This window comes from Amycolatopsis sp. (genome assembly GCF_035546795.1).
In the GTDB taxonomy this organism is placed as follows: Bacteria; Actinomycetota; Actinomycetes; order Mycobacteriales; family Pseudonocardiaceae; genus Amycolatopsis_E.
Window position 1 is genome coordinate 55,402 of record NZ_DASZWC010000012.1, and the last position, 109,688, is coordinate 165,089.

Sequence of the window (109,688 nt, forward strand, 5' to 3'; positions counted from 1 at the left end):
CCTTCGATTCTGCCGCGCGACCCGGCAGGGTCAGCACGAGATAGACCACGAATCCACCGACCAGCCCGGCGACCCAGCTGTAGTCGTAAAGCGGTTTGAGGAACGGGATCAGCCCGTCCGAGGGGAACGGCCCGTCCGAACCGGGCGCGGTGTAGGCGCCACCGACGGCGAGTACGGCGCCGACGACGGTGGCGACCAGGGCTTGCCAGCTCCAGCCGCCGGCGAACCAGTACCGGCCCTTTTCCTGGTACAGCCCGACAAGATCGAGCGTGCGCCGCCGCTGCACCCAGTAGCCCGCCACCAGCACCCCGGCGACCGCGCCGAGGACGCCGCCGTAGAAACCGAGCCAGGTGAAGATGTAGATGTTCGGGTCGGAGTAGAGCTTCCACGGCATGATCACCACCCCGATCACGCCGGTGATCAGCCCGCCGAGCGCGAAGGTGATGCGCTTGGGGAAGGCGTTGGAGAAGTCGTAGGACGGGCTTACCACGTTGGCCGCGAGGTTCGCCGAGATCGTCGCCAGCACCAGCGCGATCAGCGCGACCACCACCAGCGCTGGGTTGGAGAAGTGGTCCGCCAGCTGGGCCGGGTCCCAGATCGCGTCGCCGTAGAGCAGCTGGCCGCCGGAGGTGGTCAGGATCGCCACCACCGCGATGAACGTCATCGTGGTCGGCAGGCCGAGCAACTGCCCGCGCACCTGGGTGCGCTGGCTGCCGCCGAACCGGGTGAAGTCCGGCATGTTCAGCGAAAGCGTGGACCAGAACGCGATCATCGCCATCAGCGAAGGCGCGAACACCTTCCAGAAACCGGTGCCCCAGCCCAGTTTCGCCGGCTCGGACAGGATCGGGCCCACGCCGCCCGCCTTCACCAGCACGTAGCCCAGCAGGATCAGAAAGCCGACCGACACCAGCGGCGCGGTCCAGTTCTCGAACCGCCGCACGGCTTCCATCCCACGCCAGATGATCAGCATCTGCACGATCCAGAACACGGCGAACGAGAGCCACAGCGTCCACGGCTGCCCGCCGATTTCGGCCGCGTGCCGCCAGCCGCCACCGGCGAGCTTGCCGACGAGGATGTAGATCGCCTCGCCGCCGACCCAGGTCTGGATGCCGAACCAGCCGCACGCGATGAACGCCCGCAGCAGCGCCGCGAAATTCGCGCCGCGGATTCCGTAGAAAGCGCGCGCGAAAACGGGGAACGGGATGCCGTACTTGGTGCCGGCGTGGCTGTTGGCGAGCATCGGGATCAGCACGATCAGATTGCCCAGCGTGATCGTGATGAGCGCCTGCAACCAGTTCATGCCCAGCGCGATGAGCGAGGCCGCGAGCGCGTACGAGGGGATGTTGTGCGCCATCCCCATCCACAGCGCGAAATAGTTGTAGGTGTTCCAGGTCCGCTTCTCCACCGGGACCGGCGCCAGTTCGCTGTTCCAGAACCGGCTGCCGGACACCGATGCCGTGTCGCCGAGATCCACCCGTCCGTCCGGGTGCGTGATCTGCGAGGGTGCCATTGCGGAATCGTGCTCGCCGAGCTGGTCGGCTGGCAGTGGCAGAGTGTTCACTTTTGCCCCCGGCGAAACGCATTCTGTTTGTTGCGTGCGGAGGCCGGGAGTGTATGCGTGCCGCGGGGCCGAAGCCGGTAACGCGGCCGAAACACGGTGGGCGCTCAGAAACCGAAGACCCCGCCGGAGTCGGCGTTGGCGGCGCACCGGTTCGGATACTCGCGCTGCACCAGCACCGGCCGCCCGTGCCAGTGGCCGCTGGCGGTGGCGGCGACCGGGTCCCAGATCAGCGGGCAGAGCACGTTCTGCTTGGGCAGGTGGCCGAAATCCCCATCGGCTTCGGTGAGCGCGGCGCACGCGCGCTCGGCGTGCGGATGGCTGCCACCCGCCGGTTCGCAGTCGAGGGTGACGACGGCGGTGCCCTCGTCGCCGCGCAGGGAGAGCATCATCGAGTCGGCGGGAGGGGCGGGTACCAGCGCCAGCACGGAGGCCAGGGCGGGCAACAGAGTCGAAACAGGCATATCGGCGCTATCGGCGGTTCGATCTTGTCCCCGTACACCTCGATCAGGTGAAAGATTCTCGGTTCACGGCTTCAGGTCGTGGGCCAGGAGCGCGACGTACAGCGAGAGCATCGATTCGGGATCTTCCAGCGGCACGCCCAGTACCTGCTCGATCCGGGCGAGCTGCTGGTAGTAGGCGGTGCGCGACGTGTGCGCGGCCGCGGCGGCGGCGGATTTGTTGCCGCCCTGCTCGCAGTAGTGCCGCAGCGCCTGCACGAGGCGGGTGCCCGACGCCGCGTCGCGCGAGAGGAGCGGGCCCAGCTCTCGTGCGGCGAAGGCCTGTACGCGCTCGTCCTCGGCGAGCAGGTGCAGCAGCCCGCGCAGGCGCACGTCTTCCAGGCGGTGCACCGCCTGCCCCGTCGACGATCGCAGGGCAGCCGCGGCCACGTGATCCGCCTCCACGAGGCTGCGTCGCGCCTGCGTGGGACTGTCCACTGTGGTCCCGGCGGCGAGCACGCACGCGGGGTGCACCCCGGCGGCGAGCCGGTCCAGTACCGCGTCGACATTCGCCTTGGGGGACAAGGAAAGCAACAGTCGCACGTGCTGGTCGTCGGTGGCCACGAGCGCGGACACCCTGGCCCGCCGTGCCGTCAGCGACACCGTCTCGGCCAGCTCCCGCAGCATCGCGTGGGCCGAGGCCGCGGCCTGCGGGGCGGCGGTGAGCCGGGGCCGGATCGCGACGCCGACCAGGCGCTGCCCGCGCAACGGCACACCGAGCGCCGACGCGCGCGCGAGCACCTCCGCCGACGGGGTCGGCGTGGCCAGCAGCTCGGCCAGGACCGCCCGATGCGCCTGCCGCTCCAAACCGTCGGAATCCCGCGCCACCAGCCGATGCACGGCCAGCGCCGATGCCGCGCGCTCGATCACCACGACGTGCCGGTGCGGTGGCGCTTCGTCGGACACCACGATCAGCCGCCCCCAGTCGAGCCCGCGCGCGCCTACGACAGTGAGCAGCCAGCCCGCGTCGGCGTGGTACGCCGTGCGCTCCCCGACGTGCACCGAACGCGAGCGGGCGAGCCAGCCCGACAACAGCTCACCGGGGTCGGCGCCCGCCGCGTCGTAGGCGAGCACCTCGTGCGACAGGGTTTCCAGCACCACGGGGTGTTCGGTCAGCCGCGCCACTTCGCCCAGCACCACCGCGGGCTCGGCGCCCGAGACGGTCAGTTCGGTGAAGATCTGGTGCACCTGCTCGGCCGCCCGCAGCTCGGCGACCTGCGCGTCGACGATCAGCCCGTTCACGGTTTCGGTGATCGTGACGTAGCGCGTTTCCCGGGACAGCGTGATCAGCGGGATCCCGTTGTGCTCGGCCGCCTCCACCAGCGCCTTCGGCAGGGCGTGGCTCCAGTGCCGCACCAGCTCCACCACCAGCCCGGCCACCCCGGCGCCCGCGAGCCCGTCCACGTACTTGGTCAGCGCGGCCGGATCGTCGGGCAGGGCTATCCCGGTGGTGAGCACCAGTTCGCCGCCCTTGAGCAGGTCGCCGATGTCGGCGACCTCGGCGACGTGCACCCAGCGCACCCGCGCGTCGAGCCCGGCCGCGCCCGCCACCACCCGAGGGCGGCCGTGCCGCACCACCGGGAGCACGAGCACGTCGGCCACGGTCGGATACATCAGACACAAACTGTACGGGCGGGAACCCGAGTCCGTACATGTTGCGTGTGTCGGCTCCGGCGCGTGCTCGTCAGACTCGTCAGCTATGAGCGAATCGTTGGTGGCCCGGCATCGCGCCGTTTTGCCCGACTGGCTGGCGCTGTACTACCGAGAACCGATCGAGATCGTGCGCGCCCAAGGCAGGCGGGTGACCGACGGCGACGGCAACACCTACCTCGACTTCTTCGCCGGCATCCTCACCAACGCCATCGGATACGACATCGCCGAGATCTCCGGTGCGATCCGGGCGCAACTCGACACCGGCGTCCTGCACACCTCCACGCTCTACCTCATCCGCAACCAGGTCGAGCTGGCCGAGCAGATCGCCGGACTGTCCGGCATCCCCGGCGCGAAGGTGTTCTTCACCAACTCCGGCACCGAGGCCAACGAGACCGCGCTGATGCTCGCCACCCAGTACCGGCGCAGCAACCAGGTGCTGGCCATGCGCAACTCCTACCACGGCCGCGCCTTCGCCACCGTCGGCATCACCGGCAACCGCGGCTGGTCGGCCAGCTCGCTTTCGCCGGTGAAGGTCAGTTACGTGCAGGGCGGCTACCGCTACCGCGACGCTTTCGGCGGTCTGTCCGATGCGGACTACATCAAGGCCTGCGCCGACGATCTGCGTGATGTCCTGCAGACCACCACCTCCGGTGACGTGGCCGCGCTGATCGCCGAGCCGATCCAGGGCGTCGGCGGGTTCAACGTGCCGCCGGACGGGCTGTTCGCCGCCTTCAAGGAAGTCCTCGACGAGTACGGCATCCTGCTGATCTCCGACGAGGTGCAGACCGGCTGGGGCCGCACCGGCGAGCATTTCTGGGGAATGCAGGCGCACGGGGTCACCCCGGACGTGATGACCTTCGCCAAGGGGCTGGGCAACGGGCTGGCCATCGGCGGCGTCGTCGCGCGCGGCGAGGTGATGGATTCGCTGCGGGCCAACTCCATCTCCACCTTCGGCGGCAACCCGATCGCCACCGCGGGCGCGAAGGCCACTTTGGACTATCTGCTCGACAACGACCTGCAGGGCAACGCCGCCAAGCTCGGCAACAAGCTCATCGCGGGGCTGCGTGACCTCGGCGAGAAGTACGACATCGTCGGCGACGTGCGCGGGAAGGGCCTGATGATCGGGGTCGAGTTCGTCGAGCCGGGCGGCAAGGAACCCAGTCCGGCCAAGGCGGGCGCGGTACTGGAGGAGACCCGCGAGCGCGGGCTGCTGGTCGGCAAGGGCGGGCTGCACAACAACGTCATCCGGCTCGCACCGCCGATGACACTCACCGACGAGGAGGCGACCGAAGCGCTGGAAATCCTGGGCGCGTCCGTCGCCGCGGCGCGGGAGGACGCGCGATGACGGGCCGGATCAGCCACTGGATCGACGGGAAACGCTGGGCTGGGGTCGCGGAGCGGACCGGGGAGGTGTTCGATCCCGCCACCGGCGAAGTCCGCGCGCACGTGGACTTCGCCGGTGACGGGCAGGTGGCCGAAGCCGTCGCCGCGGCCGCACGCGCTTTCCCGCGCTGGCGCGACACTTCGCTGGCCGGGCGCGGCCGGGTGCTGTTCGCGTTCCGCGAACTGCTCACCGCCCGCAAGGACGAGCTGGCGAAGATCATCACCTCGGAGCACGGCAAGGTCGAATCCGACGCGGCCGGGGAGATCGCCCGCGCCATCGAGAACGTCGAGTACGCCTGCGGCGCCCCGCAACTGCTCAAGGGCGGGTTCAGCGAGAACGCCTCCACGGGCGTCGACGTGTTCTCCCTCGCGCAGCCGCTCGGTGTGGTCGGGGTGATCTCGCCGTTCAACTTCCCGGCGATGGTGCCGCTGTGGTTCGTGCCCAACGCGCTCGCCTGCGGCAACACCGTGGTGCTCAAGCCGAGCGAAAAGGACCCGTCGGCGTCGGTCTTCATCGCGGAACTGTTCGCCGAGGCCGGGCTGCCCGACGGGGTGCTCAACGTGCTGCACGGGGACAAGGTCGCCGTCGACGGCCTGCTCTCGCATCCCGGCGTCAAGGCGATCTCGTTCGTCGGCTCCACCCCGATCGCGCGCTACGTCTACGAAACCGGCACCTCACACGGCAAACGCGTGCAGGCGCTGGGCGGCGCGAAGAACCACATGGTCGTGCTGCCGGACGCGGATCTCGACCTGGCGGCCGACGCCGCGGTGTCCGCGGGGTTCGGCTCGGCGGGGGAGCGGTGCATGGCCGTGTCCGTGGTCGTCGCCGTCGATCCGGTCGGCGACGAACTGGTCGCGAAGATCAGCGAGCGGATGGCGCGGCTGCGGGTCGGCGACGGCCGCGATCCCGGCTCGGAGATGGGGCCGCTGGTCACCTCGGCACACCGCGCCAAGGTGCAGTCCTATGTGGACGCGGGAGTGGCGTCGGGCGCGGAGCTGGCGGTCGATGGACGCGGGATCTCGGTGCCGGGCAACGGGTTCTGGCTGGGTCCCACGCTGTTCGACAAGGTCCGGCCGGACATGTCGATCTACACCGACGAGATCTTCGGCCCGGTGCTGTGCGTCGCCCGCGCCGAGAGCTACGACGCCGCGCTGGAGCTGGTCAACGCCAACCCGTACGGCAACGGCACGGCGATCTTCACCAACGACGGCCGCGCCGCCCGCCGCTACCAGAACGAGGTGGAGGTCGGCATGGTCGGGCTCAACGTGCCCATCCCGGTGCCGGTCGGCTACTACTCGTTCGGCGGCTGGAAGGACTCGCTGTTCGGCGACAGCCACGCCTACGGCCCGGAGGGTTTCCACTTCTTCACCCGCACCAAGGTCGTTACCTCCCGCTGGCCGGACCCGAGCCAGGGCGGGGTGAACCTTGGTTTCCCGCGGAACTGCTGACCTCGTCCGGCGGTTCTACGCCGACGCCTGGAACCGCTGGGACGACGCGGCGGTCGCCGAGCTGCTGGCCCCGGACTTCGTCTTCCGGGGTTCGCTCGGCGACGAAACCCGTGGTCACGACAGCTGGCGAGGCTACCGCGACCGCGTCCGCGCCGCCGTGCCCGACTTCCACAACGAGATCGTCGAACTGGTCGCCGAGCACGACCGGGCGGCGGCCCGGCTCTGGTACTCCGGGCACGCACAGGGCGAACTGCTGGGAGTTTCCGGCGGCGGCGCGCCGATCGGCTATTCCGGTGCGGCCTTCTTCACCGCGGCGGGCGGTCTGCTGACCTCCGCGTGGGTTCTCGGCGACCTGGATACGCTTCGCTCCCGTCTTCCGTAAACTCGGTGTCAGGTACGTCGGGAACACGGAGGTGTGCGTGGCCAGTTCGGACGAGCGTCGTTTCGAAGTGCTGCGGGCCATCGTCGCCGATTACGTCTCCAACCAGGAGCCGGTCGGCTCGAAGGCGATCGTCGACCGGCACAACCTCGGGGTGTCCAGCGCCACCGTGCGCAACGACATGGCGGCGCTGGAGGAGGACGGCTACATCACCCAGCCGCACACCAGCGCCGGGCGGATCCCCACCGACAAGGGCTACCGGCTGTTCGTGGACCGGCTCGCCGACGTCAAACCGCTGACCAGCGCCGAACGCCGCGCGATCATCAGCTTCCTCGACGGCGCGCTCGACCTCGACGACGTGCTGCGCCGGTCGGTCCGGCTGCTCGCACAGCTGACCAGGCAGGTCGCCATCGTGCAGTACCCGACGATGTCGGGCGCGGCGCTGCGCCACCTGGAGGTGGTGCCGCTCACCCCGGCCCGGCTGATGCTCGTGATCATCACCGACTCCGGCCGGGTGGACCAGCGCACCGTCGACCTCGGTGACGTGGTCACCGAGGAGCAGGTCACGCGCATCCGCGACGTGCTGAACTCGACGCTGGCCGGCCGCCAGCTCACCGACGCGGCCGCCCGCGTCGCCGAGCTGCCCGAGCAAGCCCCGGGTGAGCTGCGAGACGCGCTGACCCGGATCTGTACCGTGCTCGTCGAACACCTCGTCGATCATCCGGAGGAACGCCTGGTCCTCGGCGGCACCGCCAACCTGACCCGCAACGTGGCCGATTTCCCCGGTTCGCTGCGCCAGGTGCTGGAGGCGCTGGAGGAGCAGGTCGTCGTGCTGAAGCTGCTGGCCGCCGCCCGCAACCCCGGTGCGATCACGGTGCGTATCGGCGAGGAAAATGAAAACGAGCAGATGCGCAGCACCTCGGTGGTGTCGATCGGGTACGGGAAGGACGACATGCTCCTTGGCGGGATGGGCATCGTCGGGCCGACCAGGATGGACTACCCGGGAACGATCGCCGCGGTCCGCGCGGTGGCGAACTACGTGGGGCAGATCCTGGCCGGCGGCTAGCCGGGACGGGGTGTGTTCAGGAGGATTTGAGAACGGTGGCGAGGGACTACTACGGCATTCTCGGCGTGGCCAAGAACGCGACCGATCAGGAGATCAAGCGCGCGTACCGGAAGCTGGCCAGGGAGCTGCACCCGGACGTGAACCCGTCCGAGGACGCCCAGCACAAGTTCAGTGAGGTCACCACCGCTTACGAGGTTCTCTCCGACCCGCAGAAGCGCAAGATCGTCGACCTCGGCGGCGACCCGCTGGACAACGGTGCCGGCGCCCGTGGCGGCGGAGGCGACCCGTTCGCCGGCTTCGGCGGGCTCGGCGACATCATGGACGCCTTCTTCGGTGCGTCCGGCGGTGGCGGTGGCCGCGGGCGTGGTCCGCGCAGCCGCGTGCAGCCCGGCTCCGACGCGCTGATCCGGATCGGGCTGACCCTGGAGGAATGCGCCACCGGGGTGAACAAGGAGATCACCGTCGACACCGCGATCCTGTGCGACGTGTGCCGCGGCAACGGCACCGCGCCCGGCGGTTCCGTGCACACCTGTGACACCTGCGGTGGCCAGGGTGAGATCCAGTCGGTGCAGCGGTCCTTCCTCGGCCAGGTCGTCACCGCGCGGCCCTGCCCGGTGTGCCGCGGTTACGGCGAGGTCATCGACGACCCGTGCCGCCAGTGCGGCGGCGACGGCCGCGTCCGCTCGCGCCGCACCGTCAACGCGAAGATCCCGGCCGGTGTCGGCGACGGGATGCGGATCAGGCTGTCCGGCCAGGGCGAGGTCGGCCCCGGCGGCGGCCCGGCAGGCGACCTGTACGTCGAGGTCGACGAAGAGCCGCACGAGATCTTCATCCGCGAGGGCCACGACCTGCACTGCAGCCTGCCGATCCCGATGACCACCGCCGCCCTCGGCGCCACCGTCCCGCTGGAGACGCTGATCGACGGCGAGTACGAACTCGAGGTCGAACCGGGCACCCAGCCTGCCGCCGAACTCGTGCTGACCGGCAAGGGGATGCCGCGGCTACGTTCCTCCGGCCGCGTCGACGGCCGCGGTGACCTGCACGTCCACATCGACGTGCAGGTACCGACCAGGCTCGACGACGCCCAGCGTGAGCTGCTGCTCGAACTGGCGCAGCAGCGCGGCGAGGACACCCCGACGCTGGCCCACAACGGCCGGTCCGGTGGGCTGTTCTCGAAGCTGCGCGCCAAGAGCCACCGGTAATGCCGGGCACGACCGCGCCGGTGTTCCTCGTCGGGGAACTGCCGGCGGGGTCCTCGGCCGTGCTCACCGGGGACGAAGCGCGACATGCCGTGACAGTCCGGCGCCTGCGCGCAGGAGAGCGGCTCGTCCTCGGCGACGGCGCGGGTTCGGCCGCGGAATGCGTGGTGGCTTCGGTTCAGCCGGGTCGTGAGCCGTCGTTGCACCTGACGATCGAAGAGCGCTGGACCGAGCCCGCACCGCGCCTGCGGGTGACCATCGCGCAGGCCCTCGCGAAAGGCGATCGCGGCGAACTGGCGGTCGAACTCGCGACGGAGGCGGGCGCCGACGCGATCCTGCCCTGGCGCGCCGAACGCAGCGTCGCCCGCTGGGACGAGGGACCCCGTGGCACGAAAGCGCTTTCCCGCTGGCGCGACACCGCCCGCTCAGCCGCGAAACAAGCCCGCCGCACGTGGGTCCCCGAAGTCGCGGAGGCGATCGGCACCCCGGAATTGGCCGCAGCGGCGGGGAAAGCCGACCTCACGCTCGTCCTGGAAGGCACCGCGCCCCGGCGGCTCACCGAGCTTTCACTGCCAGGAGAAGGAGAACTGCTCCTCGTCGTGGGCCCCGAAGGCGGAATCACCGACAACGAACTGGAAACACTGACAGCGGCCGGCGCCGAACCAGTCCGCCTCGGCACCACAGTTCTCCGCACCTCCACCGCCGCGGCCGTCGCACTCGGCGCACTCGGTGCGCTGACAGCACGCTGGTCCTGAACCATAAAAAGTTCACCAAGCCTGTGGCGCTCCCCCGGCCACAACCGTTACGCTTGTTAACGACACCTGGGGCTTGGTCCCGGGTACCCGAAAGACCCCGCCGGACACCTCCCCCCTCGGTCCGGCGGAGCCGCGGAGGCGGTGGAGCGACCCCCAGGCTTCACCGCCCCGCGGCGTCGAGTCGTGTTTGCCAGCTTCGCTGGCTGCCCTTGTTGCGCGGGGCGGATATCTTTTGGGGGTCGAACCCCCAAACCCCCGCCAGGCGGGCTCCGCCCCCTGGACCCCCGCCAGGGAGGCTTCGCCCCTGGACCCCCCACCAAGGGCTTCGCCCCTGGACCCTGTTGGGGCTTCGCCCCTTGCCCCCTTTGCGGTGGGTGTGTGGGTGGGTGTGTCACCGGTGGTGGGTGCGTGAGTGGTGTGTCGCCGGGCGCGAAGCGAGCGCACCCATCGGCCGCACCCCGGCCACGCGCGTTCGTTGCTGTCGCAACCTGCACCCAACGGGGCGCAAGGAAGCCGCAAGATCACACGAAGAACCCCGTCCCCACAACAAAAATCAGCGGCGCTTGCCTTCGGCGTCGTAAATCCGGCGGGCTTCTTCGACCTCGGCGAGTTTGGGGGACCAGTCGGCAAGGGCGGCGAACAACGGCGCGAGGCTTCGGCCGAGTGGGCTGATCTCGTACTCCACGCGCGGCGGCACCTCCGGGTAGTAGGTCCGTGTCACCAGGCCGTCGCGTTCGAGGCGGCGCAGGCGCTGGGTCAGGACCTTGGGGGTGATGGTGGTGATCCGCCGTTCCAGTTCCACGAAGCGCTGCCGGCCGAATTCGTTGAGTGTCCACAGGATCGGCGTCGTCCACCGGCTGAACACGACATCCACCACCGGCGCGATCGGACACGCCTGCTCCGGCGCGATCTCCGCTGTGGTCTCGGTCACCGGAGCCCCCACTTTCCTCTAGGTACCTACTAGCCCCACGATAGTAGCGTCAGCGGCGCCCGAACGGGAAACGTCGAAGGGAAACGAAATGATCGTGGTGACAGGCGCGACCGGGAACGTGGGACGGCCGCTCGTCCAGGCGCTCGCCGAAAGTGGCGCGTCAGTGATGGCGGTGTCCCGCAAAGTCACCGAACTGCCCGACGGGGTGCGGCACCATCAGGCCGACCTCGCCGAGCCGCACATGCTCGAACCCGCACTCGACGGGGCTGAGGCGCTGTTCCTGTTGACGTCCCCGGAGTTTCTCGCCGGAGGTGACCTCACCGGAGTGCTGAGAGCCGCCCGGGCCGCGAACGTCCAGCGGGTTGTTTTGCTGTCCTCCCAAGGAGTCGCGACCGGCCGGCATCCTTCGGCGCACGAGGACGCCGTCCGTGAATCGGGTCTGGAGTGGACGGTGCTGCGGCCGTCGGGCTTCTTCTCCAACGCGTTCCAATGGGCCGGATCCGTCCGCGCCCGGCGCGAAATCGCGGCGCCCTTCGGCGACGTGGCGCTCCCGAACATCGATCCGGCGGACATCGCCGCGGTCGCCGCCGTGGTGTTGCGCGAAGCCGGGCACGGCGGGAAGAGCTACACGCTCACCGGCCCGGAGCCGATTTCGCCGCGGCAGCAGGCCGAAGCCATCGCGGCCGCACTGGGTGTGCCCATCCGGTTCGCCGAGCAGACCAGGGAAGAGGCCCGCGCCGGAATGCTGCTTTTCATGCCCGAGCCGGTCGCGGACGTCACCCTCGACATCCTCGGGACCCCGACCCCGGCCGAACAACAGGTCGGCCCCGGCGTCGAAAACCTGCTGGGCCGTCGTCCCGGGAAATTCGCCGACTGGGCAAGGCGAGCCTTCCGCTGACCTGGCCCGGCGATAAGGTGCCGGGTATGAGTGACGCGGAGACGCTGTTCGAGCGCATCATCGCCGGCGAGATCCCGGCCGACGTGGTGTACCAGGACGAGACCACGTTCGCTTTCCGGGACATCAACCCGCAGGCCAGGGTGCATGTGCTGGTGGTGCCGAAGCAGCGGTACCGGAACGTGGCCGAGCTCGCCGCCGCCGATCCCCAGCTGCTCGCCGACGTGGTCGCCACCGCGCGCAAGGTCGCCGAGCTGGAGGGAATTTCCACCTCCGGCTACCGCGTTGTCTTCAATACCGACAGTGACGCCGGGCAGACCGTTTTCCACGTGCACGCGCACGTACTGGGCGGTGAACAGCTCGGCCTGTTCGGGCGGCACGCTTAACCACCTGCGACGAGCGGGCGGGTGCCGCTAGCATCATGGGTGTCAGTACTTCTCGACTAGCGCACGCGCAGAAAGCAGGCCCGAGGGCACGTGGCCGGTACCGCACAGGGTGGAGCCGCTCGATCCGACGTCCCGGCGGACGTCCCGCAGAACGACTCCACGGACGTCACCGAGATGGCCACGCAGAGTGCCCAGTCCCGGTTCCCCATCCCGGATACGGCAGTGCTGACGCTGCTCGGCTCCCGCGACGAGAACCTCCGCGTCGCCGAGGAGTTACTCGAGGCCGACGTGCACGTCCGCGGCAACGAGGTCACCCTCACCGGTGCCCCCGCCGACGTCGCGTTCGGTGAGCGCGTCTTCGCCGAGCTGGTCACCCTCGCCGGGCGCGGCCAGCAGCTCGGCCCGGACAGCGTGCGCCGCACGATAGGCATGCTCTCCGCGGGCTCCAAGGAGTCCCCGGCGGACGTGCTGAGCATGGACATCCTGTCCCGCCGCGGCCGCACCATCCGCCCGAAGACACTGAACCAGAAGCGTTACGTCGACGCGATCGACAAGCACACGGTCGTTTTCGGGGTCGGCCCGGCCGGCACCGGCAAGACGTACCTCGCGATGGCCAAGGCCGTGCAGGCGCTGCAGGCCAAGCAGGTCACCCGCATCATCCTGACCCGGCCGGCGGTCGAGGCGGGGGAGCGGCTGGGCTTCCTGCCGGGCACGCTGTCGGAGAAGATCGACCCGTACCTGCGCCCGCTGTACGACGCGCTGCACGACATGGTCGACCCGGAGTCCATCCCGCGGCTCATCCAGGCCGGCACGATCGAGATCGCGCCGCTGGCGTACATGCGCGGCCGCACGCTGAACGACGCGTTCATCATCCTCGACGAGGCGCAGAACACCACGCCCGAGCAGATGAAGATGTTCCTCACCCGGCTCGGCTTCGGCTCGAAGATCGTGGTCACCGGTGACGTCACCCAGGTCGACCTGCCCAACGGGCAGCGCAGCGGCCTGCGCGTCGTCCGCGAGATCCTCGAGGGTGTCGAGGATCTGCACTTCGCCAACCTCACCAGCCACGACGTGGTCCGCCACCGGCTCGTCGGCGACATCGTCGACGCGTACGAGAAGTGGCAGGCCACCCAGGATGCCGGCAATGGCAACGGACAGGGAAAGGGTCGTCGCTGACCCATCATGAGTATCGAGATCGCCAACGAATCCGGAATCGCGGTCGACGAGACGTCGATCGTTTCCGCTGCCCGGTTCGCACTGGACCGGATGGAGGTCAGCCCGCTGGCCGAGCTGTCGATGGTGCTTGTCACCCTCGAAGTCATGTCCGACCTGCACGAACGCTGGATGGACCTGCCCGGCCCCACCGACGTGATGGCCTTCCCGATGGACGAGCTGGACTCCTCCCGCCGTCCGGACGCCGGGGACGCCTCGCCGGCGCTGCTCGGTGACATCGTGCTGTGCCCGGCCTTCGCCAGGGACCAGGCCCGCACCGCCGGGCATTCCCTGGTCGACGAACTGCACCTGCTCACCGTGCACGGGGTGCTGCACCTGCTCGGCTACGACCACGCCGAGCCTGCCGAGGAGCGCGAGATGTTCGGCCTGCAGAAACGCATCCTGGCCGACTTCAAGGCCGCCGTCGCGGCCGCGCGCCGCCGCGCGGACCAGCGCAGCACCGACGACCGGCTGCTCGGCGCGGCCGGTCTCGATGCCGCGGAAGACGTCTAGGAAATATCGTGCAGATGGCTTGCGAGGCGGTGCCCTCAATGGACACGCTGCGCGCGACTTCACTCACTCAAAACCCGCAGCGGTGCAAGCTGACGGCCCACGACAAGCGGCACCGCCGTCCGAGAAATCCGGTCTAGCGATGGCGAGTTCCGCCTCCCTGCTGGTGCTGGCCGTGGTGCTGGTCCTGCTCGCCGGGGTGTTCGCGGCCGCCGACGCGGCGGTCAGCACGGTCTCACCCGCGCGGGTCGACGGGCTGATCCGGCTCGGCAGGCCCGGCGCCCGTCAGCTCGCGGTCGTCGTGGCCGAGCGGCGACGGCACCTCAACCTGATCCTGCTGCTGCGGATGATCTGCGAGCTGACCGCGACGGTGCTGGTCACCGTCGTGTTCCTGCGCTGGTTCGAGCCCGAGTGGCTGGCCGTGCTGGTCACCGCCGTGGTGATGGTGGTGATCGCGTACGTGCTGGTCGGCGTGGGCCCGCGCACCATCGGCCGCCAGCACCCGTACCGGGTCGGCGCGCTGGTGGCCGGGCCCGTCCGCGTGCTTGGCACCGTGCTCGGCCCGCTGTCCCGGCTGCTGATCATCATCGGCAACGCGATCACCCCGGGGCAGGGTTTCCGCGAGGGCCCGTTCAGCAGCGAGGTCGAGCTGCGGGAGCTGGTCGACCTCGCCCAGGAACGCGGGGTGGTGGAGCCCGGCGAGCGCGAGATGATCCACTCGGTGTTCGAGCTGGGCGACACGGTGGCCCGCGAGGTGATGGTGCCGCGCACCGAGATCGTGTGGATCGAACAGGACAAGACCGTCCGGCAGGCGCTGGCGCTGTGCCTGCGCACCGGTTTCACCCGGATCCCGGTGATCGGCGAGTCGGTGGACGACATCGTCGGCGTGCTCAACCTCAAGGACCTGGTGCGCGCCTCGCTCGACGAAGGTTCGGCCACCCCGGTCGCGCAGCTGATGTACCCGGCGTCGTTCGTGCCGGACTCCAAACGGCTCGGCGACCTGCTGCGGGAGATGCAGGTTTCGCACAACCACATGGCGATCGCGGTCGACGAGTACGGCGGCACCGCCGGCCTGCTGACCATCGAAGACATCCTGGAGGAGATCGTCGGCGAGATCACCGACGAGTCCGATCAGGAGGAACGGCCGCCGGTGGAACACCTGGACGAGAAGTCGGTGCGGGTCTCGGCGCGTCTCGGCGTGGACGATCTCGGTGCGCTGTTCGGCATGGAGCTGGCGGACCACGACGTGGAGACCGTCGGCGGCCTGCTCGCGCAGCGGCTCGGCCGGGTGCCGCTGCCCGGCGCGGAGGCCGAGGTGGACGGGCTGCGGCTGCACGCCGAGGGCGGCAAGGACCGCCGCGGCCGGATGCGGATCACCACTGTGGTGGTCCAAGCGGAGGGCGCGGCGATAGCCGGACGTAGGGTGCGTACCGGCAGCGCGAACTCCACCGCTGACTCGGAACGAGATGGGAGCGTGGACGATGTCTGAGCTGGACCCCGAGGACGAGAAGATCGTCATCCTCGCCCGGGCGGCCAGGGCCCGGACGCAGGCCGCCGAGGGCGCCGCGGTGCGCGACACCGACGGCCGGACTTACGCGGCGGTGACGATCGACCTGCCGTCCTTCCAGATCACGGCGCTGCAGGCGGCCATCGCGGCCGCCGTGTCCAGCGGCGCCGAGGGCCTGGAAGCGGCCGCGCTCGTGACCGGCGAACCGCTGATCGTCGGCGCGTCGATGCAGGCGGTGCGCGATCTTTCCGCGACGGCGCCGGTCATCCGCGCCGACCTCAAGGGCGACGTGCAGGAAGTGGTGCGGTGACCCACCGTTCGGGGTTCGCCTGTTTCGTCGGCAGGCCCAACGCGGGCAAGTCGACCCTGACCAACGCCCTGGTCGGCACCAAGGTCGCGATCACCTCCAGCAAACCGCAGACCACCCGGCACGCCATCCGCGGCATCGTGCACCGCGAAGACGCGCAGCTGGTCGTGGTGGACACGCCGGGCCTGCACCGCCCGCGCACCCTGCTCGGCCAGCGCCTCAACGACCTCGTCTACTCGACCTGGTCCGAAGTGGACGTTGTCGGGTTCTGCGTGCCCGCCAACGAAAAGATCGGCCCCGGCGACAAGTTCATCGCCACCGAGCTGCGCAAGATCGCCAAGCGCACCCCGGTGATCGGCATCGTCACCAAGACCGACCTCGCGAGCCAGCAGCAGATCGCCGAGCAACTCCTTGCCCTGCAAGAGGTTCTGGACTTCGCCGAGCTCGTCCCGGTGTCCGCTGTGGACGGTTTCCAGGTCAGGACCCTGGAGGACCTGCTCGTCGCGCGGCTGCCGGAGGGGCCGCAGCTCTACCCGGACGGCGACCTGACCGACGAGCCCGAGCAGACACTGGTCGCCGAGCTGATCCGCGAAGCCGCGCTGGAGGGCGTGCGCGACGAGCTGCCGCACTCGATCGCCGTCACCGTGGAGGAGATGCTGCCGCACGAGGGCCGCGACGACCTGCTCGACGTGCACGCCCTGCTGTACGTGGAACGGCCCAGCCAGAAGGGGATCATCCTGGGCCACAAGGGCGAGCGGCTGCGCAAGGTCGGTTCGGAAGCGCGGCGGCACATCGAGGCGCTGCTGGGCACGAAGGTATACCTCGACCTGCACATCAAGGTGGCCAAGGACTGGCAGCGCGATCCCAAGCAGCTGCGCAGGCTGGGCTTCTGAGGAGTTCCATGGGATATCCCTACGGACAGCCACAACGAGGGTATTACGGCTACCCGCCGGTGCCGGAGATCCCGAACCACAAGGGCTGGGCGGTGTTCACGCTCTTCTGCGGATTCGTGTTCGGCGTCGCCGCGCTCGCCAAGGCGAACGAGGTCGACATGGCCAGGCAGCGCGGCGACCTCCCACGCGCATGGCAGGCGTCGAACACCGCGAAGGCGCTGTGCGTCATCGGCAACATCGTGGGTGTTGTGGTGTACGCCGCATTGATCGTGTGGATCGTTGTGCTCGCGTCGTAAGGGCTTTTGTCGGTGCCGGATGAGACGATAGGGCGGTGAGCCTCTATCGCGATACCGGTGTTGTGCTGCGTGTGCACAAGCTGGGCGAGGCCGACCGGATCATCACCCTGCTCACCAGGCGGCACGGCAAGGTGCGCGCGGTGGCCAAGGGCGTGCGCCGCACCAGCTCGCGTTTCGGCGCCCGGCTGGAGCCCTTCGGGCATGTGGACGTGCAGTTCTACACCGGCCGCACGCTGGACGTGATCACCCAGGTGCAGACGGTGGATGCCTTCGCGCTGCCCCTGGTCGGGGACTACCAGCGCTACACCGCGGCCAGCGCGATAGCCGAGACGGCCGACAGGCTCAGCGCCGAAGAGGGCGAGCCGGCGCTGCGGCTGTACCTCCTGGTCACCGGCGCGCTGCGGGCGCTGGCCGACGGTCAGCGGGACGCTTCACTGGTGCTCGACGCGTTCTTGTTGCGGGCGATGGCTTTCGCGGGCTGGGCCCCGGCGATCACCGAATGCGCCCGGTGCGGGCTGCCCGGCCCGCACCGCGCGTTCAGCGTGCAGGCGGGCGGGTCGATGTGCGGGAACTGCCGCGCGCCCGGTTCGGTGCACCCGGCGCCGGAGGTGCTGGTGCTGCTGGAGGCGCTGCTGCACGGCGACTGGGAGGTCGCGGAAGGCACCGTCGGCAACACCCGCCGGGACGCGAGCGGCCTGGTCGCGGCGCATCTGCAGTGGCACCTCGAACGCCAGCTGCGCTCGCTGCCGCTCGTGGAGCGACGGGCCCGAGAGGTCGTCGCCGGGGGCAAGTAGGGTCGGTGCGGACCCTTACCCACGGGAGGCGAATCAGGTGCTGCGCAGGGGACGCCAGGCGACGACCACGGAGTTGCGGGCGCCGGATCCGCATCCGTCCGGGGCGCGGCCGCCGGAGATTCCCGCCGAACTGGTGCCCAAGCACGTCGCGCTGGTGATGGACGGCAACGGGCGCTGGGCCAACCAGCGCGGCCTGCCCAGGATCGAAGGGCACAAGCGCGGCGAGGCCGTGATGATCGACGTCGCCAGCGGCGCGGTCGAACTCGGCGTGAAATGGCTTTCGGTGTACGCGTTCTCGACGGAGAACTGGAAGCGCAGCCCCGAAGAAGTGCGCTTCCTGATGGGCTTCAACCGCGACACGATCCGCCGCCAGGTGGACTACCTCGGGTCGATCGGCGTGCGGATCCGGTGGGCCGGCCGGGCGCCGAAGCTCTGGCGCAGCGTCATCAAGGAGCTGCAGGCCGCCGAGGAGAAGACCAAGCACAACACGCTGCTGAACATGACGATGTGCGTGAACTACGGCGGCCGCGCGGAAATCGGCGATGCGGCGCGCAAGATCGCGAAGCTCGCGGCCGAGGGCAAGATCAACCCGGACAAGGTCGACGAGAAACTGCTCGCCAAGTACCTGTACCAGCCGGAGATGCCGGACGTGGACCTGTTCCTGCGGCCCTCCGGCGAGCTGCGGTCGTCGAACTTCATGCTCTGGCAGTCGGCGTACGCGGAGTTCGTCTTCCAGGACACCCTTTTCCCGGACTTCGACCGGCGGCAGCTGTGGTCGGCCTGCCTGGAGTTCGCCCAACGCGACCGCCGGTTCGGTGGCGCGATCGACGCGGCCAAGGCCAAGGCCGACGCAGAAGGAGCTTCATGAGCACCGAGGCAGCCGACACCGCGGAACTGCTGGCGCGGGCACGCGAGGGGCTGGAGCGGTACCTCGAAGTCCATGTCGACGACGACGGTGCGCTGACTTTCTCGCACAACGGGGTGCCGTGCGTGATCCAGTCGACGCAGCTCGCCGAGGGGCTCACGGTGCTGAGCCTGACCTGCGTGATCGCGTGGGACCTGCCGGACAGCCCGAACCTCGCCGCGTCGGCGGCCGAGCGTGCCGGGCAAGGCTTGTTCGGCACGCTCGGCGTCACCCACGGCGAGCGCGGGATGGACCTGACGTTGCGCTACGCGTTTCCCGCCCAGGGCCTGGATTCCGCGGCACTGGGCACGCTTTTGATGCTGGTCATCTCCACCGCCTCACAGCTTCGCGGCGAACTCATCCCCACGGAAGGCTGACTCCGCGCGCCGGCCGCACGGCGTCCCTGATACGCCGTGGATCCCCGATCGGGTGTGCGTCACCTTTCGGATGAACTGCGAACTCGCTGGTCAGCGGTGCCCCCACCGGGGCGGAAACTGTCGGAGGCTGCTGGCATCATCTGGCGCGTGGAAGTCACGACCGAATCCGAGCGCGAGGAGCAGGCGCCGCCGCGCCGCCGCCGCATCTCGTCCGTCGAGGTGCTGTGCGCGCTGCTCGTCGTCGCCATCCTGGCGCAGTCGTGGCTGCAGGACGCGCTCGACGTACCGGCCCTGCGCACCGGGGCCACCGTGTTCGTCGCGGTGTGCGTGCAGGCGCTCCCGTTCCTCGTCCTCGGGGTGCTGATCTCCGGTGCCATCGCGGCCTTCGTGCCGGCGCGTGTCCTCCGGAAAGTGTTGCCGCGCCGCACAAGCGCGGCCGTCGGCGTGGCCGGGCTCGCCGGCGTGGCGCTGCCGGGATGCGAATGCGCGTCGGTCCCGGTGGCGCGGCGGCTGATGGGGCAGGGCGTCGCGCCCGCGGCCGCGCTCACCTTCCTGCTCGCCGCCCCGGCGGTGAATCCGGTCGTCCTGGTGGCCACCGCGGTCGCCTTCCCTGGCAAGCCGGAGATGGTGCTGGCCCGGTTCCTCGGCTCACTGGCCACGGCGGTGGTGATGGGCCTGCTGTGGGCGCGCTGGGGCAAGCTCGACTGGATCGTGAGCCGCGCCTTGGACAGGTTGCCCGAAACGGACGGCGGCCGTTGGCGCGTCTTCGCCGAGACGGCGCGCACGGATCTGGTGGAGGCGGGCGGTTTCCTGGTGCTCGGCGCGCTGATCTCGGCCGCGCTCGGGGTGCTGGTGCCGCGGTCGTGGTTCGACGTGCTCGGCGGGCAGCTCGTGCTCGGTGTGCTGGTGATGGCGGTCCTGGCGGTCGTGCTCGCGTTGTGCAGTGAGGCCGACGCGTTCGTGGCCGCCTCGCTGACGGCGTTGCCGTTGTTGCCGAAGCTGGTGTTCCTGGTCGTCGGGCCTGCCGTGGATGTCAAGTTGTTCGCCCTGCACGCGGGCACTTTCGGGCGCCGGTTCGCGGTGCGGTTCGCGCCGGTGACGTTCGTGGTGGCGGTGTGTTGCGCGGTGGTCGTCGGCGTGCTGCTGATCGGGGGCGCGCGGTGAGAACGGGATTGGCGCTGGCGTCGCTGGCGCTCGGGCTCGTCGGGGTGGTGTTCTCGGTGTCCACCTGGGTGGCGTGGGCGATCGTCCAGCCGGGGTCGGCCGGCACGCTGCCGCAGTCGGGCACGGTGATCATCGCCGTGTTGCTCGGCGCCCTGTGGGTGCTGGTGATGGCGGCCGCCGGGCTGGCGATCGTCTTCGGCGCGTTCGCGTGGCGGGCCGGGCCGGCCGCGTTGTGGGGTGTCGGGCTCGGCGTGCTCAGCGGGGTGCTGTCCTTGGCGGGGGCGATCGTGTTCGCGGTGACCGTGGTGAACTGGCCGGTCACGGCCTGGGCGGGATGAGGGCAGCGGATGCGTCGTGAAACCCAGAACGTGCTGCTCGTCCTGCTGGGCGGGGCGCTGCTGAAGATCGGCATCACCGGCGACTACCTGCGCTACGTCAAGCCGGGTCAGCAGCCGTGGCTGCTGGCCGGGGGAGCGGTGGTGCTGCTGCTGGGCGCGGTGGCGATCGTGCGGGACGTGCTCGCCGCTCGTGCCACGGCAGCCGCCGCGACGGACGGGCCCGCCGATCACCACGGCCATCACCATCCGGCGCGGGCGGCCTGGCTTTTGGTGCTGCCGGTGCTCGCGGTGTTCCTGATCGCCCCGCCCGCGCTCGGTTCGGATTCCGTCACCCGCGCCGAGGCACGTGCCCCGGCGCAGGACACGGCGGCCTTCCCGCCGCTGCCCGCCGGCGAAGTGATTCCGTTGTCCATGACGCAGTTCGTGGCGCGCGCGGGCTGGGACGCGTACGGCTCGCTCAACGGGCGCAAGGTGTCGCTCACCGGCTTCGTCACGCACGCCCGCGGCTCCACCCTGCTGGCGCGCATGGTCATCACGTGCTGCGCGGCCGACGCGTACCCGCTGACAGTGCGGCTCACGGGCACGCAGGCCGCGAGCTATGCCAACGACACCTGGCTACAAGTGACCGGCGAGGTCGTACCGGGCACCGCCAAGGAGGCCAATCGCTACACCCCCGACGTCACGGTGGCGGCGCTGCATGTGATCCCGCAGCCACCGGACCCCTACGAGGACTGACGGCGCAGCGCGGCGCAGTCGGCGCAGGTGCCGACGATCTCCACGGTGTGCGTGATCTCCGAAAACCCGTTCCCGGACGCGATTTTCTCGGCCCACCGCTCCACCGCGGGCCCCTCGACCTCGACGGTCCGGCCGCAGTACCGGCACACGAGATGGTGATGGTGGTGCGCCGAGCAGCGCCGGTAGATCGCCTCGCCGCTGGAGGTCCGCAGGACGTCGATCTCCCCGGCCTCGGACAGCGACTGCAGCGTGCGATAGACCGTGGTCAGCCCGATCCCGTCGCCGCGCTTGCGCAGCTCGTCGTGCAGCTCCTGGGCCGAGCGGAACTCGTCCACCTCGGCCAGCAGCTCCACCACGGCCGCGCGCTGCTTGGTGGCCCGGCGGCCGGGAACCGGTGCGAGACTCACTTACCCTCCTGTGCGTGTGCGACGGCGTCGACGACGATGTGTGCCAGGTGATCGTCCACCAGCCGGTACACGACCTCGCGCCCGCGTCGCTCGCCGTACACCACACCGGCCCCCTTCAGCACCCGCAGATGCTGGCTGATCAGCGGCTGCGCGACGGCCAGCGCGTCCACCAGCTCGTGTACGCACCTGTCCCCGTCGCGCAGCTGCAGCACGATCGCGATCCGGACCGGGGCGGCCAGCGCCCGCAACAACTCCCCGGCCTCGGCCAGCGCGGCGGCAGGCGGCGCCGGGACGGATGGCCGCCCGGAACCCGCCGAGTGCACCTCGTCGGCCACCGCGTCCGGGTTCGCCGTCGGCATGTCGATCTCCAGCCTGTCGTCGGGGTCTGTCTCCATCCTAGTGGGCGTTAAGCGGTAGCCGGCCGATCTGTCAAGCCCCCCGCCGTCCTGGGCGGACCCGCCGGATACGCTGGAGGAAATCAACACCTCAGCCCTGGAGAGCGTGGAGTGCCCGCGAACACCATCGAGACCGTCGTCAGCTTGTGCAAGCGCCGTGGCTTCGTCTTCCCGAGCGGGGAGATCTACGGCGGTACCCGCTCGGCGTGGGACTACGGGCCGCTCGGGGTCGAGCTCAAGGACAACATCAAGCGCCAGTGGTGGAAGACCATGGTGCAGAGCCGTGAGGACGTCGTCGGCCTCGACTCCGCGGTGATCCTGCCCCGCAAGGTGTGGGAGGCCTCCGGCCACGTCAACGCGTTCAACGACCCGCTGGTCGAGTGCACCTCGTGCCACCGCCGCTTCCGGTCCGACCAGCTGGCCGAGGAGTTCAGCGAGCGGACCGGCAAGGAGACCACCGAGGACGACCTGTCCGAGGTGCCCTGCCCGAACTGCGGCACCCGTGGCCAGTACACCGCGCCGCGCGAGTTCAACATGATGCTCAAGACCTACCTCGGCCCCGTGGAGTCCGAGGAAGGCCTGCACTACCTGCGCCCGGAGACGGCGCAGGGCATCTTCGTGAACTTCCTCAACGTGCAGACGGCCGCCCGCAAGAAGCCGCCGTTCGGCATCGGCCAGATCGGCAAGTCCTTCCGCAACGAGATCACCCCGGGCAACTTCATCTTCCGCACGCGCGAGTTCGAGCAGATGGAGATGGAGTACTTCGTCGAGCCGGGCGAGGACGAGCGCTGGCACCAGTACTGGATCGACCTGCGCACCCAGTGGTACACCGACCTCGGCATCGCCGGGGACAACCTGCGCCACTACGAGCACCCGAAGGAAAAACTGTCCCACTACTCGAAGCGCACGGTGGACATCGAGTACCGCTTCAAGTTCTCCTCCGGTCAGGAGTGGGGTGAGCTCGAGGGAATCGCGAACCGCACCGACTTCGACCTCACCACGCATTCCAACCACTCGGGTGTGGACCTGTCCTTCTTCGACCAGACCACCGGGCAGCGCTACCGGCCGTTCGTCATCGAGCCGGCCGCCGGTGTGGGCCGCCCGATGATGGCGTTCCTGCTCGACGCCTACGCCGAGGATGAAGCGCCCAACGCCAAGGGCGGCGTCGACAAGCGAGTGGTACTGCGGCTGGACCGCCGCCTCGCGCCGTTCAAGGCCGCGGTACTTCCGTTGTCGCGCAACGCGGATCTGACCCCGAAGGCCAGGGACACCGCCGCCATGCTGCGCAAGCACTGGAACGTGGATTTCGACGACGCGGGGGCGATCGGCCGTCGTTACCGTCGGCAGGACGAGATCGGCACCCCGTTCTGCGTGACCGTCGACTTCGACTCCCTGGAGGACCAAGCGGTCACCGTCCGCGAGCGCGATTCCATGGCGCAGGAGCGGGTCGCGATCGACAAGCTCGAGTCGTACCTGGCGGCCCGTCTCATCGGCTGCTGACATCAGGCGCGAACGGCGCCGCCGTGCCCTCGGGGCGGCGGCGCCGTTGTCATTCGGTGGCCTCGGAAACCTGCACCAGCGCCTTGCCGAGCTTCCCGCCGGTGAACAGTTTCGTATACGCCGCCAGGGTGTTCTCGAGCCCTTGGGTCACGTCGAAGGCCATCTTGAGCGCGCCGCCGGCGTACCAGGGCAGCAGCCGCCGGTTGATGTCCGGGCCGCGGTGGTAGAAGTCCGGGGAGAAGAACCCGGTCATGGTGAGCCGCTTCATCAGGATCTGGTCGAACTTGTACGGCCCGGTCCGGTCGTAGTTGGCCAGCAGCCCGCAGACGGCGACCCGGCCGAACAGCGCCATGTTCTCCAGCGCCGCGTCCAGCACGGTGCCGCCGACGTTGTCGAAGTAGACGTCGATCCCGTCGGGGCAGGCGGCCCGCAGCGCGCCGGGGAGGTCGCCGTCGCCGCGGACGACGGCCGCGTCGAAGCCCAGTTCTCCGGTCAGCCAAGCGCTTTTCTCCGCCGAACCGGTGATCCCGACGACCCGGCAGCCGTGTTGTTTCGCGATCTGTCCCGCCAGCGCGCCGGTGACCCCGGAAGCCGCGGACACGACGAACGTCTCGCCCGGTTTCGCGGCGCGCCGTACTCGAGCACGCCGAGGTACGCGGTCCAGCCGTTCGCGCCGAACACGCCCAGGTGCCGGCGCAGGTCGTCGAGCGCCCAGCTGACCCGTTCCACGTACACCTCGTCGGGGCGCGAAACCGAGAAGTCGGCCTACTGGCCGTAGGCGCGAACGAGGTCACCGGCGCGGAAATCAGGGTGGCGGGAGCCGCGCACCCGGCCCAGCACGGTGCTGATCACCGGCGAGCCCAGCGGGGTGGGCGGGGAGTAGGAGTCCTCGCGCGGGCCCATCCACATCCGGGTGCCCGCGTCGAGGGAAAAGTAGATGTTGCGGATCAGCACGTCGCCGTCGGACAGGTCGGGGGTCGCGGTGTCCCGCAGTTCGACCGCGTCGGCGTACTCGTTGCCCACAGGCCGTTTCGCCAGTACCCATTGCCGGTTCTTCTCGCCCATGCCGCAAAAAGAACCACCGGCCGGCAACACCCCTGACACTTGTCACGGCCGGGTCGTGACGCTCGGCCTGCGTACCGGCGCCCGCCGCGCGGGAATCTTGGTCCATGAACGGAACTGGGAGCCAAATCCGCGGGGACGCCGCGGTGATCGCCGGGGCCGCGGTGCGGCTGGGCGGTCTGCGCAAGCACTACGGCGAGGTGCGTGCCGTCGACGGCATCGACCTCACGATCGCGCCGGGCGAAGTGGTGGCGCTGCTCGGCCCGAACGGCGCGGGCAAATCGACCACAGTGGACATGATCCTCGGCCTCACCAAGCCGGATTCCGGTGCGGTGACCGTGTTCGGCTCGACGCCGGCGGAGGCGATCGCGAACGGCACGATCGGCGCGATGCTGCAGGGCGGGGCGTTACTCGACGACGCGACGGTCGGCGAGATGGTCGGCATGGTCGCGTCCCTGCACCGCAAGCCGATGCCGGTGGCCGAGGCCTTGCGGCGCGCGGGAATCGAGGAGCTGGCCGGACGCCGCGGCAACAAGCTGTCCGGTGGCCAGAAGCAGCGCGTGCGGTTCGCGGTGGCACTCGTGAGCGACCCCGATCTGCTGTTGCTGGACGAGCCGACCGCCGCGATGGATGTCGGCAGCCGCCGCGAGTTCTGGCGGTCGATGCAGACCTTCACCAACGCCGGCCGCACGGTGCTGTTCGCGACGCACTACCTCGAAGAGGCCGAGGAGTTCGCCGACCGGGTGGTGCTGATGCGGCGTGGCCGCGTCGTGGCCGACGGTTCGGTCGCCCAGGTCCGTGCGCTCGCCGGAGGGCGCACGGTCCGGGCGGTCGCGCCGGGTGCGACGGACGAGGTGGTCGCGAGCCTGCCCGGGGTCACCGAGTACCAGGTCCGCGGCGAGCAGATCGCCGTGTCCAGCTCCGACTCCGACAAGACCCTGCGGGCGCTGCTGGCGGAATTCCCTGGCGCGCACGACATCGAGATCACCGCCGTCGGCCTCGAAGGCGCCTTCCTTTCCCTGACTTCCGATGAGGAGGAGACGCGATGAGCGTCAAGTATCTGGCACTGGAGATCCGCCGCGTGCTGCGCTCGCCGCGGTTCCTGATCTTCACCGTGGGCTTCCCGGTGGTGCTCTACCTGCTCTATGTGGGCATCTTCGGCGGCGATCCGGAAGCGAAGGCCGTGCTGATGGTGAGCATGACGTCGTTCGGGGCGATGGCCGCCGCGTTGTTCACCGGCACCAGGGTCGCGCTGGAACGAGCCGCGGGCTGGCAACGTCAATTGAGACTGACGCCCCTGTCCGGCAGCGGTTACCTGACCGCCAAGGGGGCGGTGGGGATGACCCTCGCGCTGGCGCCGGCCGTCCTCGTCCCGGTGGTCGCCGTCGTCGTCGAAGGGGTCTCGCTGGACGCGGGCGGGTGGCTGCGGGCCACTCTCGGGGTGTGGCTCGCCGCCATCCCGTTCGCGCTGATCGGCCTGCTGATCGGGCAGATCGGCACGTCCGACTCGACCCAGCCGATCACCCAGCTGGTGATGCTGCCGATGGCACTGGTCGGCGGGATCTTCATCCCGATCGACGCGATGCCGCACTGGCTGCTGAACATCGCGCACGTGCTGCCGACGTACTGGATGAGCCAGATCGGCCGCGGCGCGGTCACCTCGGACCTGACGACCAGTCTGGGCAAGGACGTACTGGTGCTGGGGATCTGGACGGTGGTGCTCGGGGTGGCGGTGATCCGGCGTTACCGTAAGGATTCGGCGCGGGTGTGACGAGGAGAGACGTGTCGGATCGACGTGAGGGCTGGCGGCGCTGGTGGGGCTCTGGTCAACCCAGTGCCGCACCAGGCCCCGGCCTGTTCGTGCGGTGGCCGGTCGTGGGCTGCCTGTTCCTGCTACCGATCGTCGTGCCGGTGGTGCGCGATGTGGCCGACGGGGTCACCACGTTTCCGCGCAGCGGGTTCGAGCTCGTGCTGCTCGCCGCGTACAGCGTCTGCTACCTGATCTTCCCGCACATGCTGTTCCGGGACCGCGCCCAGCGAGCCAAGATCCTGTTCGGCTTCGGCATGCTGGCGCTGGGCTGGCTGGTCGTCCTGTTCGTGCACGACGGCAATCTGTATGTGCTGATCTACGCGATGGCGGTCATCGCGTTCGGGCTGCCGCCGGCCTGGGCCGTCGCCATGGACGGTGGCTCGCTGCTGGTGGGTGCGGCGCTGGCGCTCTGGGGCGCGGGCAAATATGGCTCGACGAGCGATATCGGCGCTGTGGTGGGCGTGACCACGGCCCTGTTCTTCATGGGGCGCCTGCTGTACACGGTCCGGACGCTGCGGGAGGCGCAGGACGAGATCGCGACGCTGGCGGTGAACGCGGAACGGGCGCGGCTGGCCCGGGATCTGCACGACATCCTCGGCCACAGCCTCACCACGATCACGGTCAAGGCCGGCCTGGCCAGGCGTGTGCTGGAAACGGGCAACGACAACGAGCGCGCCATCACCGAGATCCACGAGGTGGAAGGCTTGGCCCGCAGTGCACTGAGTGACGTGCGCGCGACGGTCTCGGAGTACCGCGAGGTGTCGCTGTCCGCGGAACTGGTGGGGGCGCGGGCGGCGTTGCGGGCCGCGGAGATCGACGCGGATCTGCCGCACGCGGTGGACAATGTGCGGCCGGACCTGCAGCAGACCTTCGGGTACGTGCTGCGGGAGGCGGTGACCAACGTGCTGCGGCATTCCGGGGCCAAGCAGGTGAAGGTGCGGCTGGGCGGGACGTGGATGGAGATCGAGGATGACGGGGTCGGCGCACCGGCGGCTGCGTGCGGGAACGGGTTGCGTGGCCTGTCGGAGCGGCTCGCCGAGGTCGGCGGGACGTTGCGGGTCGAGTCCCATGAGCGGGGCGGCCTGATGCTGCGCGCGGAGGTCCGGCCGGCGCTGGAGGCCGCTTCGTGATCAAGGTGCTGCTGGCCGACGACCAGGCGATGGTGCGGGGCGCGCTGGCGACGGTGCTGGGGCTGGAGGCCGACATCGAGGTGGTGGCGCAGGTCGGTTCCGGCGACGAGGTGCTGCCGGCGGCCAAGGAGTTCGCGCCGGATGTCGCGTTGCTGGACGTGCAGATGCCCGGCAAGGACGGGCTGACGGCGGCCGCGGAACTGCACGCGGCGCTGCCGGGCTGCCGGATCATCGTGTGTACCACGTTCGGCAGGCCGGGCTATCTCGCGCGGGCGATGGCCGCGGGCGCCGCCGGTTTCGTGGTCAAGGACTCGCCGCCGGAACAACTCGTGGACGCCGTGCGCCGCGTCAGCAACGGGTTGCGCGTGGTGGATCCGGCGCTCGCGGCAGAGTCGCTGGTGACCGGGCCGAGCCCGTTGACCGGCCGCGAGCACGAGGTGCTGCGCGCGGCCAGCGACGGCGGCACGGTCGCGGACGTGGCGCGGCGGTTGCACCTGTCGGAAGGCACGGTGCGCAACCATTTGTCCGCGGCGATCGGCAAGACCGGCGCGCGGACCAGGGCCGAAGCGATCCATCTCGCCGAGGAGAACGGCTGGCTGTAGGCGTGCGAAAATGGCCGGGATGGGGAAACTGATCTGGATCCGCCGCTTCCTGTTCGGGGCCGTGCTCGTTCTCGGCCTCGTCATCGGGGGTACCGCGTTCCGCGTCTGGCAGGTGGCCCGCGACGACGACCGGGACAAGGCCGACGTGATCGTGGTGCTCGGCGCCGCCCAGTACAACGGGAAGCCGTCGCCGATTTTCCAGGCGCGGCTCAAGCACGCGCAGCAGTTGTACGAGGCGGGCGTCGCGAAGGTCATCGTCACCGCGGGCGGCAACCGGGCCGGTGACAACTACACCGAGGCTTCCGCCGGCGCGAATTGGCTTGTGGAGCAAGGAGTTCCGCAGGCGAGCACGCTGGCCGTCGGCGAGGGCAGGGACACGCTGGGCAGTCTGCGCGCGGTCGCCGCCGAGGTCGCCAAGCGCGGCTGGCACACCGCGGTACTGGTCAGCGATCCGTGGCATTCGCTGCGCGCCCGCACGATGGCCGACGACGCGGGCATGGACGCCTGGACTTCGCCGACGCACAGCGGACCGATCGTGCAGACCCGGCAGACGCAGGCGAATTACATCCTGCGCGAGACCGGCGCGCTGTTGTTCTACCGGCTCACCCGCACCCCGGCCGACGACATCGGCGGCACCGGCCTCGGCTGAGCCCGCCGGTTTTGTCGGTGCTCCTGGCTAGAGTGGCGAGGTGAGCGGGTACGACGAGCACGACAGGCAGCGCAGGCTGACCGAGCAGCCGAAAAGCGCCGCGCTGCCGGGTTCGCTGGCGGACGGGCGCGGCGATTTCGCCCGGGACAGGGCGCGTGTGCTGCATTCCGCCGCGCTGCGCCGGCTCGCGGGCAAGACGCAGGTGGTCGGGCCCGGTGAGGGTGCCGAGGTCACTGGCGTGCCCCGCACCAGGCTCACGCATTCGCTGGAGGTCGCGCAGATCGGCCGCGGCATCGCCGAGGAGCTGGGCGCGGACCCGGATCTCGTGGACACCGCGGGCCTCGCGCACGACATCGGGCATCCGCCGTTCGGGCACAACGGGGAGCGCGCGCTCAACGACGTGTCCCAGGCCTGCGGCGGGTTCGAGGGCAACGCGCAGACGTTGCGGATCCTGACCAGGCTCGAGCCCAAGATCGATCCGGTCGGGCTGAACCTGACCCGCGCCTGCCTGGACGCGTCGACGAAATACCCGTGGCCGCGGCGCCCCGGCGAGGTGAAGTTCGGGGTGTACCAGGACGATCTGGAGATCTTCGAGTGGATGCGCGAGGGTGCGCCACCGCGCCGGCGGTGTCTCGAAGCGCAGATCATGGACTGGGCCGACGACGTGGCCTATTCGGTGCACGACGTGGAGGACGGGGTGCTCGCCGGGCGCATCTCGCTGCGGGTGCTGGCCGACCCGGGGGAGCGGGCAGCGGTCGCCGGGCTGGCGGCGAAGCATTTCTCCGCGCAGTCGGTGTCGGCGCTGGAGGGTGCCGCGGAGGAGTTGCTCAAGCTGCCGGTCATGGCCGCGGTGGCCAAGCCGGGCTACGACGCGTCGTTCGCCGCGCATGTCGGGCTGAAACGGCTGACCAGCGAGCTGGTCGGGCGGTTCGCGTCCGCCGCGGTCACCGGCACCAGGCAGGTGCACGGGGACGGTCCGCTGACCAGGTATGCGGCCGAGCTGCAGGTGCCGGAGCGGGTCGCCGCCGAGGTCGCGCTGCTGAAGGCGCTGGCGTTGCGCTACGTGATGAGTGATCCGCGCCGTCGCGCTATGCAGGAGGGGCAGCGGCAGCTGCTCGCGGAACTGGTCGAGCTGCTGGTCGAACGGTCCCCCGAGGCGCTGGACGCGGTGTTCCACCCGGCGTGGGACGAGGCGGCGGATGACGCCGCGCGGCTACGGGTGGTGATCGATCAGGTCGCTTCGCTCACCGACGCGCAGGCCCACGCGTGGCACGCCTGGCACACCGGGCGGCACTGAATTTCGGGTAGCGTCACGGGGGTGACCAAGCCCAGGCTGCGTGGTCCCGAGCGCGACCACCTCCGGTTCTGTTTCGCCCTGCATCGTGCCGTCAGCGGCAGCGGTGACTCCTGTTTTTCGCCGTATTCAGTGGCGAGCGCGCTGGGCCTGACCAGCCAGGCCACCCAGGGTGAGACCGCCGCGGAGCTGGTGCGGCTGCTCGCGGGTGCGGACGCGGACGTGACGAAGCAGGCCGAGCTGTTGCGCGCCGCGGCCACGCTGGAGGAGCGCGGCCGTCGTGAGCCGCCGGTGCTGGAGGTCGCGAACACCTTGTGGGCGGCCGAGGACCTGCCGCTGAACGAGGATTTCCTCGGCAGCCTGGCGGCCTGGCCGAACGGCGGGGTCAAGTCCGCTCCGTTCGCCGGTGACCCCGAGGCGGCCCGGCGCGCGATCAACGCCGACGTGTCGGACACCACCCACAACCTGATTCCCGAGCTGCTGCAGCCGGGCTCGGTGGGCACCGACACTATCGCGAGCCTGGTCAACGCCTTGTACCTCAAGGTCGCGTGGGTGCACCCGTTCCAGGAGAACCGGACCGAGGACGCCGATTTCCACAGCCCGTCGGGCACGCGCCGGGTGCCGGCGATGCACCAGTCGGAGCTGCTGCACTATGCCGCGCGCGACGGCTGGCAGCTGGTGGAGCTGCCCGGCGCCGGTGACGTGAACGCGCTGATCCTCTTGCCGGACAACGATCTCGCCACGGCGGAGTCTACTTTGGACGAAGACCGGCTGGCCGGTTTGCTGGCGGCGAAGAAGCAGAAGCAGGTCCGGCTGTCGGTGCCGAAGCTGGATCTGGAGATGCGCGCGAGCCTCAAACCGGCGCTGGCCGGGCTGGGCGTGCGGACCATGTTCGTCCGTGACGCGGATTTCACGCCGCTGACGCCGGATCCGCGGTTGTTCGTCGACGACGTGGTGCACCAGTCGGTGCTGCGGGTGGGGGAGCAGGGCTTCGAAGGCGCCGCGGCGACCGCGGTGATGATCCGCACACTCGCGATGATCAGCGCCGACCCCGTCGAACTGGTGGTGGACCGTCCTTTCCTGCTCCTCGTGCGGCACGCTCCCACGGGTGTGGTCTACTTTTTCGCCCGGGTTGTCGAACCGTGAGGTAGAGAGTTGACCGCGTTGCTCCAGGCCCCCGAGACCGTGCCGGTGGTCGAGCCGCCGCGGCGCAGGTGGAACCGCGTCGATACGCTCGTCGTGCTGTGCTACCTGCTGGCCGCGTTCGTCATCTATGCCGGGTTGTGGGTCAACCTCGGCAGCGGCTACCTGTACAACAGCGCCCAGGACCAGAACATGTGGGAGTGGTTCTTCCAGGTCACCGCGCACGCGGTCTGGCACTGGGAGAACCCGCTGGGCTCGACGCTGCAGAACTATCCCGACGGCGTCAACCTGATGGCCAACACGGCGATGCTCGGCCTCGGCATCCCGCTCTCGCCGATCACGCTGCTGTTCGGCCCCACGGCGACGTGGGCGATCGCGCTGACCGGCGGGCTCGCCGCCACTTCGGCCGGCTGGTACTGGGTGTTCTCCCGGCATCTGGTGCGCTCGCGGCTCGGCGCGGCGATCGGCGGGGCGTTCTGCGGGTTCGCGCCGGCGATGATCTCGCACGGCAACGCGCACCCGAACTTCGCGGTACTGGTGCTGCTGCCGTTCATCGTGCTGCGGCTGATCAAGCTGGCGCAGGGCGAGCGGCCGGTGCGGGACGGGATCTTCCTCGGCCTGCTGCTGGCCTACCAGGTCTTCCTCGGCGAGGAACCGCTGCTGATCACGATGCTCGGCTTCGTGGTGTTCGCCATCGCCTACGTCGCGTCCCGCCCGCGCGAAGCGGTGAAAATGGTGCGGCCGATGGTGATCGGGCTGGCCGTGGGCGGGGTGCTCGCGCTCGTGCTGACGATCTACCCGCTGTGGTGGCAGTTCTTCGGCCCGCAGAGCTACAAGACGCTGGAACACGGTTCGGTCGGCAACGACACCGCCGCGTTCACCCGCTTCGCCACCGAGTCCATCGCCGGGCAGGCGGACGCGGCCGCGGACGTGTCGATGAACCGCACCGAGGAGAACGCGTTCTTCGGCTGGCCGCTGGTCGTGTTCATGGTGGTGCTCACGATCTGGCTGTGGCGCAACGTGGTCGCCCGCTCGATCGCCATCTCGATGTTTGTGCTGGCCTGGCTTTCCCTCGGGCTGACCATGGTCGTGGCGCACGACGACACCGGAATCCCCGGGCCATGGGCGCTGCTGGCGAAACTGCCGCTGTTCGATTCGCTGCTGGAGTCGCGGCTGGCGATGGCCTGTATCCCGGCGGTGGGCGCGCTGCTGGCGATCGCCACCGACCGGATTTTCCAGGTGGCGCCGTCGTTCAGGGACAAGCAGCTGCCGTTGCGGTGGCTGTGGCTGGGCGTGCTGGTGGCCGTGCTGCTGCCGGTCGCGCCCACCCCGCTGGAGACGATCTCGCGCCCGGCCACGCCCGCCTTCTTCACCGACGGCACCTGGGCGCAGTACGTCGCCACGGGTTCGGTGGTCGCCGTGCCGCTGCCCAGCCCCGGCGACGCGCGGGCGCTGAACTGGCAGAACCGCGCCAACTCCGGTTTCCCGCTCGCGGACGGGTACTTCGTGGGCCCGAACGGCCCGAACGACAAGCGCGGCCGCTATGGCGCGGTCGAGCGGCCGACGGCCTCGCTGCTGAACGACGTGCGTGACAGCGGGAATGTCCCGGAGATCACCGACAAACAGCGCGCGCAGCTGGTCGCGGACCTGCGGTACTGGCACGCGGACGTGATGGTGCTGGCGCCGGTGACGAACCAGCAGGCGCTGCAGTCCACTGTGGAGCTTCTGCTGCGCACCCCGGCGCGCTATGTCGACGGGGTCTGGCTGTGGGATGTGCGCTCGCTGACGGCTCAGTAGGCGACCGGGCCGGCGCCGCGCACGATCCGAGCTGGCACAGGAATAACGCGCTCGACATCACCGGCCAGGGGTTCATGTCCGGGGAGGCGTGCCGGGTTCCGCGGCCGGGACTCGGGTGAGCTTGTCCGGGTTGGCCAGGTCGTAGATCGCCACGATGCGGCCGTCGCGCACAGTCATGGTCTGCAGGTGCGCGTCGATCCCGCGCTTGCCACCGGAGCCCTCGCCCTTCGGGACGAACAGCCCGAGGTCGCCGTTGACCAGCAGCGGACGGCCGGCACCGAGCGCTTCCGGCGAGTACATCCGCGTCAGCCCGAACAGGAAACGCGCGATCTTTTCCGCGCCGACGATGACCTGCGCGGCGGTGCGCGCCTTGCCGTTCGAGTCGCCGATCATCACCGCGTCCGGGTGCAGCGCTTCGGTGACCCCCCGCACGTCACCGGAGAGCAGCGCCTTGAGGAACCTGTCGAGGATCTCCTGCTGCTCGGTGAGGCTCGCGCGCGGCGGCGGCTCGGCGTCCCTGAGCGCGCGCCGTCCGCGGGAGGCGTGTTGCCGCGCCGTCTCCACCGACTCGCCGAGGATGCCGGAGATCTCCGCGAAGGGCACGGAGAACGCGTCGTGCAGGACGAAGGCCACTCGCTGCTCCGGGCTGAGCTTGTCCAGCACGACCATCGCCGCCATCCGCAGGCCCTCGTCCCGCACGGCGACCTCCAGCGGGTCCTCGCCCGGCTGCCCGGCCAGCGGGGTGACGATCGGCTCGGGCAGCCATTGCCCGACGTAGCGCTCCCGCTGGACCGCGGCCGAGCGCAGCTTGTCCAGCCCGATCCGGCCGACGACCGTGGTCAGCCAGCCCTTGAGGTCGCGGATCTCGGCGCGTTTGGCCTCGCTGAGCCCGGACAGCCGCAGCCAGGACTCCTGGACGGCGTCCTCGGCGTCGGACACCGAACCGGTCAGCCGGTAGGCGACGGAGACGAGATGCGGGCGCAGCGCGGTGAACTCCTCAGCCAGAGCCATGGCCCCGACCCTAATGACATATCCTCGGTTCGTGGCAGGTCGTATCCGGGAAAGTGACATCGCGGAGGTACGGGAGCGCAACCGGATCGACGAGGTAGTGGGCGAGTACGTCGCCCTGCGCAACGCCGGTGGGGGAGCGCTCAAGGGCCTCTGCCCGTTCCATGACGAGAAAACCCCATCGTTCAACGTCCGGCCGACGCACGGCACCTTCCACTGCTTCGGCTGTGGCGAGGGTGGCGACGTCATCAAGTTCCTGATGAAGATCGACCACCTCGGTTTCGTCGAATCGGTGGAGCGCCTCGCCGACCGCGTCGGCTTCCGGCTCACCTACGAGGGCGGGGGCGGCAGCGTCCAGCGCGACCGCGGCACCCGCACCCGGATGGTCGAGGCACACAAGGCGGCCGCCGAGTTCTACACCGAGCAGCTGCGCACTCCCGACGCGCAGCTGGCGCGCGACTACCTCAAGGAGCGCGGCTTCGACGAGGCCGCGGCGCAGCGGTTCGGCTGCGGGTTCGCGCCCGCGGGCTGGGACAAGCTGACCAAGCACCTGCTCAACCGGGGTTTCGAGCTGACCGAGCTGCTCAAGGCGCAGATCGTCAAGGAGGGCCGCCAGGGCCCGATCGACCGGTTCCACCGGCGGCTGGTGTGGCCGATCAAGGACCTCGGCGGCGACATCGTGGGCTTCGGCGCGCGCCGGCTGTTCGACGACGACCCGATCCAGGCCAAGTACCTCAACACCAGCGAGAGCCCGATCTACAAGAAGTCCCAGGTGCTGTTCGGGCTGGACCTGGCCAAACGCGAGATCGCCAAGCGGCACCAGGTGGTCGTGGTCGAGGGCTACACCGACGTGATGGCCATGCACGCCGCCGGCGTCCCCACGGCGGTGGCCTCGTCGGGCACGGCGTTCGGCGAGGACCACATGAAGGTGCTGCGGCGCCTGCTGATGGACGATGACGCGTTCCGCGGCGAGGTGATCTTCACCTTCGACGGTGACGAGGCGGGCCAGAAGGCGGCGCTCAAGGCGTTCGAGGGCGATCAGACTTTCGCCGGGCAGACCTACATCGCGATCGCGCCGGACGGGATGGACCCGTGCGAGCTGCGGCTGGAAAAGGGCGACGCGGCGGTGCGGGACCTGGTGGCCCGCCGGATCCCGCTGTTCGAGTTCGCCATCCGCAGCATGTTGCGCGAGTACGACCTGGACTCGGTCGACGGGCAGGTCGCCGCACTGCAGCGCACGGTGCCGCTGGTCGCGCAGATCAGGGACAGGGCGAAGCGGGACGGTTACGCGACGAAGCTCGCGTGGTGGGTCGGCTGGCAGGACGCCGACATGGTGGTCCGCCGGGTGCGCGGCGCTTCGAACAGCGCGGCGCCGGTCAAGGGCGGGCGGCGTGCGCCGCAGCAGCAGGCCAACGCCCCAACGCCGGGGCAGGTGTCGGACGTCGAGCGGCCCAAGCCCGGTGACCCGCGGCTGACGGCGCAGCGCGAGGTGCTCAAGGCGGCGTTGCAGGAGCCGGCGCTGGCCGGGCCGGAGTACGACGCGCTGCCCGAGGACGCGTTCACGCATCCCGCGTACGTCGCGGTGCATCGCGCGGTGCTGAAGGCCGGTGGCGCCAGCTGCGGGCTGACCGGGCCCGCGCTGATCGACGCGGCGAGCGAGCACACTCCACAAGGGACAGTGCGCACGGTGCTGTCGGAGCTGTCGGTGGAACCCTTGCGCGCCAGGGGAAAGGTCGATGTCCGCTACATCGGCAGCATGATCGCGGCGGTGCAGGAGAACCTGGTCGGCAGGCAGATCGGAGAGATCAAGTCCCGGCTGCAGCGGCTGTCCCCGGTGGAGGCGCCGGAGGACTACCGGGCGCTGTTCGGGGACCTCGTGGCGCTGGAGGAGTACCGGAAAGCGTTGCGGGAACAGGCGATCGGCGGATTGGACTGAGTTCGATGGGGTGGCTCGCCCGGCTGACCGGCGACCGGCTCCCGGCGGATTTCCCGGGGTCGCTGGAGCCGACGGAGAACGCGCTCGCGGTGGCCGAAGTGGCGTATGGCGGCCATCTCGTGGTGACGGAGCTGGGGCTCTGGCTGCCCGAGGGGCGGCGGGTCGGCTGGCATCTGGTCAGCAAAGCCGTGTGGGCACAGGGGATCCTGACGCTGATCGAAGCGGAGGAGACCGGCACGGCGGGAGACGCGGTGCTGCTCGCCGACCGTGAGGCGGTGCGTTTCGCGCTGCCGAAGCCGGGCAAGCTGCCGGTGATGGTGCGGCAGCGAGTGGACAGTTCGATCCGCGGCCGGCACCGGCACGAGGCCGCCGGCGGCGGGATCTGGTTCGTGCAGCGGAAACTCCCCGGGCGCGACGGCAGTGTGCTGCAGGCACGGCCCGATCCGGGCGTGGACCCGGAGCTGGTTTCGGCCATCGCACGGGAAGCCGCGGAGAAGCTGGCGGAGCTTTAAGACTGCTGGTGGACTGCTTCGAGCCGGGTCAGTTCGTCCGGCGTGAGCCGCAGCGCGCCGGCGGCGATGTTGTCCTCGATGTGGCCGAGGTCGCCCGTGCCGGGGATGACCAGCACGTTCGGGCCACGCTGCAGGGCCCAGGCGAGGCGGATCGCGGCCGGAGTCGCCTGGTGCTCACGGGCGATCGCGAGCACCTCGTCGTGCTCGGCCCCGCCGGCGCCCGTTTCGCGCCCGGCTCCGGCGATGGCGAAGAACGGGACGCGCAGTGGGCCGGGCGTCGCTTCGGGCAGCCAGCCGCCGGACGCGTCACGACGCGGCCCGACTTTGGTGGCGATGATCAGGTTCTCCGGGAGGGCGACAGCGCGGTGTTGATCAGCCCGTTGGCCGAGCGCAGCGAGGAGCAGTAGAACGCGGCGGTGTCGATGTGGTTGACCCCCAGTTCGACCGCGCGGCGCAACACCTTGATCGCCCTGGCGCGGTCGCCCGGGACGGCTTCGGCGGCGAACGCCGGGCCGCGCTGGGGAAGCCGCATCGAACCGAACCCGATCCGGTTGACCGGCCGGTCGCCGAGGAGTCAGGTGCCGGAAGCGGCGGCGTCGATCGGTTCGGAAGCCATCCCTACAGCCTGCCAGGCAGCTCTGGCGCACCCCGATTCCTAGCAGTACGCTCGTACTGTGTGGGACCCGGCGAAATATCTCGACTACGCGGACCTGCGGGCACGCCCGTTCTACGACCTCATCGGCCGGATCGGCGCGCAGGCGCCGCGACGGGTGTCCGATCTGGGCTGCGGCCCCGGAAACCTCACCGTCGAGCTGGGCAAACGCTGGCCCGGCGCGATCCTGGACGCCAGTGACAGCTCGCCGGACATGGTGGCCGCGGCCCGTGCGGCGGGCGTCGACGCGCGGCTGCTCGACCTGCACGACTGGACGCCGGAGCCGGATACCGACGTCGTGGTCACCAATGCCGTGCTGCAGTGGGTGCCCGACCACCGCGAGCTGCTGAAACGATGGGTCGCGCAACTGCCTTCGGGTGCTTGGCTGGCGATGCAGGTGCCCGGCAACTTCGACGCGCCGTCCCACGTCCTGGCGCGCCGGCTGGCCGCCGAGGTGGCGCCCGACGTGGATCTTCGTGGCGAGGACGCAGTCGGCGAACCACTGGAATACGCCGAGCTGTTCGCCGACGCGGGCTGTGCCGTGGACGCCTGGGAAACGACCTACGCCCAACGCCTGGCGGGCGAGAACGCCGTGCTGGAATGGATTTCCGGGACGGCCCTGCGTCCGGTCAAGGCCGCACTGTCCGAACCGGACTGGCAGAGCTTCCGCGCGGAGCTGGCGAAGCGGCTGGACGAGGCATACCCGCCCCGACCCGACGGGACCACGTGGTTCCCGTTCCGCCGCATCTTCGCCGTCGCCCGCGTGCCCTGATCTTCAGGCGGCGGGCTCGCCGGCGCGCCGTCCGAACGGGAGCTTGTCGCCCACCTTCTCGCCGACCTTCGCGCGCACCACCCCCGCGGCGCCTTGCACCATCGGATGATCGGCCACCGTCCGGTACGTGCGCACGATCTGGTCGTAGCGCGCCCGGCCTGCCTTCGCCCCGAGCACATACCCGACGGCCGCACCGAGCAGGAAAACCTTCATTACCTTCTCGCCTCCGCACTCCTTGTGACGCCCGTTCCGCCATTGTCCACGAGGTTGCGCCGCCGCGTCGGGGCGTCACCCGGCGCCGGGCTCGCCGGCCTCCCACTGCCGGGTGTAATCGGTGAGCAGCGTCTCGAGTGCGCGGACCAGTTCTCGGGCGAGGGTGAGCAGCTGGGTGGTCGCGTCGAGCTGGTGGCGCAGGCAGCCGATCCACGCGTCGTCGTGCCAGCGGAACAGCGGGGGAGCGGTTGATCTCGCTGTCGCACCGGATCCACGCCGGGCCGGTGCACGTCGGGATCTGCGCGGAGTACGAGGCCAGTACCGCGGCGAGCGTGATCCCGGACAGCAGCCGCGGCAGGTGGATCGTGCGCCCGGGCACGGCGGAAAACCTTGCCACGCTTAAGGAACGGGTGCGGCGGTGCTTCGAGGCCGGGGCATGGGCGACCGGTTGTGAGCTGACGACCAGCCCGCACCGGATTACCTGGACCTGCGCCCGGACGCGGAGATCCTGGCGTCTACCGCGCCAATGCCGTTGCGGCAGGCCGGATTTTTCCGCCGACGGCAGCCGATGCGCCGGCGGGCGCCGCGACCGACCTGGGCAACGTCTCACACCACGTGCCGACGATCCACCCGATGCTCGGCCTGGACTGCCTGCCTGCGGTGAACCACCAGCCGGAGTTCACTGTCGCCGGCCGCGCGGTGCTCGGAGGGGCCGCGGCGATGGCGTGGACGGTGGTGGATCTGGCACGCCGGCGCCGTTAGGCCTCCGGCATCGTGTCCGCGTGGCGGTGGACGACCTTCCACTCCCCGTCCTCACGGCGGTAGACCTGGGTCGCGCGAAGGGCGTACTTGCGCGGCCGGCCGTTGACGGAGGTCTCGGTCCGCTCATAGCCGACCGTGTAGGCCATATCACCGACCACGTCCGCCGCGACGATCTCGAACTCGGCGGAGGCGCAGTCCGAGAAACTGGCTTCGAGTAAACCGAACAAGCTCTGCACCGCGGTCTGCCCCACCGCGTCCCGCCAGGCGCCGAACACCGTGACCGGTTCACCACCGGACCAGATCGCCCGCCGGGGCCGCGCGTCGCCGTTGTGCAGCGCCGTCTCCGCATCCTTGAGCCGCGTATCGACCCAGGCGAGAAACTCCTCACGATCGCCCATGACGTCCACCTCCAGGCCATTCCATTGAAGACTCCCGGGAGCCGGAAGGCCAGGCTCGGCCGCTTCGGGCAAGCGGCAGGTCACGCCTCGGACCAGTTGGGTAACTCGCCGAATGTGGCGGAGAAGCACTACCGCAGGCGCAGGGTCGCCAACGAGGCGTCGGCTGAGGCCCTGGAGCGGATGTTCGTGGCGTCCTGAAAATGGACGGTTTCTGGACACTCTGGGCTACCGAGTTCCGGACATAAAAGAACCCCAGGTCGCTGACCTGGGGTGATGCTCCCCCGGTTGGACTCGAACCAACAACCCTTCGGTTAACAGCCGAATGCTCTGCCAATTGAGCTACAGGGGAATGCTCTATCGCTCGCCCGGAGTGCTCCGGGCCAACGGGTTGAAACCTTAGCGCACCGGCGATCGCGCTCTGCGACCGCCCCCTGTCAGAACCGGCGGGTGAACGGGAGCGGCTTGCGCATGCGGATCAGCAGCAGCAAGGGCACCAGCACGTACGGCAGGTTGAACGCGAGGAACTTCGCCGGGTTCTGGGTCCGCGTCGCCTGCTCGCCCCAGAACTCGACGCCGAAGACGACGACGCCGGTCAGGGTGACGATCATCGTCGCGTAGATGACGGCGGGCAGTTGGATCCAGTTCCGGGCCGTGGCCAGGGCGTACACGAGCACGACATAGAACGGCATGTACACGAAGGCGGACAGGCCGGTCACGATGCGCATCCACGAGGGAGGGTGCATGAACAGCGGATCGGCGTCGTGGGCGTACCAGTAGTTCGAGTTCACGAAGAAGTTCGCCGACGGGTGGGTGAAGTCCACGCCAACGGTGGGCAGCAGATCGCTGATGATCGAGGTCACCGTGAACGCGGAGAACACCACGACGAAGAAGATGTCGACGCCCCGTCGGCGGAGCGGGAGGTTCACCGCTTCCTGCGTCTGACCGGGCGGCCGACCCGCCGGCTCGCGGCCAGCGTCGGCCAGGCGGCGACGGCTCCGAAGGCGACCGGCAGGCCCTGTTGCCAGCCGGGCGCGCCCAGCGCCTCGGCACCGGTGGTCTGCGGGTTCGTGTCACTCACCCCGCCCCACCGGCTCGGCGGCAGCACGATGATCCTGGCCTTGCCGATGATGTCGTTCACCGGCACGGCACCGTTGACGCCACCGCCACCTTGGTACCGCGAGTCCATCGAGTTGTTGCGGTTGTCACCCATCACCCAGACCTCGCCGTCCGGGACTTTCACCGGATCGAATGAAGCCTGGTGCTGGTCGTTGGGGTCTTCCCAGTGGATGTACGGCTCGTTCAGCGGCTTGCCGTCCACCAGGACCCGGTTCTGCGCGTCGCAGCATTGCACGGTCTGGCCGCCGGTGGCGATGATCCGCTTCACGAAGTCGCGCTCGTCGGGCGGGGCGAGGCCGAACACCGAGCCCACGTTCTGGAAGAACCGGATGAACGAGTTGCTCGAGCGCTGCGTCGGCGCCTCGTTCTGCAGCCACGGCTCCGGGCCCTTGAACACCACGACGTCGCCGGGGGTGAAATCCGTGAAGTTCTTGGTGAACTTGTCGACCAGTACCTTGTCCCCGTAGCAACCATCGCAGCCGTGCAGCGTGGTTTCCATCGAGCCGGACGGAATCGTGTACACGCGGGCGAAGAACTGCTGGAACACGAACGCCAGCACCAGCGCGATGACGATCAGGATCGGCAGCTCGATCCAGAACGGGCGCTGTTTCTTCGGCCTTTTCTTCCGTCGACGCGTTTCGGAGCTTTCCGGGTTTACGTCCGAATTCGGGCGTTCCGGCTCGTCCGCGGCGGCACTCGGGTGTACAGGTTCGACCACCGCGCCAGGCTACCGACAACCCCGAAGCCATGCCGGGCGGTGCTCACGAACGGAGCACCGCCCGCAGCGACTCCAGCACCGCGGGGTCTTCGATGGTGGATGGGACCGGTTCGTCCCGGCCCTCGGCGAAGCCGCGCATACTCTTGCGCAGGATTTTGCCCGACCGCGTTTCCGGCAGCGCCGCCACGGCCGAAACCTGCCGGAACGCCGCCACCGCACCGAGGTCACGCCGGACGGCCGGGACCAGACGGTGGGGGAGCCCGGTTTGACCGGCATCGGCTCCAGGACGCGGGGGTCGGTGGCGATCGCCCAGCCGGTCGGTCCGTCACCAGTGGTCGATTACCGGCACTCCGAGCTTTTCGTGGGCCCAGTGATCCGACGCGTCCGGCGTGCCGACCGGTTTTCCTTCGTACACCACGGTTGTCGCACCGGCGAGCAGTGGGGCGCAGACGACGTAGGAGTGCCCGACCATCCAGCCGGCCTCGGACGCGGTCCACTGCATATCGCCAGGGCCGACGTCGTAGATGTTGGTCATGCCCCGCGCGAGCGCCACCACGTGGCGATACAACACGTATAACGGGTCTGTCGCAGGCACTTCGACGACGGGCCGGTAGGCGATCAGGCTTTTCGGAGCAGCCGCCCATCGTGCTCCCTCAGTCCAAAGTGGCCAGTTCTGCATCGGTCAGCAGCCGGGAGCGGATCAGGAACCGCACGCCCTCGGGGGCTTCGAGCGAGAACCCGCTGCCCCGGCCGGGGACGACGTCGATCGTGAGATGCGTGTGCTTCCAGTACTCGAACTGCGCGGCCGACATCCACACCGGGACCGGCGCGGGCACCCCGGCGACGGTCAGGTCGCCGAGGTGCACGTCCGAAGCCCCGGTGCGGAACTCACCCGCCGGGTAACACATGGGCGCGCTGCCGTCGCAGCAGCCACCGGACTGATGGAACATCAGCGGCCCGTTGTCCCCGGCCAGCCGGCGCAGCAGCTCCGCCGCGGCCTCGGTGAGGTCCACCCGACTTGCCGGCATGATCAGAAGAATCCCTGTGCGTCAGGCGAGTAGGACACCAGCAGGTTCTTCGTCTGCTGGTAGTGGTCGAGCATCATCTTGTGGTTCTCGCGCCCGATGCCGGACTGCTTGTACCCGCCGAACGCCGCGTGCGCGGGGTAGACGTGGTAGCAGTTCGTCCACACGCGACCGGCCTGGATGTCCCGTCCCGCACGGAAAGCGGTGTTGCCCTCGCGAGACCAGACGCCGGCGCCGAGGCCGTAGAGGGTGTCGTTGGCGGTCTTGATCGCGTCGTCGTAGTCGTCGAAGCGGGCCACCGAGACCACCGGGCCGAAGATCTCCTCCTGGAAGATCCGCATCTTGTTGTCGCCCTCGAACACCGTCGGCCTGATGTAGTAACCGCCCGCGAGTTCCCCGCCGAGGTCGGCTTTTTCGCCACCGGTGAGGACTTTTGCGCCCTCCTGCTTGCCGATGTCGATGTAGGACAGGATCTTCTCGAACTGGTCGTTGGACGCCTGCGCGCCGACCATGGTGCCGGTGTCGAGCGGGTGCCCCTGCTTGATCTTCTCGACCCTGGCGACGCCGTCGCTGATGAACCGGTCGTAGATCGAGGACTGGATGAGCGCCCGCGACGGGCAGGTGCACACCTCGCCCTGGTTGAGGGCGAACATGGTGAAGCCCTCCTGTGCCTTGTCGTAGAAGGCATCCTGGGCCGCGGCCACGTCGGCGAAGAAGATGTTCGGGCTCTTGCCGCCCAGCTCCAGGGTGACCGGGATGATGTTCTCGCTGGCGTACTGCATGATCAGCCGCCCGGTGGTGGTCTCACCGGTGAACGCGACCTTGCGGATGTCCTTGTGCTGGGCCAGCGGTTTGCCCGCCTCGACACCGAACCCGTTGACCACGTTGAGCACGCCGGGCGGCAGCAGGTCGGCGATCAGCGAGATCAGCACGTGGATCGACGCCGGGGTCTGCTCGGCGGGCTTGAGCACCACGGCGTTGCCCGCGGCCAGCGCCGGTGCGAGTTTCCAGGTGGCCATCAGGATCGGGAAGTTCCACGGGATGATCTGCCCGACCACGCCGAGCGGCTCGTGGAAGTGGTAGGCGACGGTGTCCGCGTCGAGCTGCGAGATCCCGCCTTCCTGCGTGCGGATCGCGCCGGCGAAGTAGCGGAAGTGGTCGATCGCGAGCGGGATGTCGGCCGCGAGCGTTTCGCGGACCGCCTTGCCGTTGTCCCAGGACTCCGCGACCGCGAGCTGCTCCAGGTTCGCCTCCATCCGGTCGGCGATCTTGTTCAGCACCGCCGCCCGTTCGGCCGGTGACGTGCGGCCCCATGCCGCGGCCGCGCCGGTCGCGGCGGCCACCGCGCGGTCGATGTCGGCGGCCGTGCCGCGGGCGATCTCGGTGAACGTCTTGCCGGTCACCGGCGTCGGATTGTCGAAGTAGCCGCCTTTGGCGGGCGGCACGTACTCTCCGCCGATGAAGTGGTCGTAGCGCTGGTCGAACGCCACGACGCTGCCGGTTTCTCCCGGCGCCGCATACTTCGTCATGGAGCAGGTCCCTCCTGGTCGTCATTGGCCGGTGCAGGGCGCAACCGTAAGGACCGCGACGTTGCAGCGGCGTTGCACGAGGCGGAACGCCGGTTGCCGCGCACTTGCCGAATCCGGGTGGCGCGCGGCATGCTGCCTGGTGGGCCGGGGTGCGCGTACCGGTCCGGCCGCCGTCAACGTCGCCGCGGGGAGCCTGATGAACGTCGAGTCCACCCGGTCGCTGTCCTCGGATCCGGCAGCGCAGTTCCGCCTGCTGCAACGCGTCCGCGAGGCCACCCTCAGCGGTGACCGCCCGCCCACGTCACCGCGTTCGGTCATCTCGGCGTCCTGGCAGCGTTCGCTGGACGCCCACATCGATCCCGAGTACTTCCGCCCGCCGGTGGTGTACGGGCCGGACGAGGTCGCCGACGTGCGCTCGGCGCATCCGTTGCAGGCGGTGCTTTCGCCGATGCGCGAACTGCTGGTCAGCATCGCCGACGAGTCGCAGCACGTCATGATCATCACCGACGCCGAGGGCACGATCCTGTGGCGGGAGGGCCCGGCGGCGCTCTGCCGGATGGCCGACCCGGTCGGGCTGTGCGAAGGCACCGGCTGGTCGGAGTCGGCGATCGGCACCAACGCGATGGGCACCGCGCTCGCGGTCGACGCGCCGGTGCAGATCTACTCGGCCGAGCACCTCGTCCGGACGTACCACACCTGGACCTGCGCGGCGGCCCCGATCCACGACCCCGACACCGGCGTGGTGCTCGGCGCGGTCGACATCAGCGGGCTGCTCGACGCGCTGCACCCGGCGACGGTTTCGCTGGTCAACGCCACGGCGCAGCTGGCGGAAAGCCAGCTGCGCCGGCATATGGCCTGGCACGACGAGCGGCTGCTCGCCAGGAACATGTCCCATCTGGCGAGCCTGCACGGCGAGCCGGGAGCGCTGCTCACCCCGAGCGGCCGGGTGATCGCGGCGGAACCCTGGGACGACTTCCCGCCACGGGTGCGGATCGGCACGGGCGCCGACAGGGTGCTGCTCGACAACGGACGCGAAGCCAGGCTCGAGCCGTTGAGCGAGGGATATTTACTACGGCTGCCCCGCAAGTCGTCCGCCGCGTGCAGGCCGAAGCTGTCGTTGTCGTTTCTCGGCCGCCGGCCCGCCATCGCGCTCAACGGCCGGGAATTGCCGTTGACGTTGCGGCGCGCGGAAATCCTCGCGTTGCTCGCGTTGCATCCGGCGGGTTTGAACGGGGAGCAACTGGCGCTCGAACTGTACGGAGACGAAGGAAACCCGACGACGGTCCGCGCGGAGATCCACCGGTTGCGCACGCAGCTGGGCGGCGAGGTGATGAAGGCGAAGCCGTACCGCCTCGACGCCGAGCTGGAGGCCGATTTCCTCGCCGTGCGCGCGGCGCTCGACGCGGGCGATGTCGCCGCGGCTGTCTCGGCGTGCCGCGCGCCGCTGCTGTCGCAGTCGGACTCCCCGGCCATTCGCGCCGAACGGGACCAGCTGGTCGCCGCCGTCCGTTCGACAGTGCTGGAGCGGGGCGACGTCGACACGCTGTGGTCGTTCGGCCGGACCGAGACCGGGCAGGACGATCTGGAGGTTTTCGAGCAGCTGAGCCGGCTGCTTCCGGCGGCGGACCCGCGCCAGGCCGTGGCACGGGCCCACCTGACCTGGCTGCTCAGCGAACCTCTGTGAGCGTTTCCCTGGCGCGCAGCACGTCGCCGATGAAGAAGTCGTAGGCCAGCGCGCCCACCAGTGGCCCGACGATGGGTATCCACAGGTACGGGCCGGCCCCGGGAGCCGTGCCCGGGATGGCGTTGTGGCCCCAGCCCGCGAAGAACGCGAACAACCGGGCCCGAAGTCGCGGGCCGGGTTGATGTGGGCGCCGCTGACCCCGCCCGCGACATACACGGCGAAGGCCCAGCCCACACGATCAGCAGCCAGTCGCCCGCGCCCTGGAAGATCACCGTGGGCCCGGCCACGGCCATCGCCACGCACCCGTCACCGAGTGCGATGAGCACGATGCCGCGCGGACGGCGCAGCGCTGGAATGTCCGTCGCGGGGTCCTCCTTGACCTCGAAGTGCCGCGCGTTGCTGCAACGTCGATGCAACGTCGCCCGACCTACGTTCCTTGCGTTCGTTCGATGGCGAAGGCAGGTGGACCGTTGACGTTGTCCAGTACCCCGGAGCTCGATCCGGCCCGCGACTATCCACTCGCGTCCCGGCGCCCGGAACTCCTGCGCACGCCGACCGGGAAAAGGCTCGACGAGCTGACCATGGAAGCCGTGCTGGCGGGCGACGTGGCCCCGGAGGATCTGCGCATCGCGCCGGCAACCCTGCGGTTGCAGGCCCAGATCGCCGATCAGGTGGGGCGGCGGCAGCTCGCACAGAACTTCCGCCGCGCGGCCGAGCTCACCGCGCTGCCGGACGAGCTGGTCCTGTCGATCTACCACGCGTTGCGGCCGCGGGCCTCCACGAAGCGGCAGCTGGAGGAAATCGCCGGACGCCTCGAGCGCGAGTTCTCCGCGACGTTGTGCGCGGGCCTGGTGCGCGAGGCGGCCGACGTGTACGAGCGACGCGACATCCTGGCGAGCTGAGGAGCACGAGATGACGACGCGGCACTCGAAGCGCACGGAGATCCTCGAACAGCGCCCGGTCAATCTCGACGGGTTCGTCGAGGAATGGCCCGAAGTCGGCATGGTCGCGATGGACAGTCCCTATGACCCGGAGCCGAGCGTGCGGGTCGAGAACGGGGTCATCGTCGAGATGGACGGCAAACCCCGCGCCGAGTTCGACTTCCTCGACCAGTTCATCGCCGACCACGCCATCGACGCCGATGCCGCGGAAGCGGCGATGGCCTTGTCTCCCACGGAAATCGCGCACCTGTTGATCGACCCCCGGGCCGGCCGGGGTGACGTGCTCGCGGTCTCGCGCGGGCTGACCCCGGCGAAGCTGCTGGAAGTCGTCAAAACCATGAACGTGGTCGAGATGATGATGGCGCTGCAGAAGATGCGTGCCCGGCGGACCCCGGCGAACCAGGCGCACGCGACCAGCGCGCGGGACAACCCCGTGCAGGTGGCCGCGGACGCGGCGGAGGCTTCGCTGCGCGGGTTCCGTGAACTGGAGACCACGCTCGGCGTCGTGCGGTACGCGCCGCTGGTCGCGATCGCGCTGCAGGTCGGCTCGCAGGCGGGCACGCCGGGCGTGCTCACCCAGTGCGCGCTGGAAGAAGCGACCGAGCTGGAACTGGGCATGCGCGGGATCACCGCCTACGCCGAGACGATTTCGGTCTACGGCACCGAACCCGTGTTCTGCGACGGCGACGACACCCCGTGGTCCAAGGCTTTCCTCGCGTCGGCGTACGCGTCGCGCGGCATCAAGATGCGGTTCACCTCGGGCACCGGCTCGGAGGTGCAGATGGGCAACGCCGACGGAAAGTCCATGCTGTACCTGGAGATCCGCTGCATCCTGGTGACCAAGGGCGCCGGGGTGCAGGGGCTGCAGAACGGTTCGATCAGCTGTATCGGCGTGCCAGGCGCGGTGCCGGCCGGGATCCGCGCGGTGCTGGCGGAGAACCTGATCGCCAGCACGGTCGACCTGGAATGCGCGTCCGGCAACGACCAGTCGTTCTCGCACTCGGACATGCGGCGGGTGGCGCGCCTGCTGCCGCAGCTGCTGCCGGGCACCGACTTCGTCTGCTCGGGCTACTCCTCGACACCCAACTACGACAACATGTTCGCGGGGTCCAATGTGGACGCCGAGGACTACGACGACTGGAACGTCCTCCAGCGCGACCTCCAGGTCGACGGCGGTCTGCGGCACGTGCCGGAGCCGGAGATCCTGGCCGTGCGCAACCGGGCCGCGCGAGCGCTACAGGGGGTGTTCGCGCGGCTCGGCCTGTCGCAGATCACCGACGCGGAGGTCGAGGCGGTCACCTATTCCCACGGCAGCGAGGAACTTCCGCCGCGCGACGTGCTGGAGGACCTCAAGGCCGCGCAGTCGGTGATGGACCGCGGGATCACCGGGCTGGACATCGTCAAGGCGCTGGAGGCGTCCGGGTTCTCCGACATGGCCCACACGCTGCTGGCCGTGCTGCGGCACCGGGTCTCCGGCGACCTGCTGCACACGTCGGCGATCCTCACGCCCGAGCTGGAAACCCTGTCCGCGGTCAACGACACCAACGACTACGCCGGGCCGGGCAGCGGCTACCGCCCGTCCGGGGCGAGGTGGGAAGAGATGAAGCGGCTGCGGCACGTGGTCAGCGCGCGGAACCCCGAGCAGGAAGTCGGCTGAGGAGAGCGACATGGCAGATACCGGTACGGGCACCCGCATCCTGGAGATCACCGAGCGCGGACCGGCCGAGCGCGGCACCCGGTCCGACGAGGTCGTGATCGGCCTTTCCCCGGCCTTCGGCGACTTCTTCTCCAAGACCATTGTGGACATTCCGCACGCCGAGGTGCTGCGCGAACTGCTGGCCGGGATCGAGGAGCAGGGCGCCCGCTCGCGGGTGATCCGGTTCCGCGGCGGCTCGGACCTCGCGGTGATCGCGCACGCGGCGGCGAAGCTGTCCGGCTCGGGGATCGCGGTCGGCGTGCTTTCCCGTGGTACCACGATGATCCACCAGAAGGACCTGGTCCGGCTGTCCAATCTGGAGCTGTTCCCGCAGGCGCCGCTGATGGACCTGGAGACCTTCCGGAAGGTGGGCCGCAACGCCGCGCGGTACGCGAAGGGTGAGTCGCCGGAGCCCGTGCCGGCACGCAACGACTTCATGGCCCGGCCGCGCTGGCAGGCGAAGGCGGCGTTGTTGCACATCAAGGAAACCGAGTTCGTCGTGCCGGGCGCGGCGCCGGTGGAGCTGGATGTGCGGATCCGGCCGGCCGACGCGGGCTGAGGAGGGCGATCGTGACCCTCGTCGTCGGCGTCGACATCGGCAACTCGACCACCGAGGCGTGCGCCGCCGAGGTCGGGCCGGACGGTTCGGTGACCTACCTCGGTGGCGCGCTCGCGGCCACCTCGGGCATCAAGGGCACCACCGACAATGTCCCCGGGGTCGCCCGTGTGGTGCGCGAAGCGCTGACGTCGGCCGGGCGCGCCGAGCCGGCGGTGGTGCTGGTCAACGAGGCCACCCCGGTGATCAGCGGACTCGCGATGGAGACGATCACCGAGACGATCATCACTGAGTCCACGATGATCGGGCACAACCCGGACACCCCTGGCGGCGCCGGGCTCGGCGTGGGCATGACGGTGGATTTCGCCGCACTCAAGGAAAACTCGCCCGGTGACGCGGTGATCTGCGTGGTGGGCAAATCGGTCGATTTCGAGGATGCGGCAGCCGGGATCAACGAAGCTGTGGCGCGCGGGGTCGAGGTGACGGGCGCGGTGGTGCAGGCCGACGACGCGACACTGATCGCGAACCGGCTGCACACCCCGGTGCCGGTGGTCGACGAGGTCACGCTCATCGACCGGGTGCCGCTGGGTATGCCGGCCGCGGTCGAGGTCGCCGAACCCGGCCGCACCATCCGCACGCTGTCCAACTCCTACGGGATCGCCACGGTCTTCGGGCTCGACGCCGAGCAGACCAGGATGATCGCGCCGGTCGCGCGGGCGCTGGTCGGCAACCGCTCGGCCGTCGTCGTGCGCACCCCTGCGGGAGACGTGACCGACCGGCGGATTCCGGCCGGGAGTCTCACGCTGATCGGCGAGCGGTCGCGCCGTTCGGTCGGAATGGACGCCGGGGCCGGCGAGATCATGGCGGCGCTGCGCCGGGTCACGCCGTTGACCGACGCGGAAGGCGAGGCGGGCACCCACGTCGGCGGGATGCTGGCGCGGGTCCGGGACACGATGTCCGGGTTGACCGGCACCACCGCCGTGCGCATCCAGGACGTGCTCGCGGTCGACACCTTCGTGCCGCAGACGGTCACCGGTGCCCTCGCGGGCGAGTTCGCGCTGGAGACCGCCGTCGCGCTCGCGGCAATGGTCCGGACCAGTCGAGGGCCGATGCGGGCGCTCGCGGCGAAGCTGCGCGAAAGGCTGGGCGTCGAGGTGATCATCGGCGGGGTCGAGGCGGACATGGCCGTGCTCGGCGCGCTCACCACCCCCGGCACGGACCGGCCGGTCGCGGTCCTCGACCTGGGCGGCGGCTCGACCGACGCCGCGGTGGCGGACGAACACGGCGTGCGTTCGGTGCACCTGGCCGGCGCGGGCGATCTGGTCACGAAGCTGATCGACGCCGAGCTGGGCCTGGAGAACCGGGAACTGGCCGAGGACATCAAGAAGAATCCGCTCGCCAAGGCCGAGAGCTTCTTCCACGTGCGGATGGAGGACGGCACGGCGAAGTTCTTCGACCAGCCGCTGCCCGCCGACACCTTCGCCCGCGTCGTCGTGCTCGGCGAGGAAGGAATGCGGCCGATCCCGACCCGGCATGGCCTGGCGAAGATCCGTCAGGTTCGCCGTAGTGCCAAGGAAAAGGTGTTCGTGGTCAACGCGCTGCGGGCGCTGGAACAGGTCGCGCCCGGCGGGAACCTGCGGCAGATCGGGTTCGTGGTGGTGCTCGGCGGTTCGGCGCTCGACTTCGAAATCCCGGACCTGATCGCCGAAGCGGTCGCGGGGCTGGGCATCGTGTGCGGAACGGGGAACGTGCGCGGCAGCGAAGGCCCCCGCAACGCGGTGGCGACCGGGCTGGTCGCGCGGTATGCGCTCACGCAGGCGCTCGGCGAAGCGGTGGGGAGCTGACGATGCCCGAACGTCCCGCTGTCGTCGTGTACTGCGCGCAGCCCTGCCTGCGGGAAATCCTTGCCGGGCTGGAAGAAGAAGGCGTGCCTGCCCGCGTCGAACTACGCGACGACATGGATGCCACCACGCTGGCCTTCCTGGCGGCACAAGAGTCCGCGCTCGATGTGGGCATCGGCGCCGACACCTCGGGCGCGGTCTGCGTGCACCACGCGAAACTCCCGCCTTCCTGCCCGGCGCTGCTCGCCCCGGCCGCGCAAGCGCGTCGGCTCGGGCACAACGCCGCGCGGCTCGTCACCAGGATTCCGTTCAAGACACCGTGAAGGAGAACGAAACGTGGCCCCACGACTCGCACTCGCCGACGCCCAGCGGGTTCTCGACGCCGCACTCGCCAAGGCCGTCGAGATCGGGCAGCCGATGAACGTCGCGGTCGTCGACGACGGTGCGCACCTGCTGGCGTTCGCCCGCCAGGACGGCGCGATCCTGGCCAGCGTGGACATCGCGATCAGCAAGGCCCGCACGGCGATACTGCTGAAGATGACCACCGCGGCGCTCGGCGAGGCGGCGGCCCCGGGCGGCCCGCTGTACGGGATCGAGGCGACCAACGGCGGCCTGGTCATCTTCGGCGGCGGGATCCCCCTGGTGCGCCGGGGCGACTTCGTCGGCGCGATCGGTGTGAGCGCGGGCAGCGTCGAGCAGGACACGCTCGTCGCGGAGGCAGGCGTGGTGGCTCTGCGTAAACGCTGAGCGAAGAACTCGCCCCGGCGGTGCGGTAACGAATCGGGGCGGCCCGGCGACTGAGGTGTGTCCTAAGACGACAGTCGGCCGGAATGGAAGGTTATGAACTCGAAACGAAGAACCTTGTGCGCGGCACTGGCCGCGGTCGCTTGCACGATTCTGCCGGCGGCGCCCGCACTCGCCGCCGACGAGCCGACCAGTTCGGCCACCGTCTCACCGGCCACGGTCGCCCAGGGCGCGACGTTCACCGTGACCGAGCAGATCCACAACTCGCAGACCTTCACCGTCACCGGTGCCAAGGCCGCGCTCTATGGCGCCGAGCGGTCACTGGTCGACCTCGCGGATCTCGTCTCCTGCACCGGCACGATCGCGCCCTGCGGCGCATTGGGCAGCAGTTACCGGGGTGGCGTCGGCGATCTCGCGGCGGGGGAGAGCCGTACCGTCGTGTTCACCTTCCGCGTCAAGGACACCGCCGATCCCGGCGCCCTGACACTGCGGACGCAGTTCGTCGGCGACAACTTCGCCTTCGAGACCGTCGACGGCCCGGTGCTGACCGTGACCGGCGCCCCGCAGGCGGCCGACATCAAGGTTTCGCTCAATGCCACCGCCACCAGCGGCCTGCTGGGCACCAAGATCACTTACACCGCCACGCTGGCCAACACCGGCCCGGCCGACGCGTCCGCCATCCGGCTTTCCGGGACCTTCGCCAACGGCCTGCTCTACTCCGGTTCGACCGACTGCACGCATCCCGCCGGCAGCCGCACCGTCACCTGCGATGTGGCCGATTTGGCGTCGGGCGCAAGCAAGACCGTGAAGTTCGCGGTCGTGCCCGGTCTGCTCGCCGTCGGGCCGTTCACCACCACGGTCCAGCTGACCCAGAGCACTCCCGCCGATCCGAACGCCGCCGACGACACCGCCTCGCGTACCTGCTCGGCCCTGACCGGGCTCCTGGTGCGCTGCTGAAAGACCCGGGCCCCGCGGTGTCACGCCGTGGGGCCCGGCTTCCTAGTTCACGCACCCCGCGTCGTCGGACGGCGGCGGGGCGGCGATGAAGTCCCGCACGAACTGCTGCACCTGCTCCGGCACGACACCGATGGCGCTGCCGCTGTCGGGAGTCCGGACGTCCCGATCTCCGAGCGGGATCGTGGCGGTGCTGAGCCCGCCGCGCAACATTCCCGCGGCTGTCAGCGGGTTCCAGCCCGGGTCGGTATGCACACTGTCCCGCACGGCGGCGACCACTCCGGCGTCGGAAAGCTTCCCGAGCGTCTGCTTCACCAGCGACCGCAGGAACAGCTGGAGCCGCGCGATCCGGTCCAGATCCCCGTTCGGCAGGCCGTGCCGCTGGCGGAGGAACGCCAGCGCCTCCGTGCCCGACAGGGTCTGGTTGCCCGCGGGCAACCAGAGACCGGTGAACGTGTCGTGCGCGGGCGCGCGCAGGCACACCGGCACCCCGCCGACAGCCGTGCTGAGCTGCGCCACCCCGGGCATGTCGACGATCGCGTAGTGGTCGACGGTGGCGCCGGTCAGCGCCCGTACCGTCGCCACCAGCCCGTCCGCCCCACCGAGGTGATAGGCCGAGTTGAGCTTGCCCTGGCCGTGGCCCGGGATGTCCACCAAGATGTCGCGCGGCAGCGCGATCGCCGAGGCCGAGCCGTCCTTGCCGAGGTGGGCGAGCACGATCGAGTCGGTGTACCCGTTGTCGTCCAGCCCGGCGACGAGCACGTTCTGGTCGGCCGGCGCGGCGGGCGGCAGCGCTGGGGTGCGCAGCACCTGCGGCACGACGACAGCCACGGCGGCGGCGATCACCACGGCGGCCGCGGCGAGCACGATCAGGCCACCCCGTCGCCGGGGCTTGCGGCGTTCCAGTCCGGAGAGCACGAGGCGGGGGTCGACGGCACGCTCGGCCTCGGCCTCGAACGCCTCGCGGATCAGGCTTTCGGTGTCGCGGGTCATGACAGGGCCTCCGTGACGGAAAGACGGGTTTCCCCGGCGCGCAACGTGCTCAGCGCCCGGGAGATGTGACTGCGGACGGTGCCGGTGGCACAGCCGAGCACTTCGGCGATCTCTTCGTCGGTGCAGTCCTCGTAGTAGCGCAACAGGATCGCGGCCCGCTGCTTGCGCGGCAGCCGCGCTATCCGGCCGCGCATCGCGTCGCGTTCGGCGTAACGGTGGGCGTGGTCGGCGGTCGGAGTGCCGATCTCGTCCAGGGTGCTGTGCGTGGCCGCGATGTTGCGGGCCGCGCGCAGGCGCCGCCACGACAGGTACTCGTTGGTGACCATGCGGCGCAGGTAGCTTTCCGGCGCGTGCATCGCGGAGATGCGTTGCCAGCGAGCCTGCGCCCGCAGCAGCACCTCCTGCACGACGTCCTGCGCGAGGTGCGGATCGCAGGTCAGCGCGGTGGCGTAGCGCAGCAGCCGGTCCAGCCGGCCGGCGACGAACTGCTCGAAGCGCTCCGGCACGCGTCCCCCTCTTCGTTCTGATGACCACTACGAGGGGGATAACGCGCCGGCACGACCGATTTGTTGAATGCCCCGTGAACCTTTTTCCGGGAGAAGCTACGTGCTGCGGCCGGACGCCAGGGCACAGCCGAGTGCGATGAGCGCGAAGAACACCCCTACCGCCCAGGCCCACCAGGCGGCGGCGCTGATCGCGAGGAAGACCTGGAGGCCGGCGGTGACGGCGAAGACGAGCGCGCACAGCAACCACCAGAACCGACGGTGCCGCATGCTCGCGGCGCTGGAGCGGATGGACACGGGCATCACCTCGACCTGGCGCTTATGCACCGTTATCGGCCCTGGCCCCGTGCCGTTACCTCAGCCTGTGGCGAGCGCGGCGTCCCGGGAGGGGTAGAGGGCGAGGACCTCGTCCAGTCCGGTCACCGTGAACGCCCGGTGGATCTCCCGCGCCGAGGCGACGATCCGCAGCTCCACGCCGCCTGCCTGCTCGTGCGCCCGCATCAGCGCGGCGAGCCCGGCCGAGCCGAGGAACGCCACCGCGGTGAGATCCACCACCAGCACCTTCGGCGTCTGCGCGAGCAGCTCGCCGAGCAGGCCCCACAGCTGCGGGGCGGTCAGCATGTCGAGGTCTCCGCTCACCGTGACGACCGCGAGACCCGACTGGGGCCACGAGGTCTCCAGCTTCAGCGGACCCGGCGGCTGCGACATGGTGGGGGTGACCTCCGTTTCCCAGCGCCTCACGGCGTGGCCGAACCCAGGGCTGGGCCTGCGGCTTCCCCAGCATCGGCGAGCCCGGCCGCGGCTGTGGGATCAACCGCGCCATTGCAGCGTAGTCGTGATCTTTCGGCCCGCAAACGTGCGCCGGGTTTCGATCCGGACGCCGTTCACGCGACGTTTCCCTCCCCTTCGCCCCGGGTATGTGACCGGCATGGGTGCACCGGAGTGCGGCGAGCAGATCGAACGGCTCACGTTGAGTGGCCTGCGGGATCTGGGCGAAGTGCGCGAAGCCGTGAGGGCGGTGCTGGTGGGCTGTGCCCAGAACGACGTCATCGACTCCGTGCTGGTCGCGGACGAGCTGTGCACGCTGGCGTGCGAGTACGGCAACCTCCCGGCGGGGGTCTGCCTGATCCGGTCGTTCCACCGGCCGTCACTGCGGGTGGCGGTGACCGCCCCGCACCTGTCCATCCCGATGTCCCCGAGCGACTCGCGGACGAGCCAGTTCGTTCTCGCCTCGTGCGCCACCGACTGGGGTATCGGCAACGAGGGGGCGCGGATGACCCTGTGGGCGTATGTGCAGGTGCGCCAGGACGTGTTCGCCGACAACTCTTACGCGTTCACGAATTCGGGTAGCGGTCACCGATCGAGTTGACCTCGGGCAGCCCGATGAAATCGGTGAACTCGCCGAATCCCGGCAGCGAGCCGACCACGTTGAGCGGCGTGCCGTCCTTCTTGATCCGGCGCAGGATTTCCCGGACCGCGCCGGTTGCCGCGAGCAGCGCCGAAATGGGGCAGATCACAAGGCGGAAACCCAGTTCCCGCAACCGGCCCAGGCCTGCCGGCGGCGTCTTGCCACCCTCCACCCAGTTGAACAGCAAGGGAAATCCGCTGAACTCGGCGGCGACCCGCTCGATTTCCTCGTCGGTCTGCAGTGCCTCGATGAACAACGCGTCCGCACCCGCGTCGCGGTATCGGTGCGCACGCTCGATCGCGGCGTCCACACCTTCCACGGCGCGGGCGTCGGTGCGGGCGATGAGCAGGAAGTCGGAGTTGCGACGCGCGCGCACGGCGGCCTTTACCTTGTCCACCATGGCTTCCGGGGGTACCACCTGCTTGCCTTCCAGGTGCCCGCAGCGTTTCGGCGAGACCTGGTCCTCCAGGTGCATCCCCGCGACCCCGGCCGTCTCGTACTCCCGCACCGTGCGGATCACGTTGAGCGCGTTGCCATAACCGGTGTCGGCGTCGGCGATCACCGGCAGATCCACCGCGGCCGCGATCCGCCGTGCGGCGTCGACCATTTCGGTCATCGTCAGCAGCCCCACGTCAGGACGGCCGATCAGCGAAGCGGTCACCCCGAAGCCGGTCATGTACACCACCGGAAAACCGGCATCCTCGATCAGCCGGGCGCTCAGCGCGTCGTAGGCGCCGGGCGCCACCACGGGTTCGCCGCCTGCCAGCAATTCGCGCAGCCGCGCCGGTCCGTCGAAGTCGCCGCCGAGAAGCCGAGCCATTGTTCACACTCCGTATCCGATCCTGGGCCCACCCTAACCCGCGCCGGGGAAGCGTTTGGAGGCAAAGGTTTGACCGCTTGGCCTGCCGGGCAGTTCTTTTGTCGATACGAGAAGTGGGGCCAGGAGGGGATTTGCCATGACGGAGGTGGCGTTCGGGACACCGGAACTCACGACAGAGGCAGCGGAAGAGCTCGCGGCCGCGGTAGCCGCGGCGCTACGACCGGACGCACTGCCCCTCGACTACGACCCGTGCCGGCGTGGTGTCGGGGCCGCGGTCGCGCGGCTGGGCGACGCGCTCGTCCGGCTGATCGAGCAGTTGGAGGCGGGCACCAGCGCCGGATGTGCGGACAGCGCGGTCGCCAGGGCGGGGGAGCTGGCGGCGCAGGTGCGCTTCACGCGGGCACCGGCAGGGCTGGAGGTAACGGCCTGACATGGTCCAAAGTCCCTCGTGGTCGGGGCCGAACGCCAGCGGTGCGGCGGCGTTTCGTTTCGTAGGTTCGGAGCATGACCGAATTCACGGGCGGCCCGATCGTCGTGGGCGTGGACGGGTCCGAAGCGTCGTTGCGGGCAGTGCGCTGTGCGGCGGAGGAGGCGCGCTGGCGGCATGCGCGGCTGCGGATCGTGCATGCGGTCGAACCACCGGCGTTCCATTTCACCAGCGGCTACGTGGACACCGCCGGAGTGCTGGTCAAGATGCGGGCCGAGGGCCAGCGGATCGTGACCGAGGCCGGGGAGACAGCAGGGGGTGCCGAGGTCGAGACGGCCGTGCCCACGATTGCGCCTGCCAAGGCGCTGCTCGCCGAATCGCGTGGGGCGCAGCTGCTGGTGCTGGGCATGACCGGGCAGAGCGCGTTCCCGGGCCTGATGGTGGGTTCGCTGCCGGCGACTCTGGCGGCGCACGCGCACTGCCCGGTCGCCGTGGTGCGCGGAGAGAGCCGACAGGGGCCGATCGTCGCGGGAATCGACGGCGGCCCGTGGTCCGACGCGGTGATCGGGGTGGCGATCGAGGAGGCGGCACATCGGGGTGTGCCGCTGATCGCCGCGCACGCGTGGAGCGACTCGGAGTTCGAGGGCGGGGCCGTGCGGCCGTACTTCGGCTGGGAGCCGGTGGCGGAGGCCGAGCGAGAGATCCTGACCGACACGCTCGCCGGGTGGCAGAACAAGTACCCGGAGGTCGTCGTCGAGCGCGTCTTCGTCCGCGACCGGCCGCGGCACCTGTTGCTGGAGTGGAGCCGCACCGCGCGCCTGGTGGTGGTCGGCAGTCGCGGGCGGGGCGGGTTCGCCGGGCTGTTGCTGGGATCCACCGGGCAGGCGCTGGTGCACCACGCCCTCGGGCCGGTACTGGTCGTGCGGAGCTGATCGCCGGTAACTTCGAGGTATGGGGGCACTCGAAGGTGTCAGCCGGCGATCACCGGTGACGAGGGACCGGATCGGCGTCGTCGCGGCGTACGTCGCCGGGGCGCTCGGCCTGGTGTACGCGCTGTTGAGCATCTACTGGACCGCGGGCGGGCAGTGGTTGGTCGACACTGTCGGCGGCCAGATCGAAGACCTCGCCCGCCGCGGCGGCGCGGCCGCGTTCGCCCTGGGCGCCGGCGCGACAGTGCTGAAGCTGGTCGGGGCGGCGATGGGCGTCTGGCTCGCGGTGACCCACGGCCGGCGGCGATGGCTGCTCGTGCTGTGCACACTGGCCGGTTCGCTCTTGATCGTCTACGGCGGAGTTCTCGTCGTGACCGGTGCACTCGTGCTCACCGGCGTGACCACCCCGGTCGGCGAGGTGGACTACACGGCCCTGACCTGGCACGTCGCACTGTGGGATCTGTGGTTCCTGGTGGGGCATCGCGTTTGCCGTCGCGGCGGTCGCCTTCCGCTCGAAGTGGCGGTAACCAGGGTGTCCATAGTGGACGGTGTAGCGCGGGTTCTAGGCTTCGGGTATGACGAAACTGGACATTGAGCCCTCGGGCCTCGCCGTGCTGACCATCGACGCCGGGCCGCTGAACCTGTACACCCCGGAGGCACACGAAGCCCTGGACAAGGCGCTGGACCGGGTGACCGGTGAGGTCAGGGCGCTGCTGATCCGGGCGGAGGGCAAGGTCGTCAGCGGTGGGGTCGACGTGCACCAGTTCGCGGCGCAGGAGACGCCCGAGCAGGCCAAGCAGCTGTTCGACCGGATGCTGGCCCTGCCGGACCGGATCGCGGCCCTGCCCGTGCCGACTGTCTTTGCCGCGCACGCTCTCTGCCTGACCTGGGCCTTCGAGGTCGCCGTCGCGTGCGATCTGATCCTGGCCGCCGAGCGCGCGAGCTTCGGCCTGGTCGAGAAGGTCGTCGGCCTGACTCCGACCATGGGCGGCACCCAACGCCTCGCCGCCCGCGCCGGTGTCGGGCGGGCCAAGGAGTTCGTCATGACCGGCGACCGCTACCCGGCGGCGACCTTGGAACGCTGGAACGTCGTGAACCGCGTCCTCCCGGACGACGGCTTCGACGAGGCAGCGCGCGCCTTCGCCACCACCCTGGCCACCGGCCCGACCCGCGCGCACGCGGCGACCAAACAGGTACTCGCCCACTTCGAACACGGCGGCGTCCCCGAGGCGAACGCGCACATCACCACTATCGCAGCGGACCTGTACCGGACCGAGGACCTGCGCTCAGCCGTCCGGTCCTTCCTCACGGAGGGCCCCGGCAAGGCAACCTTCACAGGCCGATAAGGCGTTTGGGGGCGGCGGGTGTGGCTTCCCGGCGCCAGCGGGGCCCGCTTCGCGTCGCTTGCCCCAGCTGGCTGTGTCTTGCTGCGCCTTTGCCGCGCCTTTGCCGCGCCTTGTTGCGCCTTGTTGCGCGGCCCCGTTTCGCCCCGTTTCGCGTTGCTCAGCCCACCCCTCCTCGCCCTGCTTCGTCTTGTTTCGCCCCCCGCCCGTGCCGAGTCTCGCTTCGCGCCGCCTCGCCCCATCCCCGCCCCGCTTCGCCCCATCCTGCCCCGTTTCGCGTTGCCCCGACCGATCCCGCCCATCCACGCCCCGCTTGGGTCCCGCCCCGCGCTGCTTCACCTCGCCTTGTTTCGCCTCGCCCTGCGCCTTGATTCGCTCCGCCAGCCCGCTTCGCCTTGACTTGCGTCGCCCTGCCGCGCCCCGCCCTGCCCTGCCCTGCCCCGCCCTGCGCTGCCCTGCCTCGCCCTGCCCTGCGCTGCCCGGCCTCGCCTGCGTCTTCCTTCGCGCTGCCCGCCGTTTCGTCCTGCTTTGCGTCGCGTCGCCCGCCGCTCTGCTCGGCTTTGCGCCGCGCCGCCTGCCGCTTCGCCCGGCTTTGCGTCGCGTCGCCCGCCGCTTCGCCCGCCTTGCGCCGCGCCGCCCTGCCCGCTTCACCTTGCTTCGTCGCGCGCCACTTCGCGCTACCGCGTTCGCCCCGCCCGGTCTCGCGCGGCCTCGCCCCGCGTCGCCTCGTACGATGCCGGTCTGCAGTTATCCCGCGCCGGCCTGCTTTGCCTCTATCGGCCTGCCCCCGGTCCACCTCGCCCGGCACCGGCTCGCTTGCGCTTGCCGCGTCCGCCCGGCCCGCCTCAGTGGCTCAGTCGGCCTGCTCCTGTCCGGTGAGCAATCTGATGAGGCTGTGGGGCGCGTTCTCTCCAAAGCAGAGCTCGAAATCGCGGGCGGCTTCGGCAGCGGCGTCCGTGCTGCGCGGAAACAGTGCCTGCTCGTATTCGGCCAGCGCGATCTCGGCCTCGCTGGGGTGGGCGGCGATGGCCTTGCCGAGTTCGGCGCCGTCCTGCATGGCCAGGTTGGCGCCTTCGCCGTTCGGAACCGAGAGATGCGCGGCGTCGCCGAGCAGGGTCACCCCCGGCGCCCGATCCCAGTTGTGCCCGATCGGCAACGCGTTGATCGGGCGCAGGACGGGCGCGGTGTCGCCGTCGGTGATCAGTGCGGTGAGCTCCGGCGCCCAGCCCTCGAACTCCTGCACGATCCGCGCGGTGGCCGCCGCGGAATCGGTGAAATCGACACCGGCGAACCAGTCCTGCGACTTGGACAGCACCACATAGGTGTGCAGGTTTCCGCCGCTTTCCCGGTGAGCCTGGATCCCCTTGCCCGGCACTTGTGAGAGCAGCGCCCCGCCACCGACCGTTTTCGCGCTGGCCGGGTGCCGGGTGTCACTGTCGAACAAGTAGGTCTCGATGAACGACGTGCCGACGTACTCGGGTGTAGCGCCGGAGAGCAGCGGCCGAACCCGCGACCAAGCGCCGTCCGCGCCGACCAACAGGTTCGTGATGACGGTGGCACCGTTGGCGAAGGTCACCTCGTGGTGGCCGTCACCGAGGGCGCGGACACCGCGGACCTTGTGCCCCCACTGGACGGTGCCGGGCGGGAGTGAGTCGATCAGGACCTGCCGCAGTTCGCCGCGCTGCACTTCGGGACGTCTGCCCGTGCCGTCGTCAGGTTCGTCGAGCAGGACCGTGCCGTGTCGATCAAGAATTCGCGTCGCCTCGCGGCCCTCCAGGATGAGGCTGCGGAACTCGTCGATCAGGCCCGCGGCCTGCAGTGCCGGCTGGCCGTTGTAGTCGTGGATGTCGAGCATCCCGCCCTGCGTGCGCGCGGTCGGGAAGGGCTCCGCCTCGTAGATCGTGGCCGGGATGCCGTGGACGTGCAGGACGCGAGCGAGCGTGAGACCGCCGAGTCCGGCGCCGATGATCGTGACTTCGGTGTTCATGATGGCTCCCTCAGGGATCGAGACCGCCCGGACAGTGCCGGCCGACCGTTCTGGAATGTCGTTCCATACTCATGTTGGAACGATGCTCCAGATATGTCAAGATGGCCGCATGGCACCACGAACGCGCAAGTCCGAGCGGCGTACTGATGCGCTTTCCCGGCAGCGCATCGTCGAGACTGCCGTCGAGATACTCGACAAGGCAGGTGAGAGCGGGCTTACCTTCCGGGCTCTGACCGAGCGTCTGGTCACCGGGCCCGGTGCGATCTACTGGCACGTGGCGAACAAAGGTGAGCTGCTCGACGCCGCGACCGACGCGGTCATCGCCGCCGCGCTGACGACTGCGCCCGCGAAGTCTCCGGACTCGCCGGAGAACCAGATCCACACCGTCGCGCTCGGCCTGTTCGACGCGATCGACCAACACCCGTGGCTCGCCACGCAGCTCTCGATCCAGCTTTCCCGTAGTCCCTGGGGGTCGGTGACGCCACGGATCTTCGAGAGCATCGGCAGGCAGGTTCGCGCGCTGGGCGTGCCCGAGGGCAGCTGGTTCACCGCGACCTCCGCGCTGGTGCACTACATCCTCGGCGCCGCCGGTCAGAACGCCGCGAACGGGCGCATCCCCGATCCCGGCGTGGACCGCGCCGAGTTCCTCGTCGCAGTATCGAGCGCGTGGGAGAAGCTCGACCCTGACGAATACCCGTTCACCAGGGCTGTTGCCAAGCAGCTGCGCGACCACGACGACCGCGAGCAGTTCCTCGCCGGCGTCGATCTCGTCCTCGCCGGCATCACCACCGTCCACCCGGTGCGCACGTAGCCGCTTCGATCACCACTTCGCGGGAACGGTCCAGTCGGCCATGACGGCGCGGTCAAGCTGTCGCCCAGCGGGCGACAGCTCAATGTTTTCCGTATGCCGCAAGGAAAACTCGAACCCCGGGCGCGGTGAGGCGAACCACGTCCGCGGGCGCGAGGGGCTGTTCCTGGCCGTGGAACAGCGCCCGGTCCAGCGGACGCCCCAGGATCAGGAAAGCGAAATGCTCGGCAGCGAGCATCGGATCCTCGACCGCCAGTACCCCCCGTTCCGCCAGTTCACCGAAACACTCGGCCAGCCGCGTCAACGTCCGCTCCGGCGCGCGCTCGTAATAGGTGCGGGCGAGTTCGGGCAGCCGTCCCGATTCGCCGATGATCAGCCGTCGCAGCCGGATCACAGGGGGCTGCAGGACGGCCGCGAGATACCGGCCCGCCAGTTCGTGCAGCGCCTTCTCCAGGTCGCCGGCATCGGTCAGCGCCCGGATTTCGGTCCCGAACGGTTCGGCGACGGCGTCGAGGGTGCCCAGAATGATGTCGGTGAACAACCTTTTCTTGTCTGCGAAGTTCTTATACACGGTCTGCTTGGAGACCGCGGCGGCCGCCGCGATCTCGTCCATGCTCGTGTCCTGGTAGCCCTTTTCGAGAAAGATCCGGGTCGCGGCGTCGACGATCGCCTGTCGTTTACGGGCTGATCGGTTCAGATCATCGGGCATTGCGACCTCCTCGGCGAGAACTAGACTGTCCAGTACTCGACAGAGTACTGTGCCGTCCAGTACTGAGAGGATGCCGAATGGCCACTGTCTTCTCAAGACGGCACCACCCTCACCTACGACCGCGCCGGCTCCGGACCGCCGGTGGTGATTGTCGATGGTGCGCTGTGTCATCGGGCCTTCGGCCCGAGCGGCCCGCTGGCCGAGATGCTGAAGTCGAACTTCACGGTCTTCACGTATGACCGCCGAGGACGTGGCGGCAGTGGTGACACCCCGCCCTATTCGGTCGAACGCGAGGTCGAAGATCTCCAATCCATGCTGCAGGAAGCCGGTGGCTCCGCATTCGTCTACGGCGCCTCGTCCGGGGCAGGCCTGGCCCTTGAAGCCGCGAAACACCTCTCCGGCATAACGAAACTTGTCGTGTACGAACCACCTTTCGTCGTGGACGACAGCCGTCCTCCGGTGCCGGAGGACTATCCGGCGCGAGTAGCCGCCGCCGTCGAGTCCGGACGCCGTGGTGAGGCCGTCAAGCTGTTCATGAAGTCAACGGGCGCACCAGGGTTCTTCGTTGCGATCATGCCGTTGGTCGCTCCGTGGGCGAAGCTGAAAGCCGTGGCGCACACCATCTCTTACGACCTCACAATCATGGCCGCGCATCAGCGTGGCCGCCCCCTGCCTGTGGAGGAGTTCGGCAGGGTCGCGGTGCCGACCTTGGCGATGGCCGGAGGCAAGAGTCCACGGTGGATGCAGCAGAGCGTGCGCGCAGTCGCCTTGTCCGTCCCCGAGGCCCGTTTTCAGGTACTGCCCGGACAGAACCATATGGTCAAACCCCAGCCCCTCGCGCCGGTGCTGATCGAGTTCTTCGAGGAGTGACCCATGAAGTTCCGTGCCGAGCTCCGGCTGAATGGCAAGACTGCGACCGGCATCCAGGTACCCGACGAGATCGTGGCCTCGTTCGGCTCTCGCCGGCCGGCAGTGCGCGTGACGATCAACGGGCACAGCTATCGCAGCACCGTGGCGGCGATGGGTGGTGAGTTCCTCCTTCCCGTGAGTGCGGAAAACCGGCAGGCCGCCGGTATCTCGGCGGGGGACGAGGTCGACGTTGACCTCGAGGCCGACACCGAACCGCGCGAGGTGACGGTCCCGGATGATCTCGCCGAGGCCTTCGCTGGGGACAGCGAGGCCCGTGATTTCTTCGCAGGTCTTTCCTACAGCCATAAGCGCGCCTACACGCTCTGGATCGACGGCGCCAAGAAGCCGGAGACCCGGCGACGCCGCGTCACTCAGGCCGTCGAGATGCTGCATGAGAAGCGTCGGCGCTGAGACGCGGCGAGGTTTTCACTGGCAGCTTCCTTCCTGTGGACAGGTTCCGCGACAAGGTCCGTGCCGATGACGAATACTCCGCAGCGGGTGTCGAGATGGCGCCGGTCGCTCCGACTTGTCTGCGAGAGGACACACCGGGGCCATCCCGCGAACCGAGGAGCGAGATATGAAATACCTGCTGATCATGCACATGAACCCGAAGATCTGGGACTCCCTGACCGAGGATGAGCGCAACGCCGTGATGAGCGGGCACGAGCCGTTCATCGCCACGATCCGCGAATCCGGTGAGATGATCAGCACCGAGGCGCTCGGTGATCCGTCGACCAGTGCCGTGGTGACGGTGACCGGCGGGACGCCGGTGGTGACCGACGGCCCGTTCCTGGAAACCAAGGAGTATCTCGCCGGGTACTACCTCGTCGACTGCGAGACCAGGGAGCGCGCGCTCGAGTTGGCCGCGATGATTCCCGACGCCGCGATACAGGGAATGGGCGTCGAAGTCCGGCCGGTGATGTTCTCCGCCGGAATGGAGATGTGAGTACCGCCGCCGGGATCGGGGACCTGCTGCGCGAGTCGGCGCCGCAGGTCCTCGGCGTGCTCACCCGTCGGTACGGCGTGTTCGACGCCTGCGAGGACGCTGTCCAGGAAGCATTGCTGGCCGCCGCGGTCCAATGGCCCGAGGAGGGAGTGCCGTCGAGTCCGCGTGCCTGGCTGATAACGGTCGCGTCCCGCCGGCTCGTGGACCTGACCCGAAGTGAGGAGGCCCGTCGCCGGCGCGAGGAGTTGGTCGCGGCGATGGATCCCCTCGAGATTCCCGGGCCGGACGACCGTCCTTCGGACGACGACGACACCCTGACCCTGCTGTTCTTGTGCTGCCATCCAGAGCTTTCGGCAAGTTCGCAGATCGCGCTCACCTTGCGCGCGGTCGGTGGCCTGACCACCGCCGAGATCGCCAGGGCATTCCTGGTGCCGGAAGCGACCATGGCGCAACGGATCAGTCGTGCGAAGCAGCGGATCAAGAAGTCCGGGGTCTCGTTCCGGATGCCGCCGTCGGACAAGCGGGCGGCGCGGCTGCGTGTGGTCCTGCACGTGCTCTACCTGATCTTCAACGAGGGTTATGCCGCCACGTCCGGCGATCAGCTGCATCGCACCGATCTGACCGGTGAAGCGATCAGGCTGACCCGGCTCGCGCACGCCCTGCTGCCTGGTGAAGATGAACTCACCGGGTTGTTGGCGCTCATGTTGCTGACCGACGCCCGCAGGCCGGCGCGCACGGACTCGCGAGGATTCCTTGTCCCGCTTGCCGAACAGGACCGAACCCGCTGGGATCAGGCCGAGATCACCGAGGGAACCGACCTGGTGGCCTCTTCGCTTGCCCACGGTGAACTCGGGGAATACCAACTGCAGGCGGCGATCGCCGCGGTACACGCCGAGGCGTCCGGCATGGCGGATACCGATTGGCCGCAGATTCTTGTGCTGTACCGGATTCTCGACCGGATCGCGGCCAACCCGATGATCACTCTCAACCGCGCGGTGGCCCTCGCGATGGTCGAGGGCCCGCGCGCCGGGCTCGATCTGCTCGACACTGTCGCGACCGACAGTCGCATGGCCGGCCATCACCGGCTCGAAGCCGCCCGCGGGCATCTGCTGGAGATGACCGGGGACATCGCCGCGGCACGCGAATGCTTCCGCAGCGCGGCCCGCCGGACGCCGTCCATTCCCGAACGCCGTTACCTCGAGGCCCAGGATGCGCGCCTGGCCCCGGCGGAGAACGTTTGACGTAGGCACTGTGTGTGCCACAGCTTTCGACCACGGACCGCGGCCGATGACTCGCATTCGGGAACGAGGTGCCTTGCACCCCAACGGGTTGCGTGCGGTTCGAGTGCCGCGGAAGATCGCTCGAATCAGCCGGCGAGCCAGGGACAGCGCGCCGTGTCCTTGCCCGCGTGGTCCGGGTCGAGGTAGATGAACACGCGCTGGACTTTCCAGTCGCGCACCTCGAACACGTCGCACCAGCGCCCCGCGGCCCGGTCCGGAACACCGGCCCGCCAGGAGCCGTCCTGGTGCTCGCCGTGGCTGGTGCCTTCCGCGACGAACATGTCGCCGCCGGAGAAGATCCAGTTGAAGCTCGCGTAGTCGTGGCGGATCGACCGGATCGTGCCGCCGACGTCGCCGAAGAGCTTGCCGATCTCGGCCTTGCCGTTGGCCAGCCCCCATTTCGGGAAGTAGACCTGTGCGTCTTCGGCGAACAGATCCAGGATTCCGTCGCCGGAGCTGGTGACCCCACCGTTGTCGAAGGCTTTGAGGTACTCCAGTGCCACCGACTCGCGTTGCTCGCCGGTCATCGTCTGGGTGGACAGCGCCATCGCCGTCTCCTTCCGTCTGTCCCCGGTGTCCCAAGAACGGCAGCCTGCCGTCGATGGTCGAATTCATGGTGATGCCCCCTCGTTGCTGAGACCACCACGTTAGCGGTCTTCGGGGCCGCCCGGCATCTGCCAAAAGACAGATTTTCTTTTCGGCCGAGACGCGCTACCGTCGAGATCACCGCCCGCTTCGAGGCGGTGGAACCAGGGGGAGTGATCACGTGCGTTTCGTTGCGTCCATCCCGTCTTCGTGTGACAGAATTCGCCAGGAAGATGTTGTGGTACAAGGAAAGTTGTGCGATCTGCCGACGGTTGAGGTCGACGTGCGACATCGGGCGAAGCCGGCGGCTGTCGGTAGCGGCCCTTGAGTTTCGCAACGGAGGATCCCGCGGCTCATGGATGATTCTTCACGTTTCGATCACCCGTTCGTGTAGCTGATGCCGTGCCGGGTTTCAGTGGAAGAACGCGGTGAGTTCGACGCGGGAGCGGATCCCCAGTTTGGCGAAGATGTTCCGGAGGTGATGTTCGACCGTCCGGGGGCTCAGGAAGAGTTGGGCGGCGATTTCACGGTTTGTGGCACCTTCGGCCACGAGACGTGAGATCTGGGTCTGTTGTGGTGTCAGCTCCACCGATGCCGGCTCTGCGCGGTCCACGGCCTCGCCCGCCGCGCGTAGCTCGGCCCGGGCACGGTCTGCCCAGTAACCGGCTTCGTAGCGTTGGAACGTCTTCCACGCGTTGCGCAGGTGGTTGCGGGCGGCGCGAGGTTTGCGGTTGCGGCGGAGACGTTCCCCGTAGAACAGCTCCGTCTTGGCGAGTTCGAACGGGCGATCACTGGCGCGGTGCAGGCGCAGTGCCTCCCGGAAACGCTCGTCGGCTTCGTCGTCGTCGGCCACAAGGGCTTGGCAGCGTTGGGAAAGCGCGAGGTGCGCCGGATTCATCGTCGCGCACGCCCAGCTGTCGAAGGTCTCCAGTACGGCGGTCGCGGCAGCGTGTTCGTCGCAGCGCACTGCCGCCTCGATGAACTGAGGAGTGGCCATTACCCGGATGAAGGGATTGGAGTTGTCAGCACCGGTCAGCACCGGGCGTAGCCGTGTCAGCGCGTCGGCGGGCCGGTCGTCGGCGAGGTCGAGGCAGGCCAGTGTCCAGGCGCTTGTCGCGGAAGGCCGGGCCAGCCCCCGTTTGGCGGCCTCGCCGGCCGCGTTTTCCAGGCGCAGCAGCGCCTTTTCCCGGTCGCCCAGCAAGGCGGCGACCAGAGCGAGCATGGTGAGGTGATTGATCGCGCAGTTGTGCTGCCCGGCCACCTGTGACAAGCGGAGTCCGTCGACCGAGGACGCCACCGCCGCGCTGTAGTGATCCAGCCGCAGGGCCGAATGAGCAAGGAACTCCAGTGCCCAGGGAGCCAGGACGGAGTTGCCGTCGCCGAGGGCGGCATCCACGGCCTGGGCGGCCAGTTCCTGGGCCCGCTTGTCGTCCCCGATCACCAGGGCCGCCAGACAGGCCCAGGTTTTGGGTGCGCATCCGGGGAGAAGTTCGGCGGACTTCGTGACTCGCTGCAGAGGGTCGCGAGCTTCGTCGTGGCGTCCGCCGAGCGTGGCCGCCAGTCCATCGAAATGATCGAACATGAGTTGCAGCAAAGGAGGTTCTTCAGGACGTGACAACGCGCTCGCGCGTTCCGCGGTCGCGAAGAAGCCGGCGACATCACCGGCAAGGCAGCTGGCTTCACCGGCATACATCAGGGCGGTGGCGGCCAGTGGCAGGTGGGACTCGGTGAGGCCGTCCGCGGCGTCGAGGAGGAGACGACGGCCGATGGGCGGAGTCCCGTCACGGAGTTCGATCTCGCCCTGGAGAAGATCGGCGAGTCCGCGGACGCTGGCGTCGCAGGTGAGTGGACGGAGACGGTGCAGCAGCGCGCGGCTGCGCTGGGTCCGCCCGGCGAGCCAGCAGTCTCGGGCGGCGGAAAGGAGACGCAGTGCCTTGACGGTCGGATCCGGTGTGAGATCGGCGGCCTGCTGACAGGCACGGGCAGATGCTTCGTAGTCCCTCGATCTTCGGGCTGTCGCGGCGGATTCCTCGAGTTCGTCGGCCAACTGCCCGTTGGGGGTGGGGGAGATGGCTGCCCGGTGCGCGAGCGCGCGGAGATGGCGTTCTTCGCTGTCGAGGACCCGTGCCAGCAGTTCGTGCGTCCACTGACGTTCGGGCAACGGCATGTCGGCGTACAGCGAGGAGCGAACCAGCCGGCTGGGAGTCTCCACGAGGCCGCCCTGGTCCAGCAGGAGGCCCGACGAAGTGGCTTCTTCGATGGCTGCCAGGTCGATTCCGGTTTCGGCGGAGAGCCGGACCACCGTATCGACGTCGAGCCACTCGTCTGCCGCGGTCAACCGGACCAGGCTGCGTGCGTCCGGGGACAAATGCTCGAACTTGCGGCGGAACTCGGCGCGGAGCGGACTGTCCGCGGGAAGTGCGACCGGCGGTGCGCTCGTGCCCGCTAGCTGGCCGGTGGTCAATGCCTCCGCGAGTTCGGTCAGCGCGCGCGGATTGCCCGAAGCCAGGGAAACGAGTTCCTCGACCAGATCCGTTGGCAGGCCATCGGGGACGCGCTCGTCGAGCAACTGTCGGCTCGCATTGTCGTCGAGTGGCTCCAACGTCAGACGCGGGAATTCCGCCGGCCCGGGTGAACTGCTGGCCAACAGGAACACGACCGGGTCGGTGCCGAGCCGGCGTGCGGCGAAAAGCAAGGCGTGCCGGGATTTCTCGTCGAGCAGGTGCAGGTCGTCGGCGCAACACAGTACCGGGCTCTCCTGGCCCAGATCGGTTAGCAAGGAGGTGAGTGCCGAACAGAGTGAGAACTCGTCCAGTGGTGCGGGATCCGGTTCGCTGTCGTCAAGGTCACAGCCGACCACCGGTGCCAGGGTGGCGGCGTGTCGTTGGGAGAGCGAGGAAATCCGGTCCGCGAGCGGCCTGAGCAGCTGATTCAGCCCAGCGAGCGAAAGCGCTTTCTCGCTTGCCACACCACGGATGTGCAGTACCGCGAAACCTTCGGCAGCGGATTGGGCGGCGGTCAACAGCGCGGTCTTGCCAACGCCGGTTGTTCCGTGGATCTCGACGGCGCCACCGCGGCCTTCACGTGCGGATCGCAGCAGGTCGGCAACGGTGGCGAGCTCGTGGTCGCGGCCGTGCAGGCTCGGCGGAAAGCCGGTGGGGACAGCGGAAAACCCGTTCTCAACGGACATACCGACAGTGTTGCTCTTTGGTAACGGTAAGGGAAGGGACTGGTGATTTCACCGATGCAGCGGGTCGCCGACGGGCCACAAGATGCGACGCCTGGTCCGCTGAGTTCAGGAGACGGTGATGCACGCAGGAAACGCGGTGGTGGAGGGTGGGCGCCTGGCCGTGATGGAGGAGCGAAGACGGCGGTTGGCGATGCTGCTGCGGCCGGAGTTGCCCAGCCTCGTCGACGAGATCGTGCGCGAGATCCGCCGCTGTGTGCCCGAATACGGCCGTCCGCTCGACGAAGCCGACACCACAGTGCTGCGGAACCGGGTGGAGTACGCGGTAAAGCTGTTCGTGGATCTGCTCGAATATCCGCACCTGGCCAGAACCGACGCCGAGCGCACCTTTCGCAGTATCGGCCGCGCGGAAGGGCACGCGGGCCGCACGCTCGACCAACTGCACGCGGCGTTGCGGATTGGTGGGCGGGTGGCCTGGCGCCGGGTGGCCAGGGTGGAACGCCAGCGTTCGCTGCCCGCTGTCGATGTCTCGTGGCTGGCCGACCGGCTTTTCGTGTTTCTCGACGAACTGGCGGCCTTGTCCGTCAAGGGATATCGCGAAGCGCAGACCCGGGCCAAGGACGCCGGGCGCGGGATGCGGCGGCGGCTGCTGCAGCTGATCCTCAAACGCCCCGCGGTGTCCCGGGCGGCGATCACCGAACTGGCCAGGACGGTCCGCTGGACGGTTCCGGAACAGTGCGCGCTCGTGGCCGTGGACGCCGAACCGAGTGGTCATGTCCGTGCCGACCCCATGCTGGGCCCGGACATCCTGGCGGATCTCCGGGAACCGGAACCCTGCCTGCTGTTACCGGGCCCGGTGACCACCGAGCGGTTGCAACGGCTGTCGGCCGCGTTCCACGGGGCGCATGTCGCGGTCGGCCCGACGGTCGCGATCACCGATGCAACGGCGTCGTTGCGATGGGCCCGTCAGGCGCTGCGGCTGGTGGGTGACGGCGTGCTGCCGGACATGCCGGTCACGGTGTGCGGGGACCATTGGTCGACGCTGTGGCTGCTTGGTGATCCCGGCTTGCTGAAGCAGGTCACGAAGCGACGGCTGTCGCCGCTGAACGTGTTGCCGGCCAAACAGCGTGCCCGGCTGGCGGGCACGTTGTTCGCCTGGCTCCAGTCGCAGGGGAATGTGCAGGACACGGCGTCGAAGCTGGCCGTGCATCCGCGAACGGTGCGCTACCGGATGCGGCAGGTCGAGGAGATCTTCGGCGAGGATCTGCGTGATCCGAACGCCCGATTCGAGATCGAGGCCGCCTTGCGGGCGCTCAAGCTGCTCGGGGTGGAGTATTGAGCCCGTCGTGATCTCCGGTGCCATGGCGGCCTTGATCCGCGACGACGTGCTCGCCACGGTGGGCAGGTCGGTGCCGGGGCCGGTGGCCGAGCGGCTACTCGCCGACTACCTGGCCGCCGTCACCACCAGCTTCGAATGGACCGAGGAACGACGCGGGTTCCATGCGCTGCATGCGGATGCCGCCAGGGCCGTGCTGCGGGCGTTGTGGCGGCGGCTGGAGGCGCTCGTACGCGACGGGCAGCTGCAATTGGATGCGGTGTGGCGGCTCGGCGACATCGCACTCGCCGCGCGTGACGCCATCGACGCCACCGCGGCCGCACACCACCGACTCCTCGGCCAGCTGTTGTCCGAGCGGCAGAGCGAGCGACGTGCCGCTCAGCGCACGGCGCGCCAGGTCGGCTGGCCGATGCCCGAGAAACTGTGCATGGTCGTGCTCAGCCGGCCGACATCCGAGCTGCCCGTTCGGTCGCTGGCCGATCTGGCCCATGAAGTGCCGAGAGTGCTCGTCCCGGATCCCGACGGTCGCGACTGGGTGCGGTGCTTCGCGGGACAGCGCGTGGTCGTCGGCCCGGTGGTGCCGCCGACCGAGGCGTCCCGATCGCTCGAACAAGCCTTGGAGGTCGGGCAACTGGTGCACGCCGGGTTCATCGCCGCGGACGAGGTCGTGTGGTGCGACGAACATCTTCGGGCCCTGCTGTTGATGCGCAACCGGGGGTTGATCCGGCAGCTGGGGGACCGGACGCTGGCTCCGCTGAAGCAGATGGAGCCGAAGAAGCGTGCGCGTTCGTGGGAGACGCTGCTGGCCTGGCTCCGGGCGCGCGGGAACCTCGCCGAGGTCGCCGAAATCCTGCGGCTCCATCCGCAGACCGTGCGTTACCGGATGAAGGAGCTGCACCGGCTCTACGGCGACAGCCTGGACGATCCAGGCTTCCGTCTCGACCTGGAATTGGCTTTGCGTGGGCTGTCCGCGCTCTACGCCGGGCAGGTCGGGCGGGACAGCGTCCCGCCGCTGGTGAACGTGCTGCGGGCGCGGGGCCTGCCCGATCTGGCGGACCAATACTCGGGGGACTCCGTGTGATCGAGGTGGCCGGCGCCCCAACAGGGGCCGCATGACCTGGTTTCTGGGGACACCATGCCCTCACGACCGCCGACCAAGATCGCAGGGCACGACCAGGCACGCCCATCGGGCATGGGGGGGCCACGACCGCGGGCAAAAGACATCGGCGCCCCGGGCGGGTGGCGCCGATGCCTCTGTTGTGGTTGGGACGGGCGTCTGCCGTCCGGCCAGGGATACCTACGCTCCAGGGATACCTACGACGCAGCCTTCACCTTGTCGGCGGCGAACTGGGCTGCCTTCGTGGCGCTGCCGTCGAAACCGTACGTCAGGTGGGCGAGCACGTTCACACCGTTCGCGCACACCGGGTCGCCGACATTGCACAGGTCGATGGCCCGGCTCCCGTAAGTCGGGCTGTTCGCGGGAATGTTCTGGCCGAACAGTCGCAGCGGATTGCCGAAAACGGCAATTGCCGCGATCTTGGACGCCAATGCGGCCGGAATGGTCTCACCGCTGCCGAGCACGGTAGGGATGCCGATCGAGATATCGGTGACGCTCGCGCCCTGCGAATAACCGCCCAGTACGAATTTCGTGCCGGGGCATGATGCGGCGACCGAAGTGACGTGCCGGGTCATGTCGGTGGCGCCGGGGCCGGCACTTGTCTGCGCGAGATCCGCGGCGTAGTCCACCGCATACGAGCTCACTGTCTTCCCGGGAAGATCCGCTTTCACGGCATCGGCGAACGGGCCGCCCGTGATGCCGAGACCGGGCAGCTCACCCGAACCGCGGGCGAACACGACATCCACGTCGGAACAGGTGGCGGCCGACGAGGTCGCGGTGCCGAGCACGATCGTGCTCATCGCCGCGGCGGTGGCGCAACCGCCCGCGACGAGACGGCGCGCGAGACGAGAAACAGGCATGACGGATTTCTCTTCACGGAAAATGACAATGAAAAAGACCGACCGCTGGCGGTGGAATTACCGGCAGGGTCGTCGAAAAGCTACCGCTGTCCCGAAAAGTCGACAAGAATAGCGCGGTGACAAATCCGGGGGCACATTTCATAAAGCGGCTATGAAGGGTCGGGTGAAACCGGTCCTCCGGGCGGCGGCTACCGTGCTGAACCATGCACGATGAACCGGGCCGCCGCCCGCACTGGTACGAGGAAGGCGAGGAACCCGACTACCGGTTCACCCTGGCCAACGAGCGCACGTTCCTCGCCTGGCTGCGCACGGGCCTGGCGCTGCTGGCCGGCGCGGTCGCGCTGGCCCAGTTCGTCCCCGAGTTCTCGATCACCGCACTGCACACCGTCCTGGCGGTGCTGCTCGCTGTGACAGGCACCCTGCTGTCCGCGTTCGCCTACCGGCGCTGGGCCCAGGTCCAGCGCGCGATGCGCCACGGACGCCCGCTGCCGATGACCTGGCTGCCGTTCGTGATCGGCTGGGCGGCCGCGATCGCGGGTGCGGTGGTACTGGTTCTCGTGCTGGCACAACCACGGTGAGGCGTGATCGCGGGCTGCAGCCGGAGCGCACCGCGCTGGCCTGGCAACGCACCTCGCTCTCCGCCGCGGTGCTGGCCGTCCTGCTTGTCCGGCACGGGATTGTCGGCCACGCGCACTTGGAGATCGCGGCCGGGGCACTGGCGGCGGCCCTCGTGGCGCTGTCCGGCTTCGCCGCGCGGGCGGTGCCCAGCACGGGCGCGTCCCGGCGGCGGCTGATGCTCGCCGCGGCGGTGGTGGCGGGTGCGGGGGTGCTCACCACGATCCAGCTGTTCACGGCCTGACCGGGGCGGACCGGTCTTGCTGCGGCGGGCTGTCCGGTGTGGCGGGACGCCTGAGTGGAGCGGGACGCCTGAGTAGAGCGGGGATCGGCTGACTGCGGGCCGCCGGATGGTGGGGAGACTGGCTGTGGGCCGCCGGGTGGTGTGTGGGAGGCTGGCTGTGGGCTGCCGGGTGGTGTGTGGGGCGGCTGGCTGTGGGCTGCCGGGTGGTGTGCGGGGATCGGCCGACTTCGGGCCGCCGGATGGTGTGCGGGGGGCGACGGCGCGCCGTCGGGTGGGGTGTGGGGCGGCCGACTGCGCGCTGCCGGGTGGGGTGCGCGGAGGCTCACTGCGGGACGCCTGAACGGAGCGCGGTCGCCTGACTGCGGCAGGCTGGCTGCGGGCCGCCCGGTCGTGTGCGGGCATGCCGGCCGCGAGGCACCTGCTCGTGGCCGACGCCGCGCTTGGGTTCAGGACGGGTGGCGGCGCAGGCGTACCCGGTACGAATAGTGCTCGGGCAGGAAATGGCTGACCGCCAGTTCCACCGGCTTGCCGCTGGAGGCCAGGTACAACCGGTCGATCCGCAGCAGCGGCCGCTCCACCTCGCAGCCCAGCTGCTCAGCGACCGCGCTGCCGGCGAGTGCGACGGTGACGCTTTGCTCGGCCTCGGCGATCGGGTCGGGCAAGCGGCCTTCGAGTAACCCGATGATCGTCGCGCGGCTCGATGCCTCCGGTTCGGTCAGCTCCGGCGCTGACTCCAGCAGCCTGCCTACCTCCGGCGGCAGGAACACGGTGGTCAGGCAGAACGGCACGGTCGCGTGCAGGCGCAGGAACGACAGCTCGAACACCCTGTCCGACTCCAGCCGCAACCGCCCGGCGGCATCCACGTCGATGCGCGGCCGCAGGGGCGAGACCAGGCGCATGTCGGTGTCGACGGACAGCGCCATCAGGTCCTCGATCGAACCGAACTGCCGCAGGTAGCGCCCGTCCGGCCGGGACGCGAACGTGCCACGCCCCGGCACGCGGTGGACCAGGCCCTCGGCGACCAGGTCCTGGAACGCGCGGCGCACGGTCTGGCGGCTCACCCGGTGCGTGCTCGCCAGCTCGCTTTCCGTCGGCAGCCGCACCCCTTCGGGGAAATCCTGGCGCAGGATCCCCTCCCGCAGCTCCCGTGCCAGCCGCACGTAGGCGCTGTCCATCGGACATTTGTACGGCCAAATCCGCAACCGGTCAATCGTTGTGGTTGACGGGGAAGCGATCTCCGTTTGAAACTAGGCGAAGCATTTGTACGGCCGAACGACAAGGGAGTGGCATGGACCTGGGCGGATATGTGACGGACTGGCGTCCAGGGCCGGTGCACGCGGCCGACGAGCTGCCGCCGGGGCCGGCAGGCGCGCTGTCGGCGGTGTTCGACCAGGCCTCGCCGGCCGGGGCGCTGCCGCCGCTGTGGCATTGGCTCTACTTCCTCGACTGGCCGGGGCAAAGCGAACTCGGCGCCGACGGGCACCCGCGCGACGGGCATTTCCTCCCGCCGATCCCGGATCGCCGCCGGATGTTCGCCGGTGGCCGTCTTGAGGTCCGCCGGTCGCTCGAGCTGGGCAAACGGGCCGAGAAGGTGAGCACTCTGGGTGAGGTCGCGGTCAAACAGGGCCGCACCGGCGAGATGATGTTCGTGACCGTGCGCAGCGAGTTCAGCCAGGACGGCGAGGTGCGCGTGGTCGAGGAGCAGGACATCGTCTACCGCTCCGGCGAGGACGAGCGCCGCGGCGGGCTGCTGCAGCTGGACAGCGCCGACGCGCCTGCGTCGGACGCCGAGTGGCAGCTGGACAAGCGCCCCGACTCGCGGCTGCTCTTCCGGTTCAGCGCGCTGACCGCGAACGCGCACCGCATCCACTACGACGAGCCCTACGTCACCGGGGTCGAGGGCTATCCCGGGCTCGTCGTGCACGGCCCGTTGCTGATCCTGTTGATGCTGGAACTGGTGCGGGACAAGGAGGTCCGGTCGCTGTCGTACCGGCTGCGCAAGCCGCTGTTCGTCGGCGAGCACCTGCGCGCGCTGGGCGACCCGGCGGGCGAGGGCGCGACGTTGCGCGTTGCGTCCGGCCGGGACGAACGGCACGCCACGGCGGAAGTGCGGTTCGCGTGATCGCCGCGGCTCGTGCGCTGTTGTTCGTGCCCGGCGACCGTGCCGAGCGGTTCGCGAAGGCTGCCGCCTCGGGCGCGGACGGGGTGATCCTCGACCTGGAGGACGCGGTAGGTGAGGCGGACAAGGACGCGGCGCGCGCCGCGGTCGACGAGTGGTTTTCGGCGGGGAACAAGGGGATCGTGCGGATCAACGGGGCGGGCACCCCGTGGTTCCAGGCTGATCTTGACCTCGTCGTGAAGCACGGCTGCCCGGTCGTGGTGCCCAAGGCCGAGGACCCGGGAGTGCTCGGCGGGATCGACGTGCCGCTGGTGCCGATCATCGAGACCGCGCGTGGCGTCGAAGCCGCGACGGCGGTCTGCTCGGCGCACAACGTCGTGCGGGTGGCGTTCGGCAGCGTGGACCTGGCGACGGATCTCGGCGTTCGGCACGACGATCAGCTCGCGCTCGGGTACGCGCGGTCCCGGCTGGTGATCGCCAGCGCGGCGGCGGGGATCGCGCCACCACTGGACGGGGTGACCACGAACCTCGCCGACGAGGCCGTGCTCGAGGACGACATCCGGCATGCCCTGCGGCTCGGGTTCGGGGGCAAGCTGTGCATCCACCCGAAGCAGGTTTCGCTGGTGCGTAAGGGTTTCTCCCCGTCGGAGGAGGAGCTGGAGTGGGCGCGGAAGGTGCTCGCTGCCGGGGACTCGGCGGTGGCGGTGGACGGCCAGATGGTGGACCGCCCGGTGGTGGAACGCGCGCGGCGGTTGCTTGCCCAGCAGGGCTGAACCCCGGGTGGATTGGCTTGTTCGACGGTGAGGAGGTCGATGTGACGGAGCTGCCGCTGGACGGAATCACCGTCGTCGCGCTCGAACAGGCCGTCGCGGCGCCGCTGGCCACGCGCCAGCTGGGCGACCTCGGCGCCCGGATCATCAAGATCGAGCGGGTGGACGGCGGGGATTTCGCCCGCGCCTACGACACTTCGGTGCGCGGCATGGCCTCGCATTTCGTGTGGCTCAACCGTGGCAAGGAATCCGTGGCGCTCGACGTGAAGAGCGACGAGGGTTCGGCGCTGCTGAAGGAACTCATCGCGCGCGCCGACGTGTTCGTACAGAACCTCGCGCCCGGTGCGGCGGCTCGCCTCGGACTGGATGCGGAGACCCTCCGCGCCGGTCACGAGGAGCTGGTCGTGGTCGACATGTCGGGTTACGGCTCCTCGGGCCCGTACCGGGACCGGAAGGCGTACGACCTGCTGGTGCAGAGCGAAGCCGGGCTGGTGTCGATCACCGGCAGCCCCGAGGCACCAGCGAAGACGGGCGTGCCGACGGCGGACATCGCGGCCGGGATGTACGCCTACTCCGGGATTCTCGCGGCGTTGTTCCGCCGGATGCGGACCGGCACGGGCGCGCATCTGGAAGTGTCCATGTTGGACGCGGTCGCGGAGTGGATGGGGCATCCGCTCTACCTCGCCGCGCACACCGGTCAGCAGCCGCCGCGCACCGGGCTCAGCCATCCGATCATCGCGCCCTACGACGCGTATCCGACGGCGGACGGCGACGAGGTGCTGATCGGGATCCAGAACGACCGCGGCTGGGTTCAGCTGGTCACGAAGGTGATCGACCGGCCGGAGCTGGCCGAAGATCCCGAATATGCGACGAATGTCGCCCGGGTGCGCAATCGGGCGCTGGTGGACGAGGCCGTCGCGGCGAGCACCCGGCAGTGGGACGCCGAGGACCTGGTTCGCAAGCTGGACGCGGCCGGGATAGCGTCGGCGCGGGTCAACTCGGTGCGGCAGCTGATCGAGCATCCGCAACTGTCCGAACGCGACAGATGGCGGCCGGTGGACACCCCGGTGGGCAGCATCGACGCGTTGCTGCCGCCGGTGACGTTCGCCGACGTGGAGGCGCGGATGGGTGCGGTGCCGGCGCACGGCGAGCACACCAGCGCGGTGCTCGCCGAGCTGGGTCGCCGCGGGGACGAGGCCGGGCTGCGGGAGCGCGGGATCGTCGGCCCGTAGTCACCAGGTGTCGACGCAGGGGCGGCCGGGCACGGGGCCGCCGTCGAGCAGGGTGGTGATCCAGCGGCGGGAGTCGGCCGGGTCGATGACGTCGTCGATCTCGAACGCCGAAGCCACGTTCGCCGCCTTGCCGCGTTCGTACTCCGCGGCCACCATTTCGTCGAATTTCTCCTTGCGTGCCAACGGGTCCTCGATCGCTTCGAGTTCCTTGCGGTAGCCGAGCCGGACCGCGCCCTCCAAGCCCATCGGGCCGAACTCGCCGGTCGGCCAGGCGACGACGAAGCGCGGCTCGTGGAACCCGCCCGCGGCCATCGCCTGCGCGCCGAGGCCGTAACCCTTGCGCAGCACGATGGTGCCGAACGGCACGGACAGGCTGCCGGCGGTGACGAACATCCGGCTGACGTGGCGCACGGTCGCGGTGCGCTCGGCCTCCGGGCCGACCATGAAACCCGGGGTGTCGCACAAGGAGAGCACCGGCAGGCCGTAGGCGTCGCACAGCTGCAGGAAACGCGCGATCTTGTCCGCCGCCGGTGAGTCGATCGCGCCGCCGAGGTGCGCGGGGTTGTTCGCGATCAGGCCGAGCGGGCGCCCTTCGACCCGGATCAGCGCGGTGATCGCGCCGAGGCCGAAGTCGCGGCGCAGTTCCAGCACACTGTCCACATCGGCCAGACCGTCGACGACCGCGCGCACGTCGTACACGCGCAGGCGGTTCTCCGGGATGCTGTGCCGCAACAGCCGCTGATCCGGAGTGTCCCAAGTGGACTCCGGCCCCTGGAAGTACGACAGGTAGCTGCGCGCCAGCCGGACCGCGTCCGCGTCGTCGGCCGCCATCAGGTCGATCACGCCGTTGGCGCGCTGGACGCCGGCCGGGCCCACCTCGTCGGGGTGGAACACGCCGAGCCCGCCGCCTTCGATCATCGCCGGGCCGCCCATCCCGATGGACGCCTCGGGTGTCGCGATCACCACGTCGGAACAGCCCAGCAGCGCGGCATTCCCGGCGAAGCAGCGTCCCGAAGCGATACCGACGAGCGGAACCTTGCCGCTCAGTCGCGCGTAGCGGGCGAACGCTTCGCAGTCCAGCAGCGTGACCCCGGCACCGTCGGTGTCGCCTGGCCGTCCGCCACCGCCTTCGGCGAAGAGCACGACCGGTAGCCGGGAGCGTTCGGCGAGCTCGAACATGCGATCTTTCTTGGCGTGCCCGCGCATTCCCTGCGTGCCGGCGAGCACCAGGTAGTCATACGACATCGCGATGACCTTCGACCCGTTGACGATGCCGACACCCGCGACGAGCCCGTCGGCGGGGGTGCGCTCCATCAGGTCGTGGATGCTGCGGCGCCCGCGCTGCGCGGCTATCGCGAGCGCGCCGTACTCGACGAAGTCCTCGCACAGATCGGCGATGTTCTCGCGTGCTGTCCTGCGCCCGGCCGCGTGCCTGCGCGCCACGGCCTCCGGTCGCGCGTCGTCCTCGGTGAGCGCCCGGCGGTCGAGCAGGGCCGCGAGATCGGGGCGCGGGTTGTCGAGATCCAGCTCGGTTTTCCCCGCGACGGCACCGGTTTCCACTTCCCCGGGAGTGAGGACGGCGAGCCGCTGTCCCGCCGTGACGATGTCCTCCGGTTTCACGAGCAGCTCGGCCACGGTGCCGCTGACCTGCGCGGCCACCGTGTGTTCCAGCTTCATCGCTTCGAGCACGAGCAGCACGGTGCCCGCCGCCAGCGGATCACCGACCGCGTGCGTGATCTCCACGACCGTGCCCGTCATCGGGGCGGTGACGACCTCACCGCCGCCCGTCGCGACCGGCAGGTCCGGCAGGATCTCGTCGACGAACGAGGTGTAGGCCGGGATTTCCTCGCGGGATAACAGGTCCCGCAGCAGATCCCGGTTGGTGCCGACCCCTTCGATGCGGAACTCGGCGAGCGCGTGCCGGGCTTTCCGCACCGCCGCGGGCAGATCCGGCGCGTGGGCGATCACCTTGGCCAGCATCGAGTCGTACCGCGGATTCGTCTCGTACCCGGCATATCCGCAGCCGTCCACCCGCAGGCCCGGCCCGCCCGGCGGTTCGTAACGTTCGAGCGTGCCGGGCTGCTCGACGTTCACCCGCGCCTGCACCGCGAACCCGCGGGGCTCGGGCAGTGTGGGCAGCGGCTCGCCCGCGGCGATGCGGAACTGTGTCTGCACGAGGTCGACGCCGGTGACCTCCTCGGTGACCGTGTGCTCGACCTGCAACCGCGGATTGGCCTCCAGGAAGAACCACTCCCCGCCGCTGACCAGGAATTCGAAGGTGCCCACGCCGACATAGCCGGCGCGCCGCGCGAGCTTCGCCGCCGCTTCGGCGAGGTCCGCTCGCTGGGGCACGTCGGGGGCGGGCGCGATCTCGATGAGCTTTTGCTTGTGGCGCTGGAGACTGCAATCGCGGTCGCCCAGTACCGCGACGCTGCCGTGCGCGTCCGCGACCACCTGGACCTCGATGTGCCGCGCCCGCTGCAGCAGCCGCTCGACGAACACCTCACCGTTGCCGAACGCCGACAGCGCCTCCGACCGGCAGCGTCGCATCGCTTCGGCCAGATCCTCGCCCGGCGCGACCGCGCGCATCCCGCGCCCGCCGCCGCCCGCGACAGCCTTGATCATCACCGCGGAACCTTCGGCCAGAAAGCGTTCGGCTTCCTCCGCCCCGCCACCGGCGATCACCGGCACGCCCAGTTCCGCCGCGAGCCCGCGCGCCTTTGTCTTGTCGCCCAGCAGTTCCAGCGTTTCCGGTCTCGGCCCGATCCACACCAGGCCCGCCTCGACACAGGCGCGGGCGAACTCGGCGTTCTCGGAGAGGAACCCGTATCCCGGGTGGACGGCGTCGCAACCCGCCGATTTCGCCGCGGCTATCAGGGCTGCGCCATCGAGATACGCCGCCGGGCCACTCCGCGGGAGAGACACGGCGCCCGAAGCGAGCCGGACATGCAGAGCGTCGGCGTCGTCCTCCGCGTAGACCGCGACCGCTTCGAGATCCGACTCGGCCGCCGCACGCAGCACGCGCACCGCGACTTCACCACGATTGGCGACCAGCACGCGCACCACCGTCACCGCCTTGGACCCGGGGCAAGATCACCCCAGCGTCACCGGCGGGCCGGTGCGCTGTCAATGCGTCACGGGTAGTACGGGCCCTGGCCCTGATCCCACTGGCGGGTCGGCGCCCAGTCGTTGGCGGGTTGTTGTTGCCGCGTCGCCGCGGCGCGTTTGAGCGCGCTCTGCGCGACGCTGGTGATCAGCAGGGTGATCACCAGGCCGATGATGAGGTTGAGCAGCCCGGTCGCGATCTTGGTGTCCCATTTGACCGACAGGCTCAGCGGCAGCACCACGGCGATCAGCGTCAGCAGCACCATGATCCAGCCGAAGAACGTGGTGGGCCGCGGCGTGGCCAGCGCCAGCAGGTGCATCAGCCCGGTGGCCAGCAGCGCCACGATCGCGGAGCAGACCGCGTACGTGGCGGTGTTGGCGTTGCCCCACAGCCCGGACCCCTTCGGCGCGAGGATCGCCACGTCGGCCAGGCCGCGGGCGATCAGAATGCCGACGATGGCGACCAGCGCCGCCACGATCGCGGTGGCGGCACCGCCTGCCCACAGTCGCGCGGGGTCCGGCTTGAGTTGCCGGCTGTCCGTGTAGTCGCTCATCGGTGTCCCTCCCACGACAGACTTCCGACGTGGGCTACCCCGGGGTCAGTGCGGGCAAACCAGCAGCAGTTGAAGATGGCAGGCGAGCCGCTCGCGGGGGTCTTCGAGCGTCAGCCCCGACACGGCCGTCGCCCGGCGGACCCGGTGGCGCAACGTGTTCGGGTGCACGTGCAGTCCGGCCGCCGCGGCCCGGACGTCGCCGAGCGCGTCGAGGTACGCCAGCAGGGAGGGGACGAGCTCGGTGCCGTTCTCCTTGTCGTGCGCGACGAGAGCGCCGACCGCGGGATCGCGCAGGTCCGGGTTCGCCTCCAGTAGCGCGACGGTCTCGCCGAGCAGGACTTCCGCGCGCAGGTCGGCGATCGTGGCCATGGCGCGGCCGGGAGTGCGGGCCATCGCGGCCAGCACCCGGTCGGCCTCCGAGCGCGAGGCGACCACGTCAGCCAGCGTGCGCACCGGCGAGCCGATGCCCGCCTGCGCGCGCACCCCGGCCCGCCCGAGCACCTCGACAACGTGTTTGGCAAGCGTTTTCAGGGCCGGTTCTGCTTGCTGCTGCGGCACTTCCGGCAGCACGGCGTACACCCGTGAGCCGATCGTGCCGACCAACGCGCCCCGCCGGTAGGACGTGGCGTGCACGGACACGACGTTGCTGACTTCGAGGCGGTGCAGTTCGTGCTCGGAGCGGTCGTGCTCGATCTCGCGCGGCGCGACGGCCAGCACGATCGCGGGCGCCGCGGGGTCGAGGCCGAGCTGCCCGGCGACCAGATCGGCGCTGACCTTGCCTTCCAGCAGCCCGGACACCAGGTCGTCGGGCGAGCGCAGGGGAGAGCCGCGGCGGCGGAGCAGGTGCACGGCGGCCAGCCGGCCGGCGCCGAGCAGCGCGCGTTCCGCCTGCTCGGCGAACGGACGCTTGCCTTCCTGCACCCAGATCGCGCCGAGGTGCTGGGCGCCGGCCCGGATGCCGACCGCCAGCCGACGGCGGATGCCCAGTTCGGGCCGTTCCTCGACGAGCACCACGTCCTCGCTCGAACGCAGCCGTTGGAACACGCCCCATTCGCGCAGCAGCGCCAGGTACTGCTCGGGGCCTTCCCAGCCGAGGATGGACAACCGGCGCAGCTCGTCGATGTCGTCGTCGGAACGGGAGTACGCCAGCACCCGGTTGCCGGCGTCCTCGATGCTGACGCTGCCCCCGGTCAGCACAGCCACTGTCTGCGCGAGGGAGAACAGGTCGCCCTGTCCGGCGTCGGGCTCCACGGCGGCGCCGTCCACGACCTCGTGCACGAGGGTCTGCAGCTGGTCCCAGCGCACCTCGGGGCGCACTGTCACCAGCGCTATGCCCGCGTCCTCCGCGGCAGCGCGCAGCGCTTCGGGCTTGCCTTTGACCGCAACGGCCGAAGCGCCCGCCCGCGCCGCGACGCGCACGTAGCGCACTGCTTCGCGACCGCGCGCGCCGATGACGAGCACCAGTTCGTCAGGGCAGGCGGCGAGCTCGTCGTCCGGGTCGAGGATCGCGACCCCGCGCACGGGCACGTCGAGACTGCCCGCGCCGAGCGTCAGCAGCGGTTCTCCGACCGCGAGCAGCAGTTGTCGCAGGTTCATCGCACTTTGTCCAATCGAACAATGCTCTCGCCTCAAAGGTAGCCGATCGGCCAACCTCAAGACGGGTCCCGCTGCCTAACCTTCAGCACATGGACGCGATCACCCACCCGCCCGCGCCGCGCAACGAACCCGCGCGGGAGTACGCCCCGGGCAGCCCCGAACGCGCGAGCCTGACCGCGAAGCTCACCGAGCTGGCAGGCACCCGGTTCGAGCTGACGTCGACGATCGACGGTGCACAGCGGATGGCCGGTGGCGCGCCCATCGATGTCGTCCAGCCGCACAACCATGCGCACGTGCTCGGCGTCATGCACAACGCCACGCACGAAGACGCGAAGTCCGCTGTCGCCGCCGCGCTGCGCGTTGCGGAGTCGTGGCGCGCGCTGCCCTTCGACGAGCGCGCGGCCGTGCTGCTGCGCGCCGCTGACCTGCTGTCGGGACCGTGGCGGGACACGCTCAACGCCGCGACCATGCTCGGCCAGTCCAAGACAGCGGTGCAGGCGGAGATCGACTCGGCGTGCGAGCTCGCCGACTTCTGGCGGTTCAACGTGCACTTCGCGCGCCAGATCCACGAGCAGCAGCCGCAGAGCAGCCCCGGCGTGTGGAACCGGCTGGACTACCGCCCGCTGGAGGGTTTCGTCTATGCGGTGACGCCGTTCAACTTCACCGCCATCGCGGGCAATCTGCCGACCGCGCCCGCGCTGATGGGCAACACGGTGATCTGGAAGCCCTCGCCGACACAGGGCCTCGCCGCGCATCTGACCCTGCGGCTGCTCGAAGAAGCGGGGCTGCCGCCGGGCGTGATCAACCTGCTCACCGGCGACGGCCTCGCGGTGTCCGATGTCGTGCTCGCCGACCCGGCGCTGGCCGGGATCCACTTCACCGGATCGACGAAGACGTTCCAGCACCTGTGGTCCACGATCGGCGCGAACATCTCGCAGTACCGCGGCTATCCGCGGCTGGTGGGGGAGACCGGGGGCAAGGACTTCGTCGTCGCGCACGCGTCGGCGGATGTGGACGTGCTCCGCACGGCGCTGGTCCGCGGCGCGTTCGAGTATCAGGGGCAGAAGTGCTCGGCCGCGTCGCGGGCCTTCGTGCCGCGTTCGGTCTGGGCGCGGCTCAAGGACGATCTTCTGTCCGAAGTGGACTCACTCGCCATGGGTGACGTCACCGACTTCCGCAACTTCCTCGGCGCCGTGATCGACCGGCGCTCGTTCGACCGGCTCGACGGCGTGCTGCGGGCGGCGCACGCCGCGCCGGACCTGGACGTGCTCGTGGGCGGCACCGCCGACGCGTCGGAGGGCTTTTTCGTGCGCCCCACGGTGATCGCGAGCGAGGACCCGACGAACGACGTGTTCAGCACCGAGTACTTCGGCCCGATCCTCGCCGTGCACGTCTACGAGGACGCCGAGTACAACCGGGTGCTGCGCCAGGTCGACCAGGGCGCGGCCTACGGGCTCACGGGTTCCGTCATCGCCACCGACCGGGCGGCGGTCCAGCAGGCGAGCGCGACGCTTCGCTTCACCGCGGGCAATTTCTACGTCAACGACAAGCCGACCGGCGCCGTCGTCGGCCAGCAGCCCTTCGGCGGGGCACGCGCCTCGGGTACCAACGACAAGGCCGGCTCGATCTACAACCTGGTGCGCTGGGCCAGCCCCCGCACCATCAAGGAGACATTCGTGCCGGCGACGTCTTCCGGCTATCCGCACCAAGGAGAGTGACATGTTGCGTTCGGTGTTGATCTCCGCTTCCCGGTCGGCGCGCTGCAGGGCGCTGGCCGAGCGTGCGCCGGTGGTGCGTGCGGTGGTGAACCGGTTCGTCGCGGGCGCGGGGGTGGACGACGCGATCCGTGTCTGCCGCGAGCTGGCCGCGGACCGGCTGGTCTCGCTGGACCATCTCGGGGAGGACACGCTCGAACGCGAGCAGGCGACGGCGACCGTCGACGCGTATCGCACCGTGTTGCGGCGGCTGGACGACGAAGGTCTGGCCGCCCGCGCGGAGGTCTCGGTGAAACTCTCCGCGCTGGGCCGCGCCCTGCCGGTGGACGGGGAGAAGATCGCGCTGGAGAACACCCGGCTGATCTGCGCGGCGGCCGCGGCGGCGGGCACGAGGGTGACGGTGGACATGGAGGACCACACCACCACCGATTCCACGCTGGCGATCGTGCGCGCGTTGCGGGTCGATTTCCCGGACACCGGGACGGTGTTGCAGGCATACCTGAAGCGCACCGAGGCCGACTGCGCGGACTTTGCCGGCCCGGGTTCGCGGATCCGGCTGTGCAAGGGCGCCTACGACGAACCGGCTTCGGTCGCGTTCCGGAAGAAGTCCGAAGTGGCCGCTTCCTACGTCCGGTGCCTCAAGGTGCTGATGCGGGGCAAGGGGTATCCGATGGTCGCGACCCATGATCCGCGACTGATCGACATCGCGGGGGAGCTGGCCGGACGGATCGATTTCGAGTACCAGATGCTGTACGGGATCCGCCCGGACGTGCAGCAGCGACTCGCGGCGCAGGGCCGGAAGATGCGCGTGTATGTGCCCTACGGCACCGAGTGGTATCCGTATTTCGTGCGGCGGCTGGCCGAGCGGCCGGCGAACGTCGCGTTCTTCCTGCGCGCGCTCGCCGGTGCTCAACCCGTGCGGTAGATCGTGAGGGCCCTCGGCTGCTTGGCGATGGTCGTCTTCGGGTCGACGCGGGTGAACTCACCGTCCAGGGTCAGGTGCAGGGAACCGTTGGGGGAGTGGATATCCAGCTTCGTGGCAGTGGCGCCCTCGTAGGGCGTGGCCCAGCGCAGGGTGCCGGTCAGCACGGACAACAGCACCCGGGTGCGGGCGTAGGGGCGTGCCGCGTCGACGATCCGGATGTCGAGCAACCCGTCGTCCAGTTCGGGCCTGCTGGTGGGGGCGAACCCGGTCGGCAGGTAGCGGCCGTTGCCGGCGAACAGCATCCAGACGCGGCGGTTCTTCCCGTCCACCACCAGATCCTGGGGTTGCGCGCGGCGCAGCACGTGCACCAGGCCGACCAGCATGGCGGGCCACTTGCCGAGCCTGCGTTCCCACCTTTCGCGGTAGCGCACCAAATCGGTGTACAGCCCGGTGCTGCAGGTGTTCACGAACACCTCGCCGCCGGCCGTGCCGAGGTCCACTTCGATGGCGGTGCCTTCCTGCAGCGCGCTCACCGCCTGGTCGGCGTTGTCCACGCCGAGGTCGCGGGCGAAGTGGTTCAGCGTGCCCGCCGGGATCACCAGCAGCGGAACCCGGTGGCGTGCGGCGGTTTTCGCGCCGAGGTTGATCGTGCCGTCACCGCCCGCGACACCGAGGACCCGGGCCCGGATCGCGGCTTCGGCGAAGACCGCTGGCAGGTCGTCGCCTTCTTTGGGTTCGATCACTTCGGCGTCGGGTAAGCGCTTTCGCAACGCGTTGAGCACTTCACCGTCCGCGCTGCCCGCCGAGTTGTTGACGATGATCACCACGCCTTCGCCGGTCTGCGAGGCGACCGCCTGTACCTGCTTCGCCTGCGCGGGGCCGGGTGTGCTGCGCGGCCACCACCACAACGTCAGCACGCCGGCGCCCAGGCCGAGCGCGATGCCCGCGAGCACGTCGGAGGGGTAGTGCACGCCCGTGACGACGCGGGAGGCGGCGACCCCGCCGGCCAGCACACCGACCGGCGCGGCGAGCAGCGGCCACTCCAGCGCGACACCGGCGGCGAACGCGGCGGCCGACGCGGAATGGCCGGAGGGGAACGAGGTGGTGATCGGCGCGCGGGCCAGCCGTCGGGCGACCGGGGTCAGCTCGACAGGCGGGCGGGGCCTGCGGACGGCGCGCTTGCTCACCACGTTCGCGGCGATGCTGGCCACACCGATGGACACCATGCCGCGCAACGCGGCCCGCCGCGCGCGGCGATTGCCGGTTGCCGCGAGCGCCGCGCTGAGGCCCCACCAGAGGCGGGAGTAGTTGGCCGCGCGGCCGAGGGGCGGCAGGGCGTTGGTAACGGGGTTGGCGCCGCTGCCCGCGACGTGTCGCAGGATCCAGCGGTCCGCCGCGGGGAGTCTTCGCCACATGGTAGTTCAGCGTACGGAAGAGCTGCGACACTCGTGTGGTGACGAAGCGGCGCGGACGCCGCCCGGTCTCGTCTTCGGTGATCCGGGCGGTCGGCTATGACCCTGACCGGCGAGTGCTGGAAGTGGAGTTCCACAGCGGGAACCTGTACGCCTACGACGGGGTGGCGCCGGAGGTGTTCGAGCAGTTCCTGCGCGCCCCGTCGCTGGGCCGCTACTTCAACCGGTGGATCGCCGACCGGTATCCGTTCGCCCGGTTGGACCAGTCCTGAACAACATAGGTGTCCGCATCCGGCAGCTCATCCGGTCCGGCAAGCTGCCCCCGGCGCGGAACTCCCGCCCGAACAGCAGCTGGGCGTGTCCCGGTGCGCGAGGCGACGTTGGACATGGAGCTGCTCAGCCGGCACGATGCGGCGTTCCATCACTCCGTCATCGAGGCGGCCGGGAACGAGGATCTCCAGCCGCGCCCTGCGCGCGCGGACCTGGCGCGGGCCGCGGCGCTGATGCACGTGTGCACCACGGCACGCCGGCTGCGCCGGGTGCACGAAACCGGCGCCGAGGGACGGGCATGAAACGCGCGCCGGGTTCCTGGTGTCCACAAAGGCCGGATGCCCGCCGCGGCCGGGCCGGGACAGGTTCACGCAGCCGGGTTTGCCGGCAGGCGCGCGCGAAAGCCGTTCGTGGCGCAGAATCTTTCAGTGAGCACCGGAACGCAGGGCTGGCAGCCGGAACCGGGCGGCCCGCTGGCCGGGCTGCGGGTGGCGGTCTGCGGTTCGGGCGCCACGGTGTGGCACGCCGGCCGGTTGCTCGCGTCGCTGGGGGCCTCGGTGCGCGCCGAGCCCGGTTCCTGGCAGCAGGCCGACGGGGTCATCGACGCGATCGGGGTGGTGGCCGCCTCCTGGGGCGGGCCCGCGGTGCGCACAGTGGACACCACCGCGATCGGGGACTGGGCCTCATCTGGCGCGATGGCGCTGACCGGTCGCCGTGACGGGCCCGCGCTGCGGTCGCCGGGGCAGCCGGCCAGCGCCGCGTGGGGAGCGTTGCTCGCCATCGAACTGCTCGGCCGGATCGGTGGCCGCGCGGCGATCCTGCCCGGGCCGCGGGTGCTCGGCGAACGCGCCGCCATCGCCGGGCGCGGCCGCAACGCGCCCGCGTCGGTCAGTGGTGCTTTCCGGCTGCTGCGGGCATCGGACGGCTGGGTGGGCGTGAACCTCGTCCGGTCCGCGGAGCTGTTGTCCTTGTGGCTGGGCGAATCGGTGCCCTTGGACGACCCGTGGCCCACCGTCGCCGCCGCGGTCGCGTTGCGCGACGCGGCCAAGCTGGTCCACGAGGCCCGCCGGATCGGCCTGCCGGCCGTTCTGCCCACAAAGGACGACGAGCAGCTGGCGGCACGGGATCAGCAGGATGGGGTCTGGCCCTTCGTGCTCAACGGCAAGGTCCGTCGCGCCCGGCCCGGGGCAGGTCCGACGCACGGGGAGCGCAGGCGATGGCGATTTCCGGACACCTTGGTCGTCGATCTGACTTCGCTGTGGGCAGGGCCGTTGTGCGGGCACCTGCTGAGCGCGCTCGGCGCCCGCGTGGTGAAGGTCGAGGACCGCCGGGTGCCCGACCCGGCGCGCTCCGGGCCGCGCGAGTTCTACGATCTGCTGCACTGGGGCCAGGAATCCGTGGCGCTCGACTTCGCGGCTCCAGACGGTCGCGCGGCGCTGGAAAGGCTCGTCGACGCGGCCGACGTGGTGATCGCGAACGACCCGCCGGTGCGAGCCGAACAAGTGCTGACCCGCGCGGCCGGCAAATGCTGGTTGAGCATCACCGCCTTCGGCCGCACCGGACCGTGGGCGAGGCATCCCGGCTTCGGTGACGACGCCGCGGTGGCCGGCGGGCTCCTCGCGTTCGACACCGAAACCTGGACGGCGGTGCCCTGCGGGGACGCCATCGCGGCCCCGCTCACCGGTGTCAACGCCGCGCTCGCGGCCGTCGCGTGCCGGCTCGGGGGCGGCACCTGGCTGGTGGACCTGGCGTTGCGGGAACAGGCGGCGGCCACGCTGGCCGGTTCGCTCGGACCCGGCCCGATGCCCGCGGTCGCGTCTCCGGTGGCCCGCCGCCCACCGGGGACGGCGGCGCCGCTCGGCGCGGACACCGGCGCCGTGTTGTCGGAATTCGGCTGAGTCAGCCGACTCCGGGCCGGTATCCCGCCCACTCCCGGTCGCCGACTTTCAGCAAGTACTCCAGCAGCGCGGAAAGGACGTGCTTGCCCGGCTCGCGCCGCCGCGCGTCGCACAGCACGACCGGAATCCCGCCGTCCAGATCGAGCGCTTCGCGGACTTCGTCGGCGTGGTACACCGGCGCGTGGTCGAAGCAGTTCACGCCGACGACGAAGGGCAGCCGGCGGCGTTCGAAGAAGTCCACGGCGGCGAAACTGGTGTCGAGGCGGCGCGGGTCTGCGAGAACGACCGCGCCGAGCGAGCCGCGGGCCAGTTCGTCCCACATGAACCAGAACCGCTGCTGCCCCGGGGTGCCGAACAGATACAACACCAGTTCCGGGCTGATCGTGATGCGGCCGAAGTCGATCGCGACCGTGGTGGTGGTCTTGTCCTCCAGCCCGGACAGGTCGTCCACCGCCGAACCGGCGTCGGTCAGCAGCTCCTCGGTGCGCAGCGGGCGGATTTCACTGACCGCGCCCACCAGTGTGGTCTTCCCGACGCCGAAGCCGCCCGCGATGAGTATCTTCACCGTCGCGGCCAGTGCCGGTCGCTCAGAGCCTTCGGATGCCATCAAGGACCGCCTGAAGTAGTTGCCTGCTGGGGGTTGTCGTGGCCGGCGGGGACCGGTGGATCAGGTGGCCGCGGTCGATGAGGTCGCTCAGCAGCACCTTCACCACCATCAACGGCAGGTTCAGCAGCGCCGAGACCTCCGCGACCGAACAGGGCCGGCGGCACAGCCGCAGAATCTCGGACTGCTCCGGGCTGACCGTCTCGCGGATCTCGTCGGTCGCCGTCACCACCAGCGTGATCAGCTCCAGGTCGTCGCGCGCGGGACGGCTGCGCCCGCCGGTCAGCAGATACGGGCGGACCAGCGGAGCGGAGTCGGGGTTTTCCCAGCCGTCCATTGGTTTCACCGCAGGTCATGGGGCCTGCCACCTGGGGCCGCGACGGGGCGCGATGGCGCGGACATCGTCGTCCCGACCCGTTTGACCAGCCGGTTCATCTCGTAGGCGACCAGCCCGAGGTCCGAGTCGCGCTCGGCGAGCGCGGCCAGGCACGAGCCGTGGCCGGCGGCCAGCACGAAGAGGAACGCGTTGTCCATCTCCACCATCGTCTGCCGCACGCCACCGCCGCTGAAATGCCTTGCGGCGCCACGGGAAAGGCTCTGGAAGGCCGACGCCATCGCGGCGAGATGCTCACCGTCCTCTTCGGACAGACCGCCCGAGCGGCCCATCAGCAGCCCGTCGGCGGAGAGCAGCACCGTGCGGTCGATCGCGACCACCCGCTCGACGAAATCGTCGAGCAGCCAGTTCAGGTCCGTGTTGCGGGTCGTCTGTTCCATCGGGTCCTCGTCTCCGCGGCGCGGTTCAGCCGTGCCGGATCTCGTCGTCGGCACGGCCGCGGGTGGTGCCGTCCTGTAACGCGGCCATCAGGTCTCTCGCCTCGGCCGCGGTCGCTTCGTTGTCGGTGTCGGCTTCCGGTTCGGGCGGGTCGTGCAGCTGGTGCGCCAGGTTCGCCTGGCGACGCCGTTTCGGCAGCGGTGGCCTGCTCTCCGACGGCGCCGGCGCGGCCTCGGGCAGCATCGCCACGGCCGTCCGCGGCCCGGTGTCCTGGGTGGGACCGGGCTGCGCCGGCACCGGGGTGTCGAACCAGTCGGTGTGCCCGGTCTCCGCGGAGGCCAGCGATTTCGCCTGTGCCAGTGCGCTGTTCGGGATCATCACCACGGCGCGCGTGCCGCCGTAGGCGGATTCGAGCAGCGACACGCGGATGTCGTGCTGCGCGGCCAACCTGGCCACGACGAAGAACCCGATCCGCGAGTCGCCGGTCAGCGCCATCACCCCGAAGTCCGGCGGGTCCGCGAACATTTCGTTGAACCGGTCGCGGTCCTCGGCGGGCATCCCGAGGCCCTGGTCGTCGATCTCGACCACCGCGCCCCTGCCGACCGGGTTGCCGCGCACCTCGATGCGGGATTCGGGCGGGGAGAATGCGATCGCGTTGTCGACGAGTTCGGCGAGCAGGTGCATCAGGTCGGCCACCGCGCGGCCGGTCACGCGCAGCTGCGGGAGCCGGCCGAACGTGACCCGGTTGTACTGCTCGGTTTCCGCGACCGCGCCGCGCACGATGTCGAGCAGGTTCACCGCCGTATGCCACTGGCGGGTCAGCTGGGCGCCGCCGAGCACGATCAGGTTCTCCGCGTTGCGGCGTTCCCGGGTGCTGAGGTGGTCGAGCTGATAGAGCAGCTCCATCTGCTCCGGGTCGTCGGCCGCGCGTTCGGCCTTGTCCAGCACCTGCAGCTGCCGGTGCACGACCGCCTGGCTGCGCCGGGCGATGTTGAGGAACACCGTGTTCGTGCCCTCGCGCAACCGGGCCTCCTGCACGGCCGCGGCAACAGCGGCCTGTTGCGCCTTGCTGAACGCGTCGGCCACTTCGCCGATCTCGTCTCCGCCGTAGTCCAGCGCGGGCATTTCCCTGGACACGTCGACGTCTTCGCCGCGACGGATGCGCTCCACCACCTCGGGCAGCCGCTCGTCGGCTTCCAGCGTGTCCGCGCGCAGCGTTCGCAGGCGGCGCACCAGATCGTTGCCCATGCGCAGGGCCAGCAGCAGCACGATGACGGCCAGCAGCAGGCTCGCCGCGGCGATGACGATCGAGCGGCGCAGGGTGTCGTCGGCGGACTGTTTTTCGGCCGCGGCCGCCGCGCTGCCGAGATCGCCGAGCCCGAAGCTGCTGATCGTGCTCGACACCCGGGCCACGGCGTCCTGCCATTGCCGGATGGTGACCGGCACCGAAGGCACCACCCCCGGCGGTGGCGGGCGTGGGTCGTATCCCTGCCGTACCAGGGCATCCTCGACAGTGCCCAGCAGCGCCCAGTCCGGAGAGGACGTCAGCGCGTCGATTTTCTGTTGCTGGGCAAGGGGAAGCTGGGGGCGAAGGCCGGTCAGTTCGGCGCGGTAGGCGCGGGTCAGCGAGTCGAACGCGGCCACTTCGCCGCCGGTGAGCCCGCCGCTCTGGTAAGCCGCGAGCGCGAGCGAATTGCCGCGGTCGGCCCAGTCCGAGACGCGCATCAGGTCCGACGCCGACGAGCGCATCAGCGCCACGTCCTTGTCCGTCGAATCGCGGCCGATCGCGCCGGCGGCGACGATCATCGCGTCGGCGATCGTGTTGTACGTGTCGTAGACGGCCAGCCGCGGGGCCTGGCCGTTGTCGATCTGCTGGCGGATCCGCGGCAGCACCCCCATGGTCTGCACGAACCGGTCGATCGACTCGCGCGCCTCGGCCGGCATGGCGCCGGCGACCTCGGTCGAGATGGTGCTGAACGCGCCGAGCAGCTGGTTGAACCCGGCGCGGGCCTCCTCGAGCGCGGCCTTGTGCGCGTCGGACGGATCGGCGGCGTAGGCGATGCTCGCGCGCCGTTCCGCGGTCATCGCGGGCATGAACGGCACCGCCAGGCTGTAGCCGCGGGTCAGCAGCGCCGCGGTGTCGCGCTGGCGGACGGCGGCGGTGATCAGATAGGCGTTGATCCCGACCCCGGCCGCGAGCAGGACGAAACTCGGGATCAGCGCTATCGCCAATACCCTGGTCCGCAGGGGAATCCTGGATTTACGCCTGCCGGCGGGCGAAGATCCCATTTTCTTTGCCGATTTATCGAGCACTTCGTTGCCTTTCGACGAAAACGTTCGGTCGCGGCGTTCTCGTGCGATCGGGGAGCGGTGGAGCAGATGGCGTACAACAGATAGTCCACCGGGACGCCCACGTCCAGACCGTTCGGCTGTTTTCATCCGGCTACGTTGAGCGACCATTCTCCGGCCGTGTCCACGATGGATCATGATGCCCGCTTCGGACGCATGATCGAAATCGGATCACGGCAGGCGGTGATCGCCGATCCGCTCTCCTCCGCCGGAAGGGATCAATTGGTTCGCGCAGCGAAAGGCACCCGCGCACGCCCGCTTTTCGCTTCCGCGACCTCACGCAGGAACGCCGCCGCGGCCGCGCCGACCGGACGTGCGCTGACCCCGGCCGTCGCCCACGGCGGCAGTCCGCCGGCGAGCCCGACGAACGCCACCTGGTCGGTCTTCACCGAGAACGACTGCGGGACCAGCGCTATCCCGAGCCCGGACGCGACGAGGTCGAGCAGCGAATGCACGTCGGTGACCTCCAGCGCGACCCGGCGGTCCACCCCCGCGGCGGCCAGCACCTCGTCGGCCAGATCCCGCGAACCCCAGCCCGGCACGAAATCCACGAACCGTTCCCCGTCTGCCCGCGCCACGTCCAATCCGGCCTCCTCGGCGAAGGGGTGACCGAGCGGGCAGGCGAGCACGAGCGGCTCCTCCGCCAGCGGGGTGACGACGAGATCCGCGCAGCGATCCGGGCGCGCGACGAAGGCCAGATCCAGCTGGCCGCCGCGCACCTGCTCGATCAGTTCGCCGGAACCGCCGTGCCGCAGCTGGATGTCCAGCCCCGGATGCGCTGCCAGGAACCGGGCGAGCACCTTCGGCAGATCCACCACGTGCAGGCACTGCAACGAGCCGATCGCGAGACTGCCCCGCAAGAGCCCTTGCACCGCGGACACCGCTTCGCGCGCGGCGTTCGTCGCCGACAACGCCCGCCGCGCTTCGGCCAAAAACGCGCGCCCGGCCGCGGTCAGCTCGACCTGTCGCGTGTTTCGCAGGAACAGCGACGCGCCCAGCTCCCGCTCCAGCGACCGGATCGACGCGGACAACCCGGACTGCGCCACCCGCAAACGCTTGGCAGCCCTGGTGAAATGGCATTCCTCCGCGACCGTGACGAAGTATTCGAGCTGGCGAAGCTCCATGACTGATCACCCTGACTGCTCAACCCGATCAGAATCTTCTGTTGGACAGCTTAATCCCGCGGGCGCAGGGTGGAGGTGTCAGTACTGCTGCACCGGAGAGGACCACCATGCAGACTCGCCGAATCGGCGAAACCGAGGTCAGCGCGATCGGCCTCGGCGGGATGCCGATGTCGATCGAAGGCAGGCCCGGCGAGGCGCGTTCCGTCGCCACGATCCACGCCGCACTCGACGCGGGCATCACGCTGATCGACACAGCCGACGCGTACCACCGCGACGCGGGCGAAGTCGGTCACAACGAATCCCTCATCGCCCGCGCCGTCGCGAGCTACGGTGGCGACACGTCCGACGTGCTCATCGCGACCAAAGGCGGCCACCTGCGTCCCGGCGACGGCTCGTGGACCCTCGACGGCTCGCCCGAATACCTCAAGCAGGCCTGCGACGCGTCGCTCAAACGCCTTGGCGTGGATGCGATCGGGCTCTACCAGTTCCACCGCCCCGACCCGAAGGTCCCGTACGCCGAATCCGTCGGCGCGCTCAAGGATCTGCTCGACGCCGGGAAGATCCGCTACGCCGGGATTTCCAACGCCGACCCGGACCAGATCCGGCTCGCCGGCGAGATCCTCGGCGGGCGGCTGACCAGCGTGCAGAACCAGTTCTCGCCTGCTTTCCGGTCCAGTGAGCCGGAACTGCGGCTGTGCGCGGAACTGGGCATCGCGTTCCTGCCGTGGAGCCCGCTCGGCGGGATCGCCCGCGCCGGCGAACTCGGCAGCCGGTTCGCCCCGTTCGCCGAGATCGGCGAGGCGCACGGGGTCAGCCCGCAGCAGGTGTGCCTCGCGTGGCTGCTGGCGCAGGCGCCCGTGGTGCTCCCGATTCCCGGTTCGTCCCGGCCGGAGACGGTGCGCGATTCCGCCGCGGCGACGGAACTACGCCTTTCGGACGAGGAACTGGCGCGGCTCAACGAGGCCGGCTGATCGTTTCTTCCCGGCCCGGCACCGAATCCAGCCACGAAAGCAGCGCGCCGGTGCCCGGCGGCAACTCGCCGTCGCGCACCACCGCGCGATGCTCCCGTCCCTCGGATTCCACGGTGATCTCGTAGGTCTGCGCGTCGGGCCGCGGTTCGCCCGCGCCCGGGGAGGCGTCGAGAAGGCCCGCGTCGCGGACCTTCTCGCGCATCGTCTCGGCGTCCCCGGGCGCGAGCGAACCGCTATCGGCCACGGTGGTCACCACCAGGCCCGTGATCCCCCCGCCGCGTACCACCGAAACTTTCAGCGGACTCCTACCTCCGTCCAGGCGGACGAGACGATTTCCGCCTCCTTGTCACCGTACAACTCGCGGGCGCTGGTCACGGTGGCGTCGGCGGTGGCCTTGAAGTCCGAGTCTTCGCCCAGTTTCGTGCTCAGCGCGTGATACCAGACCTTCCCCGCGGTCTCCCACGAGAAGCCGCCCAGTCCGGTCGCCGCAAGGTAGAACGCCTTGTTCGGGATACCCGAGTTGATGTGCACGCCGCCGTTGTCCTCGCTGGTGTCGGCGTAGTCCTTCATATGCGCCGGCTGGTTGTCCAAGTCGTACGCGGTGCCCGGAGCCTTCATCGACCGCAGCGCCGCACCGTGCAGGGCACTGCCCAGCACGCCGGCGCCGATCAGCCAGTCTGCTTCGTTCGCGGCCTGGTGTGCCACGTACTGCTTGCACATCGAGCCGAACGCGTCGGCCATGTGCTCGTTGAGCGCGCCGGACTGGCCGCGATAACGCAGGCCGGCGGTGAACTGCACGACCCCGTGCGTGATCTCGTGCGCCACCACCGCGATGTCCTTGGTCAGCGAACCCTTCGCCAGTACCCGGCCGCTGCCGTCGCCGTAGACCATCTGCAGCCCGTTCCAGAACGCGTTGTCGAAGTCCGTTCCGAAGTGGACGGACGAGATCAGCTCCATCTCTTTCCCGTCAACACTTTCCCGGCCGAAGACCTCCCGGTAGAAGTCGTGGGTGCGGTCGGCGCCGTCGTAGGCCTCGTTCACCGCCCCGTCGGGATCGGGGCCCCCGCCCTCCTTGCGCCTGAGCTCGCCCGACAGGTCGCTTTCGGTGCCGTGCCCGACGTCATAGACCGATTTGCGTTCCCCGCTGTCCGGGGTCAGTCCCGCCAGCGCCGCGGAGCCCACCCCCAGTTGCTGCACCGCCTGGGTGAACGTGGTGCGCTGGGTGCGCAGGGACGCCGAGGCCGCGATCGTGCGCAGCGCGGTCTCGCGCAGTTCGGGGTCGTCGCGTCGCGCCAGTTCGGCGAGCACGGACTCCGGCAGAATGAAACAGGGCGTCATCTGAGTGTCTCCGTTCTTCCCGAAGGCCGGCGTGGCGCGGAGAACCCCTGTCCGACGGGGAAGAACGCGCTCCTTGGCTGTTCCCTCGTGGAGCGCCCAGTATGCCGTCGGTGCCCCTGGCCGGTTTAGGGCCGAAGGGCCCCGATGCGGAGTGACCCCGCTGCTATGATCTCCGACGGCTGGAGGAGAACTGTGTGCGAACGGGGACCCGATCCCTTTCCGCCCGAGGGCGTCGATCTCGAACACCCCAGCGTGGCCAGGGTGTACGACTATCTGCTCGGCGGTTCGGCCAACTGGGCCATCGATCGCGCTTTCGGGGAAAAGGTGACCGCCGGCTTCCCGGTGCTGAAATCGGTCGCGATGGCGAACCGGCTGTTCCTGCACCGCGCCGTGCGCCATCTGGTCCGGCTGGGTGTGCGGCAGTTCATCGACGTCGGCTCGGGCATCCCGACGATGGGCAACACGCACCAGATCGCCGACGCGGTCGCGGCCGACTCCCGTGTCGTCTACATCGACAACGAACCGGTCGCGGTCGCGCATTCGCGTTACCTGCTGGACAACCACGGCGACCCGGGGCGGCACGCGGTGATCCGCGGCGACATGCGTGACCCGGAGGGCCTGTGGGAGCAGGTCGCCGAGACCGGAGTGATCGACTTCGAGCAGCCGGTCGCGCTGCTGCTGGTGGCGGTGCTGCATATCCAGCAACCGGGGCACGACGGCACGGACATCGGCCCGCGGGCCGTTGCCCAGTACCGGGAACTGCTGCGATCCGGTTCGTATCTGGTGGTCTCGCAGGTCACCGACGAGGGCGTGCCGCCGGAGCTGGACCAGAAACTGGTCGAGCTGAAAGCGATGTACGACAAGTCGACGAGCCCGGTCGTGTGGCGGTCGCAGGGAGAGATCCGCGCGCTGCTGGGGGATTTCGAGCTGGTCGAGCCCGGCATGACGTGGACCCCGTTGTGGCATCCGGAGGAGAGCGGCCCGGACGCGCCGGTCATCACGTTCGCGAAGCCGGAGGAGTCGGTGATCTGGGTGGGCGTCGGCCGGAAACCGTAGGCCCTCAGGCGCACCACAGATCGCCGGAAACGTTTCCGCCGGGGCGCAGCCCGATTTCACCGGCGTAGCACGGGGGACAGATCAGCGCGCGTTGCACGATCGCCACGATCGCCGATTCGCACTGCTCGCGGCAGCGCGGGCAGGCGAACACGATCAGCTCCGCGAGGCTGTACAGGTGCAACCTTTGCGCCGGCCGGTAAACGGTGAGCACTTCCACCGCCCGGCCCGCGCAGACGATCCGCGGCCGGCTGCCCGCCAGAAAGCGGGCAGGCCACGCCGGTAACGTTCGCCGATCCCGTTGCACATCCATGTTTCCCCACCCCGCTGGGGCCGCCGCCGTGCAAGCCGGTCCGTTCCCGCTCCTCCAGCAGCCGAGCTGTCCCCCCGGGAAGCGGGAAATGCCCGGCCCGGCACGGCGACGACCCATTCCCTGCTTACCAGGAATTCGGGGAATCCGGGATCAGGAAAAAATCGCGGCGCAATCACGTAACGGGATTATCCGCCAGGTCGGCGTGCGATTTCCGGTGAGGGGGCCAGGTTTCCGGCCGCCACGGTCTAGCCCACATGGGTGTCGCCTGATCGGCTGGACTCAGTCCTCCGTGATCTCGACGCGGTCGGGGTAGAAGGCCACATGCGCTGCGATTTCCCGGACCGCGGGATAGGGCGACTCGTACGTCCAGACGGCGTCGGTCCCCCCGTCCGCACCGACGAGGCTGTAGTAGGAAGCTTCGCCTTTGTAAGGGCAGTAGGTGCTGCTGCTCGTTTTCTCCAGCGCGCCTGGTTCGACGTCGGCGAGCGGAATGTAATAAACCCCCGGATAACCGGCTTCGTGCAGCATCAGCGCCGCTTTCGTGTCGGCGACCAGTTTGCCGCCCGCGTGCACCCGCACCCGCGCCGCGTTCTTCTCGATGGTGATCGGGTGATCCGGACCCGGCACCTTCATCTCTTTGGTCATGGCCACACTCCTCGCGTATCGCCTTGCCTACGCCGGGACCAACCACACCGGCGCCCGCCCTATTCCGGAGTCAGCCGGGGCGCAGCGAAGGCAGAAGTTGGTGCGCGATTTCCCGAAGTTTCACGTTGCGCGCCTGGGATTGTTCGACCAGACGGAGGAACGCGTCATCCGCCGTACAACCGTGCGCGGCCATCAGTGCGCCCTTCGCCTGCTCGATCCGCGCGCGCGAAATCAGGGCGAACTCCAGCCGTTCGACGTGCCGGCTGGTGCGCTGCCACCGGTGCGCGTTGCTGATCGCCGCCGAAGCCGCGGCGGTGAACACCTTCATCAGGCCCTCGTCGAAGGACGTGAACTCGGGCCAGTCGTCCGGCTCCGCACCGAGCACCGATAACACCGGCTGCCTGCCGCGTGCCGCGTCGAGGCCCGGGCCGCGGAACGCCGTCCGCTGTTCCTCGTCGATCGCGAGAATTCCGGCATCGGCGAGGGCCGCGGTGCGCAGGCCCCCCAGCTCCAGCAGACTGATGCTCACCGCGTCGGCGTCGGGGACTACTTTCACCGCGCTGTCGGCGACCCGCTGCAGACTCTCGTCCAACGGTTCGACCGCGGCCGCCTCTTCGCGCGGAGCGTGCAAGGCCGGTGCCGCGTCATCGAACTGCTCCAGCCGCTCCGCGCCGGTGTCCATGTATCAGAATTACTCGACTCCGCAGCGAAGGTTCAGCGCTCGCTACGGACTGGACAGCCCCGGTGAGGGCGTGATACCAACAGAGGGCGGGCGAGACAGCCCAGTCTCTCCCGCGCCCGGTTGACCACACAGCCGTATGCACCGCCGCTACGAACATCAGGTAGTTAGCGGGGGCCTCGGACTGATCCGGAAAACTGATTGGCCGTTCTCTCCCCTAGCTGCTCCGCAAGGAGGCAGCATCATGAGCGTCAGCGCGCTCCCGGACCCGCAGCTGAGCTGGTCCGAACACCGGCCCGGCCGCGACATCACGGTCCTCGCTATCGAAGGTGAACTCGATCTCGCCACCGCTCCGCAGGCGGAGGCACTGCTCTTGCCGAGGCTGACCGGCACCGGGCCGCTCGTACTCGACCTGTCGGGTCTGACATTTCTCGGTGCCGCCGGGCTGAACCTGCTGCTGCGAGCCCGGTTGCTGGCGACCCGCCAGGGCATCGAGCTTCGTCTGGTCGCCAGGTCGCGGGCCGTGCTCCGGGTGCTCGAGCTGGCGCGGGAGGCCGGCTGGCCGCCCGTCGTCGCGTACCCGGAGGTGGCCGACGCGCTCGCGGACGCCGCCTGAACCGTCCTAAGTGGACGCTCAGGCGTGCTGCGCCCAGCAGGCTGCACGTGGACCACTTCCCGCCCGGCCGTTCGGGGACCCGGCCGGGCGGGAAGTGAAGTACTTACAGGGCGCCGACCGGGAGCCGTCCGGGCGAAACGGCGTGGATGCTGGCCAGTACCGCGGTGAGGCTGGGCAGCCAGCGCTGGCTGGTGTTCGGCGGGATGACCCAGCGCGCGATCTCGTCGGGGCGCTGCTCGGTGGGCAGCGGGATCGCCGTGCCGGCGGTGAGCACGCGCACGCCCGGAGGCAGCTCGGCGTCGACCGGGGCGAGGACGTCGGCGTCGACCAGCATGATCACGACCATGCCGTGCTTGGTGGGCACGTTCAGGGTGGGGCCGGCACACCCTTGGCGCGCCACGCTTTCCAGCACTCGCTCGGACAGCGCCTTGGGAATCGCGACCGCCCCGATACCGGAGCCGGTGACCAGCCGCAGCCCGCCGTCGTGCCAGTGCACGGGCCAGCCGAAGGACCCGCGGTAATCGACGCGTGATGGGGGCTGCTGTGGCACCACGTGCTGTTCGACGCGCATGAGCGGGGTCCCTTCGGGCGGTACACCGATGTCCGTACCTGAACACTCTAATGGCACGCAGTGCCTTTAGCAAGATGGCCTGTTAGGTTCTTCCCATGTCCGAAGAGCCCCAGCGTTCGCCGAGGCCGCGTGCGGGCCGGACCACCGCCGGCCGCCGCAGGCTGCGTCATTCGCTCACCGTCGCCGCGATCGATCTGTTCCTCGGCCAGGGGTACGACGCCACCACGGTGGACGAGATCGCGTCGGCCGCGGGGGTCGGCAGGCGTACCTTCTTCCGGTACTTCCGGTCGAAGGAGGATTCGATCTTCCCGAACCACGAGGAGGTGCTGCGCGACATCGAGCAGCTGTTCGCCGCCGCCGACCCCGCGCAGAACCCGGTCGAGGTGGCGTGTGCCGGGGTCGGTCTGGTGCTCGATTTCTACCTCGCCGACCCCGACGTCTCGGTGAAGCGCTATGCACTGACCCGGACGGTTCCTTCCTTGCGTGACAAGGAAGTCGCGAGTGTCGACCGGTACCAGCGCGTGCTTGCGCGGTATCTGCGGGGGCGCTTCGAAGCGGACGGGGAACCGATGGCGGACCTGCGCGGCTCGGTCGCCGCGGCCGCGGTGGCGGCGGCGCACAACCACGTGCTCCGGCGGTGGCTGCGCAGTGGCGGCAAGGACAACGCGCACGCCCACGCGAAGGAAGCCTTCGCGCTCGTCGTGGACGCGTTCTCGCCGGAGGCCGGTGCGCCTGAGGCTGATGCGGTGGAGGAGAAATCCGAGGAGGACACGGTCATCGCGGTGATGCGCACGTCGGCCGGTCTGTCCGAGGTGGTCCGCCAGATCAGCGAGACCTTCCGCGCGAAGTAGTGGCACGCAGTGCCGCTAGGGTGTGAGCTGCCCGCGACGGTCACTTGACCGGCCATCGCGAGTCGAGGATCTCAGGCGACCTTCGACTGACGGCGTACCAACGGATGCAGGACCAGGATCACCGCGAGGCTGAGCACGCTCAGGTACAGCTGCGAGCGACGACGCGGAGGCGATGGCGAGGATGGCCGCGATCGAGATGGCGAAGGCCAGGAACGCCACGATGTCGTCGACACGCCGGCAGGTCATCGCCGCCGTGGCGATGCCGAGCGCGACGCGGGCGCTGCGGTGGCGCAGGGCCAGGTCCGCCCGGCGGGTGCCCATCGCCGGGCGCCGGATCGTGCGCAGCAGGATCAGCCACGCGACGGCCACCGCAGCCGCGGCGACGCCCGGTGAAACCCACGACCGATGTGTTGCCAGGAAAGCGAAAGCGCCCAGTTCGACGACGGCGCTGACGATCAACGTCCACAGCTGGGCGAAGTCGAGCAGGCCCAGGTATTCGAGCACCGCTTCGCGCCGGGCGCCCGCGACGGGCGTTGGGCGAACAGTTCGGCCAGCGGGCCGCCCAGCAGCACTGTGACGGCGACCTTGTCCGCCAGGTCCGAGCCCTGGAGCTCCTGGGGATGGCAGGCAGCAAGAAGAACAACGCCGGATACCACAGGCGCCGGTTCGGGTATTCGACGCCGACCGCGACTTCTCTCACCTGAGGGGTCCGCGAGGCCCCACTTGGCCAGGACCTTGCGCGGTCTTTTCGACCAGGGCGACTTCGAGTGTCGTCCCCAGACCCACGACGGACAAGGAGTTACCGGGTCGTCGTCGCCTCGACCCCGGCCGTGGTGCCCTTCCTGGCCGGCTCGCGGGTGCCGAACAGCATCAGCCCGGCCCCGATCAGCGCCAGCACCACCATGACCACGAACCCGCTGGCGAACGTGCCGGTGCTCTGCACGATGAAGCCCATGACCAGCGGCGCGACCACACCCGACAGCGCGAAGCACGCGTCCGCGAACCCGGCGGCGCTGCCCGGGTGGCTCGGTTCGGCGTCGATCGCGGCCACCCACCAGATCCCGCCGGTGACGAACCCGCAGCCGACGCCGATCGAGATGAACACGATCGCCGTCACCAGTCCCGGCGCCACCACGATCGGGATCAGGGCGGCGCCCGCCAGCAGCAGCGCGATGCCCATGATGGTGAACCGGCTGCGGATGCTGCCCGTACGCGCGTAGACCCGGTCGACCAGGATCCCGCCGATGATCGCGCCGACCACGCCCGCCGCCCACGGCGCGATGGTGAAGGCGCCGACCTGCTTGATGCTCAGATCGTACGAAGTGGACAGGTATTCCGGCAGCCAGTACATGAAGGCCCAGAAGATGAAGCCCCACGCGAAGTAGCCGACGCCGACGATCCACAGGTTGCGGTTGGTGAGGATCCGCCGCCAGTTCACTTTTTCCTGCCGCTCGGTGCTTTCCTCGGCCAGCTGCCCGGCTTCGATGTGCGCGCGCTCGGCCGCCGAAACCCGCGGCGCGGCCGCCGGGGTGTTGTACAGCAGGCCGACCGCGACCACTGCCCACACCACGCCGAGCACGGCCAGCACCCAGAACATGCCGCGCCAGCCCAGCCCCGCGATCAGCTGGGTGACGATCGGGCCGCCGATCAGCAGGCTGCCCGATACCGCGACACCGCCGACCAGCGCCAGCGCGAAACCGCGTTCCACGCTCGGCAGCCAGCGGCTGACGATCCTGGTGGCCGCCGGGAAACCGGGAGCCTCCCCGGCGCCCAGCACGATCCGGATGAGCAGCAGGCCGGTGAACCCGCCGCTGATCGGGGTGATCGCCGTGGCGATCGACCAGATCACCATGCCCACGAGCAGGATCCGGCGCGGGCCGTAGCGGTCGACGAGCGGGCCGGCCAGGAACGCGAACACCATGTACCCGATGGAGAACGCGGAACTGATGATGCCGTAGCCCGCGGAATCGATGCCGAACTCACTCGAAAGCGGTTTCACCGCATAGGAGATCGCGCTGCGGTCGATGTAGTTGATCACGACGAGGACGACGATCATCGCGACCGTGGCCCAGCGGAAATGTTGGCGCATGGTGGTTACCTCATTGTCCACCGACATTGTTCCGCTTGCCGGAACATTTCGGATTAGTGGTGCTGGAATTATGTGCGAGCACCTAGCCGAACACAATGGCTGTGCTCGGCTTTTCGTGCTAACTCCGGGAAAAATCAATGTTTCCCATAGTGCGACTGCGGTCTTATGTTCCGCTGACAGGAACGCTCGTCAGTACGTCGGCCACCGAACCGCCTTCGGGCAGCCGCCAGACGGCCTCGGCCAACCGTCCGGCCGCCTCCTCGGAGAGCGACCGGGTCGCGTTCAGGGTGAACTTCCTGGTCAGTTCCCCGGCCGACAACGGATTCGCCGGGCCGCCCCGGTTCTCCGAAACCCGTTCGCTGCGCGTCGATCCGTCGTCGAGCTCGACGGTGAGCACCGCCGGGAACTGCCGGGGGAAGATCCGCGTGCACTCGGCGTCTGCGATCACGTTCACCTTGTCCGCGATGGCCAGCCGCGCGGGATCCCGCACCGCGCTGTCGGTGAAGTCCTCGTGGAACACACCGAGCCCGCCACCGCCGAGCAGCGCCGCGGCCACTGTGTACGGCCCGCTGAACGCGCCGTGATAGCCCGACCTCGGCCGCCGTTTCTCCTCGATCGGCTCGCCGATCGTGCGCAGCACGGGTTCCGGGACGCCGAGCGTGATCGAAGTGATCCGCGCCGGGTCCACCCCGGACCGGCGCAGCCGGAGCGCCGCGTCCACGCCCGCATGCGTGAAGTGGTTGCAGGGATAGGGTTTGAAGAAGATCCCGGGGGTGTCCCACTGCTCGCCGAGGTCGCGGGTGACTCGCGTGATGTCGAACTGGTCGCCGCAGAACGCTTGCAGGAAGCCGAACCTGCCCTCCAGCACGGTGGGCGGCCCGGTCAGCCCATGTTGCGCCATCTCGGCCGCGACCACCCCGGCGTGCGCGGCCCAGCCGCAGTGCACGCGCTTGACGGTGCCGCCGGTGCGGTTCGCCTCGATCACACCGGCGCCCATGCTGCACGCGATGCCGATCGCGGAGGTCAGCCCGTCGGCGTCCAGGCCGAGCAGCATCCCGGCGGCCACCGCGGCGCCGACCGCGCCGCAGATCGCGGTGGCGTGCTGGCCACGGTCGAAGAACACCGAGTTCGCGTTCTCCTCGTCGTAGCCTGCCATGCCGAGCCGGCAGGTGACCTCGATCCCGACCGTCGCTGCGTCCAAAAAGGACGGACCGCTCGCGCCGGTCCGCTCGGCCACCGCGAGCGCGGCGGGGATCACGGCCGACGAAGGGTGCAGCACCGAAGGCAGGTGCGTGTCGTCGAAATCCAGGCTGTGCGCCAAGGTTCCGTTGACCAGCGCGGCAGACGGGGCGGGCAGCTTGCCGACGCCGAGCGCGGTGGCGGCGGGCACGCCGCCCCAGGCCGTCACCACGTTCGTGATCACCTCGGCCGGTTTCTCGCCCAGCGCGGCCAGGCTGTTGCCCAGCAGGTCGAGCACGCGCCCGGCGAGATCGGTGCGCAGGTTCGCGCGCAGCCCCTTCAGCCGGACCTGCTCGGCGAGCGTGCCGAGGCGCTGCGCCGGGGTGGCGGCGTTCATGGGGGTGCTCACGCGCCCACCACCGCGACCGGCCGGATCGGGGATCCGGTGCCGCCGACGATGCGCAGCGGCGCGACCACGAACAGGAACTCGGTCAGCCCTTCGGAGGCCGCGTCCTCCAGGTTCAGGTGCTCCATGATGTAAATCCCGTGCTCTACCAGCAAAACCCGGTGCACCGGCAGTTCCCGGTGGCCCGCGCCCGGCGGGATCCGCTCGTACGCCGTGGTGTCGGCGCCCGTGGCGACCACTCCGCGCGCGGCGAGCCAGCGGGCCGCTCCCTCGGTCATCCCGGGCACCCCGGCCACCTGGCCGAGGTACGTGGTCGCGTCGGAAAAGTGCCGCGCCCAGCCTGTGCGCACCACCGCGACATCACCGGCCTCGGGCTGCACCCCGGCGCGCTCGGCGGCGTCGACGAGGTCGGCTTCGGTCACGCCGTAACCGGGCTCCAGCACGTCCACGCCGCGGGTGCCGGCCACGTCCAGCAGCACCCCGCGGGTGACCAGCGGCGGGATCTTCTCGACCCCGTGCTCGGTGAACCCGCCGCCGCGCTGCGCGTCGTCGGCGTCCACCCCGCCGTGCAGTTTGCCGTCCTGGCTGACGTGCGAGAGCGAGTCGATGTGCGTGCCGACGTGCCCGCCGGTGATGATCACCTCGTTGCTCGCCGATCCGCCGTCCGGGCGCACCATGTCGCCGTGGCGGCGGGCCAGCGTCATCCGGAAGCCGGGGTGGTTGGGGGAGCAGGGCATTCCGGTGAACAGCGGCTGGCCGAGCTCGATCGTGCGCAGTCCTTTCGCGACGGTTTCGAGCAGGGCGCTGGTGACGGAGTCGGTCATACGTCGGTCCTTCCGGTTTCGAATTGCGTGGCGAGTTCGAGCACCCACCGGCTGCGTGCGACGACGGCCGGGTCGACGAACCGGCCGCGCTCGTCCAGCCACGCCGCGGATCCCTGCTCGTGCACGGAGTCCAGCAGCCGTTCGGCGTCGGCGATCTCGGTCTCGCTCGGGCTGAATATCTGGTTCACCGGCGCCACCTGCGCGGGGTGCACCACGGAGCGGCCGAAGAAGCCGCGATCGCGCGCTGTTCCGGTGTCGGCGATGAGCCCGTCGACGTCCGCGACGTCGGTCCACACGGCGTGTGGCGGGGAGGGGAGTCCGGCCGCGCGGTTCGCGTTCACCACCCGCTGCCGCGCCCATTCCAGGGCAGTGGTGTCGCGGACGCGGAGGTCGGCGAGCAGATCGGCTTCGCCGAGGGAGACGGACGCGATCAGCGAATGACGCGTGGCGAGGCGGAACGCGTTCTCCACCCCGAGCGCGGACTCGACCAGCAGGTGCAGCGGGGCTTCGAGGCGGTCGGCGAGCTTGGCCACGACCTCCGGATCGGCGCTTTTCGGCACCCGGAACCCGGCCGCCCCGCGTCCGCCCAGTTCGGCGACATCCTGGTCGCCCCAAGGGGTTTCCGGCGCGTTGATGCGCACCCAGAGCGGCTTCGGCCACGACGCGCCGACGGCCGCGACGGCGTTGTCACGTGCGATGTCCTTGTCCCGTGGCGCAACGGCGTCTTCCAGGTCGTACACGACGGCGTCCGCCGGGCCCGCCATCGCCTTGACGAGCAGTTCCGGCCGGTGCGCCGGCACGTAGAGCCAGCTGCGTGCCCGGCCGATCACGCCACGCCCTGCGCACGCAGTCCGGCCAGCTCCTGGGCGCCGATGCCTTGGCGGGCCAGGATTTCCGCGGTGTGCTCACCGAGTTTCGGCCCGGTGGTGCGGATCTCGGCGGGGGTGTCGCTGAGCCGGAACGGCACGTTCGGCATCTTGACCGGGCCGAGTTCGGGATCGTCGATCTGCAGGATGCTGCCCAGCGCGGCGAACTGCGGGTCGGTGACGATGTCGGCCGCGGTGTAGATCGGCGCGACGGCGGCCTCCGCCTTCTCGAACGCCGAGACCACCTCGTCCCGGTCGCGTGCGGCGATCCACGAGCCCACGGCCTCGTCCAGTTCGTCCGCGTGCTCCGCGCGGGTGTTGCCCGCGGCGAACCACGGTTCGTCGATGAGTTCCTCGCGGCCGACCATCCGCAGCACGCGCTCGGCGATGGACTGCGCGCTGGTGGACACCGCCACCCAGCTGCCGTCCGCGCAGCGGTAGGTGTTGCGCGGCGCGTTGTTGGTCGACCGGTTGCCGAGTCGTTGCGGGAGCACGCCGAGCTGGTCGTAAGCGGTGATCTGCGGGCCGAGCACGCTCAGCAGCGGTTCGATGATCGCCAGGTCCAGCACCTGGCCGCGGCCGGTGTTCTCCCTGGCGCGCAAGGCGGTCATGATGCCGAACGCGGTGGTCAGCGCGGCCACTCCATCGGCGAGCCCGAACGGCGGCAGCGTGGGCGGGCCGTCCGGTTCCCCGGTCATCGCGGCGAACCCGCTCATCGCCTCGGCGAGCGTGCCGAAGCCTGGCCGGGACGAGTACGGCCCGAACTGGCCGAACCCGGTGACGCGCGCGAGCACCAGCTTCGGGTTGGCCTCGGCGAGCACGTCGTAGCCGAGCCCCCAGCGTTCCAGCGTGCCGGGCCGGAAGTTCTCGATGATCACGTCGGCGTCGGCGGCCAGCTCGCGGAAGATCCGCTGCCCGTCGGGCGAACCGAGGTAGAGGGTGAGCGATTTCTTGTTGCGCCCCAGCATCTTCCACCACAGGCCGACGCCGTTCTTGCTGGCGCCGTGGGTGCGGGCCGGGTCGCCCCTGGGGTGCTCGACCTTGATCACCTCGGCGCCGTGGTCACCCAGCAGCGTGGCCGCCATCGGCCCGGCGAACAGGGTGGCCACGTCGAGCACCTTGATCCCGTCGAGGGCGCGCGGAGTCGTCATTGCGTTCCTTCCCTTGCAGCGGCGATCAGGGTTCGCCGCGATAACCCATCCGGCGGGAGATGCGCTCGGCCGTGTCCACCACGCGCGGCGCGACCTTCTCCACGAATTCCTCGGTGATCCGGTAGCGCGGCCCGCACACCGAGATCGAGCCGATCACCTCGCCGGTCATGCCGAACACGGGCGCGGCGACCGAACCGGCGTCGGCTTGGCGCTCCCCGCCGGACCGCGCGAAACCGACCGCGCGGATCTCGGCCAGCGCGGCGTCCAGCGCCTCCGGATCGGTGACCGTGTCGGCCGTCAGCGCCGCGAGCGAACCGTCGAGGATCCGCCGCCGGGTCTCGGCGGGCAGGTGGGCCAGCATGGACTTGCCCGAACTGCCCGCGTGCAACGGAAAACGGCGGCCCAGCTCCACGGTCATCTTGATCTCGTGGGTGCCCTCGACCTGGTCGAGGTAGATCCGGCCCGCGGGCACCAGTGCGCTCAGCGTCGCCGTCTCGCCGGTCTCGTCGCGCAGTGCGTGCAGCAGGTCCAGCGCGCTGGAGCGCAGATCCGAGTCGCGGAACGCGCGGGCGCCGAGCGCGGTGGCCGCCGGGCCCAGCCGGTACTGGCGGCTTTCCCGATCCAGCACGACCATGCCGCGGGTGGCCAGCGACTGCAGGATGCGGTGCACGACGGCCTTGCTGAGGTCCAGCTCGCGGGCGATGCCGCTGACCCCGAGCGTCGACGGGCCGTCGGTGAACAGCAGCAGGACATCGGCGACCCGCGCGGCGGCCTCGGTGCCGGGTGTCGGCTCGTTCATGCGTTCTCCAGAAGGTTGTACCGGCTAGCGGAACGCTATTGTTTCCGTTTCGCGTGCCGGTGTCCAGGGAAACATCCCAGGCAACCACCTTGTCAAGTGGGTCTTCGCGGAAAAGTCACGTTCTTGTTGACGTTCCGGCGAGATTGGTGTCAGGATCGAAGGCAGTTCAAGTGGTCCGCTCAGCGGTACGGACGGAAAGGCGGTGACGATGGCCTGCTCGGTCACCGGGGCGGTGTCGGCGCTGGGCCGGTGGGTTTCGGGGCTGCGCTGGGAGACCGTGCCCGGCCCGGTCGCCGGCCGGCTGCACACGGTGCTGTTCGACATCCTGGCCGCGAACGCCGTTGGCGCGCGCACCGAGGGCCAGCGCGCTTTGCGTGCCGCCTGGCCCGCGCCGCCGGGAAACAGCCCGGTCATCGGCGGCACGCTGACCGACCCGGTCACGGCCGCTTGGCTGAACGGGCCCGCGACGGTATGCCTCGAGCTGGACGAGGGCAACAAGTACGCCAAGGGACATCCGGCCGCGCACGTCTTTCCCGCCGTGCTCGCACTGGCCGCCGATCTCGACGTCGGCGGCACCCAACTGGCCGCCGCGCTGCTGGCCGGTTACGAGGTGGCCGCGCGGTTCGGCCGCGCGACCTCGTTGCGCCGCGGCGCGCACCCGCATGGCAACTGGGGCGTGGCCGGGGCCGCGGCGGGCTGTGCGCGGTTGCTCGGCCTGGACGCGGAACGCGCCGCCGCCGCGATCGACACCGGTTCCGGGCTGGCGGTGGCCGGGCATTTCGACTCGGCACTGGACGGAAACCCGGTGCGCGACGCCTGGCTGGGCGCGGCGAACGCGGCCGGGATCGCGGCCGCCCGGCTCGCCGCCGCGGGCACCGCGCGGAACACCGGCACCGCCGCCCGTTCGCTCGGCGACCTGCTCGGCACCTTCGCGCCGGGGGAACTGACCCGCGAGCTGGGCGTCCGCTTCGACATTCTGGGCAACTACTTCAAGCGGCACTCGTCATGCTCGTATACCCACCCGGTGGCCGACCTGCTGATCGACGCCCGTGCCGCGCTGTTCGGCGAGCGACCAAGCGCCGACGAAATCGCGCGCCAAAAGCCGGAGATCGAAGTGCGCACGCACGCGCTGGCCGCCGCGCTCGACCGCACCACCTGGCACAACCAGCTGTCCGCGATGTTCTCGGTCCCGTTCGTCTCCGCCGTCGCGCTGCTGCACGGCGAAGTCACTCCGCACTACACCGCGCTCATGCCACAGGGCGCGCTGGCCGAGGTCGCCACCCGCGTGCGAGTCACCGAAGACCCCGCGCTCACCAGGCTTCTGCCGGAACAGCGCGCGGCCCGCGTCACCGTGCGGCTGGCGGACGGCCGCAGTCACACCGCCGAAGCCGGAAACCCGGTCGGCGACACGGATTTCCAGCCCTTCGACCGCGACCAGCTGGCCGCGATCTTCGCCCGGCTGCTCGACGGAGAGCAGTCCGATCTGCGTGCCATCGGCGCCGTCGTGGACGGCCTGACCGCCGCACCGTCGGCCCGCGCGCTGCTCGGCACCCTGTCCTCTGCCCGCCGCACGAAGGAGCATTGATGCCCCGCATCTTCTCGGTGACCCCGATCCACGTCGAGCCCGACGAGCTCGACCGGCGTCGCCGCCGCTACGCCGAGCTCGCCCCGGACGGGCTCACCGTGGAGCTGGTCGACGCCGGGCCGGGCGCCCCCGCGCAGCTGGCCGCCGAAGCCGACCTGGAGGCGTCCGAGGGCGTGGTCGCCGCCGCGCTGGCGGGCGTCGAGGGCTACGACTTCCTGATGCCGGACTGCGTTCTCGACCCGGGCGTGCCCGAGGGCGCACGCG

At 69.8% G+C, this 109,688-nt stretch carries 120 protein-coding genes, 1 tRNA gene and 1 pseudogene (2 of these 122 only partly in view); 69 read left to right on the forward strand and 53 right to left on the reverse strand.

What is annotated here, in order from left to right:
- From VHD82_RS08955 to VHD82_RS08965, 3 genes are all read right to left on the reverse strand, one after another.
- On the reverse strand, positions 1-1,510 hold the 5' portion of the coding sequence (locus VHD82_RS08955; RefSeq protein WP_325699416.1) for an NCS1 family nucleobase:cation symporter-1. Its footprint begins 59 nt before the window's first position; only the first 1,510 of its 1,569 coding nucleotides appear in the window; the start codon lies at positions 1,508-1,510; the stop codon falls past the left edge of the window.
- Between the two features lie 155 nt (positions 1,511-1,665).
- Positions 1,666-2,022: an SSI family serine proteinase inhibitor gene (locus VHD82_RS08960; protein ID WP_325699419.1), complete on the reverse strand. Its 357-nt coding sequence runs from the start codon at positions 2,020-2,022 to the stop codon at positions 1,666-1,668.
- Positions 2,023-2,085: 63 nt separating this feature from the next.
- Positions 2,086-3,672 (reverse strand): PucR family transcriptional regulator, encoded by a 1,587-nt coding sequence (locus tag VHD82_RS08965; protein WP_325699423.1) that lies wholly within the window; start codon positions 3,670-3,672, stop codon positions 2,086-2,088.
- Between the two features lie 85 nt (positions 3,673-3,757).
- Between VHD82_RS08965 and VHD82_RS08970 the strand changes: the two genes are divergently transcribed.
- The 6 genes from VHD82_RS08970 to VHD82_RS08995 are packed head-to-tail and all read left to right on the forward strand — an operon-like array spanning position 3,758 to position 9,942.
- Complete coding sequence (locus tag VHD82_RS08970; RefSeq protein WP_325699426.1) at positions 3,758-5,056, forward strand: aspartate aminotransferase family protein; 1,299 nt, start codon at positions 3,758-3,760, stop codon at positions 5,054-5,056.
- On the forward strand, positions 5,053-6,543 hold the full coding sequence (locus tag VHD82_RS08975) for a CoA-acylating methylmalonate-semialdehyde dehydrogenase (RefSeq protein WP_325699430.1): 1,491 nt from the start codon (positions 5,053-5,055) through the stop codon (positions 6,541-6,543). The genes VHD82_RS08970 and VHD82_RS08975 overlap by 4 nt, the downstream gene beginning before the upstream one ends.
- A complete protein-coding gene (locus VHD82_RS08980; protein ID WP_325699433.1) occupies positions 6,521-6,925 on the forward strand; it encodes an ester cyclase in 405 nt (134 codons plus the stop codon). Before VHD82_RS08975 ends, VHD82_RS08980 begins: the two co-directional genes overlap by 23 nt.
- 37 nt (positions 6,926-6,962) lie before the next feature.
- A complete protein-coding gene (gene hrcA / locus VHD82_RS08985; protein WP_325699436.1) occupies positions 6,963-7,988 on the forward strand; it encodes a heat-inducible transcriptional repressor HrcA in 1,026 nt (341 codons plus the stop codon).
- A gap of 35 nt (positions 7,989-8,023) precedes the next feature.
- Positions 8,024-9,190: a molecular chaperone DnaJ gene (gene dnaJ, locus VHD82_RS08990; protein ID WP_325699439.1), complete on the forward strand. Its 1,167-nt coding sequence runs from the start codon at positions 8,024-8,026 to the stop codon at positions 9,188-9,190.
- Positions 9,190-9,942: a 16S rRNA (uracil(1498)-N(3))-methyltransferase gene (locus VHD82_RS08995; RefSeq protein ID WP_325699442.1), complete on the forward strand. Its 753-nt coding sequence runs from the start codon at positions 9,190-9,192 to the stop codon at positions 9,940-9,942. The genes dnaJ and VHD82_RS08995 overlap by 1 nt, the downstream gene beginning before the upstream one ends.
- Before the next feature lie 553 nt (positions 9,943-10,495).
- Here VHD82_RS08995 and VHD82_RS09000 read toward each other — a convergent pair.
- Positions 10,496-10,873, reverse strand: coding sequence for a helix-turn-helix domain-containing protein (locus tag VHD82_RS09000; RefSeq protein WP_325699445.1), 378 nt, complete (start codon positions 10,871-10,873; stop codon positions 10,496-10,498).
- An 88-nt stretch (positions 10,874-10,961) separates the two neighbouring features.
- Here VHD82_RS09000 and VHD82_RS09005 point away from each other — a divergent pair, with 88 nt between their 5' ends.
- The 14 genes from VHD82_RS09005 (at position 10,962) to VHD82_RS09070 (ending at position 21,191) form a co-directional block, all read left to right on the forward strand.
- Entirely contained in the window at positions 10,962-11,771 is an 810-nt protein-coding gene (locus VHD82_RS09005) for an NAD(P)H-binding protein (protein ID WP_325699448.1), read from the forward strand.
- 26 nt (positions 11,772-11,797) lie between these two features.
- The gene (locus VHD82_RS09010; RefSeq protein WP_325699452.1) at positions 11,798-12,154 is read left to right on the forward strand and encodes a histidine triad nucleotide-binding protein; all 357 of its coding nucleotides are present in this window, start codon (positions 11,798-11,800) and stop codon (positions 12,152-12,154) included.
- A gap of 90 nt (positions 12,155-12,244) precedes the next feature.
- A complete protein-coding gene (locus VHD82_RS09015) occupies positions 12,245-13,330 on the forward strand; it encodes a PhoH family protein (RefSeq protein ID WP_325699455.1) in 1,086 nt (361 codons plus the stop codon).
- Between the two features lie 6 nt (positions 13,331-13,336).
- Complete coding sequence (ybeY, locus tag VHD82_RS09020) at positions 13,337-13,879, forward strand: rRNA maturation RNase YbeY (RefSeq protein ID WP_325699458.1); 543 nt, start codon at positions 13,337-13,339, stop codon at positions 13,877-13,879.
- Between the two features lie 139 nt (positions 13,880-14,018).
- Positions 14,019-15,365 carry a hemolysin family protein gene (locus VHD82_RS09025; protein WP_325699461.1) on the forward strand — a complete coding sequence of 449 codons (1,347 nt, stop codon included), beginning with the start codon at positions 14,019-14,021 and terminating at the stop codon, positions 15,363-15,365.
- Positions 15,358-15,693, forward strand: coding sequence for a cytidine deaminase (locus tag VHD82_RS09030; protein ID WP_325699464.1), 336 nt, complete (start codon positions 15,358-15,360; stop codon positions 15,691-15,693). Before VHD82_RS09025 ends, VHD82_RS09030 begins: the two co-directional genes overlap by 8 nt.
- Positions 15,690-16,583, forward strand: coding sequence for a GTPase Era (era, locus tag VHD82_RS09035; protein ID WP_325699467.1), 894 nt, complete (start codon positions 15,690-15,692; stop codon positions 16,581-16,583). Before VHD82_RS09030 ends, era begins: the two co-directional genes overlap by 4 nt.
- A gap of 8 nt (positions 16,584-16,591) precedes the next feature.
- Entirely contained in the window at positions 16,592-16,879 is a 288-nt protein-coding gene (locus VHD82_RS09040) for a CD225/dispanin family protein (protein ID WP_325699470.1), read from the forward strand.
- Between the two features lie 35 nt (positions 16,880-16,914).
- Positions 16,915-17,673, forward strand: coding sequence for a DNA repair protein RecO (gene recO, locus VHD82_RS09045; protein ID WP_325699473.1), 759 nt, complete (start codon positions 16,915-16,917; stop codon positions 17,671-17,673).
- A gap of 37 nt (positions 17,674-17,710) precedes the next feature.
- Positions 17,711-18,541, forward strand: coding sequence for an isoprenyl transferase (locus tag VHD82_RS09050; protein WP_325699476.1), 831 nt, complete (start codon positions 17,711-17,713; stop codon positions 18,539-18,541).
- Positions 18,538-18,954, forward strand: coding sequence for a YbjN domain-containing protein (locus tag VHD82_RS09055; RefSeq protein ID WP_325699479.1), 417 nt, complete (start codon positions 18,538-18,540; stop codon positions 18,952-18,954). Before VHD82_RS09050 ends, VHD82_RS09055 begins: the two co-directional genes overlap by 4 nt.
- Before the next feature lie 147 nt (positions 18,955-19,101).
- Positions 19,102-20,118, forward strand: coding sequence for a permease (locus VHD82_RS09060; protein WP_325699482.1), 1,017 nt, complete (start codon positions 19,102-19,104; stop codon positions 20,116-20,118).
- Positions 20,115-20,456 carry a hypothetical protein gene (locus VHD82_RS09065; protein WP_325699485.1) on the forward strand — a complete coding sequence of 114 codons (342 nt, stop codon included), beginning with the start codon at positions 20,115-20,117 and terminating at the stop codon, positions 20,454-20,456. Before VHD82_RS09060 ends, VHD82_RS09065 begins: the two co-directional genes overlap by 4 nt.
- A gap of 9 nt (positions 20,457-20,465) precedes the next feature.
- Complete coding sequence (locus VHD82_RS09070) at positions 20,466-21,191, forward strand: TIGR03943 family putative permease subunit (protein WP_325699488.1); 726 nt, start codon at positions 20,466-20,468, stop codon at positions 21,189-21,191.
- On the opposite strand, the gene VHD82_RS09075 is transcribed toward VHD82_RS09070, so the two are convergent.
- Both VHD82_RS09075 and VHD82_RS09080 read right to left on the reverse strand, forming a co-directional pair.
- Complete coding sequence (locus tag VHD82_RS09075; RefSeq protein WP_325699491.1) at positions 21,179-21,598, reverse strand: Fur family transcriptional regulator; 420 nt, start codon at positions 21,596-21,598, stop codon at positions 21,179-21,181. The two genes, VHD82_RS09070 and VHD82_RS09075, sit on opposite strands and share 13 nt — an antisense overlap.
- Positions 21,595-21,957 (reverse strand): metalloregulator ArsR/SmtB family transcription factor, encoded by a 363-nt coding sequence (locus tag VHD82_RS09080; protein WP_325700004.1) that lies wholly within the window; start codon positions 21,955-21,957, stop codon positions 21,595-21,597. The genes VHD82_RS09075 and VHD82_RS09080 overlap by 4 nt, the downstream gene beginning before the upstream one ends.
- Before the next feature lie 147 nt (positions 21,958-22,104).
- Between VHD82_RS09080 and VHD82_RS09085 the strand changes: the two genes are divergently transcribed.
- Positions 22,105-23,493, forward strand: coding sequence for a glycine--tRNA ligase (locus VHD82_RS09085; protein ID WP_325699494.1), 1,389 nt, complete (start codon positions 22,105-22,107; stop codon positions 23,491-23,493).
- 49 nt (positions 23,494-23,542) lie between these two features.
- Here VHD82_RS09085 and VHD82_RS09090 read toward each other — a convergent pair whose 3' ends face one another.
- Positions 23,543-24,094 (reverse strand): NADP-dependent oxidoreductase, encoded by a 552-nt coding sequence (locus VHD82_RS09090; RefSeq protein WP_325699497.1) that lies wholly within the window; start codon positions 24,092-24,094, stop codon positions 23,543-23,545.
- 164 nt (positions 24,095-24,258) lie between these two features.
- The gene (locus tag VHD82_RS09095) at positions 24,259-24,558 is read right to left on the reverse strand and encodes a hypothetical protein (protein ID WP_325699500.1); all 300 of its coding nucleotides are present in this window, start codon (positions 24,556-24,558) and stop codon (positions 24,259-24,261) included.
- Between the two features lie 104 nt (positions 24,559-24,662).
- On the opposite strand from VHD82_RS09095, the gene VHD82_RS09100 reads away from it, so the two are divergent.
- From VHD82_RS09100 to VHD82_RS09135, 8 genes are read left to right on the forward strand one after another with little or no spacing between them, the layout of a single operon-like run.
- On the forward strand, positions 24,663-25,604 hold the full coding sequence (locus VHD82_RS09100; protein WP_325699503.1) for an ABC transporter ATP-binding protein: 942 nt from the start codon (positions 24,663-24,665) through the stop codon (positions 25,602-25,604).
- Positions 25,601-26,326, forward strand: a complete 726-nt coding sequence (locus tag VHD82_RS09105) for an ABC transporter permease (RefSeq protein ID WP_325699506.1) — start codon at positions 25,601-25,603, stop codon at positions 26,324-26,326. Before VHD82_RS09100 ends, VHD82_RS09105 begins: the two co-directional genes overlap by 4 nt.
- A gap of 11 nt (positions 26,327-26,337) precedes the next feature.
- Positions 26,338-27,495 carry a sensor histidine kinase gene (locus VHD82_RS09110; RefSeq protein WP_325699508.1) on the forward strand — a complete coding sequence of 386 codons (1,158 nt, stop codon included), beginning with the start codon at positions 26,338-26,340 and terminating at the stop codon, positions 27,493-27,495.
- Positions 27,492-28,097 carry a response regulator transcription factor gene (locus VHD82_RS09115; protein ID WP_325699511.1) on the forward strand — a complete coding sequence of 202 codons (606 nt, stop codon included), beginning with the start codon at positions 27,492-27,494 and terminating at the stop codon, positions 28,095-28,097. Before VHD82_RS09110 ends, VHD82_RS09115 begins: the two co-directional genes overlap by 4 nt.
- Positions 28,098-28,107: 10 nt before the next feature.
- Positions 28,108-28,746 carry a YdcF family protein gene (locus VHD82_RS09120; RefSeq protein WP_414637477.1) on the forward strand — a complete coding sequence of 213 codons (639 nt, stop codon included), beginning with the start codon at positions 28,108-28,110 and terminating at the stop codon, positions 28,744-28,746.
- 40 nt (positions 28,747-28,786) lie between these two features.
- On the forward strand, positions 28,787-30,043 hold the full coding sequence (locus tag VHD82_RS09125) for a deoxyguanosinetriphosphate triphosphohydrolase (RefSeq protein ID WP_325699516.1): 1,257 nt from the start codon (positions 28,787-28,789) through the stop codon (positions 30,041-30,043).
- Positions 30,044-30,064: 21 nt separating this feature from the next.
- Positions 30,065-31,186 (forward strand): serpin family protein, encoded by a 1,122-nt coding sequence (locus VHD82_RS09130; protein ID WP_325699518.1) that lies wholly within the window; start codon positions 30,065-30,067, stop codon positions 31,184-31,186.
- 9 nt (positions 31,187-31,195) lie between these two features.
- Entirely contained in the window at positions 31,196-32,980 is a 1,785-nt protein-coding gene (locus VHD82_RS09135) for a glycosyl transferase (protein WP_325699521.1), read from the forward strand.
- Between the two features lie 72 nt (positions 32,981-33,052).
- On the opposite strand, the gene VHD82_RS09140 is transcribed toward VHD82_RS09135, so the two are convergent.
- Positions 33,053-33,991 carry a sigma-70 family RNA polymerase sigma factor gene (locus VHD82_RS09140; RefSeq protein ID WP_325699523.1) on the reverse strand — a complete coding sequence of 313 codons (939 nt, stop codon included), beginning with the start codon at positions 33,989-33,991 and terminating at the stop codon, positions 33,053-33,055.
- Positions 33,992-34,004: 13 nt separating this feature from the next.
- Here VHD82_RS09140 and dnaG point away from each other — a divergent pair, with 13 nt between their 5' ends.
- Positions 34,005-35,924 carry a DNA primase gene (gene dnaG / locus VHD82_RS09145; RefSeq protein WP_325699526.1) on the forward strand — a complete coding sequence of 640 codons (1,920 nt, stop codon included), beginning with the start codon at positions 34,005-34,007 and terminating at the stop codon, positions 35,922-35,924.
- Positions 35,925-35,929: 5 nt separating this feature from the next.
- Entirely contained in the window at positions 35,930-36,436 is a 507-nt protein-coding gene (locus tag VHD82_RS09150) for a hypothetical protein (RefSeq protein ID WP_325699529.1), read from the forward strand.
- Here the strand turns inward: VHD82_RS09150 and VHD82_RS09155 are convergent.
- Positions 36,433-36,983: pseudogene (locus VHD82_RS09155) on the reverse strand (aldo/keto reductase). The gene VHD82_RS09150 and the pseudogene VHD82_RS09155 sit on opposite strands and share 4 nt — an antisense overlap.
- A 127-nt stretch (positions 36,984-37,110) precedes the next feature.
- Between VHD82_RS09155 and VHD82_RS09160 the strand changes: the two are divergent.
- Positions 37,111-37,860, forward strand: a complete 750-nt coding sequence (locus VHD82_RS09160) for a trans-aconitate 2-methyltransferase (RefSeq protein ID WP_325699532.1) — start codon at positions 37,111-37,113, stop codon at positions 37,858-37,860.
- A gap of 3 nt (positions 37,861-37,863) precedes the next feature.
- Here the strand turns inward: VHD82_RS09160 and VHD82_RS09165 are convergent, their stop codons facing one another.
- A complete protein-coding gene (locus VHD82_RS09165; RefSeq protein ID WP_325699535.1) occupies positions 37,864-38,073 on the reverse strand; it encodes a hypothetical protein in 210 nt (69 codons plus the stop codon).
- Between the two features lie 615 nt (positions 38,074-38,688).
- Between VHD82_RS09165 and VHD82_RS09170 the strand changes: the two genes are divergently transcribed.
- A complete protein-coding gene (locus VHD82_RS09170; protein WP_325699538.1) occupies positions 38,689-38,835 on the forward strand; it encodes a hypothetical protein in 147 nt (48 codons plus the stop codon).
- Here the strand turns inward: VHD82_RS09170 and VHD82_RS09175 are convergent.
- The 8 genes from VHD82_RS09175 to VHD82_RS09205 all read right to left on the reverse strand — a co-directional run bounded on the left by VHD82_RS09175 (position 38,832) and on the right by VHD82_RS09205 (position 43,621).
- Complete coding sequence (locus VHD82_RS09175; protein WP_325699541.1) at positions 38,832-39,233, reverse strand: nuclear transport factor 2 family protein; 402 nt, start codon at positions 39,231-39,233, stop codon at positions 38,832-38,834. The two genes, VHD82_RS09170 and VHD82_RS09175, sit on opposite strands and share 4 nt — an antisense overlap.
- A gap of 276 nt (positions 39,234-39,509) precedes the next feature.
- A tRNA-Asn gene (locus VHD82_RS09180) sits at positions 39,510-39,582 on the reverse strand.
- Between the two features lie 85 nt (positions 39,583-39,667).
- Entirely contained in the window at positions 39,668-40,159 is a 492-nt protein-coding gene (locus VHD82_RS09185) for an emopamil-binding family protein (RefSeq protein ID WP_325699544.1), read from the reverse strand.
- Positions 40,156-41,067, reverse strand: a complete 912-nt coding sequence (lepB, locus tag VHD82_RS09190; protein WP_325699547.1) for a signal peptidase I — start codon at positions 41,065-41,067, stop codon at positions 40,156-40,158. The genes VHD82_RS09185 and lepB overlap by 4 nt, the downstream gene beginning before the upstream one ends.
- Before the next feature lie 43 nt (positions 41,068-41,110).
- Positions 41,111-41,380, reverse strand: a complete 270-nt coding sequence (locus VHD82_RS36760; RefSeq protein ID WP_414637482.1) for an AMP-binding enzyme — start codon at positions 41,378-41,380, stop codon at positions 41,111-41,113.
- A gap of 12 nt (positions 41,381-41,392) precedes the next feature.
- The gene (locus VHD82_RS36765; protein WP_414637478.1) at positions 41,393-41,662 is read right to left on the reverse strand and encodes a hypothetical protein; all 270 of its coding nucleotides are present in this window, start codon (positions 41,660-41,662) and stop codon (positions 41,393-41,395) included.
- Between the two features lie 58 nt (positions 41,663-41,720).
- Positions 41,721-42,095 carry a DUF779 domain-containing protein gene (locus VHD82_RS09200; protein ID WP_325699550.1) on the reverse strand — a complete coding sequence of 125 codons (375 nt, stop codon included), beginning with the start codon at positions 42,093-42,095 and terminating at the stop codon, positions 41,721-41,723.
- Positions 42,096-42,097: 2 nt separating this feature from the next.
- Positions 42,098-43,621, reverse strand: coding sequence for an aldehyde dehydrogenase family protein (locus tag VHD82_RS09205; RefSeq protein WP_325699553.1), 1,524 nt, complete (start codon positions 43,619-43,621; stop codon positions 42,098-42,100).
- 196 nt (positions 43,622-43,817) lie between these two features.
- On the opposite strand from VHD82_RS09205, the gene VHD82_RS09210 reads away from it, so the two are divergent.
- Positions 43,818-45,305, forward strand: a complete 1,488-nt coding sequence (locus tag VHD82_RS09210; protein WP_325699556.1) for a GAF domain-containing protein — start codon at positions 43,818-43,820, stop codon at positions 45,303-45,305.
- Here VHD82_RS09210 and VHD82_RS09215 read toward each other — a convergent pair.
- Entirely contained in the window at positions 45,289-45,459 is a 171-nt protein-coding gene (locus VHD82_RS09215) for a hypothetical protein (RefSeq protein WP_325699559.1), read from the reverse strand. The genes VHD82_RS09210 and VHD82_RS09215 overlap by 17 nt on opposite strands.
- Before the next feature lie 316 nt (positions 45,460-45,775).
- Here VHD82_RS09215 and VHD82_RS09220 point away from each other — a divergent pair, with 316 nt between their 5' ends.
- The 7 genes from VHD82_RS09220 to VHD82_RS09250 all read left to right on the forward strand — a co-directional run bounded on the left by VHD82_RS09220 (position 45,776) and on the right by VHD82_RS09250 (position 52,040).
- Positions 45,776-46,207 (forward strand): diol dehydratase small subunit, encoded by a 432-nt coding sequence (locus VHD82_RS09220; RefSeq protein ID WP_325699562.1) that lies wholly within the window; start codon positions 45,776-45,778, stop codon positions 46,205-46,207.
- A 10-nt stretch (positions 46,208-46,217) separates the two neighbouring features.
- On the forward strand, positions 46,218-47,903 hold the full coding sequence (locus VHD82_RS09225; protein ID WP_325699565.1) for a propanediol/glycerol family dehydratase large subunit: 1,686 nt from the start codon (positions 46,218-46,220) through the stop codon (positions 47,901-47,903).
- 10 nt (positions 47,904-47,913) lie between these two features.
- Positions 47,914-48,501 carry a propanediol/glycerol family dehydratase medium subunit gene (locus tag VHD82_RS09230; RefSeq protein WP_325699567.1) on the forward strand — a complete coding sequence of 196 codons (588 nt, stop codon included), beginning with the start codon at positions 47,914-47,916 and terminating at the stop codon, positions 48,499-48,501.
- 11 nt (positions 48,502-48,512) lie between these two features.
- Positions 48,513-50,342, forward strand: a complete 1,830-nt coding sequence (locus VHD82_RS09235; protein ID WP_325699570.1) for a diol dehydratase reactivase subunit alpha — start codon at positions 48,513-48,515, stop codon at positions 50,340-50,342.
- A gap of 2 nt (positions 50,343-50,344) precedes the next feature.
- A complete protein-coding gene (locus VHD82_RS09240) occupies positions 50,345-50,662 on the forward strand; it encodes a glycerol dehydratase reactivase beta/small subunit family protein (protein ID WP_325699573.1) in 318 nt (105 codons plus the stop codon).
- Positions 50,663-50,675: 13 nt separating this feature from the next.
- Positions 50,676-51,086, forward strand: coding sequence for a heme-binding protein (locus tag VHD82_RS09245; protein WP_325699576.1), 411 nt, complete (start codon positions 50,676-50,678; stop codon positions 51,084-51,086).
- Positions 51,087-51,179: 93 nt separating this feature from the next.
- Positions 51,180-52,040, forward strand: coding sequence for a hypothetical protein (locus tag VHD82_RS09250; RefSeq protein WP_325699579.1), 861 nt, complete (start codon positions 51,180-51,182; stop codon positions 52,038-52,040).
- A 42-nt stretch (positions 52,041-52,082) separates the two neighbouring features.
- On the opposite strand, the gene VHD82_RS09255 is transcribed toward VHD82_RS09250, so the two are convergent.
- From VHD82_RS09255 to VHD82_RS09270, 4 genes are all read right to left on the reverse strand, one after another.
- On the reverse strand, positions 52,083-53,030 hold the full coding sequence (locus tag VHD82_RS09255) for an LCP family protein (RefSeq protein ID WP_325699582.1): 948 nt from the start codon (positions 53,028-53,030) through the stop codon (positions 52,083-52,085).
- Complete coding sequence (locus tag VHD82_RS09260; RefSeq protein WP_325699585.1) at positions 53,027-53,536, reverse strand: SigE family RNA polymerase sigma factor; 510 nt, start codon at positions 53,534-53,536, stop codon at positions 53,027-53,029. Before VHD82_RS09260 ends, VHD82_RS09255 begins: the two co-directional genes overlap by 4 nt.
- A 96-nt stretch (positions 53,537-53,632) precedes the next feature.
- Positions 53,633-53,830 carry a hypothetical protein gene (locus tag VHD82_RS09265; protein WP_325699588.1) on the reverse strand — a complete coding sequence of 66 codons (198 nt, stop codon included), beginning with the start codon at positions 53,828-53,830 and terminating at the stop codon, positions 53,633-53,635.
- Positions 53,831-53,890: 60 nt separating this feature from the next.
- Positions 53,891-54,241 carry an STAS domain-containing protein gene (locus VHD82_RS09270; RefSeq protein WP_325699590.1) on the reverse strand — a complete coding sequence of 117 codons (351 nt, stop codon included), beginning with the start codon at positions 54,239-54,241 and terminating at the stop codon, positions 53,891-53,893.
- A 220-nt stretch (positions 54,242-54,461) separates the two neighbouring features.
- Between VHD82_RS09270 and VHD82_RS09275 the strand changes: the two genes are divergently transcribed.
- Positions 54,462-54,902: a hypothetical protein gene (locus VHD82_RS09275; RefSeq protein ID WP_325699593.1), complete on the forward strand. Its 441-nt coding sequence runs from the start codon at positions 54,462-54,464 to the stop codon at positions 54,900-54,902.
- Here VHD82_RS09275 and VHD82_RS09280 read toward each other — a convergent pair.
- Entirely contained in the window at positions 54,868-55,761 is an 894-nt protein-coding gene (locus tag VHD82_RS09280; protein ID WP_325699596.1) for an oxaloacetate decarboxylase, read from the reverse strand. The genes VHD82_RS09275 and VHD82_RS09280 overlap by 35 nt on opposite strands.
- Before the next feature lie 136 nt (positions 55,762-55,897).
- Between VHD82_RS09280 and VHD82_RS09285 the strand changes: the two genes are divergently transcribed.
- The 4 genes from VHD82_RS09285 (at position 55,898) to VHD82_RS09300 (ending at position 58,463) form a co-directional block, all read left to right on the forward strand.
- The gene (locus VHD82_RS09285) at positions 55,898-56,191 is read left to right on the forward strand and encodes a hypothetical protein (RefSeq protein ID WP_325699599.1); all 294 of its coding nucleotides are present in this window, start codon (positions 55,898-55,900) and stop codon (positions 56,189-56,191) included.
- Between the two features lie 74 nt (positions 56,192-56,265).
- Entirely contained in the window at positions 56,266-57,120 is an 855-nt protein-coding gene (locus VHD82_RS09290) for a universal stress protein (protein WP_325699603.1), read from the forward strand.
- A 19-nt stretch (positions 57,121-57,139) separates the two neighbouring features.
- Positions 57,140-57,712 (forward strand): DUF3995 domain-containing protein, encoded by a 573-nt coding sequence (locus tag VHD82_RS09295; RefSeq protein WP_325699606.1) that lies wholly within the window; start codon positions 57,140-57,142, stop codon positions 57,710-57,712.
- Positions 57,693-58,463: an enoyl-CoA hydratase/isomerase family protein gene (locus tag VHD82_RS09300; protein ID WP_325699609.1), complete on the forward strand. Its 771-nt coding sequence runs from the start codon at positions 57,693-57,695 to the stop codon at positions 58,461-58,463. The genes VHD82_RS09295 and VHD82_RS09300 overlap by 20 nt, the downstream gene beginning before the upstream one ends.
- 850 nt (positions 58,464-59,313) lie before the next feature.
- Here VHD82_RS09300 and VHD82_RS09305 read toward each other — a convergent pair.
- Positions 59,314-60,447, reverse strand: a complete 1,134-nt coding sequence (locus VHD82_RS09305; RefSeq protein ID WP_325699612.1) for an NAD(P)/FAD-dependent oxidoreductase — start codon at positions 60,445-60,447, stop codon at positions 59,314-59,316.
- A 109-nt stretch (positions 60,448-60,556) separates the two neighbouring features.
- Between VHD82_RS09305 and VHD82_RS09310 the strand changes: the two genes are divergently transcribed.
- Positions 60,557-61,258 (forward strand): TetR/AcrR family transcriptional regulator, encoded by a 702-nt coding sequence (locus tag VHD82_RS09310; RefSeq protein ID WP_325699615.1) that lies wholly within the window; start codon positions 60,557-60,559, stop codon positions 61,256-61,258.
- A 79-nt stretch (positions 61,259-61,337) separates the two neighbouring features.
- Here the strand turns inward: VHD82_RS09310 and VHD82_RS09315 are convergent, their stop codons facing one another.
- On the reverse strand, positions 61,338-61,964 hold the full coding sequence (locus tag VHD82_RS09315) for a TetR/AcrR family transcriptional regulator (RefSeq protein WP_325699618.1): 627 nt from the start codon (positions 61,962-61,964) through the stop codon (positions 61,338-61,340).
- A 141-nt stretch (positions 61,965-62,105) separates the two neighbouring features.
- On the opposite strand from VHD82_RS09315, the gene VHD82_RS09320 reads away from it, so the two are divergent.
- The 4 genes from VHD82_RS09320 to VHD82_RS09335 all read left to right on the forward strand — a co-directional run bounded on the left by VHD82_RS09320 (position 62,106) and on the right by VHD82_RS09335 (position 65,060).
- On the forward strand, positions 62,106-62,834 hold the full coding sequence (locus VHD82_RS09320; RefSeq protein WP_325699621.1) for an alpha/beta hydrolase: 729 nt from the start codon (positions 62,106-62,108) through the stop codon (positions 62,832-62,834).
- Positions 62,835-62,837: 3 nt separating this feature from the next.
- On the forward strand, positions 62,838-63,284 hold the full coding sequence (locus VHD82_RS09325; protein ID WP_325699624.1) for a YdeI/OmpD-associated family protein: 447 nt from the start codon (positions 62,838-62,840) through the stop codon (positions 63,282-63,284).
- Positions 63,285-63,450: 166 nt separating this feature from the next.
- Positions 63,451-63,819, forward strand: coding sequence for a YciI family protein (locus tag VHD82_RS09330; protein WP_325699627.1), 369 nt, complete (start codon positions 63,451-63,453; stop codon positions 63,817-63,819).
- Positions 63,816-65,060: an RNA polymerase sigma factor gene (locus tag VHD82_RS09335; RefSeq protein ID WP_325699630.1), complete on the forward strand. Its 1,245-nt coding sequence runs from the start codon at positions 63,816-63,818 to the stop codon at positions 65,058-65,060. The genes VHD82_RS09330 and VHD82_RS09335 overlap by 4 nt, the downstream gene beginning before the upstream one ends.
- Positions 65,061-65,185: 125 nt before the next feature.
- On the opposite strand, the gene VHD82_RS09340 is transcribed toward VHD82_RS09335, so the two are convergent.
- The gene (locus VHD82_RS09340) at positions 65,186-65,647 is read right to left on the reverse strand and encodes a nuclear transport factor 2 family protein (protein WP_325699633.1); all 462 of its coding nucleotides are present in this window, start codon (positions 65,645-65,647) and stop codon (positions 65,186-65,188) included.
- 449 nt (positions 65,648-66,096) lie between these two features.
- On the reverse strand, positions 66,097-68,874 hold the full coding sequence (locus VHD82_RS09345) for an AAA family ATPase (RefSeq protein ID WP_325699636.1): 2,778 nt from the start codon (positions 68,872-68,874) through the stop codon (positions 66,097-66,099).
- Positions 68,875-68,992: 118 nt separating this feature from the next.
- On the opposite strand from VHD82_RS09345, the gene VHD82_RS09350 reads away from it, so the two are divergent.
- Entirely contained in the window at positions 68,993-70,210 is a 1,218-nt protein-coding gene (locus VHD82_RS09350; RefSeq protein ID WP_325699639.1) for a helix-turn-helix domain-containing protein, read from the forward strand.
- Positions 70,211-70,217: 7 nt separating this feature from the next.
- Positions 70,218-71,288, forward strand: a complete 1,071-nt coding sequence (locus VHD82_RS09355; RefSeq protein ID WP_325699643.1) for a helix-turn-helix domain-containing protein — start codon at positions 70,218-70,220, stop codon at positions 71,286-71,288.
- Positions 71,289-71,521: 233 nt separating this feature from the next.
- On the opposite strand, the gene VHD82_RS09360 is transcribed toward VHD82_RS09355, so the two are convergent.
- Positions 71,522-72,184 (reverse strand): cutinase family protein, encoded by a 663-nt coding sequence (locus VHD82_RS09360; RefSeq protein WP_325699650.1) that lies wholly within the window; start codon positions 72,182-72,184, stop codon positions 71,522-71,524.
- Between the two features lie 203 nt (positions 72,185-72,387).
- Here VHD82_RS09360 and VHD82_RS09365 point away from each other — a divergent pair, with 203 nt between their 5' ends.
- Complete coding sequence (locus tag VHD82_RS09365) at positions 72,388-72,762, forward strand: YidH family protein (RefSeq protein ID WP_325699653.1); 375 nt, start codon at positions 72,388-72,390, stop codon at positions 72,760-72,762.
- Positions 72,759-73,043 (forward strand): DUF202 domain-containing protein, encoded by a 285-nt coding sequence (locus VHD82_RS09370; RefSeq protein WP_325699656.1) that lies wholly within the window; start codon positions 72,759-72,761, stop codon positions 73,041-73,043. The genes VHD82_RS09365 and VHD82_RS09370 overlap by 4 nt, the downstream gene beginning before the upstream one ends.
- Positions 73,044-73,489: 446 nt before the next feature.
- Here the strand turns inward: VHD82_RS09370 and VHD82_RS09375 are convergent, their stop codons facing one another.
- Positions 73,490-74,218 (reverse strand): GntR family transcriptional regulator, encoded by a 729-nt coding sequence (locus tag VHD82_RS09375; RefSeq protein ID WP_325699659.1) that lies wholly within the window; start codon positions 74,216-74,218, stop codon positions 73,490-73,492.
- 113 nt (positions 74,219-74,331) lie between these two features.
- On the opposite strand from VHD82_RS09375, the gene VHD82_RS09380 reads away from it, so the two are divergent.
- The 3 genes from VHD82_RS09380 to VHD82_RS09390 are packed head-to-tail and all read left to right on the forward strand — an operon-like array spanning position 74,332 to position 77,164.
- Positions 74,332-75,165, forward strand: coding sequence for a hypothetical protein (locus VHD82_RS09380; RefSeq protein ID WP_325699662.1), 834 nt, complete (start codon positions 74,332-74,334; stop codon positions 75,163-75,165).
- Positions 75,162-75,935, forward strand: a complete 774-nt coding sequence (locus VHD82_RS09385; protein ID WP_325699665.1) for a CoA ester lyase — start codon at positions 75,162-75,164, stop codon at positions 75,933-75,935. The genes VHD82_RS09380 and VHD82_RS09385 overlap by 4 nt, the downstream gene beginning before the upstream one ends.
- A 41-nt stretch (positions 75,936-75,976) precedes the next feature.
- A complete protein-coding gene (locus tag VHD82_RS09390; protein ID WP_325699668.1) occupies positions 75,977-77,164 on the forward strand; it encodes a CaiB/BaiF CoA-transferase family protein in 1,188 nt (395 codons plus the stop codon).
- Here the strand turns inward: VHD82_RS09390 and VHD82_RS09395 are convergent, their stop codons facing one another.
- From VHD82_RS09395 to VHD82_RS09405, 3 genes are all read right to left on the reverse strand, one after another.
- Positions 77,165-80,236 carry an acetyl-CoA carboxylase family protein gene (locus VHD82_RS09395; RefSeq protein WP_414637479.1) on the reverse strand — a complete coding sequence of 1,024 codons (3,072 nt, stop codon included), beginning with the start codon at positions 80,234-80,236 and terminating at the stop codon, positions 77,165-77,167. It abuts the gene before it with no gap.
- A gap of 62 nt (positions 80,237-80,298) precedes the next feature.
- Entirely contained in the window at positions 80,299-80,823 is a 525-nt protein-coding gene (locus VHD82_RS09400) for a DUF6069 family protein (protein ID WP_325699674.1), read from the reverse strand.
- A gap of 45 nt (positions 80,824-80,868) precedes the next feature.
- Entirely contained in the window at positions 80,869-82,419 is a 1,551-nt protein-coding gene (locus tag VHD82_RS09405) for a helix-turn-helix domain-containing protein (RefSeq protein ID WP_325699678.1), read from the reverse strand.
- 89 nt (positions 82,420-82,508) lie between these two features.
- Between VHD82_RS09405 and pruA the strand changes: the two genes are divergently transcribed.
- Both pruA and VHD82_RS09415 read left to right on the forward strand, forming a co-directional pair.
- Positions 82,509-84,137, forward strand: coding sequence for an L-glutamate gamma-semialdehyde dehydrogenase (pruA, locus tag VHD82_RS09410; protein WP_325699681.1), 1,629 nt, complete (start codon positions 82,509-82,511; stop codon positions 84,135-84,137).
- A 1-nt stretch (position 84,138) separates the two neighbouring features.
- Complete coding sequence (locus tag VHD82_RS09415) at positions 84,139-85,059, forward strand: proline dehydrogenase family protein (protein ID WP_325699684.1); 921 nt, start codon at positions 84,139-84,141, stop codon at positions 85,057-85,059.
- Here VHD82_RS09415 and VHD82_RS09420 read toward each other — a convergent pair.
- Positions 85,044-86,474: a bifunctional phosphatase PAP2/diacylglycerol kinase family protein gene (locus tag VHD82_RS09420; RefSeq protein WP_325699687.1), complete on the reverse strand. Its 1,431-nt coding sequence runs from the start codon at positions 86,472-86,474 to the stop codon at positions 85,044-85,046. The genes VHD82_RS09415 and VHD82_RS09420 overlap by 16 nt on opposite strands.
- Positions 86,475-86,512: 38 nt before the next feature.
- Between VHD82_RS09420 and VHD82_RS09425 the strand changes: the two genes are divergently transcribed.
- The 3 genes from VHD82_RS09425 to VHD82_RS09435 all read left to right on the forward strand — a co-directional run bounded on the left by VHD82_RS09425 (position 86,513) and on the right by VHD82_RS09435 (position 88,639).
- Complete coding sequence (locus tag VHD82_RS09425; RefSeq protein WP_325699690.1) at positions 86,513-86,743, forward strand: KTSC domain-containing protein; 231 nt, start codon at positions 86,513-86,515, stop codon at positions 86,741-86,743.
- A gap of 93 nt (positions 86,744-86,836) precedes the next feature.
- A complete protein-coding gene (locus VHD82_RS09430; RefSeq protein WP_325699693.1) occupies positions 86,837-87,043 on the forward strand; it encodes a hypothetical protein in 207 nt (68 codons plus the stop codon).
- A gap of 126 nt (positions 87,044-87,169) precedes the next feature.
- Positions 87,170-88,639: a CoA transferase gene (locus VHD82_RS09435; RefSeq protein ID WP_325699696.1), complete on the forward strand. Its 1,470-nt coding sequence runs from the start codon at positions 87,170-87,172 to the stop codon at positions 88,637-88,639.
- A gap of 1 nt (position 88,640) precedes the next feature.
- On the opposite strand, the gene VHD82_RS09440 is transcribed toward VHD82_RS09435, so the two are convergent.
- The 5 genes from VHD82_RS09440 to VHD82_RS09460 all read right to left on the reverse strand — a co-directional run bounded on the left by VHD82_RS09440 (position 88,641) and on the right by VHD82_RS09460 (position 93,488).
- Positions 88,641-89,246, reverse strand: a complete 606-nt coding sequence (locus tag VHD82_RS09440) for a GTP-binding protein (RefSeq protein ID WP_325699699.1) — start codon at positions 89,244-89,246, stop codon at positions 88,641-88,643.
- Positions 89,227-89,580 carry a DUF742 domain-containing protein gene (locus tag VHD82_RS09445; protein ID WP_325699702.1) on the reverse strand — a complete coding sequence of 118 codons (354 nt, stop codon included), beginning with the start codon at positions 89,578-89,580 and terminating at the stop codon, positions 89,227-89,229. The genes VHD82_RS09440 and VHD82_RS09445 overlap by 20 nt, the downstream gene beginning before the upstream one ends.
- Positions 89,581-89,585: 5 nt before the next feature.
- Entirely contained in the window at positions 89,586-90,017 is a 432-nt protein-coding gene (locus VHD82_RS09450; RefSeq protein ID WP_325699704.1) for a roadblock/LC7 domain-containing protein, read from the reverse strand.
- A 25-nt stretch (positions 90,018-90,042) separates the two neighbouring features.
- Positions 90,043-92,304 (reverse strand): nitrate- and nitrite sensing domain-containing protein, encoded by a 2,262-nt coding sequence (locus VHD82_RS09455; protein ID WP_325699706.1) that lies wholly within the window; start codon positions 92,302-92,304, stop codon positions 90,043-90,045.
- A 278-nt stretch (positions 92,305-92,582) separates the two neighbouring features.
- Entirely contained in the window at positions 92,583-93,488 is a 906-nt protein-coding gene (locus VHD82_RS09460) for a LysR family transcriptional regulator (RefSeq protein ID WP_325699709.1), read from the reverse strand.
- Positions 93,489-93,595: 107 nt separating this feature from the next.
- On the opposite strand from VHD82_RS09460, the gene VHD82_RS09465 reads away from it, so the two are divergent.
- On the forward strand, positions 93,596-94,459 hold the full coding sequence (locus VHD82_RS09465; protein ID WP_325699712.1) for an aldo/keto reductase: 864 nt from the start codon (positions 93,596-93,598) through the stop codon (positions 94,457-94,459).
- On the opposite strand, the gene VHD82_RS09470 is transcribed toward VHD82_RS09465, so the two are convergent.
- Complete coding sequence (locus VHD82_RS09470; protein WP_325699715.1) at positions 94,443-94,745, reverse strand: protealysin inhibitor emfourin; 303 nt, start codon at positions 94,743-94,745, stop codon at positions 94,443-94,445. The two genes, VHD82_RS09465 and VHD82_RS09470, sit on opposite strands and share 17 nt — an antisense overlap.
- Positions 94,746-94,753: 8 nt before the next feature.
- Positions 94,754-95,797, reverse strand: coding sequence for a M4 family metallopeptidase (locus VHD82_RS09475; RefSeq protein WP_325699718.1), 1,044 nt, complete (start codon positions 95,795-95,797; stop codon positions 94,754-94,756).
- Between the two features lie 192 nt (positions 95,798-95,989).
- Between VHD82_RS09475 and VHD82_RS09480 the strand changes: the two genes are divergently transcribed.
- Positions 95,990-96,853 carry an SAM-dependent methyltransferase gene (locus VHD82_RS09480; RefSeq protein ID WP_325699721.1) on the forward strand — a complete coding sequence of 288 codons (864 nt, stop codon included), beginning with the start codon at positions 95,990-95,992 and terminating at the stop codon, positions 96,851-96,853.
- A gap of 4 nt (positions 96,854-96,857) precedes the next feature.
- Here the strand turns inward: VHD82_RS09480 and VHD82_RS09485 are convergent, their stop codons facing one another.
- The 3 genes from VHD82_RS09485 to VHD82_RS09495 all read right to left on the reverse strand — a co-directional run bounded on the left by VHD82_RS09485 (position 96,858) and on the right by VHD82_RS09495 (position 98,490).
- Positions 96,858-97,163 carry a hypothetical protein gene (locus tag VHD82_RS09485; protein WP_325699725.1) on the reverse strand — a complete coding sequence of 102 codons (306 nt, stop codon included), beginning with the start codon at positions 97,161-97,163 and terminating at the stop codon, positions 96,858-96,860.
- A 279-nt stretch (positions 97,164-97,442) separates the two neighbouring features.
- Complete coding sequence (locus VHD82_RS09490) at positions 97,443-97,808, reverse strand: DUF427 domain-containing protein (protein ID WP_325699728.1); 366 nt, start codon at positions 97,806-97,808, stop codon at positions 97,443-97,445.
- 70 nt (positions 97,809-97,878) lie between these two features.
- The gene (locus VHD82_RS09495) at positions 97,879-98,490 is read right to left on the reverse strand and encodes an ANTAR domain-containing protein (RefSeq protein WP_325699731.1); all 612 of its coding nucleotides are present in this window, start codon (positions 98,488-98,490) and stop codon (positions 97,879-97,881) included.
- 241 nt (positions 98,491-98,731) lie between these two features.
- On the opposite strand from VHD82_RS09495, the gene VHD82_RS09500 reads away from it, so the two are divergent.
- Complete coding sequence (locus VHD82_RS09500; protein WP_325699734.1) at positions 98,732-99,103, forward strand: anti-sigma factor antagonist; 372 nt, start codon at positions 98,732-98,734, stop codon at positions 99,101-99,103.
- 103 nt (positions 99,104-99,206) lie between these two features.
- Here VHD82_RS09500 and VHD82_RS09505 read toward each other — a convergent pair whose 3' ends face one another.
- Positions 99,207-99,674: a hypothetical protein gene (locus VHD82_RS09505; protein ID WP_325699738.1), complete on the reverse strand. Its 468-nt coding sequence runs from the start codon at positions 99,672-99,674 to the stop codon at positions 99,207-99,209.
- A 95-nt stretch (positions 99,675-99,769) separates the two neighbouring features.
- Between VHD82_RS09505 and VHD82_RS09510 the strand changes: the two genes are divergently transcribed.
- Positions 99,770-100,525, forward strand: coding sequence for a TetR family transcriptional regulator (locus tag VHD82_RS09510; protein ID WP_325699741.1), 756 nt, complete (start codon positions 99,770-99,772; stop codon positions 100,523-100,525).
- A 15-nt stretch (positions 100,526-100,540) separates the two neighbouring features.
- Here VHD82_RS09510 and VHD82_RS09515 read toward each other — a convergent pair whose 3' ends face one another.
- The 7 genes from VHD82_RS09515 to VHD82_RS09545 all read right to left on the reverse strand — a co-directional run bounded on the left by VHD82_RS09515 (position 100,541) and on the right by VHD82_RS09545 (position 107,839).
- Positions 100,541-101,029: a hypothetical protein gene (locus VHD82_RS09515; RefSeq protein WP_325699744.1), complete on the reverse strand. Its 489-nt coding sequence runs from the start codon at positions 101,027-101,029 to the stop codon at positions 100,541-100,543.
- 295 nt (positions 101,030-101,324) lie between these two features.
- Positions 101,325-102,614, reverse strand: a complete 1,290-nt coding sequence (locus tag VHD82_RS09520) for an MFS transporter (protein WP_325699747.1) — start codon at positions 102,612-102,614, stop codon at positions 101,325-101,327.
- Positions 102,615-102,777: 163 nt separating this feature from the next.
- Positions 102,778-104,202 (reverse strand): MmgE/PrpD family protein, encoded by a 1,425-nt coding sequence (locus VHD82_RS09525; RefSeq protein WP_325699750.1) that lies wholly within the window; start codon positions 104,200-104,202, stop codon positions 102,778-102,780.
- Complete coding sequence (locus VHD82_RS09530; protein ID WP_325699753.1) at positions 104,199-105,023, reverse strand: cyclase family protein; 825 nt, start codon at positions 105,021-105,023, stop codon at positions 104,199-104,201. The genes VHD82_RS09525 and VHD82_RS09530 overlap by 4 nt, the downstream gene beginning before the upstream one ends.
- Positions 105,020-105,853, reverse strand: a complete 834-nt coding sequence (locus tag VHD82_RS09535) for a CoA ester lyase (RefSeq protein ID WP_325699756.1) — start codon at positions 105,851-105,853, stop codon at positions 105,020-105,022. The genes VHD82_RS09530 and VHD82_RS09535 overlap by 4 nt, the downstream gene beginning before the upstream one ends.
- Positions 105,850-107,040 (reverse strand): CoA transferase, encoded by a 1,191-nt coding sequence (locus VHD82_RS09540; RefSeq protein WP_325699758.1) that lies wholly within the window; start codon positions 107,038-107,040, stop codon positions 105,850-105,852. Before VHD82_RS09540 ends, VHD82_RS09535 begins: the two co-directional genes overlap by 4 nt.
- Before the next feature lie 25 nt (positions 107,041-107,065).
- Positions 107,066-107,839: an IclR family transcriptional regulator gene (locus VHD82_RS09545; protein ID WP_325699760.1), complete on the reverse strand. Its 774-nt coding sequence runs from the start codon at positions 107,837-107,839 to the stop codon at positions 107,066-107,068.
- A 208-nt stretch (positions 107,840-108,047) separates the two neighbouring features.
- On the opposite strand from VHD82_RS09545, the gene VHD82_RS09550 reads away from it, so the two are divergent.
- Positions 108,048-109,424, forward strand: coding sequence for an MmgE/PrpD family protein (locus VHD82_RS09550; protein WP_325700007.1), 1,377 nt, complete (start codon positions 108,048-108,050; stop codon positions 109,422-109,424).
- On the forward strand, positions 109,424-109,688 hold the 5' portion of the coding sequence (locus VHD82_RS09555) for an aspartate/glutamate racemase family protein (RefSeq protein ID WP_325699763.1). Its footprint extends 344 nt past the window's final position; only the first 265 of its 609 coding nucleotides appear in the window; the start codon lies at positions 109,424-109,426; its stop codon lies off the right edge, out of view. Before VHD82_RS09550 ends, VHD82_RS09555 begins: the two co-directional genes overlap by 1 nt.

Excerpts from the sequence above, each read along its gene's own strand:
- VHD82_RS08960 (WP_325699419.1), bottom strand. The coding sequence starts at position 2,022 with ATGCCTGTTTCGACTCTGTTGCCCGCCCTGGCCTCCGTGCTGGCGCTG.
- VHD82_RS08965 (WP_325699423.1), bottom strand. The coding sequence starts at position 3,672 with ATGTATCCGACCGTGGCCGACGTGCTCGTGCTCCCGGTGGTGCGGCAC.
- VHD82_RS08970 (WP_325699426.1), top strand. The coding sequence starts at position 3,758 with ATGAGCGAATCGTTGGTGGCCCGGCATCGCGCCGTTTTGCCCGACTGG.
- VHD82_RS08975 (WP_325699430.1), top strand. The coding sequence starts at position 5,053 with ATGACGGGCCGGATCAGCCACTGGATCGACGGGAAACGCTGGGCTGGG.
- VHD82_RS08995 (WP_325699442.1), top strand. The coding sequence starts at position 9,190 with ATGCCGGGCACGACCGCGCCGGTGTTCCTCGTCGGGGAACTGCCGGCG.
- VHD82_RS09005 (WP_325699448.1), top strand. The coding sequence starts at position 10,962 with ATGATCGTGGTGACAGGCGCGACCGGGAACGTGGGACGGCCGCTCGTC.
- VHD82_RS09010 (WP_325699452.1), top strand. The coding sequence starts at position 11,798 with ATGAGTGACGCGGAGACGCTGTTCGAGCGCATCATCGCCGGCGAGATC.
- ybeY (WP_325699458.1), top strand. The coding sequence starts at position 13,337 with ATGAGTATCGAGATCGCCAACGAATCCGGAATCGCGGTCGACGAGACG.
- VHD82_RS09025 (WP_325699461.1), top strand. The coding sequence starts at position 14,019 with ATGGCGAGTTCCGCCTCCCTGCTGGTGCTGGCCGTGGTGCTGGTCCTG.
- VHD82_RS09030 (WP_325699464.1), top strand. The coding sequence starts at position 15,358 with ATGTCTGAGCTGGACCCCGAGGACGAGAAGATCGTCATCCTCGCCCGG.
- VHD82_RS09040 (WP_325699470.1), top strand. The coding sequence starts at position 16,592 with ATGGGATATCCCTACGGACAGCCACAACGAGGGTATTACGGCTACCCG.
- VHD82_RS09055 (WP_325699479.1), top strand. The coding sequence starts at position 18,538 with ATGAGCACCGAGGCAGCCGACACCGCGGAACTGCTGGCGCGGGCACGC.
- VHD82_RS09070 (WP_325699488.1), top strand. The coding sequence starts at position 20,466 with ATGCGTCGTGAAACCCAGAACGTGCTGCTCGTCCTGCTGGGCGGGGCG.
- VHD82_RS09080 (WP_325700004.1), bottom strand. The coding sequence starts at position 21,957 with ATGCCGACGGCGAACCCGGACGCGGTGGCCGACGAGGTGCACTCGGCG.
- VHD82_RS09095 (WP_325699500.1), bottom strand. The coding sequence starts at position 24,558 with ATGGGCGAGAAGAACCGGCAATGGGTACTGGCGAAACGGCCTGTGGGC.
- VHD82_RS09100 (WP_325699503.1), top strand. The coding sequence starts at position 24,663 with ATGAACGGAACTGGGAGCCAAATCCGCGGGGACGCCGCGGTGATCGCC.
- VHD82_RS09105 (WP_325699506.1), top strand. The coding sequence starts at position 25,601 with ATGAGCGTCAAGTATCTGGCACTGGAGATCCGCCGCGTGCTGCGCTCG.
- VHD82_RS09120 (WP_414637477.1), top strand. The coding sequence starts at position 28,108 with ATGGCCGGGATGGGGAAACTGATCTGGATCCGCCGCTTCCTGTTCGGG.
- VHD82_RS09140 (WP_325699523.1), bottom strand. The coding sequence starts at position 33,991 with ATGGCTCTGGCTGAGGAGTTCACCGCGCTGCGCCCGCATCTCGTCTCC.
- dnaG (WP_325699526.1), top strand. The coding sequence starts at position 34,005 with ATGACATATCCTCGGTTCGTGGCAGGTCGTATCCGGGAAAGTGACATC.
- VHD82_RS09150 (WP_325699529.1), top strand. The coding sequence starts at position 35,930 with ATGGGGTGGCTCGCCCGGCTGACCGGCGACCGGCTCCCGGCGGATTTC.
- VHD82_RS09165 (WP_325699535.1), bottom strand. The coding sequence starts at position 38,073 with ATGAAGGTTTTCCTGCTCGGTGCGGCCGTCGGGTATGTGCTCGGGGCG.
- VHD82_RS09175 (WP_325699541.1), bottom strand. The coding sequence starts at position 39,233 with ATGGGCGATCGTGAGGAGTTTCTCGCCTGGGTCGATACGCGGCTCAAG.
- VHD82_RS09200 (WP_325699550.1), bottom strand. The coding sequence starts at position 42,095 with ATGCCGGCAAGTCGGGTGGACCTCACCGAGGCCGCGGCGGAGCTGCTG.
- VHD82_RS09205 (WP_325699553.1), bottom strand. The coding sequence starts at position 43,621 with ATGACGAAGTATGCGGCGCCGGGAGAAACCGGCAGCGTCGTGGCGTTC.
- VHD82_RS09210 (WP_325699556.1), top strand. The coding sequence starts at position 43,818 with ATGAACGTCGAGTCCACCCGGTCGCTGTCCTCGGATCCGGCAGCGCAG.
- VHD82_RS09225 (WP_325699565.1), top strand. The coding sequence starts at position 46,218 with ATGACGACGCGGCACTCGAAGCGCACGGAGATCCTCGAACAGCGCCCG.
- VHD82_RS09230 (WP_325699567.1), top strand. The coding sequence starts at position 47,914 with ATGGCAGATACCGGTACGGGCACCCGCATCCTGGAGATCACCGAGCGC.
- VHD82_RS09240 (WP_325699573.1), top strand. The coding sequence starts at position 50,345 with ATGCCCGAACGTCCCGCTGTCGTCGTGTACTGCGCGCAGCCCTGCCTG.
- VHD82_RS09250 (WP_325699579.1), top strand. The coding sequence starts at position 51,180 with ATGAACTCGAAACGAAGAACCTTGTGCGCGGCACTGGCCGCGGTCGCT.
- VHD82_RS09255 (WP_325699582.1), bottom strand. The coding sequence starts at position 53,030 with ATGACCCGCGACACCGAAAGCCTGATCCGCGAGGCGTTCGAGGCCGAG.
- VHD82_RS09270 (WP_325699590.1), bottom strand. The coding sequence starts at position 54,241 with ATGTCGCAGCCGCCGGGTCCGCTGAAGCTGGAGACCTCGTGGCCCCAG.
- VHD82_RS09275 (WP_325699593.1), top strand. The coding sequence starts at position 54,462 with ATGGGTGCACCGGAGTGCGGCGAGCAGATCGAACGGCTCACGTTGAGT.
- VHD82_RS09280 (WP_325699596.1), bottom strand. The coding sequence starts at position 55,761 with ATGGCTCGGCTTCTCGGCGGCGACTTCGACGGACCGGCGCGGCTGCGC.
- VHD82_RS09285 (WP_325699599.1), top strand. The coding sequence starts at position 55,898 with ATGACGGAGGTGGCGTTCGGGACACCGGAACTCACGACAGAGGCAGCG.
- VHD82_RS09290 (WP_325699603.1), top strand. The coding sequence starts at position 56,266 with ATGACCGAATTCACGGGCGGCCCGATCGTCGTGGGCGTGGACGGGTCC.
- VHD82_RS09295 (WP_325699606.1), top strand. The coding sequence starts at position 57,140 with ATGGGGGCACTCGAAGGTGTCAGCCGGCGATCACCGGTGACGAGGGAC.
- VHD82_RS09300 (WP_325699609.1), top strand. The coding sequence starts at position 57,693 with ATGACGAAACTGGACATTGAGCCCTCGGGCCTCGCCGTGCTGACCATC.
- VHD82_RS09305 (WP_325699612.1), bottom strand. The coding sequence starts at position 60,447 with ATGAACACCGAAGTCACGATCATCGGCGCCGGACTCGGCGGTCTCACG.
- VHD82_RS09310 (WP_325699615.1), top strand. The coding sequence starts at position 60,557 with ATGGCACCACGAACGCGCAAGTCCGAGCGGCGTACTGATGCGCTTTCC.
- VHD82_RS09315 (WP_325699618.1), bottom strand. The coding sequence starts at position 61,964 with ATGCCCGATGATCTGAACCGATCAGCCCGTAAACGACAGGCGATCGTC.
- VHD82_RS09325 (WP_325699624.1), top strand. The coding sequence starts at position 62,838 with ATGAAGTTCCGTGCCGAGCTCCGGCTGAATGGCAAGACTGCGACCGGC.
- VHD82_RS09330 (WP_325699627.1), top strand. The coding sequence starts at position 63,451 with ATGAAATACCTGCTGATCATGCACATGAACCCGAAGATCTGGGACTCC.
- VHD82_RS09340 (WP_325699633.1), bottom strand. The coding sequence starts at position 65,647 with ATGGCGCTGTCCACCCAGACGATGACCGGCGAGCAACGCGAGTCGGTG.
- VHD82_RS09345 (WP_325699636.1), bottom strand. The coding sequence starts at position 68,874 with ATGTCCGTTGAGAACGGGTTTTCCGCTGTCCCCACCGGCTTTCCGCCG.
- VHD82_RS09350 (WP_325699639.1), top strand. The coding sequence starts at position 68,993 with ATGCACGCAGGAAACGCGGTGGTGGAGGGTGGGCGCCTGGCCGTGATG.
- VHD82_RS09360 (WP_325699650.1), bottom strand. The coding sequence starts at position 72,184 with ATGCCTGTTTCTCGTCTCGCGCGCCGTCTCGTCGCGGGCGGTTGCGCC.
- VHD82_RS09365 (WP_325699653.1), top strand. The coding sequence starts at position 72,388 with ATGCACGATGAACCGGGCCGCCGCCCGCACTGGTACGAGGAAGGCGAG.
- VHD82_RS09375 (WP_325699659.1), bottom strand. The coding sequence starts at position 74,218 with ATGGACAGCGCCTACGTGCGGCTGGCACGGGAGCTGCGGGAGGGGATC.
- VHD82_RS09380 (WP_325699662.1), top strand. The coding sequence starts at position 74,332 with ATGGACCTGGGCGGATATGTGACGGACTGGCGTCCAGGGCCGGTGCAC.
- VHD82_RS09400 (WP_325699674.1), bottom strand. The coding sequence starts at position 80,823 with ATGAGCGACTACACGGACAGCCGGCAACTCAAGCCGGACCCCGCGCGA.
- VHD82_RS09405 (WP_325699678.1), bottom strand. The coding sequence starts at position 82,419 with ATGAACCTGCGACAACTGCTGCTCGCGGTCGGAGAACCGCTGCTGACG.
- pruA (WP_325699681.1), top strand. The coding sequence starts at position 82,509 with ATGGACGCGATCACCCACCCGCCCGCGCCGCGCAACGAACCCGCGCGG.
- VHD82_RS09415 (WP_325699684.1), top strand. The coding sequence starts at position 84,139 with ATGTTGCGTTCGGTGTTGATCTCCGCTTCCCGGTCGGCGCGCTGCAGG.
- VHD82_RS09420 (WP_325699687.1), bottom strand. The coding sequence starts at position 86,474 with ATGTGGCGAAGACTCCCCGCGGCGGACCGCTGGATCCTGCGACACGTC.
- VHD82_RS09440 (WP_325699699.1), bottom strand. The coding sequence starts at position 89,246 with ATGGCATCCGAAGGCTCTGAGCGACCGGCACTGGCCGCGACGGTGAAG.
- VHD82_RS09445 (WP_325699702.1), bottom strand. The coding sequence starts at position 89,580 with ATGGACGGCTGGGAAAACCCCGACTCCGCTCCGCTGGTCCGCCCGTAT.
- VHD82_RS09450 (WP_325699704.1), bottom strand. The coding sequence starts at position 90,017 with ATGGAACAGACGACCCGCAACACGGACCTGAACTGGCTGCTCGACGAT.
- VHD82_RS09455 (WP_325699706.1), bottom strand. The coding sequence starts at position 92,304 with ATGGGATCTTCGCCCGCCGGCAGGCGTAAATCCAGGATTCCCCTGCGG.
- VHD82_RS09460 (WP_325699709.1), bottom strand. The coding sequence starts at position 93,488 with ATGGAGCTTCGCCAGCTCGAATACTTCGTCACGGTCGCGGAGGAATGC.
- VHD82_RS09465 (WP_325699712.1), top strand. The coding sequence starts at position 93,596 with ATGCAGACTCGCCGAATCGGCGAAACCGAGGTCAGCGCGATCGGCCTC.
- VHD82_RS09475 (WP_325699718.1), bottom strand. The coding sequence starts at position 95,797 with ATGACGCCCTGTTTCATTCTGCCGGAGTCCGTGCTCGCCGAACTGGCG.
- VHD82_RS09485 (WP_325699725.1), bottom strand. The coding sequence starts at position 97,163 with ATGGATGTGCAACGGGATCGGCGAACGTTACCGGCGTGGCCTGCCCGC.
- VHD82_RS09490 (WP_325699728.1), bottom strand. The coding sequence starts at position 97,808 with ATGACCAAAGAGATGAAGGTGCCGGGTCCGGATCACCCGATCACCATC.
- VHD82_RS09495 (WP_325699731.1), bottom strand. The coding sequence starts at position 98,490 with ATGGACACCGGCGCGGAGCGGCTGGAGCAGTTCGATGACGCGGCACCG.
- VHD82_RS09500 (WP_325699734.1), top strand. The coding sequence starts at position 98,732 with ATGAGCGTCAGCGCGCTCCCGGACCCGCAGCTGAGCTGGTCCGAACAC.
- VHD82_RS09505 (WP_325699738.1), bottom strand. The coding sequence starts at position 99,674 with ATGCGCGTCGAACAGCACGTGGTGCCACAGCAGCCCCCATCACGCGTC.
- VHD82_RS09510 (WP_325699741.1), top strand. The coding sequence starts at position 99,770 with ATGTCCGAAGAGCCCCAGCGTTCGCCGAGGCCGCGTGCGGGCCGGACC.
- VHD82_RS09520 (WP_325699747.1), bottom strand. The coding sequence starts at position 102,614 with ATGCGCCAACATTTCCGCTGGGCCACGGTCGCGATGATCGTCGTCCTC.
- VHD82_RS09530 (WP_325699753.1), bottom strand. The coding sequence starts at position 105,023 with ATGACCGACTCCGTCACCAGCGCCCTGCTCGAAACCGTCGCGAAAGGA.
- VHD82_RS09540 (WP_325699758.1), bottom strand. The coding sequence starts at position 107,040 with ATGACGACTCCGCGCGCCCTCGACGGGATCAAGGTGCTCGACGTGGCC.
- VHD82_RS09545 (WP_325699760.1), bottom strand. The coding sequence starts at position 107,839 with ATGAACGAGCCGACACCCGGCACCGAGGCCGCCGCGCGGGTCGCCGAT.
- VHD82_RS09550 (WP_325700007.1), top strand. The coding sequence starts at position 108,048 with ATGGCCTGCTCGGTCACCGGGGCGGTGTCGGCGCTGGGCCGGTGGGTT.